We start from the raw sequence: 115,343 nt of genomic DNA on the forward strand, positions 1-115,343 counted from the left end.
CAATACTCTTTCGTTTATTTAAAAAGGTATAATTAACGGATGAGTTTATAGTTCCTTTCAAATCTCCTTCTTTTCTTGTACACACTAATCCCGAAAAAGAAATTTTATCCGTTAACACATTAGCTATAGTAACAGCCATACGTTCAGCTCCTCCAATATCCAAACTATCGATTAATTGAACAACTCGTATATTTTCTTTATTCAGCAAGGAATTGAATTTATATTTTTTAACTCTAATTTGTAAAAATAGGTATTTTTTTATAGTAATTTTTTAATCTCAATCTCAAATTTATCCATTGTAAATTGACGTGACCATTGCATTCCATTTTTAGATATTTGAAAATATGATAAAGGATTTCCAATAAGATTCTTTATTTGATTGACATCGTTATCTAAATCTTGATTTAAAATAATACCTCTATTTCCTTTATCTAACATATAAGAAACGCAAGAAACAGGAGTTGAGATAGGTACACAACCCCAAAACATAGATTCTGCAACTACTTTTGGCCAACCTTCGCTTTTAGACGGTAAAACTAAAAAATGACTATTTTGATAAGCATCTAAAACGGTTTCTTTTGCTTGATTTCCTTTTAATATAATAATAGAATTTAATCCTTTTTTTAAAATATAAGTTTCAATCTCATTTCTTAATACACCTTCTCCGTATAAGTTTAATTTAACATTCTTGCCTAGATTACTTAGTTCTTCAACTATTTGGATTGCATACAAAGGTTGTTTCCCTTTAGATAAAGTACCTACATACAGAAACTGTATAACTTTATCTTCTAAGCTCCTTATTTCACATTTTTCATTTTGTACTTCTTCCTCACGATAAGTAGCTGTAAAGAAAGATTTGATGTTTTTTGTTTGATTTTCCCATTCTCCATACACTAATACTTGCATATTTCTTGTTAGGAAAGTATTACTTAGTATCCATTTCTGCAAACGATAACTCAAAGGTTGTTTACTCTTTGGATCCCAATTACCTGCATATTTTGCAGTTTTCTTTTTATTTGGAAAAAAAATCTGAACAATTGAACCTAATAAACCAATATTCCCTGGACAACGAAGATGAATATGATCTGCCATTTTCATACTCTTTATTAATTTCCAAATTATTATTGGTATTACAAAAAAAGATAACACTACCGATTTTAAATTTGTCAGATTAAAACTGGGAATTTTTATAAAAGTTATCTTTTTAGCAGCATACTTAGTATATATAGGGTTTAAATCTTCTTTAATTAAAGGAGCTACTAAAATAACTTCATCACAGTATTTATTCCAAATATTCATCTCATTTACATAAGGAGAATACCCAAAAAAATCATTGTCTTTTGAGATATGTTGAACGTGAGTAACAATTAAAAATTTGAATGCCAAAATTATCTTTATTAGTTTTTTAGTTTAGCCACCACATAAAGTGTAGGTCCATTATATTTGCCTAATAAAGATTTGAAAAACATTTTATAGAAATTTAAATCTTTATAGTTAAAATATGGCATTTTTTTCTCTCTTAAATTAACTATTTCAAAACCAAAATTATTCAATACATTTTTTACGGAATTCTTAGTAAAAAAATTCAAATGTATAGGAGGTCCACTTTGATGTATAGCATCTCCCGGATTTGAATAATTTTTTATTTTATCAAAATTAGGAACAGAAAAAACGAAAAGACCTTCTGGTTTTAGTCGTTCTTTAGTCAATTGAAAAAATAGGTTTAAATCTTGCAAATGTTCTAAAACTTCCCACATCATAATTACATCGAATTTTTGTTCAAGCGTTTTCATTTTTGAAAAATCTCCATTGACAGAATTTACTCCTAAAGACAAAGCTCGCTCATGTGTTTTTTTATCTAATTCTAAACCTGTATAAGTCACAGAACTAAATTTCTTTAAAAACATTCCTATTAAACCAATACCAGATCCTATTTCTAATATATTTTGAGGTGTATTAGAAATAATTCTATTGATAATCCTTTTTCGATTATAGCCTATCTCAATTAAATTATCTTTTAATTTATTATATTCTTCAATTGTATGTTTATTGTATTTTAAATCTTCTTTAGAATTATAAAGTCGGTCATACGTTGCAATAAACTCATCTTCCGTAAAAATTGTTTTAGAAAACACGAATTCGCAAGACCTACATTTTACAAGATCAAACTTTATATTTACAGCGTCTATTTTGCTATTGCACACTTTACAAGTTGTAAATTCATTTCCCATTTTCATAATTCATAAAATTTGAATAATTAATTATATTTATATCTGATTGATATGCTTTAAGTAAAAAATCTTTTACAATTATTTTATTATTTTCTCCTTTAATGCTCTTTCCTATATTTGCCTTTTTATTAAAATATACATCTCCACCTTCACCCATATCTAATCCAAAAACTTCAATAGGTATATTATTAAAATGACTTAAAACACATCCTATTAAAACGCAATTAAATCCTGAATTAATACTTTTATATTGGAAATCAAATTTAGATTTTAAATACGTTTTCAAAGACTTGTCCAAAGTTTTAGAGTTTTCATTGTACTCAAAATCAGTAATCAAGATTTCTTTTTTTATTCTGGATTTCTTTAATAAATACCTAAATACCTTTTGAAATGAAGTATTATTTATTTTAGAATTGTTATTAACTATCCAAAAAACAGTTCCTTTCCAAAATTGATATCCTGGAAATGACTTTAAATAAATTGTTAAATAATACGGATCGTGTATGATATATATAAAACTTTGTTTTTTAACTAATTGAAGCGAGCTATTTGTACATATATACAACGCATCATCTTCCAGCTTTATTTTATTTGATGATGGTCCACTAGCTACAACAACTATTTTTTTATAATGCGTAACATCAAAATAATCTGAAAGTTTATCAATATCATTAATTTCAGAAATATCTGTTGGTATATTTCTAACAGAATCATTGTAAGGTTTGATTAACTGAAAGAAATAGTTATAATTTCGTTTTTTAAATATTGATTTGAAATTCATTTATTGAGATAAAAGATTGAGGTAAAAATTAATATTTCTATTTGCAATATTATCTAAATTATAGTTCTTAGTTATTGTTTCTAGTGCTTTTTCTTCAATATTTTTTAAAGATTCTGGATTATCCAACATCCAAAGAACTTCATTTGCGATTGATTTGATATCATAAGGATCGCATAACAGTCCGTTAACATATTGATTTATAACTTCTACTCCTGGTCCATATTTAGAAAAAATAACTCCTTTTTTCATTGCCATTGCTTCAATAACAACAAGCCCCTGAGTTTCCATGTAAGAAGGGAAAACACAAATTTTTGAAGAAGCATATCTATTTACTAATTCTTCAATAGGTATTTCTCCTTTAAAAATTACATTTTTTTTTGCCAATCCAATCTGCGGTATAATTTCTTCTAGTAAAAATCTCATATAAGACCTACTTTCCTTGAAAGAATCTTTACCATAAATATGCAATTCCATACTAGGATATTTTTCTAGGATTAGAGGCATAGCAAGAATTAAATTTTTTATTCCTTTCTTTTCACAAAGTCGCCCTGCAAATAAAATGACATTTTCATTAATAACCACATCCCTTTTAGGCGTAAACAATTTAAAATTCACGGTTGAAGGTATAACTTCAATTGGTTTATTATGATAACTTAAAAAAAAATTCGTGTGTTTTTTTACATAATTTGAAACTGCTATAAACCCATTTGATTTTTTAAAGGATCTTTTTTCTTGAAATCCTTTCCAAATATTTATTTTCCTATTTTCTGATTCAGCAAAAAAATGATGTCCGCCATGAAGTCTAATTATATACTTTATATTGGTTCTTTTTTTAATAAAAGCTAGTCCTAATTCCGCAGATTCTACAATATCTATTGGATGTTCGTTGTGAATTTCTTTAAGTTTATTATTTATTTTTAGAGCATTGAGAAACCATGAAATCCCTCTTATTTTACTCCTTTTTAAATGAATAATGGTAATTCCTTCAATTATTTTAACTGATTCTTTTTTATTAAACTCGATCAAAGTTACTTTAAATCCTCTATTTACTAAGTCTGGCAAATAACTTTTGGTAAAGCTACCAATTCCTCCATGAGAAAATCCTTCTTTTGGATAAGCATAAGGTGGTATAAAGCAAATATGTTTTAACATTATTGTAAATTTAAGGTGCTTCTTATTTTTAATGAAACATTTTTATAATCTGACAGTATAGTTTCTTTCCAATCATTCATTGCCTTGTTATCAAATTCTTGATTTAATATATTTTTAAAATCTTTTTTCTCGTTCCACCAAAAAACAGCATTAGGATTTTGCATGCTTCTAAAATGTTGAAACTGATAAATTGTTTTAACAGACCAACTTTTATCTATTTTATTTATTTGATCATAATTAATAAAAACACAAGGTTTTTGAAACATTGCAAAATCAAAAGCCATTGTAGAACCAACGTTTACAACAATATCACAATAAAAAGCTGTTGAGACTAATAACTTCACATCTTCTTTTAGAGGATAAATAGTAGTCCAGCTTTTACTATTGTCAAAATTCCATTGAGGAGGAGCTTCTTTTATCAATTCAGGATATTTGTTTATAATTGATTCATATCGTCCTGTAACATCTACAGGACATCTTCTAAATAAGATTTGATACTCTTTATCTAAATCATTTTTAATTAATTCATCTGCTAAATCATCTAAATATTTTGGATCATCGGGAGACGTTTTTATATCATCTCCAGAAAAACAAATTATCTTTTTTAAAGGATTTAAATCATATTTTTTATAAAACGCTTCTTTAGGAATTATGTTGTCTTTATTTTGGTAGCATTCAAATTGTGGTGTTCCCGTTACAATTACACTTTTTTGATTAATTTCAGGATAATAGTTTTCTATTTCCTTCTTCATATAATTTGACCAAACTAAATACTTATCAGCTCTTAATGCCAAGCGAGCTTTTGGTAAATTATCCCAAGAATAAATCACGGTTTTGGTTTTAATATTTAAATCAGTCGCTGCTGCAAAAATAGTAGCACATTGAACACCTCTTTGATGTGAACAAAAGATTACATCGGGTTTTATCTTATTAAGAATTTGATTTATTTCTCGATAATATTGTGTCTTTCTAATCGTTTTCTGATATTTTTTTTCAAAAAAAAGAATTTGATTATAACTATTTATAAAAGTAGAAGAATACTCTATCATTTTATAAAAAACCTTGTTTTTTATAGTCTTATGATTTGTTTTCCAATTGGATAAAATAGAGCTATTTTGAGTTATTTTAGAATTATTTTTTAATCGCAACAAACAAATTAGCTCTCTAAGAAACTTCTCTTTAATAGTTTCTTTATAAACAGGAATTTTATAAACGGAATTTATATCTGTTATTGTAGAAATATTTTTAATAGTAACTTCATCAAAGTTATGAAATAAAACCAAATCGTCTTCCGAATTTCTAAACACATCTGAATATAGGTAATTACGTATCCCAACTCCATCTGGGAATAAGAGCAATATTTTATTTTTTTGCATTATATATCTCTAAACTGTTTTTGATGATTTAACATCCATATATTTTCTTTTATAAGTGACTTTAAAAATAGTTGAGCACTATTCCCTTTTCCAAAATCTCCTCTTGTTTTATTAACCGAATGAGTGTCTATTTTTTTTAAAGCATCTGAAATACTTTCTTTAGAATAATTTGTATGGATGATATCTGCGTGAATGGCTCTATTTTGTTGACGTGTTCCAATATTAATAATTGGTAAACCATAATATGGAGCTTCCCTTATTCCTGCACTACTATTTCCTATAATGAATTGTGCATTTTTTAATAATGTTAAAAAATACTCAAAACGTAAAGATGGAAAAATTCTAAACCTTGAATTTTCCTTTAATTTTTCATATGCCTTTAAAATAGCTTTACTTCCTAAATCATTATTAGGAAAAACAACGATATAGTTATGAATATCTTCTAATAAAGATTCTACAAAATTTGTAGCATATTCTTCCATTTGTTTTACTTCAGTTGTAACTGGATGAAACATTACTACTCCATATTCTTTATAAGGAATTTCATAATACTTTTTAACATCATTCAAGTTAGGCAAATTTGCTGAAAACATAATATCAACATCTGGAGATCCTATAACAAAAATAGAATCTTTTATTTCTCCCATTTGAATAAGTCGTTTTTTTGCTTGATTATTTGAAACAAAATGTACATGACTCATTTTACTTGTAGAATGTCGAATTAACTCATCAATTGTTCCTGAGACTTCACCTCCTTCGATATGTGCCACTAAAATATTATTTAAACTTCCTACAATTGCTCCTGCTAATGCTTCCACTCTGTCTCCATGAATAACAATCATATCTGGGTTACATTCCTTTACATAAGTAGATAAGCCTTCAATAGTTTTAGCTAATGTCAAATCCATTGTAGCTTCATGGGTATGATTTTCAAATGTGTATATATTTGTAAATCCACAACGTTCTACTTCTAAAAAAGTATAACCGTATTCTTTTTGCAAGTGCATTCCTGTAACAAAAACAAAAGGTTCAAAATTTGAATGTTCTTCCAAAATTTGAAGTAATGATTTTATTTTTCCAAAATCAGCTCGAGTTCCTGTAAGGAATAATATTTTTTTTATTATTGGCAAACCTTATTAAAAGTTAGTTAGAGAAATTAACATTTTTACATTGATGAGGTATATTTATACTTATTTGTTGAAATAATTGCAACGCTCTTTTTACCTTCATAGACAGATATGTGAACAGGAATCTTCTTCTCTTTAAATAATTCTAACAAATCAACCGTCGTTTCTTTTTCTCCCTTTCTATCATAATCATCCATTATGATAATAAATTCATCTCTAACATCAAAGTTTTTCACCATTTTCACTATATCGTATCTTGAATATTTAATACTTCCAAAAGGCCCGTCTACAATATATAAATCGAATTTCTGATTACAATATTTTTCAATATTTGAATAGGAATTTACATTAAATCCTTTTATATTATTTTGAGTAACTTCACAAATATCTACCTTTGAATTTTCTGACAGATTAAATCGTTCAAGAAATATTTTTTTCCATTCTAGACTTTGTTCAATTATGAGATGTTGTGTTTCTTTTAATTCATTCTCAATATATTTAGAAATAAACTTGCTCGATTCCCCCAAACCAAATTCAATTATACTATTTGGTTTATACTCTTTTAAAATTCTATTTAGCAGGTAAAAAAAAGTATAATTCCCAGCCCATCTCCCAACATTTAAATTTAATTTTTCAATAAAATCTATACCTCTAATACTGTCATGATAATAATGCGCCCATTCAATTTCTTTACTTATTAAAAGGGATTCATTATTCTTAACAAATAACTTTTTGATTTTTTTTATTAATTTCCTAATCATATAATTGAATTATATCTTCCCAATTTAATTGTTCATCATTTTCGATATCTCTAGTCGCCTTCTTCCCTAATAATGATTCAAAATGTTCGGCTAAGATTTTACCTGTTCCTGGTCTCTTTACCCAAATATTTTCTTTGGTGAAAATTTCATCTTTTTTAATTTTTTTTATAGAACAAACTGTTGCGAAAGCAAAATCGATAGTTACTTGTTCTTCTTTCGCAGGTTTTTTAGTTCCGCCTCGCATAAGTGCAATTTCAGCCGAACTAACAATCAATTCCTTACAAGCTTTCTCATCCATACTGCAAATAATATCTGGTCCTGTTCTTTGCATATGATCTGTAAAGTGACGTTCTAAAATAGAAGCTCCAAGAGCAACCGCACCTAAACAAGCATTATTATTTAAAGTATGATCGGATAAACCAAAAACTTTATCTGGAAAAGCATTATGCATCTCTACCATAGCACCAAAACGAACCAAATGAATAGGAGTTGGATATAAATTAGTTGTATGCAATAATACTACTGGAACTTTATGCTTATCAAAAATAGCAACTGCTTTTTGAATGCTTTCAATAGTATTCATTCCTGTACTTAAAATAACAGGTTTACCAAATGAAGCAATATGCTCTAATAAAGGATAATTGTTACATTCTCCCGAACCAATTTTATAAGCTGGAATATCAAATTTCTTCAATCTTTCAGCAGCAGCTCTTGAAAAAGGAGTAGAAATAAAAATCATGCCTTTACTTTCAACATAGTTTTTTAGTTCTAACTCTTCTTGTTCATTTAAAGCGCAACGCTCCATTATTTCATAGATAGAAACATCTGCATTTCCTGGAATTACTTTTTTTGCAGCACCGCTCATCTCGTCTTCAACAATATGCGTTTGATGTTTTACTACTTCAACTCCTGCTTTATATGCAGCATCAACCATTTGTTTCGCTACTTGTAAAGAGCCTTCATGATTTATACCAATTTCGGCAATAACTAAAGGTGGAAAATCTTGTCCAATTTTTCTTCCTGAAATTTCTATATAAGGGTTCATTCGCAATTACATTTTTATATACTTACTATACAGGTATTCTGCATATTCAAAGTCTTCTTTTGTATCAATATCTACAGTTGCAAAAATATGATTTATTTGAAAAGGGAAGGCATTTTTACTAATAATGATATCCTCAAGAATTAAATTAGCTTTGGTTATATACAATAGTCCATTTTCGTAAAACAGAGGGTCTAAATCTTGGCTTCTTTGACCGAATTTATAATTAAAAGGTTCAAATTTATTGTTTTTAATTTTACCTAATTTGTGATAATCTTGAGAAACGGTAAATAAACTTTCACAATTATTGTCTTTAAAAACCTGATAAGCATTTTGTAACAAATCAGCTTGTCTTAATGGATTTGTTACTTGTAGTAAAACAACATTTTCAATTTCTACACTTATAGTTTCCAAAACATGTTTTAATGCTGAAACAGTTGGTTCATTATCTCCCGAAATTTCCTTTGGCCTATCTATAACTTTTGCACCATATTCTAAAGCTATTTTTTTTATTTCATCATCATCTGTAGAAACATAAACATCTTTTATAAAGGAATGTTTTTTTGCATATAAAATACTATGAGCAACAAGAGGAATATCTCCTAGCAATTTAATATTTTTCTTTGGTAATCTCTTAGATCCTCCTCTAGCAGGTAATATTGCAATTGTTTTATTCATAGATGCTAGTTTTATTTGTAAAATCTTTTAAAAATAAAGGTTTTAATCTTTCTAGTTCCTCATTTGATTGATCCCACCATTTTAACTCTTCAATTTCAGTAATAATAGTATTAGAGAATCGCTTTTTAATTTCTTTTGCAGGTATACCTCCAACAATTGTATACGGAGGAACGTCATTACTGATAACACTACCAGCTGCAAGAATAGCACCATTACCTATTTTCACATTTCCAACTACAATAACACCATGACCTATCCAAACATCATTTCCAATTTCAATTTTATGCTCCGATTTTAATTTCTTTAACTCACCTTTAAACAAATTTTGATTAATATAAGTTGCCATATATGTAGTTGGATGATTAGTGGCATGTAAAGCAACATCAACTCCTAATTGACAATATTTTCCAATGGTAATTTTTCCATTTAATAAATTATTATATCCTAATGTTGTAGCATAACCAATTTTGATATTTCCAGAAAAGTTACAACCATCAGGAACTGCGTTTTTACCTTCAAAGGTTACATTTTGCAAACCTCTTGAAAAACCAGAAAGCTTAACTTTTTCTTGTTTATCTACGACATTTAAAAAATAATATAATATTTTTTTTATTAATTTTCTCATTCAACAATTTACATGTTATTTTTTATTGATCTAGTATAAATTAAATCAAATAGTTTTACCACTAATTTCTCTTTATATTTAAATACAAAAGAATTATTTCTTTTTGGCTTAAAATTTAAACTTAAATTAACAATTGACTTTTCTAAATTTTTACTCTTTAAAACATTGCTTTTTTGAACATTAGTCATCCATTCTTCTACATTGTTTCCCATATGATATGCATAATTATTAAAAGTAGATAATCTCAATCCTCCTGAAAAATCAATAGGTCCATCACAATAATTATACACCGAATTTTGCCCAATCAAAGTAAGAGATGGCTTTTTGGGCACATTTTCAAAAAATATTTCTCTGTTAATTGTTAATATTTGATGTGCACTACCTAAAATAGCTTTGTGATTCTTACTTTCTACTATAGGCCATAATTCTTCTTTTTTACACTCTTTATCCCAATTCAAACTTTTTAAATATAAATTATAATCTTCAACATTTTCAGGAATAGCTTCTAAAACAAACTTAAGTTTTTTAGTAATTATTTTTGCCAGAGTTGAACTATTAGCATATCTATAGGTACTTTTAACTGCAATTGGTGAAACAGAACCAACATTTTTAAAAAAATTAAAATTTTTCTCAACCTCTTGTTGCCAACCAAATTTAAAAAGTATATCTACATCTGAAATGGTTATTAATGGTTCTCTAGAAGCTCTTGCTGCACCAACGATTGCATCCATTTTACCAATATTTTCATTATGATGTATTACTGCATTAATTTCATTATTCTGATATTTATCATTTATAAAATCGACTACTTCTTTACAAGAAGCATTATTAACAACAGTAATAGCGCATGAACTATTTATTGTTGTTATCGCTGATTCTAAACACAATTTAAAAACATCAAAAATATTTTTATAATATCCTTCTTTTTGCGGTAAATAAACTAATATTATTAATCGATGTTGAAATTGTAATTCAATTTTTTTTTCTTTCTTTTGAGGATTCATCCCTACTCTCATAATTCCGATTCAATTTTATTGTATAAAGCTACTATTTTTTGTTGAATATGTTTATATTCTAATTTAGCTTTTAAATTATGTTGGTTATATTGAAAAGCATGTGCTAACAAATTTGGATTATTAACTGAAGCTTCTATTAATTCTTTTATTTCTGAAATAGAGTCAGGATTATTTATCAACAATCCATTCGTGCCATTTAAAATGATTTCAGCGGTTACATTTCCTGGGTTAGATTGTATTGGAAAAGCTCCCATTACAATTGCTTCCAATAATGTATTAGGCATTCCATCTGATATACTATTCCCTATATACATAATAGAATTTCCCATCAAATTTAAAATTTCTTTATGTGTTAAACTATGCCTTCCAAAAACCTTAAAAGGTAATTTTTGGTCTTCTATATAGTTTTGAACTTCAGTATGTGCTCCAAAAACAACAACTTGATATTTAATAGATGAAATAGGTAATTGTTCTAGCGCTTTTACAATTTGTAACCCTCTCCCTACATGATGTTGATATCCTTTTACTAAGATTATTTTTCGTTCTTCAAGAGATTTAAAATAATCTTGAAATAATTCTAATTTAAAACCTCCTCCTCCAGGAATTATTTCCATATGAACACCTTTAAATCCTAATTTTTGCGCCAATTTGTAGTCTCTTAAGCAGTCTGTGTGTAAATAATTTATTCTTGCTAAATTTTTTTTGATTTTTGGTAAATAAAAAGGAATTTCTTGGTACTTATAGATATCACTTCCCCAGCAAGAATAGAGCCATTTTATTTTAGGATTTTCTTGCATAGTCCTCAATATAGGAGAACTACAACTATGCATTTCAAAACTATGAACCAAATCTGGTTTTATCTCTTCTAATAATTGTACTAATTTTTCATTTGCAGTAATTTTCAAAAAAGATTCTATTTTTTCATATAATCTTGGCGTTTTTTTTCTTAAAAAATGTTCTCCTTTGAAATAAGGTAATTTTCTCTTATTCCAATTAATAATTTGAGTCATTTTAACATCTGTATCTAATTTTCCTTTTCCCAAGATATCAAACCAATATAATTCATGATTACTATTTGCTAGATTTTCAATCCAACGAATAGTATGTATAGATGGCATGGAAATAAGAAGAATTTTCACTATTATTTATTAATTATGGATGTTAATTGACTAATATAATTATCTATGCTGTATTTTTTTATTTTACTTATATTTTTATCAGACTCTTTTTTCCTCAGTTCATCATCTTCAATCAATAGAGTTAGTTTATTTGTTAAAGTTACTTTTTCATTAGGTATTAAAAACTCAGATTCTTCCAATAATCCAATACATCCATCATGATTTGAAGCAATAATTGGTAAACCATATAACATATATTCCATTACAACATTAGGAGTTCCTTCAATTTCAGAAACTAAAACGCCTATATCTAAACAATTCAATACTTCTTCTACTAACTCGCCTGATAAAAAACTTACTTTTTCAAAACAATTTAAAGATTTTGAAAGTGATACAATTAGATTATAATTATCCGAAGTTTCTGTACTGTTATCTTTATTTCCTAAAAAAACTAAATGAATATTTTTATTTGTATTAATCTCACTAAAAGATTGTAATAATAATTTTTGTAATTTTTCATTTCTATAATGAGCTATCATTCCGATAACAATCGATTCTTTAGGAATTTTAAATTTTATTCTTAATTTTTCAGTATCTATACTTATTTTTGAAATTGAAACATATTGAGGAAGTACAAATAACTTTTCTTTCGGAATATTATAATACTCTTTAAACACCTTTAACCCGTTTTCTGCATTAGCAATAATAAATGGAACATTCTTAATTGCTTTTTTTTCTAACCAATCATAAGTATAGTTATCTAAACCTAGTTGATGCCAAAAAGTTACTTTAGCATTCACACTTTTATAAATTAGAGCAGCAATCTTAGAAGGAGTATTTAAAAAAGGAATAATTACATCAGGCTTAAATATCTTAACTTCATTTTTTATTTTATAAATATATTTTATAGCTCGTATGGCTTTTTTTAAATTGAAAATTGAAAATTCATTCCGAATAGTCAAAGAAGGTTCTCCAAAATAATAAACTTTATCTACTCCACAAGATTCAGCAAAGTCTTTAAACTCTTTAGTAGGCTTATTCGAATGTGTAGCCACCAGATAGATATTACAATTAAATTTTCGCGACAAATAATCCGCTAAACCTAATGCTTGACGTTCTGCTCCTCCTAACATAGCTACTTTTATCATTAAAACTACCGTTTTATTTTCAAAACTAAAACCTTCCATGTTATTTGTATAAATATTTAATCAATCTTGAAATCCCACTTCCTTTTAAATTTGCGAAAGGTAATAAAGTAGTATTAACTAAAGAGAATTTAATTCTTTCGCTACTAGATAATAAATTATTAGTAATTAATAATTGTAGTATTTTTTTATTTGCGCCTTTGAATATTTTACTATTCTCAATAATATAAAATAAAAATATCTTTTTATAAGACTTTATTAAACTTAACTTAATATCAGCATTTTTAAATTGTTTTTCATCATTACTATTTACTAATTTAGAAATAGCTATAATAAATTCTTGAAAACTATTAATCATTCTAATTTTTACTTCTAAAGAATTATATTTTTTATCATAATTTTCGTCATTGCGATAATAACAATCTATCAATTTAAAAACGAGAAAGTTTGAGGCAAGAAGGATAGACTTTATAGCTACTTCTAAATCTTCAAACACTATCAAATTAGAATTAAATTTAATTTTTTCACTGAAGAAATTAGTTTTATAAATAGGTGAAGAAATAGGCCATTGCCCGTGTAACTTTATAAAAGAGTTTAAAATTTCTTCTTTATTTTCTTCAACTTTTTTTTCCTTATTTGAATAGTCTGGTTCGTTTACAAACCGTTCCATTTGGAACACCAAAAAATCACAGTCTTGATTTTTATTAAATTGTTCAACTCGGTTTTCTAAACAAGTATTCGCTAACAAATCATCCGCATCTAAAAAAATAAGGTATTCGCCATTTGCTTTCGTTACGCCATAATTTCGTGCCGAAGAGGGTCCTTTTGGTAAATTTTCTGGTCGTTTATACAAGTGAAAACGAGTGTCTTTTTCTCGATAGTTTTCTGTAATGGTTTCAGTTAAATCGGTAGAACCATCATCTACTAAAATACACTCCCAATTTGTATAAGTTTGTCTAAGCACACTATCTAAAGTTTGCTTTAAATAGATACTACTATTATATGTAGGAATTATGATGGACACCAATTGCTGCAAAATTGTTTGTTTTTTAACGGAACAAAAATGGGAAAAGTTGTTTTCTTTTCCTAATTATCGGACAGTATTTAATTCCTAAAATGGTAGTCATTAATTTTGGAGTGCTTTTTAATAGGAAAAGCCAATACTTTAATTCTTTATTCAGGCTATAATTTTCTTTATAGCGATAATAAAACATCCTATTAAGTAATATATCAATTTTAGAAATCTTTACTTTGTTTTTAAAACACCAAATCAAAACGGACTCAAACATTTTTTGACGATGTACTTTATATTGCCCCTCTTTATTAAAAACATTAGTATCATGCACACCTCGCATAGCCACTGCTTCTTTAATATTTCCTGCTACTAATTTTGACACAAGTGACATTTTTAACAACCAATCAGTATCCTCAGCTACAACTAAATGTTCTTTAAAAAAATTTATTTTTAATAAAACTTCTCTCTTTATAGTTAAACCGTCTATTGAGAAATATCCTTTTTTACCATTCAATAAACATTCGAATAACTCATCTGGTTCTATAGGCTCTCTAATTGTTGTTAAACCTAATTCTAAAGTCTCCCTTTCAGATGATTCTCTATAAAAATAAGCGCCTATAGCATTATAAACACCATCAATTGAATCATCACTTTCAAATAATTGTTTATCTGCTTCAAAACGATTTTCTAAATAAAAATCATCTGCGTCTAGAAAAGCAATAAAAGGTTGAGTTACGTTTTGCAAAGCCAAATTACGACTTGCCGAGCGTCCTTTATTTATCTTATTTTTGTGATGATAAATTTTAATTCTATTATCTTCTTTTTGAAGTCTTTTTAAAATTTGAGATGAGTTATCTATACTACCATCATTAACTATAATTAATTCCTTAACCTCATTATGTAATAATACAGATTTTACTGCTTTATCTAAATAATTGGCAGCATTATAAACTGGCATAATGACGGAAATATTCATCTTATTATTTATAATTTTAAAATTTAATCTTAGATAAAACTTTTAACAGATATAACCCCATTTTTCTTGAAAATTTATATTCAACTACTTTTTTTGTTAACTTATTATATTCTAAAAAATAATTATCAGCTATTCTGTTTTCTATTTTAGTGTTGTAATAATTATTTTCTATAAAGTTTGCCTTCCAAGGGTGATTACATTGTGTAATATCTTCAAAAATTCTTTGGTTTAGTTTATAACTTTCTCTTCTTTTTTTATTTGCTTCAACTATATTATGAGGTTTTATATAGTGATTTTGATGTAAAACAATCCTATCATCAATAAATTTAATATTCATGTTTTTTTTCTTAATTCGCCAAATCAAATCATCATCATCATATCCAATTCCTTTTGCATATCGTTCATCAAACCCTCCTATATCAAATAAATCTTTTGCTGTAAGTGCTGTACAAAAATGAAAAGATTCAGGTCTATACACAGAATGATTATACCAACCCAAATCCCCATCAGTTATGAATGCTTTATTATTTTCTTTTATAAGATTTTGAATGTGTTTTTTGTCTAAAAACAGTTTGTCTTCATCTGTATTTAATTTATCTAAAGAGTAACATCCAAAACTTAAATAGTCGTTTTCTTGTAACTTTTCATCAACATATTCTAAGATATTATCAAAATGATAACATTCTGGATTTTGAATTATAACTTTATCACCCCTAATTTGAGAGAAACCAATATTAAACGGAATACAAGGATTTTTATACCATTTACTTTCTTTTTCTAAACGAATTATCCTTAAAAAAGGAAACTCTATTTGTAAATCTTCTAATCGTTCTTGTTCTTCACTTCCATCATCTACAACAATAACTTCAAAATCGATTTTATCGTAGTATGGCTTCATACTATCTAATGTTCTAACAAATAGCTTTTTCCTATTGTAATATGCTGTTACAACTGATATCATAGACTTTTTTATAATGAATAATGCTTATAAATGTTATTATTTTTCAGCATCCATTTTTTTTGTTCAATTAGCATTTTTTTATACGTCGGAACAATATAATTAAAATCTGTACGTATTGAACTTAAACTTTTATCAATTTTATATTTATCCTCTTTTAAAATGATTAGTTTATCGTTTCTGTAGATAGTATTGAATAATTTTAAAAGATTGTATTTACTAATTTTATTTTGAGGAGTTACTTGTATTAATCCTTTTATATTTTGCTCTATTATAGCTACTATAACTTTTGCTAGTTCTAAAGTAGTTAAACCTGTCCAAAAAGCATTTGTAAAGCCTTTTAAATTTGTATTTTCAGGTTGATTTAAAAACCAATTTAACAGACCAATACCATTTAATTTTAATTCTGGACCAATAATTGATGTTCTTATAGTAACATCTTTATCATTAATTATTTCTCCTAATGCTTTTGATTGAGCATAAAAACCAATTCCATCCTTAAAGTCATTTTCTGTATAACTACCTTTTTCTCCAGAAAAGACACAATCCGTACTAATATGTATTATTTTAGTAGTAGTATTTCTAGTTATAGATTCGATGAAATGAGGAAAATAACTATTATACCATATTGCCGTTTCAGGGTTTTCTTCTGCATTTTTATTTAAAATTCCAATACAATTAACAATGACATCAAATTGATTTTCAAGAATTATAGTCTTAACTTTATTAGTATCACTTACATCTAAACTGAAATTAAAATCACTCTTTTCAATACTTCTTGCCATACTAAAAACTTCAAAGTTCTTTTTAGACTTGAGATAATATAAAATAACATGTCCTGCCATGCCTTTAGAACCAATAACTAGAATTTTTTTCATTAATTTATTTATTCCAAATTACACGATTAACAATACTAGTATAACTCACAATTGCTTTTATTACTCTATCAGAAGTGTTTTTGACTTCATATTCAAAAGGAATAGCAATAGAATCATTAAAAAGTCCTCTTGTGACTTCAATTGCATTTAAAATTTCATCTTTTGTTATACCACCTAAAATAACAGTTCCAGCATCTATTGCTTCAGGTCGTTCTGTACTTGTTCTGATACTTACCGCTGGAAATTTCATAATTGCTGATTCTTCGCTAATTGTACCACTATCAGATAAAACGATGTAAGCATTTTTCTGTAAGTTAACATAATCAAAAAATCCTAAAGGAACTATATTCTTAATCAATGAATGGAAATGAATATCATTCTCTTCAATTCTTTTTTTAGTACGAGGATGAGTAGAAAAGATTACTGGTACTTTATATTTTTCGGCTACTGCATTTAAGGCTTCTACCAATAAATTGAAATTAGTATTTATATCTATATTTTCTTCTCTATGCGCACTAACTACTATATAATTAGATGTTTCTAAATTTAAACGATCTAAAATAGTACTCGAATTAATTTTATCTAAATATTTCAATAATACTTCATTTAAAGGAGAACCTGTAACAAAAACATGATCTTTTCTAAATCCTTCGCTTAATAGGTACCGTCTACTATTTTCTGTATAGGCTAAATTTATATCACTTATATGATCAGAAATCTTACGATTAATTTCTTCAGGAACATTTTGATCAAAACATCTATTGCCTGCTTCCATGTGAAAAATTGGAATTTTCAATCGTTTTGCAGCTATCGTACTTAAAACACTATTTGTATCTCCTAATACCAAAATAGCATCAGGCATTTCCTTTAATAAAATTTCATACGATTTTGAAATAACATTCCCTATCGTTTCCCCTAAATGATTTCCTGCAACATTTAGAAAAAAATCAGGCTTACGAATGCCTAAATCTTCAAAAAAAATTTCATTTAATTCATAATCATAATTTTGACCTGTATGTATTAGAATATGATTAAAATAAATATCACTTTTTTTAATACATTCTGCCAATCTAATAATTTCAGGTCTAGTGCCTAATATTGTAGCAAGTTTTATTTTTTTCATCTTGTTGCAAAAATTATCTGAATTTTAAATTTGATAAATGATCTAAAATAACCTCATTTAATCAAGTGATTTAATTTCTTCAAGATTTAATAATAATTGTTTTACTCCTTTTACATCCAAACGTGTTGTATTATGAGAATTATAATCGCTAATATCTGGCAAAATAGATTTCCCATCAGAAAAATATTGGCTATAATTAAGATCTCTATTATCTGCTGGAATTCTATAAAATTCTCCCATATCTTCAGCCTTTGCCATCTCTTCTCTTGTACACAGTGTCTCAAAAAGTTTTTCACCATGTCTTGTTCCAATAATTTTTATTTTATTGTCTGTTTTTTTTAATTCTAAAATTGCTTTAGCTAGGTCTTCAATAGTTGATGCAGGAGCTTTATTTATAAAAATATCTCCTGGTTGACCGTTTTTAAAAGCAAACAGCACTAGTTCTACAGCATCATCAAGTGACATTAAAAATCTTGTCATATTCGGATCAGTAATTGTTAATGATTCGCCTTTCTCAATTTGGTGTAAAAAAAGAGGAATTACAGAACCTCTAGAAGCCATAACATTTCCATATCTCGTGAGACAAATAATCGTATCCGAAGAATTTCTTGACTCAGCAATTGCAACTTTTTCCATCATTGCTTTTGAAATACCCATAGCATTTATAGGGTACGCCGCTTTATCTGTTGATAAACAAATTACTTTTTTTACTTTAAAATGTGTAGCTGCTCTTAAAACATTTTGAGTTCCTTCAACATTAGTTTTCACCGCTTGCATAGGAAAGAATTCACAAGATGGAACCTGTTTTAAAGCTGCAGCATGAAAAACATAGTCTACTCCTTTCATTGCTGGTTCAATAGAAACATAATCTCTTACATCTCCAATGTAATATTTTATTTTATCATTTTTATAATGATTTCGCATATCATCTTGTTTCTTTTCATCACGAGAAAAAATGCGAATTTCTTTAAAATATTCTGTCACAAGGAACTTATTAAGTACTGCTGTCCCGAAAGAACCTGTTCCGCCTGTAATTAATAAAACTTTATTTTTAATCGTATTGTCCATCATTAATTTTAATTACATCCCATTTACTTGGAATCCCAATTTTACCTGGATAGTTTATATTGAATTGACTTAAATAAGAAGATTGACTTTCTTCAATCTCAAAAGTTATAACTTTATTATATTCATTTTGAACTACACCATTTACAGGGGAATAAATTGCAAAACTCACATTATAAATACCACTTGTTAAAATACCTTTAGGCAACTTACATAACATTTTTATTTCACCTTTAATATTCTCAATAAATCTCTTACTAGAATAATCACCAGACCAATAAATTAATTCATCATTTACATCTTTTAAATCAACAGTTACATATGCTCCTTCAATATTCTCCCTACAAACTATATCAAATTCAAATATTAATTCATCTAAGGTATTAAATAACTTATTTACTCTTTCATTTAATAATTCAACTCTTTTAATTTGCATAGGTAAATTATCATCAATTGAATAATCTATTTCCAAAACTCTATCAGTAGATATTAAATTATTTTCATAATAATTCACAACATCTTCAATTAACCCTTGAAACACAATAGATCCATTTTGCAGAACCATTCCTTTGTTACACAATTTCTTAACACTTGCCATAGAATGACTTACAAATAAAACTGTTCTTCCTTCACCTTTACTTACGTCATTCATTTTACCTAAACACTTTTTTTGAAAATCTGCATCTCCTACTGCTAATACTTCATCAACAATTAAAATTTCTGAATCTAAGTGAGCAGCTACAGCAAAAGCTAAGCGCACATACATTCCTGAAGAGTATCGTTTCACAGGAGTATCAATATATCGTTCGACTCCTGAAAAGGCTACAATTTCATCAAACTTTCGTTTAATTTCATGTTTACGCATGCCCAAAATTGCTCCATTTAAATAGATATTTTCTCTTCCTGTCATTTCTGGATGAAATCCTGTTCCTACTTCTAATAAAGACGCAATACGTCCTTTATTATATATTTTTCCTGTAGTAGGTTGTGTTACTTGACTTAGTATTTTTAATAAAGTAGATTTACCTGCTCCATTTCTTCCTATTATTCCAACAGAATCTCCTTGCTTAATTTCAAAATTAATATCGCGTAAACTCCACACATAGTCACTTTGCCCTTTAATTTCTCTATTATTTATTTCTCCTATTTTTAAAAAAGGATCTTCTTTCCCTCTTACATTTGACCACCATCTTTTAAAATCATCTCTCACCGTACCTGTACCAACAAGTCCTAATCTATATTGTTTTGAAATATTTTCCGCTTTTATTACTACTTTACTCATTTTCTTAAAATCATTTACTTCAACATTATTTCTATAAAAAAATCCTTAAACTGTATCCATAAAAGATTTTTGTACTTTATTAAATACTATTATTCCTAAAAATAATATTACAATCGCAAAACAAATTGGGTATAATAAATCTAAGCCACTGAATGAACCAACTCCTAAATATGCAAAACGCATATAATCAAATAATCCTACTAATGGATTTAAATTAATTACCCATTGATAATTTGCAGGTATTGATGAGCTTGGATAAATAACTGGTGTGGCATACATGAATAATTGAATACCAAAACCTATTAACATATTTAAATCTTTATATTTAGTTGTCATTGATGATAAAATCAAACCTATTCCCATAGCTATAATCGCCATAATTATTATAATTATTGGGGTAAATAAAATATAGCTATTTGGTTGTATATTCCCCTTAACATAATAATAAAAGACAAAAATTAAGAACATTAAAAATTGGACTCCAAATTTCATTAAATTTGAAATTACTATAGTTAATGGCATTATTAACCTTGGAAAATATACTTTCCCAAATATTGCAGCATTTGAATTAAATACTCCTGAAACAGCTGTTAAACAAGTTGAAAAATAATTCCACAATGTAATTCCAGCCATATAAAACACTAGTTTCGGAGCTCCATCTGTTGGTAATTTAGCTACATTTCCAAATATGATTGTAAAAGTAATAGTTGTTAAGATAGGTTGTATGAAAAACCATAATGGTCCTAAAATTGTTTGTTTATATACTGTAACAAAATCTCTTCTTACAAACAACACTAATAAATCACGATAATTCCAAAGTTCTTTAAAATTTATCCTTAAAAGATGATGTTTAGATTCGATAACAGAGTCCCACTGTTCCGATTGAGTTTCCATGGATTACTAATTGGTTTTTAAATTTTAGTATTTGCCTTAACTATGTTTCTGTTAAACTTTCCAAAAATAAACTATTTCAAACTAGTAACAAAAATTTTGATTAAAAGAAGAAAACTATTTCAAAAACCTATTTACGAATATATGATACTAGCTAATGTTTTTCAAAACATATCTCTTGTCTTTAATTTATATAAGACAAATTACTTATGAAAAATTAGAAGATCCAATTTAAAAATATTATAGCGAGAAATATCTAAAATTAATCATTAGGGAAGAACATAACTACAAGTTAAGATTTCTAAGATAATAATAAATACTTTATTATACTGTTCAAACAATACACTTAACAAACTATCTTTATATTTGCAATGTAAATTTTTAGTATGTTTCCTTTTTTTAAATCAAAACCTAAGCTTTCTGAATTAATTCCTAATGACTATGTTGACATTCACTCTCATATACTTCCTGGTATTGATGATGGTGCAAAAAAAATGAATGATTCTCGTTTTTTAATGAATGAGATGATTGATTTAGGTTTTAAAAAAGCAATAGCAACTCCACATACTATAAAAAATGTATGGAATAACTCAAAGGAAACTATAGTTGAAACTAAGAAAAAAGTTGAAAAAGAACTTTCTTTTGAGAGCACTAAACTTCAACTTGATTGTGCTTCTGAATATTACATGGATGAAAATTTTGTAATACAGTTTGAAAGCGAGAATTTACTTACTTTAAAAGACAATTATGTTTTAGTTGAAATGTCTTATTTAAATGCTCCTATTCAATTATATGATATTCTTTTTGAATTACAGCTAAAAGGATATAAGCCTGTTTTAGCGCACCCTGAACGTTATACTTTTTTCCATTCGAAATTTTCTACTTACGAAGAATTAAAAAAAGCTGGTTGTCTTTTTCAAATGAATTTACTTTCAAGTGTTGGTTATTATGGAAAGGATGTAACTATGATAGCTGAAAAGTTACTTAATAATAATTTAATTGATTTTGTAGGTTCTGATATTCATCATAAAAATCATATTGAATTTTTTAAAAATAAAATTCTTATAAAATCTTTAGACAAATTTGAATTAGCAATAAGTAAAAATGTCTTTTTTAGTTAACAAATGAACTAATTACTTTCGAAATTCGAGTTTTATCATTATCTGTTAAATTTGATCCTGAAGGTAAACACAGTCCTCTTTCAAATAAATTTTCTGAATTCTTACTTCCATAATATGGATATTCTTTAAATATAGGCTGTAAATGCATTGGTTTCCAAACAGGTCTTGTTTCTATATTTGCTTCTTCAAAAGCATTTCGTAATATTTCTCTTTTCTCATACGATTCTAAAAGTATAATACTAAGCCAGTGATTTGAATAAAAGTTATCATTTGGTTCTTTTAAAAGACAAATATTTTTATTGTTTTCAAAAAACGTTTTATAAAAAGCATTTATTTCTCTTCTTGCTAAAATATGAGAATCTAAAACTTCCATTTGCCCTATTCCAATTCCTGCACATATATTACTCATTCTATAATTGTATCCAATTTCAGAATGTTGATAGTGAGGTGCATTATCTTTTGCTTGAGTTGCTAAAAAAACAGCTCTATCTTTTATTTCTTTTGATTTTGCAATTAGTGCTCCACCTCCTGAAGTAGTAATGATTTTATTTCCGTTGAATGATAAAACTGAAATATCTCCAAATGTTCCACATTTTTGATTATTATAAGTACTTCCTAAAGCTTCTGCACTATCTTCTAAAATGGGAATATTATATTTTTCTGAAATTTTTTTAATTTCTTGAACTTTAAAAGGCATTCCATATAAATGAACAGCAATGATAACTTTAGGTTTATTTCCTTTTTCAATTCTATCCAAAATAGCATTTTCTAGAGTTATTGGACACATATTCCAAGTCTCTTTTTCACTATCAATAAATATAGGTTTTGCACCAAGATATACAATAGGATTAGCTGATGCTGAAAAAGTTAAGCTTTGACAAAGAACCTCATCTCCTGATTTTACTCCTAATAAAATTAGTCCCAAATGTATGGCTGCTGTTCCTGAATTTAAACCAACAACATTACTATTCTCTTTCAAATAGTATTCTAAATCTTTCTCGAATTTTTTAATATTTGGTCCAAATGGTGCAATCCAATTATTAACAAAAGCTTCAGCAATGTATTTCTGTTCATTTCCTCCCATATGAGGAGGAGAAAGTAATATTCTATTTTTCTCTTGCTTCATACTTATTATAATTGCTATTACTTTTCAACAATTGAGTTGTCTGGAATATTTTTACTCACAATAGCATTGCTTTTGATTATGACATTCTTTCCTATTATAACATTTTCAAGTATTTTTACTCCTTCATTTATTTTTGTTAACTCTCCTATTACAACATTTTCTTCTAAAATAACATTTGAAGAAACATACACATAATCTTCTAAAACAGATGATTTTTTTATACTTGTATTTTCATTTATAACAATATGATTTCCTATTGTTACTTTATCTTCAACAATAACATTTTCCATAATTTGGGTTCCTTTTCCAATACTTGAAAATTTAGAAACAGTAGCTTTAGGATGAATTATAGTTACAAAATTCGATTTAAAAAATAGTGCTTTTTTCTTTCTTATTTTATTGTCTTTTATAGTAATAATAATGTTTTTATCTTCTAATAATTCTATATTTTCCATTTTAATTACTGGAAACTCTAATACTTTTTCAACTTTAGGAAAATCATCAAAAATTGCTTTAATATTATACTTTCTTTCAGATAATATTAAATTTATAAATGATTCACACCATTCTCCTGTTCCGTATAAATACAAATCTGTAGAATCTAAAAAGGGTTCTATAGTAATACTATTATCAGTAATATTTTCTCTTTTAAAAATCTTTATTATTGTTTTTAAAAGGATTTTAATATCTAATAAAAATGAGAGATTTTCAACATAATAAACATCTAGTTCAAATCTTCTATTCCAATCTAATGCGTTTCTACCATTTATTTGAGACCAACCTGTTATACCAGGAAGCACTTCATGTCTTCGATCTTGAAAGGGTAAATATAAATTGGCATAATGCGTCAATAATGGTCTTGGTCCTACTAAACTCATAGTCCCAATAATAACATTTATAAGTTGAGGAATTTCATCTAGAGAAGTTGTTCTGATAAAATTTCCAATTGGAGTTAATCGCTTCTCATCGGGAAGTAAATTTCCATTATTATCTTTCTTATCGTTCATAGTTTTGAACTTGATAATCTTGAAAACTTTTTTATTTTTCCCTAGTCTTTTTTGAATAAAAAAAGGATTCCCTTTATTAGTTAAAGTTAGGAATAATATTAAAATAAGTATAATAGGAAAAAGAAGAAATAATCCAATAATGGAAAATAAAACATCTACTAATCTCTTAATCCATTTTTTGTACATACTCTAATTTTATATAATCTCTTTTACTTATTTAGTACTAAAAAAGAAATAATTGTAGTCTATAATTTACCATCAACTGGTAAACTCAAAACTCCTTTCACATCATACAAGATGCTATTTTCTTTTTTCAACAAATCAAAATCAATATTTTGAAATTCTTTATGAGCTACTCCTAGCACAATAGCATCAAATTTTCTAGATGGTTTTTCAGTAATACTTGTTATACCATATTCATGCATTACTTCTTCTTTATTTGCCCATGGATCAAAAACAGTAACCTTTATTCCATATTCTTCCAAAGATGAAATAACATCTGTTATTTTAGTATTTCTAACATCTGGACAATTTTCTTTAAAAGTAATTCCCATCATTAGTAATTCTGCTTCATTAACACTTATTCCTTTCTTAATCATTAATTTAACAATCTGAGAAGCTACATATTCTCCCATACTATCATTAAGACGTCTTCCTGCTAAAATAATTTCTGGATGATATCCTTTTTCTTGTGCTTTTTGTGCTAAATAATAAGGATCAACACCTATACAATGACCTCCAACTAATCCTGGCTTAAACGGAAGAAAATTCCATTTTGTTCCCGCTGCTTCTAAAACAGCTTGAGTATCTATTTCTAATAAATTAAAAATCTTAGCTAACTCATTTACAAAAGCAATATTTATATCACGCTGAGAATTTTCAATTACTTTTGCAGCTTCAGCTATCTTTATTGTAGGCGCTAAATGTGTTCCGGCAGTTATAACCGTTTTATATAAATCATCTACTTTTTTTCCTATTTCTGGGGTTGAACCTGAAGTTATTTTTAATATTTTTTCAACAGTATGTTCTTTATCTCCTGGATTAATTCTTTCAGGTGAATATCCTGCAAAAAAATCAATATTAAATTTAAGTCCCGAATTTTTTTCAAGAACAGGAATGCATTCTTCTTCTGTAGCACCAGGATAAACTGTAGATTCATAAATAACAACATCACCTTTTTTAAGTACTTTCCCTACTGTTTCACTTGCTTTATAAAGTGGTGTTAAATCAGGTCTATTATGCTTATCAACTGGTGTAGGAACTGTAATGATATAGTATTGACAATCTTTAATATCTTCTAAATCAGAAGAACAATAAAGTCCTATTTCATTAGCATTTGAGGATAATAATACTTTTTTTAAAGTACTATTATCTATTTCCAAAGTAGAGTCTATCCCTTTATTTAATTCTTCTATTCGAATCTTATTAATGTCAAAACCTACAACAGAAAATTTAGTTGCAAATAATCTTGCCAAAGGCAAACCTACATATCCTAACCCTATTATTGCAATTTTCATATTCATGGTTTATGATCCAATGGCTTGATATACAAAACCAATTTCTTCTAATTCTTTTTTATCTAATAAATTTCTTCCATCAAAAACAAATGCTGGCTTTAACATTGAATCGTAGATTCGTTTCCAATCATAAGTTTTAAATTCATCCCATTCTGTTAGAATTGCAATTGCATGCGAATTTTCTACAGTAGAATATGGATCTTTTTCTATTTTAATATACTTTTTATTTTCAATATCTGATCTTGTTTCAAGGTAATTTAAATCAAATAAAATCTGTGTTTCATCTACCTTAGGATCAAAAACTGAAACCATTGCTTGTTCACTTATTAAATCATCAGCAACATATATTGCAGCCGATTCCCTTGTATCATTAGTATCTTTTTTAAATGCCCAACCTAAAAAAGCAATTTTTTTACCTGAAACAGTATTATATAATGTGCTTATCATATTTTTTGCAAAACGACGTTTTTGATGGTCATTCATTATAATAACTTGTTCCCAATAATCTGCAACTTCGTTTAATCCGTATGATTTAGCAATATAGACTAGATTTAATATATCTTTTTGAAAACACGACCCTCCAAATCCAACTGATGCTTTCAAAAATTTTGATCCAATTCTACTATCCATACCAATAGCTTTTGCAACTTCGTTTACATCTGCTCCTGTTTTTTCACATAATTCACTCATAGCATTAATAGAAGAAACACGTTGCGCTAAAAAAGCATTAGCCGTTAATTTTGAAAGTTCAGAAGACCAAACATTTGTTGTTAATATTCTATCTTTTGAAACCCAATTTGCATAAATATCAACCAATTGGTTTATTGCCTTTTGGCCACTTTCTGTTATATCTCCTCCAATTAAAACTCTATCTGGCGCGAATAAATCATCGATTGCAGTTCCTTCTGCTAAAAATTCAGGATTTGATAATATTTGAAAGTTAACACCATTTCCTGTATGGTCTAAAATGTCTTTTATTGCTTGGGCTGTTCTTACTGGTAATGTTGATTTTTCAACTACAATTTTATCTGATTTTGCAACTCTTGCTATTTGACGTGCACAAAGTTCAATATATTTTAAGTCAGCAGCCATTCCCTTTCCTACACCATACGTTTTTGTAGGTGTGTTAACTGAAATAAAGATCATTTCAGCTTCATCAATTGCTTTATCTACTTCTGTAGAAAAAAATAAATTTCGTCCTCTCGCTTCTTCTACGACTCTATCTAAACCAGGTTCATAAATTGGTAAATTCTCTAAATTTGAACTATTCCAAGCATCAATTCTATCTTCATTTAAATCAACAACAGTAACTTTAATATTTGGACATTTTTGAGCTATAACAGCCATGGTTGGTCCTCCAACATACCCTGCACCAATACAACAAATATTTTTAATCATAACTTATTTTAAATTATCCCAATACCATTTGACAGATTCTTTTAATCCTTTTTCTAATGTGTATTGCGGATTATAATCTAACATTTTTTTTGCTTTTTCTATACTTGCTAATGAATGAGGAATATCTCCTGCTCTATTAGAACCATATATAACCTCTACATTTGCAATTTCAGAATTATATTCTGATAATATACTTTTTAAATACTTTACTAAATCATTTAGTGTTGTTCTATCTCCACAAGCTGTGTTATAAATTGTATTTATTACTTTCTTATCATTTGCTAATAATGCTAATTCATTCATTTGAATAACATTATCAATATATGTAAAATCTCTAGAAAAGTTTCCGTCTCCATTAATAACTGGACTTTCTAAATTCATTAATTGTTTTACAAATTTAGGTATGACGGCAGCATAAGCTCCGTTTGGATCTTGATTCCTTCCAAAAACATTGAAATATCTTAAACCAATAGTTTCAATGTTATATGTTTTACTAAACACGTCTGCATATAACTCGTTAACGTATTTAGTAATTGCATAAGGAGATAATGGTTTTCCTATTACATCTTCAATTTTTGGTAATGATTCTGAATCTCCATAAGTAGATGAACTTGCTGCATAAACAAATCTTTTAACTTTTTCATCTCTTGCTGCTACAAGCATGTTTAAAAATCCTGAAACATTTACTTCATTAGACGTTATAGGATCTGCTATTGATCTTGGCACACTACCAAGAGCTGCTTGATGTAAAATATAATCAACTCCTTTTGTTGCTTGTCTACATATTTCTATATTTCTAATATCTCCTTCAATTAAAGTAAAATTGTTATTCAACAAAAAGGATTCAATATTATATTTATGTCCTGTAGAAAAGTTATCTAAACAAACAACTTTGTTATTATTTGCTAAAAAATATTCACAAAGATTTGAACCGATAAAACCAGCTCCTCCTGTAATAAGTATTTTTTTATTTGTAATCATATTTATCTTTTAAGAATAATGAAGATTATTTTTTCCTCCATTTATTCAAAATTTTTCTCCATCCTTTTTGTTCTTCTTGTTCATCATGATATGATTCACCGTAAGCTCCATAACCATAGCCGTAACCATATCCGTAGCCGTAGCCATATTTTGTTTTATTATGAAATCCATTAAACAAAATACTAATATTATGCAACTCTCCTCTTCTATGTTTTTCATTCACAACAGAAAGCATACCTCTTTTTGTAAAACCTTGTCTAGTAACATACAATGTAGCGTCACAATAATGTGCTAATTCTAATGCATCAGAAACTAATCCTACTGGCGGTGTGTCTAAAATTATATAGTCATAACGAAGTCTTAATTCATCAATCATTTCTTTCATACTTTCACCCATCAATAATTCTGCTGGATTTGGAGGAATTGGTCCCGATGATATTAAATCTAAATAAGGAATATATGTTTCTTGGATTACCTCATCTAATTTTTTTTGTCCAATTAAATAATTGACAACTCCTGTTACATTATCAATATTAAAATCTCCAAATATTCTTGGTTTTCTTAAATCTAATCCTACAATAATTGTTTTCTTTTCGCTTAATGCAAAAACGGTTGCCAAATTAATCGAACAGAATGTTTTTCCTTCTCCACTTATAGATGAAGTAAGCATTAATATTTTTGATCCTTCATTTTTCTGTTTTTTATATAAAAATTGCAATGAAGAGCGAATAGCTCTAAAGGATTCTGCTAAAGGTGATTTTGGTTTTTCATAAACCGATAAATTATTTTCTGTATTTTTCTTTCCTACAACTCCTATTATTGGAATTTTTGTTAGCTTTTGAATATCATCAATAGTGTTTAAATTATTATCTAACAAAACTAAAATGAATATGATTATTAAAGGTATTAAAACACCTAATAATACTGCTAAGATATAATTAATACTTGTTTTTGGCCCCCTTAATCCTCCTCCTACATCTTTTGCTGGATCAATAAAATCTATATCTGAAATGTTTGCTGCTTTTACAATTTCAGCTTCACTTCGCTTTTGTAAAAACGTATTATAAATATTATCTTTTAAGTTATATTTTCTAGATATTTTTAAATGCTCTTGTTGTTGTTCTGGTAAAACACTTACTTCAGATTCTGCTTTAGAAATATTTTTATTTATGATACTTAAATCTATCATTAATGCACTTTTTGAACTAGAAATATTTTCTAAAAGCACTTTCTTTATAGCATCCATTTCAACGTCAAATTCGGTAAACATTTTACCGCTTTTAACTGCATAATTTAATTCATCTCTTTGTTTTGATAACTCAATTAATCTTGAAACATTAGAAATGATATTTGGATCTTCTATACTGGCTACACTTGGAGCTGGCAATGTTGAAAAATCGATGCTTTTATCTAAATATGACTTTAAATTGTTTAAATATCTTATTTTTCTATCTACTTCGTCTTTTTGAACATCATACTCAGATAATTTTTCTGTTAATATTTGTCCACCTCCTTCTATTTCAAATACATTTTTCCCTTTTCTAAAATCTTTTAGCTCACTTTCTGCATCTTTAATCTGTCCTTCCATTATAACTAAAGTACTATCGATAAAATCAATAGTATTAGTTGCAAAAAGATTTTTACTGTCTAATTGATTTTTTCTCAATACATTAACGGTTGTATTTAAATACTCAACTAATCTGTTTTTATTTGTTCCTTGTAATTGTAGACTTACAACCGATTGTGCTTTATTATCGGCTTCAATATTAATACTTTTATATTTTATGACTGTATTATTAAAATCTTCAAATCCTATATAATATTCTTTTCCTGTATATTGACTAGCATTTGGGTTTAATTGTACTCTAAAATGTGCAAAAGGAAGATTAACTTCTTCATTTATTTTATATACTTTTTTAAAAATTTCTTCATCAATAGCTATTTCACTTCTAGAATTATCAATATAATGAATTAATGATCTTGAAGGATATTCTGCAAAATCAACACTTAGTTCGTATTGACTTTCATTTATAAATTTAATTTGAATAGGTGTTGATGCTAATTGCCCTTTGTTTTTATCTATTTGAACAGTAAAAGGCACATTTCCATAAGCGTCTTTAAAAAAGTATTTGTCTTTAACTTTATATTGAATATAATATTGTAACTTTTCTACTACTATTTCATTATGCGAACGCGATTTTAAAGTAGTAATAACCGTTTGCACTTTATCTGATACGCCTCCCCAATTGAAAACTAAACTTGTATTTGATGTAAAAAAAGGATTATTTTCATCCTTAACAACAATTACAGATTCCATTCCATATATTTTCTCTTTTCTGATATTTACATTATAGGCAATGAGAAATGCAATAACTAAAGACAATAGAAACCATTTCCAATATCTTATAATTTTTAAAAAAAATCCTTTAAAATCGAAGTTGGATTGAGATTCAAAAAAAGTAAAATCTTTAATATCTAACATTTTAAAATAATTACAAATTTCTTGTTAATAAAATAGTTGTTGTAATAAGTGATAGGGCTGTGATTATTGTGCTTATTGTTTGAACTCCTGTAGTTCCAGTTCCCCAAGATTTTTGTTTTAATGGTTTTATATAGATATAATCATTTGGTTGTAAATAAAAATAAGGCGATTCTATTGCAGAAGCTTCAGTTAGATTAATAGTATATGTCTCAAAACCATGAGGATATTTACGTATAATTTGCACATTTTTTCTATCTCCTGTCAAAGTTATATCTCCAGAGTTTGCAATGGCTTCCATTATTGTAGCTTTATCTTGATATAAAACATTTGTTCCTGGACTTCCTATTTCGCCATTAACAGTGTATCTAAGTCCTGCTAATTTTACTGTAACAAAAATTCTAGATTCATATTTAAAATACTCATCTAACAATCTTTTTTCAATTGTTTCTCTTATTTCTTCAACAGTGTATCCCATTACGTTTACTTCTCCTAAAACTGGAATTCGAATATTCCCATGATCATCAACACTAAATCCATTAAAATATAAATTTTGTGGAGACACTTGATTGGCGCTTTGATTTTGAGAAGTTGATGGATTAAACATTTCAACTAATTTTTGATCTAAAGCTTTAATAGAAATGTTTAAAATATCATTAGTTTGTACTCTATATGGTTTTGATGCTGCTGCATTAACTTCTATTGCTTGATTATCTTTTTTTGGGTTTTGCAAATAGACCAAATCTTTATTTGGAATACAAGAAGTAAACAATATTGACAAAACTATGAATGGTAAGATGTGTTTTATTTTCATCATTTTTCTTTAAAAAAAACAAATATAGTTGTTAGAATTATATCTTTCTGAATATATTCTGAAAAATCTCATTAAACTTGTTTGATTGACTGTTCAAAAGGTATTCTATGCATTAAACTTCTTCCTAAAGTCACTTCATCTGCATATTCTAATTCATCACCTATAGAAATTCCTCTAGCAATTGTAGACGTTAAAACTGAATATTCTTTTAATTGCTTATATATATAGAAATTTGTAGTATCTCCTTCCATTGTTGAACTCAATGCGAAGATTACCTCACTAATATCTCCTTTTGATACCTTAGCAACTAATGAGCTTATATTCAATTGTGATGGACCAATTCCTTCAATAGGATTGATTTTACCACCTAAAACATGATAAACTCCTTTAAACGAACCTGTTCCTTCTATTGCCATAACATCTCTAACATCTTCAACAACACAAATTATCGATTTATTCCTTGTATTGCTTTCACATATCTTACATGTTTCTGAATCTGAAATATTATGACATTGTTTACAATACTGAATTTCTTTTCTCATTTTTTCTAATGCAGAACTTAACAGTAAAGTCTGATTCTCTGGCTGTCTTAAAAGATGCAATGCTAAACGTAAAGCAGTTCTCTTACCTATTCCTGGTAATTGAGAGATTTCATCGACAGCATTTTCTAATAATCTTGAAGGTAATTCCATAGTTTACAAAAATACAAAAGTAACACTTTAGAATAATTTATTTATTCTATTATCTTTGTTTCTCAATATTACTATTTATGCAACCCATTACAATTATAACTATAATTCTTTCTTATTTCCTTCTTTTAATCGTTTTTTCCTTTTTTGTTGGAAGAAAAGAAACAAATGACAATGAATCCTTCTTTAAAGGAAATAAGCAATCTCCTTGGTATTTAGTCGCTTTTGGAATGATTGGCGCTTCACTCTCTGGAGTTACTTTTATTTCTGTACCTGGTTGGATTGAAAGTTCTCAATTTAGCTATATGCAAGTTGTACTAGGATATATTGTTGGTTATTTTGTAATAGCAACAATATTATTGCCTTTATATTACAAGCTCAACTTGACTTCAATATACACCTATTTAGACAGTCGATTTGGAAATTATTCGTATAAAACAGGAGCTTCTCTCTTTCTATTATCAAGAATTGTAGGTGCTAGTTTTAGGTTATATCTTGTAGCAAACGTATTGCAAATTATTTTATTTGATGAATTAGGAATTGAATTTTGGCAAACAGTTACAATAACAGTACTTCTAATTTGGCTATATACTTTTAAATCTGGTATTAAAACAATTGTTTGGACCGATACTTTGCAAACTCTTTTTATGTTAATTGCATTAGGTGTTACGATTTATCATGTAAGCGGTTCATTAGATTTAGGAGGAGATACATTAATCCATTTTATTTCAAATAGTGACTTGTCTAAAACATTCTTTTTCGATGATATTTTATCTAAAGATTACTTTTGGAAACAATTTATATCAGGAGCTTTTATTGCTATTGTAATGACTGGGTTAGATCAAGATATGATGCAAAAAAACTTAACATGTAGAAGTTTGAAAGATGCGCAAAAAAATATCTTTTGGTTCACTATTGTTTTAACCATAGTTAATTTGATATTCTTATGTCTAGGTTTATTATTAACTGTTTATGCACAACAAAACGGAATAGATGCTCATAAAGATGATTTATTTCCTGTTTTAGCAAAAGACTATTTAGGTTCAGGAATTTTCATCTTCTTCTTATTAGGATTAATTGCTGCTGCTTATAGTAGTGCTGATAGCGCTTTAACTTCTTTAACAACTTCTTTTAGCATTGATATTTTAAATATTGAAAAAAAATATGACATTAAAAAACAAGTAAAAGTTAGAAAACAAATACATGTTTTAATTTCTCTAATTTTAATTTTAGTAATTATCTCTTTCAAATATCTAATTAACGATGCTAGTGTAATTTCTAAACTTTTCACTTATGCTGGATACACTTATGGTCCATTACTAGGTTTATACGCTTTTGGATTGTTTACCAAAATTAAAGTTAAAGATAAGTACGTTCCAATAGTTGCAATACTATCCCCTATTTTAACATATATAATTAGTATTGCAACAGCAATATATAGCTACTTAAAATTTGATTTTACAGATTGTAGTATCGCACAAACCAAATGGGAATGTGCTGTCTTATTTGCAAAAAACAATTATTATCAATTTGGTTTTGAACTATTATTAATAAATGGAATATTAACTTTTTTAGGATTAATATTGATTAGTCGCAAGTAGAACAAGTGTACAAGCAATTTCATTTTTAATACCATTATCGTTTAATAATTTATAAAAATCGGGATTTTCTGTTCCTGGATTAAAAATTACCCTTCTAGGTTTTAAAGAAATGATATAATCATAGTATTCTTCTTGTCTTTTCGGATTGATATATAGTGTTACTGTATCAATTCCTAAAAATGGAATTTTTTCAGTTTCTATTTTAACATCTAAAGCCATTCCTGATTTTGCACCTATAGCAACTACTTGATGGCTTTTTCCTACTAAATTATGAATTGCTTTATATGCATATCGCTCTTTATTTGTAGTAGCTCCTATAACTAATGTTTTCATTTATCTATTTTTTTTTATAAATTTAATAAAAATTAATCATAACTTTGAAATAACATTTTTTTAAACTTTAACTAAAAAAGTACAACTTACTTTGTAAAAAAATCGAATGGAATTATTTATTTATGTTTTTGCCGCCTTATTTTCTGTTTTAAACCCTTTAGGAGCTGTTCCTGTTTTTGTAGGACTTACACAAGATGATACTAAACAAGAACGATCTAGAATTTCTCTTTGGGCAGCCATTAACGTAGCAATAATATTAATTATCTCTTATTTCATTGGAAAATATGTACTTATTTTTTTCGGAATTAGCATAGATGCTCTAAGAATTGCTGGAGGTTTATTGATTGTTAATTCTGGTTTTAGTTTACTTTCTGGTAATGTTAGCAAGAAAAAAGGAGTAAATAAAAGAGTAACTAATGATGCTATGCGTAGAAATGACATTGCATTAACTCCTTTAGCCATGCCAATGCTTGCTGGTCCTGGTTCTATGTCATTATTAATTGCTATGTATCAAGAACAACCCGAAATAGCACAAAAAATGATAACTTGTATTGCTATTTTATGTGTTGCTCTAACCATCTTTCTAATTTTAAGAAGTGCTCACTACATTTCTAGAATTTTAGGAGCTTCAGGTATTGTAGCCATTTCTAGGATTATTGGATTTATAGTTATTGCAATTGGAATTCAATACATCAGTAGTTCTGTTGTAAATATTTTTCAAAGTATTTAATTCTTTCGCAATATAAAAAATCCTTAAATACTTTGACAAACTTTACTTCTTTTCAACTACAAAAGAGATTAGAATACTATTTATCATGCTCAATCTTATATCCTTATGTAATTGCATATTAATATTCATTTCACTATTTTGTTACATATCAATAGAAAATAATCTCATGGTTTTTCTCTTCCAATAAACCTCTCTTTTCCAAGAAGAAAATTTACGGCTTTTTTTACATTTCTGTCTATACTTTCTTCTGTTTTTAGGAATGACAAATATCTCAAAATTTCCTTTTGTAAGGAAGGTGATAAATTATCAAATATCTTTTTTGCATTCTCATTTTCTTCCAACGCTTTTTTAAATTTTGGATGAAAGGGTACTTTTCTTTCGTTTGGATCAAACTCGATTTCAATTCGTGTTATTTGTCCAACTTCTTTTTTGGCAGATTGCCTCATTGGAGTGTTTAAATAAAGTCGCCAATGTCCGCTGTATTTTATCAAGGTCTGTTCAAACTCGTGTCCTTCAATTTTGATGCGAACTGGAATCTTTCCTTTATTTTTTTCTGCCTTTTCAAAAATATAATTCAAAACGTCGTCTGGAATAAAAACGAAGGGATTTATTCCGATAATTTCAATTTTCGCATTAAATTCTTTCATTTAAATTGAGTATTTGTCTGGATATTTGCTAACGATCTTGATTATTGTAAGTTGAAGATTTAATACTGATCTATATACTCCCTTTTGTTTTATTCCTTTTTCTTCAATTACTTATAGTCTTTGTTGTGTTTCGTATTTTTAGTTCAATTCATTGTATTTTGGTCTTTTTCTTTCACCACTCGCAACAGCATTTATTAGTGCGTAAACATTTTTATTTATTTCATCATCAGGAGCCATTTTTATTGCTCTATCAATATAAATTTTAGCTTTATCATCATTACCTAAAACCATCAAGTTTAAAGCATGATTACAATAAAGTCCAGCGTCATTTGATTCACGATTAATTGCTTCTTGAGAATATTCTACCGCTAATTTTACATTTCCTGAATCCATTGCAGAAATTGAGGCTTCGCGTGGTAAGTCGGGATTTGTTTTTTCTATTTTAACCGCTGTTTCAAAATGATTTAAAGCTTTTTTATTTTCGGACATTGCTTGGTAAACCTTTGCTATCAACCAATTCGTTTGCCAATGATTTGGTATCATAGACAAGCATTTAGAATAATATTTGATTGCTTTTTTAGCTTTTCTTTTATTCCAAAATCCTAATTTCGGTCTTCTTTCTCCTTTTGCTATAATCAAACCATCAACCAACTCATTTCCTTTCTCAAAATTTAAGTTGAAAATTGGGATTTTATCTTCTGGTAATTTATATTCCATTTGTTTTTTTTACATTAAACACAACGTTTTACAGCTAAAAGAAGTGGAGACTAGTCTAAACTAAAACAAATATAACGCAACCTTTTGTGCCTTTAGAGAAGACTCGAAAGTATGTTTTTACCTAAGTCATTACTTTTAACTGTTTTTAATTATAATTATTTATTCAGTAATAAATTTCATGTTTTACTATTTCAACAAGATCAATGGCACAACCCCAAGCTACTGTAAAACCAGCTCCACCATGACCGTAATTGTGAAAAATATTGGAGAAATTTTCGTCAAACTCAAAACGAACAGCGCTTCTTTTTGGTCTTAAACCTACAATTTCTTCTATTATATTGGGCGTTTTTTGTGATAATCCAATGTCTAAAAGGCGTTTAATAATTAAGTTTGTATCATTTATTTCTACATTGGTATTCCAATCATTTTCGTAATCAGTTCCGCCAATTACGCAGTCTTCGCTTCGGTTAATAATATAACTCAATGCTCCTTTTTTTATTGAATCAGCATAAGATGGAATATCCATTTTTTCACAGCGTAATATTTGTCCCCGCATTGGTTGTAAATCAGTATCATTGCATAATTCTTTTGCACCTAAACCGGTGCAATTAATTATTAATGTATTTAGATTTGCTGCTTCTTGTAAACTTATAATTTGTTGTTCTTTAAATGCTCCTCCATTATTTGTAAAACGAGTAAATAAATAAGGTAAATATAAAAGTGGTTCTGCCAAGGGAACTATTGAAATATATGCCATTTCTATTCCTTTTGGTAATTCTGCTGACAAAGCTTTTCTAACAGATTCTTTAGGTAATTGGTTTGTCCAATCGGTGTTGCTTTCGTTATTATATGAGGTTATAAATGGAATAAAAGCAATGCCATTTCCTTCTTTTATATCTAACAAGTATTCTTGGTAGGCAAGTGTTGCCCACTTGTTGGCTTTTTCTTTTGGATGAACTTCAAAGGGAAACCAAATTGCACCAACTTTACTAGAAAGTGTTTTGTTAAAACGTTCTTTAGCAATTATTGTTACTTTGTATCCTTGTTCTTGTAGTTTGATCGCAGTTGTTAAGCCTACAATTCCACATCCTAAAACGGTTACTGTTTTCATTTTTTCAGTTCACTTTTAATTACTTTTTCAAGGAGTGCTTTAGCTTTCATTTTTACCATTTTCAATTAAAAAATACATCTATTCCGTTTATGTTTTTTTTCTTTTAGTTTGCTTTTAATTATTTCTAGGATTTTATCTCCAGAAGTTACCACATTCCATTTTTCATTAGCATTGGTTTCTGGATTAATAACTCTTGCATTTTCAATCACAATATCATAGGTTATTTATTGTTTACATTACAAGAAGCTAGACTAATGAAAAGTGCTAATATTATACTTTTGCTTAATACAATTATGGTTATTGTTTTACAGCAGTAAACACTCCATTAGGTTGGTGTAATACTACATTTAATTTATTGTCTTTCTCTTCAAAAACAGCTTTGTATCCTGATAATCCTTTAATTGAAAATTCATTTTCTTTTATTGGAATTAAAGTATATTCTGGTTGCCCAGGAACAAAAAGTTTTAAATTGTCTTTTTTAATAGAAATTTTTAGCTCTACTCCAGAAAGCAAATAGCTTCCTACATATTTATTCAATTTTTCTGTAGAAACAGCCACTTCTAAAGGACTTCTTTTAAAAATAATTGGATCTAAAGTAGTTTCTATATTTAGTTTAACTGATTCAATATCTCCTAAATCATTAGTCTGAAAATTGAAATTTGAACCTACTTCGTCGCTGCTTACTTTATTGCCTTTTAGAGCAAATCCTTTGAAAATATCATAATGTGTATGTTTTAAATATACTTTTTCTCTTGTAAAGTTTGCCCAAAGCGAATCATTTTTAACTTCAATTTGAAATGTTCCATAGCCTTTATGGTTATATTTCCCAGTGTATTCTGTTATATTATGTGTTGGGGTTGTATGGTTAACTTTGCTTTCTGCTTCTTTTTCTTTTTTGTCTTTAATTTGTTTTTTTAAAGGTGCTATTAATTTGTCATAATAGGCTACCCAATCTGTTTTTTCTAAATTTAAAACTTCATCAGAAATTGCGTTTCTTACTAGAGTTGGTAAAGCTGATCCATCTTGATTTGTGAGTACAACAATTCCAATTTTATCGGTAGGAAAAAAAGATACATTTGCAGAAAAACCATCAATATTTCCTCCATGTTCTACTCTATAATGTCCTTTATATGAAGAAACAAACCAAGCATAACCATAACTATTTAAATGTTGGTTTGGAAATTGTTTGTCTGCAATACCGTTACCAACTAACATTAATGGATTAATGGCTTTTTCTACATACCTTTTAGGTAATACTTGAACTTCATTTAATTTTCCTTCATTTAGCCAAATTTTAAGCCAATTTGCCATTTCTTTTACACTACTATTAATGCTTCCTGCTGGACTAATTGCTGCAATATCGTAATAAGGAATTGCTTCATTGGTTTCAAAATTTTCTAATGAATATCCTTTTGAAATATTTGATTGTTTTTTTAGTTCTTCAATGCTTAAATTTGAAGTTGACATATTTAATGGTTTAAAAAAACGTTCTCTAATATTGTCTTCCCAACTTTTTCCTGTTAGTTTTTCTGTGATTAAACCTTGTGCTAAGTACATGAAATTGTTATAATGCCATTTTTCTCTTATGCCTGTAAAAGGTTCGTGATATTTTACACGAGACAAAAGGCTGTCTTTGTTTTCGATAGGGAATAAATACCATGAAAAATCATGACGTGGTAAACCTGTGCGATGGCTTATCATGTCTAAAATGGTGATTTTATTATTTAATTCATCGTTGTAAAATTTCAACTCAGGTAAATATTTTATAGGACTATCGGTAAATTTTAATCCTTTTTCTTCTTCCATAATACCTAATAAAGCAGTAGTAAATGCTTTTGAAGTGGAACCAATAGGATATAAAGTATTTTCGTTTGCTTTTAATTTTTGTTCTGCATCTCTATAACCAAATCCTTTGGAATAGATTACTTGATTATCTTTAACAATGGCAACTGAAAAACCAACTGTTTGAGTGGTTTCTTGTAATTTTAATAGTTGTTTATCAAGATTTTTTTCATTTAGCTTGGTTTGTGAAAAAATGGAAATGCTGATAAAAAGAAAAAGTAGCGAAAAATATTTTCTAGACATATTAAATTTATTTAGTTATAGCAATTTATAAAAATTAAATGCATTTTCTGCATTTCTATTATCTTTTTATATGAATTGACTTGTGTGTTTTTTTGTTTTTTTTAATTGATTTTTTGTTTGGAATATTGGGAGTAATGATTTGCTTTTGTATGAAGGATTTCTTGTTATTATGCTGCAATTTTATAATAAAAACCCGTTGGATGTAATTAATTTTTGATGATTTTTTTTATCAGTTCGAGTGTTTTTCGACAGAAAATCGTACCGAGAACAAGAAAAATTTCATTAAAAACGGTTCTCGATACATTTTTTGTTCCGTTTTACTGCACAAAAACACTCAAACAGACGTGGTGCAAAAACTAAAATTTCTTTTCAATACATAGTAAACACAATCTACTTCACTTCGAGTGCGCAGCGTATCGAGAAGTTATACAAGAACTTCCATTACTAATGGGATGCTTACAGCATGACAAGTTTGTGGTTCTCGATACTCGTCACTTCGAGTACGCAGCGTATCGAGAAGTTATACAAGAACTTCCATTGCTAATGGGATGCTTACAGCATGACAAGTTTGTAGTTCTCGATACTCGTCCCTTCGAGTGCGCAGCGTATCGAGAAGTTTTATTCCATTTTATTCCATAAAAAACACTCAAACAGACGACTCAAACTACGTCACTTCGAGTGCGAAGCGTATCGAGAAGTTATACAAGAACTTCCATTGCTAATGGGATGCTTACAGCATGACAAGTTTGTAGTTCTCGATACTCGTCACTTCGAGTGCGAAGCGTATCGAGAAGTTACACAAGAACTCAATATTCTTTTATAAAAACACCCAAACTAATGTATAGTATTATGGAGTTGCTAATGGGATGCTTACAGCATGACAAGTTTGTAGTTCTCGATACTCGTCCCTTCGAGTGCGAAGCGTATCGAGAAGTTTTATTCCATTTTATTCCATTTTATTCCATAAAAAACACTCAAACAGACGACTCAAACTACGTCACTTCGAGTGCGAAGCGTATCGAGAAGTTATACAAGAACTCAACATTCTTTTATAAAAACACCCAAACTAATGTATAGTATTATGGAGTTGCTAATGGGATGCTTACAGCATGACAAGTTTGAGGTTCTTAATACACATCCCTTCAGTGCGAAGCGTATCGAGAAGTTATACAAGAACTCAACATTCTTTTCATAAAGGCAACATTTATAATAGCCTTGAGAAACTGCTAATAAAACCCTTTACAGGGTAACACTTTTGTGATAAAATGTTTGAAATTTGAAGAAGAAAAGATGAAGTGTGTTACTTTTTTTTAATTTCCACTAACCACTAATTTTTTAGGTTTAGTAGCAGTCAAGTAGCAGTTTCGTTCGGAAGTTGTTGCGAAAAAGTGCCTGTTTACCGCTGCTTGACCGAAGCTTTTCCGAACAATCTCCGAACAAAGGCCCTATTTAACCCCTTTAAGTACGTCAAAATACATCAAAACACGTCAAAACCGGTCAAAACACGTCAAAACCATTCACGAGCCCTGTTTTTAGCGATTTTGGCAAAGTTGTTGATGTCTAGTAAATAGTGATTAGTGAATAGCGAGAAGTAAAGTGAAAAAGTTTTGGCATTCTAGATGTTAACCTTAAAACTTGATTTTCTCTAACTATTTAGTACTAATAATTATTCACTAATGACTAAAAAAATGTATAACTTTTTAAATTTTGAAAGTATTGTTTAGTAGTGATTTAATTTGGTTTTTGATGAAATAATTGTGGTTTTCTTATATACGAAGCGAATATGGTTGCTATAAGAATTACAATTTCAGATGGGTTTCCTTTGTACATATGGATTAAGACAATGAAAATCATGTATAAAACGAGCATAGATGTTCCAATCAGAATAGTTTTATTGTATAAGAAAGAGCTGTTGCAATTAAGAGAAAAACCCCGCTAGCGCGAGCATCTTGCTCGTGCTAGCTGAAAAACTAATAAAATAGGCTCCTGATTGCTCTCCAAATTTATACTTTCTACTCATTTTGTAAAAATAATAAAACTATTGAAACCTATTTAGCCTGATTTTGTTTGTAGGCACGAGCAAGATGCTCGCGCTAGCTGTTTTTTTTAATCAAAAGTTTTCCAATTATCAGGAAACTGTTTTAACTGAGGAAAATAATCATCAGAAACTTGAGTTGTTTCTATACCATATTTATTAATATAAGCATCCCTTTCTTTTTTTGTTTTAAAATAATTATATAAAACTATTTCTAATGAATCTGATTTTAATTTCATAAACAACCTAGAATTAGTATTATTTTTAAGAAAGTCTACTTTAAATTTTCCTTGATAAACTTTATTATCTGCTTCAATAATTAATGAATCAATTTTTCCATTTTTTTTAATAATTCTCCAACTAGCTGCTGTTCTGTCTGAATAGAAAGCCATAGGAGGAACATATAATCTACCATCATTATAAAATATAAAATAATTTGTAGTTAAACTAGATTCATATTCATATTTAAAATGCTTGAATTGACCTATGTTGTCCATATCAACTAAAATTTGTTTGCTATTATTGTTACAACCAATCAAAAAAAACAAAACCAAAAAAAAATTAATGTGTTTAAAAATCATAATCTATTTTTATTTATTTTCTACTTGCTTTACCTCTATTTTTTTTACAACTCTTGTGTTATCCCCCGTTAGCGCGAGCATCTTGCTCGTGCTCACAAAGAAAAATCAATTTATATCAATCTCTAAAATTGTTTGATCGTTGTTGCCATAGTTTCTAGCACTACTATACTTCCAATCTATTGGATCTGTTACAAAACCTGTTTGTACAGGATTATAATGAACATAATTTAATTTCTGTTCAAAAACTTTTAAAGACCAGATCTCTATTGGTTTGTTGTTTTGTTGCCAAAACTGTCTTTGTTTCACATTACTATTCTTTTTCCCTGCTCTTTCAAACATCCAAAGCATCCATTCTTTTCTACTTTCCTGTTCATTTTCAACTATCGCTTTCATTATTTTTCTAGAAGTAAAACCTTTAAAATCTCGAATTAATCCGGAAGGGTCAGCATGTGATGAACGAAAAATCAAATAGATATGACTTGGCATTATACAATAGCCATAAATCTCCATTCACATATACAAATTGCTCCCAGTAACATTTTTTACTAAATATGTTTCATCTATTTTTTTGGCTATTTTGACTGCTTCTTTCACAACTTCTTTTGGATAGTCATTAATTTCAAGTATTCTAATAGCATTTCTATTTTTTAGCTTTCCTTCTTTCAATTTGTAATCAAAACCTATATTGTCCTCATTTACTGTTTCACTAAAATGATATAATTCATATTCGTTCAAAAGCATATCTGTTAATTCTATGTCGTGGGTTGAGACTAATATTTTATTATTATGTTTTGCCAAAGCAGACAAAATAGATTTTCCAGCAGAAATACGTTCAACAGTATTTGTTCCTTTAAATATTTCATCTAAAAGAAAGAGGTTTTTATTTCCATTTTCACTTTCTTTTAGCATTTCCTTGATGGTTAATACTTCTTCAAAATAATAACTTTTATTATTCATCAAATCATCGCTTATTCGAATAGCTGAAAACACTTTTAATAAAGGAAAAGTCATTGATTTAGCAAAACAAGTATTAATTGTAAGCCCAGTTATTACATTGAGACCAATGGCACGAATAAAAGACGTTTTTCCAGACATATTTGAGCCTGTAAGAAGTATCGATTTTTCAGTTATTTCAATGTTATTAGTTGTGCATTTAAAAATTAAAGGATGACTTATATCTTTAGCAATAATTTTATTTTCATCGTTAATAATTGGCAAACAAAATGTTTCGAGTCCTTTTCTTAAAGATGCTACGGAAACTAACATATCAATATGCCCAACAAATTTAAAAACACTTTCTATTTCTTCTCTTTTTGTGTTTAGTCTTTTTAAAACACCAAATAACAATAATGGCTCAAGTAGAAACATTGTTTTAAAAATCTCAAATACAAACCAAACTATAATTTCAAATTCACCTTGAAGTTTGGCTTCGAGTGAGAAAAAAGACATTCTACTTTTAACTTCATTTATTAGTTTTATTGACTTGGATAAGTCAGGATTTATTTTTTTTAATAACGGATTGGTAAATAAATGTGAGGCAACATTATTAAGTCTTAAAAGTTGTGGAATTGAACCTACATATTGAACTAAATTATTTTTATTCCAATAATGAAGTACAAAATTCACGCAAAAAACACCTAAAAGAACAATAAAAAATATAGGATTGAAAAAAACCAAAACGAGCGACACTAAACTAGCAAACGATAATAACTTTATTACAAAAAACCATTTTGGTGGATTGAGATGCTCATCTTGAAACAAAGAAGATATATAATATACATCTTTATGTTTTAGCTTTTCGAGTTCTTTTTGAACCGAAATTCTTAATTCATAATTTTTTAAAAACGCTGTTATTATTTCTTCATTTAGTCTGGTCTTCTTTTCATTTATTTCAATAGTACGAAGATGATTGTATAGATATTGTTGACCAATCTTTGAATGAGTTCTATCTAGGAACATAAACAAATCATCAAAATCCAAATCATTACAAGTTTTGTCTGATAATACTTGATAAACTTTTGAGTTGTCTTTCTTTCTAAAGTATTTTTCAATACTGTCAAAGTCAAAGGAATCATCTTTCAGCTTTCCAAATGATTCTTTCAGCTTTCTATTTAACTCTCTTTTTCGGTTGAATTTTATTTGAGAAAAAGTATATTCTATTTGAAATATTATGTCTTTAATCATTAAATAGTTAGTATTGATTTTCTATTTAATGTTACAAAAAAATTCTGTCTATTGTTAATCTTGTGAATTTTAACAAAATGTTTTCTCATTATCGCTAACTCCAGTCGTCTAAAAAACCTTCTTTTATTCTTATTTGTATTAAATATATTAAAGTAAGTGTTTTATAATGAAGCTTCATTTTTATAAAAAATTAATTTAACATTAAATATATTATTAATCCTCAAAGTCAGGAGACTTTGAGGAGCTGATTCTATAATTAATCAAAATACTCTATTCTCGTGAATACGTCTATCCAATTAACTGTTGCACTTGAGCAAAGCGGATGCATGAACTTCCTTTATAAAAATAATAAACCGTGAATAAAGCTAATAAAATAGGCTCCTGATTGCTCTCCAAATTTATACTTCCTACTCATTTTGTAAAAACAACAAAACTATTAAAACCTAATTTAACTTGAATTTGTTTGTAGGCACGAGCAAGATGCTCGCGCTAGCTGGAGGAGCTGGTATTTTACTTTACTTTGCCTCTATTTTTTATATCCATACCAATTTTATAGGAAATGGCTCCTATTATAAAAGCACCCAAAACTTGCCATAAATCAATCCCTCTAGTTGTCTCATTATAATAATAAATATTATACGTTACAATTGGTACAATCATTACTAAATAAGCTAATGTATTTCTCATATTCAATTTAATTCAATTTAAAGCCATGTTTCGTTATTACTAAAGAATCTTTAATCCCCGCTAGCGCGAGCATCTTGCTCGTGCCCACAAAGAAAAATCAATTTATATCAATCTCTAAAATTGTTTGATCGTTGTTGCCATAGTTTCTAGCACTACTATACTTCCAATCTATTGGATCTGTTACAAATCCTGTTTGTACAGGGTTATAATGAACATAATTTAGTTTCTGTTCAAAAACTTTTAAAGACCAAATCTCTATTGGTTTATTGTTTTGTTGCCAAAACTGTCTTTGTTTCACATTACTATTCTTTTTCCCTGCTCTTTCAAACATCCAAAGCATCCATTCTTTTCTGCTTTCCTGTTCATTTTCAACTATCGCTTTCATTATTTTTCTAGAAGTAAAACCTTTAAAATCTCGAATTAATCCAGAAGGGTCAGCATGTGATGAACGAAAAATTAAATGAATATGACTTGGCATTATACAATAGCCATAAATCTCCATACCTTTGTTTTTTCTACAATAGTCTAAAGATTCTGTAATTAAATCAAAATATTCTATTCTCGTAAATACGTCTATCCAATTAACTGTTGCGAAGCTAATAAAATAGGCTCCTGATTGCTCTCCAAATTTATACTTCCTACTCATTTTGTAAAAATAACAAAACTATTGAAACCTAATTTAGCCTGATTTTGTTTGTAGGCACGAGCAAGATGCTCGCGCTAGCGGGGGATGTTTAGTTATTTTTTAGTTTATTCCTTTCATATTCTATAAATATTTTATTGTCAAAAAGTCTTTCTGATTTAATAATTTTCATTACTTCTTCTTGAGGGGTTTTAGCGGAAATGATATTTTCTAGTTTTCTAATTGCAGAAGTCGGTATACCATATTCACTAAGGATTACTAAATTTTCTCTTATAAAATCATTCTCAATTAGATTAGAAAAATAGGTGTAGTTTCCTGGCTTTAAACCACTTTCATTACAAACGAATTCCTGAATTGAATTTATTACAGATAGCCATTTAGGAACTTTGTATTCTAGCCAATGTTTTAAGACTTGAAAGCTATCTCTTATTGCTTCATCCATTATTTCATTGTCAGATACGCTTTCAAATTCCTTAAGTCCTTTAAAATAACTAAAAGTGCTATTTACTAGATTCCAAATATTCTGATTATATCCATAAATTTGAGTCACCGTTACTAATTTATTTAGAGTCATTGGTCTCACAGTTTCATTTGGTTTTAGTAAATTATTCCAAGCTAAACCTAGAATATATTCTAATTGTTGTTTAGTAGGGTAATTACTCCAACTGATTAAATGGTACTTCGATTTAAGTTCAGTTCGTATTGTGTCAATGATATTTTTTTGTCCAAAAACTTGTACTCCATTTTGCTTTATTAAATCTCTTTCATTTGGAGGTAACTCATTAATTCGATTTAATTGTTCTTTATTTGAATCTTTGACTTCTACATCTTCAAGGTTAATTAACACCTCGTCAGAAATAGGATTTTGCTCAAAAAATGGTATATCTATAACAACTTGGTTGTTTTCTGGTATTTCATTAAAATTATATATTTTGCCAATATAATGAACCATTAATCTACCAGCTCTACCTTTGATATTTGAATAATCAAAAAAATCAATTGGAGTTCTTCTTCCTTTTGTAGAGTCAAAATAAATAATGTTTTTTGCACTTGTGTTTACACCTTCTATTATTGTCGAAGTACAAAACAGATACTTTATTTTTTGAGTATTGAAATAATCAATAATAGTTGTTGTAATATGTTTTTGTAACGCACCATCATGTATACCTATCTCTAATGATAGTAAATCTAAAAGACTCCATTCAGCAGAAATGTTTATTTTAATCCATTCTATAATATCTAAATTATCATTTGTTTTAGGATAGTTTTTTTCAATTAAGTACTTTAAAAATTGGCTTGATAAATATCTCACTCTTGCTGGAGATGAACAATAAATTATAGATTGTTCATTTTGTAAACTAATCAATAAATCAAAAAGGATATTTTCTTTATACTCTTTGAACTTAATTGGTTTGTCAAAATAATCCTTATGTTCAGAATAAATATCTATTGACTTTGTGTCTACTAAAGAAGATTTTGTTTTGTAAAAAATAGCATTATACTTTTCAGTAAATCCCTCAGAAATGGAATCTATATTTGGGCCTAAAAGATAAAATTTAGGATTGAATGTTTTTAGAACATAATTGAAAGCGTTGTTAAGCGAGTCCGCCCTTTCATCATCTCTTTTTGTACTCAACTTATAAAATTCGTCAATAATAATAAGGTCAATTCTAGGAAGATTCTTAAACTCATTGACTCTTTCTGCTGTAAGCAAAAATAAGTTTCCTTTTTCAATACTCGGTTCTTGTGAAGTTCTGACTATTAACTTATACCTATCATCATACTTCATCAACTTTCTTCTTGTTTCATCAAGTAAGGCTAAAGTTGGTTGAATAACAATAATATTCTCGAATTTGCTTGTTGCTACAATTTCCTCGATAAGTAGACTTTTCCCAAAACTAGTTGGAGCACTTACAATTACATTTTTGTCTGAATTAATTAATGAAAGTAGGTATTTCTGGTCTTCATGCAGTACTTTATCAAGATTATCAGATTGATGATAAGCGTTTCGGATTAAAGCATCAGTAGAAGTAATTTTAAAATCTTCCTTTTTGATATAAGGATAAAATCCTACTCCTTCAATTAAGTCGGCTAAGACAAAATCTAAATGGGGTTCAAATTTGGATTTGTTACCTAAAATATTAACTAAAAGTTTTTGAGCCTTTTGCTCATCTTCAACGATTAGAGCAGAACAATACTTGTAAATATTGAAAGTGGATTCAAAGTTTATTTTATCAGTGCTTTCAATGTAGTTGATAGTTTCTTCCATTATTCACCAAGTGTTTGTAATAATGAGATTTTATTATGCATTGCCTTAACTAATTCTGTTTTATTCTGTACTGGAAATAATATTAGGATAATGTTAAGGTTTGCTTTTAATGGATGGTCGTTTTTCCCATCAAAATAATTTTTTATTTCGTTCATTTCATTCACGTAGGCATCAATGAATTCTTGTTTAGTTTCGTCATCGTGAATTGAGAACAAATCACATTGGTAAGTACATAAAAGTGGAATATTTATAGTTGTTAGTCTTTCTTTTAAAGTTCTTGAATCTGTTAGAAGGTCTAACCAATAATCTTTTTGAGGAATATTATCTAAATGTTTTAATTTTTTAGAAATCAAAATAAACTCTGAATTTAGATAATCTGATTTAAAATGCTCTTTTATGTCATTTACAAGTTCTTTTACACCTCTTTTGCCATCAGTATATATCTTGGATTCGCCAAGCCATAATGTTTGCGTTTCTTCTTGAATATGAACTGAATCAAATCCATGAACTGCATGTCCTAATGAATCTTTAAAATAAATTTTAGATAATAAAGGAATTGTTTTATAAAAATCTCTTAAAAGTAAATGCAAAATTAATTCTCCAAATTCTCCTCTTCTTAGATATTTATCTTCTAAATCATCATCAATTGTACCATTGTTATCATAAATATCTTTTACTTTCTGAAATGAGTCAATTTTGTAAATTGATTTTGCGGCATCAGTTAGTTTGCTTAGTGTTTCTGTATTGTCCGTTTGTGTATCTTCATGGAATCCAAAAGCAAATTCATGTATTACATGAGTTAATTTTGTTACTAATGGTTTTATTCTATATTCTTTTTCGCCAAGATCATTTAAATCAAATCCGACAAGAAAAGTACTAAAGTCAACATTGTTGATTTGTTGAATGATTATTTTTTCAGAATTGAATGGTGTTGCCATATGGTTTGTTTAAATATCTCCTAACTTGTTTATATGTATGACTCTATCATAAATATACACCCAAAATGAGATAAATATGTACAACAAACGTCATTCTTTATTTCACAAACCTAAACCATTCTTTCTAAACCCACAATACGTATAAATACGTATTTTTGGGTGTTTTTTGTACGTATAAATACGTACGAAAGACAATTCGGCTGCTTTTTCAAAGGTAATGCAGTACTTTTTTTGTTTTGTGCGGTAATCCGTAAACGAGTTAAAAAAAATATTTTTTGAGGAGTACTATTCTATATTGTTTGCTTTTTTTACTCTCAGTTTTGCCACTTCTTCTAAAGACAGTCCTGTGGCTTCGGCTATGGTTCCGTTGGCAATGCCTTTTCGTTTTAATTGCTTGGCAATTTCTATAGAGTTTTTTCTCTTTATAATTGCTTCGGCTTCTTTTCGCATTCTTTCTTCCAATACGTATTTTGGCACATATTTGGTGCTTTTTTCTAGTTCGCCGAGAAGCCCAATGTCTTTAAAGCTAAGGTAGCTTTTGGTAGAAATTATTAAATGGTCTATGACCAAGACATCTACAATAATGCCCACTTGTATTAAGCGGTCGGTAACGTCTTTGTCGGTTTCTGAAGGTTTCAATTCTCCACTAGGGTGGTTGTGGCAAAGTATAATTTTTACGGCTCTTTTTTGTAGTGCCAAACTATAAACTTCCATAGGTTCTACCAATGTTTGGTTTACGGTGCCCAAACTTACTAACTCTATAAACAACACTCTATTGTTGTTGGCAAGCCCCACTACCCAAAAATGTTCTTTGTCTTGGTCTATTTTGTTTTCTCGCAAGAGTACTTGCTGCATAATGCCATAAATATCATCGGAATTGAGAATTTTTATGCGTTGTTCATCGGTTAGTGTAATATCCATTGGTGTGTTTCCTTTTTATATAGCGTGTATTTTGGCTTTTGCAGTGGGATAAATTTATAATATTTGTTGGTATATTCAAAACGTTCTATGGTGTTTTTTTTGAAGTTGTATGTTGTATGTTGAAAACAAACAACGGATAATCGACAAGATAAACGTGAGCTACTAATGGGATGCTTTCAGCATGACAAGATGATGGGTTTGGTTTGTGCTATTCTAATGGAATACTTTCAGCATGACAAGATGGTGGATTTGGTTTGTGCTATTTTAATGGAATACTTTCAGTATGACAAGATGGTGGATTTGGTTTGGGTTTAAAATATACCGAGCCGATGGCTCTGAAATTAATGATGAATGATGATTATTAATGATTTTGCTTGTGGAGCTACTAATGGGATGCTTTCAGCATGACAAGATTGTGGGTTTGGTTTGTGCTATTTTAATGGAATACTTTTAGCATGACAAGATGGTGGATTTGGTTTGGGGAGCTACTAATGGGATGCTTTCAGCATGACAAGATGGTGGGTTTGGTTTGTGTTTACTACTCTGATGGTATTTTGAGTTACTATTTTAGATGCGTATAAAAACACAAAAACCCCTAAATACAAATGTATTTAGGGGTTTTTTACCAATTTTTAATTATTCTACAAAACCTACTGCAACAGTATTATTGGTTTGAGAATCTACGATAATAAATGCTCCATTAGCTTTATTATCGGCATACTTGTCTAAATAAATTGGATTAGCTAATTTTAATTTCACTAAAGCAATATCATTTAGTCGTATGTTTTCACAAGGAAATCTTTCAAGTGGATTTTCTGGTTTTATAAGATGTATAAAATCTTGTATTTTACAAATTGCTGTTCTTGAATTGGCTTGAATAAAATATTTTGAGGTTTTATTTGCCTGTCTTTCATCTAACCATACCATTTTAGCTGTAATTTCCTTTTCGAATAGAGCGTCATTTTGTTCTTTTACAAACATCATTCCTCTACTTATATCTAGATCGTCTTTTAATCGAATTTGTACAGATTCACCAACTGATGTTTCATTTAACAAAGAAGTAAACTTTCTAATTTCTACAACTTCCGATGATTTACAAGATGGTAAAACTGTTACCTTATCCCCTACTTTTAATTGTCCTGAATTTACTCTACCTGCATAAGATCTATAATCTACAAATTCAGTATTTTGAACATGATATACTTGCTGAATATCCATTCTAAAGCTATCTGTAAATTGGGTATTCTTTTTAAAACTATGAAGAACATTTGATAAGGTTTCTCCTGTATACCAGTTCATGTTTTTAGAGTTATGCACAATATTATCTCCTTTCAATGAACTAATAGGAATGATAGATATTGTTTGATTTAACTCTTCAAACTCATTTACCATTTTATTAATGTCTGTAGCGATTTTTAAGAAGACATCTTCGTCATAATCTACTAAATCCATTTTATTAACACAGAAAATAACCGATTCTAATCGTAATAGTCTACTAATAAAATAATGACGATGTGTTTGTTCTAGCAACCCTTTTCTAGCATCTATTAAGATTATGGATAAATCTGAATTTGAAGCACCTGTTACCATGTTTCTAGTATATTCTACATGTCCAGGACTATCTGCAATTATAAATTTTCTAGTATCTGATGAGAAATAAATATGGGCTACATCTATTGTTATTCCTTGTTCTCTTTCTGCAATTAAACCATCTGTAATAACTGAAAAATCAAGATCTTCTAATCCTTTTTCTTTGGTTTTTTGTCGCACTAATTCTTCTTGCTCAATAGTTAATGCATTACTATCATATAGAAATCGTCCTATTAAAGTACTCTTTCCATCATCTACACTTCCTGCTGTATTAATTTTAAGTAATTCCATAATTAAAAATACCCTCCTTTTTTTCTTTGTTCTAAAGCAGCTTCAGAACGTTTATCATCGATTCTTGCTCCTCTTTCAGATGATTTAGACGTTTTGTTTTCATACATTACATCTTCTATCGAACTTGCATTAGATACTAATGCTGCTGTACAAGTCATGTCTCCAACTGTTCTAAATCTTACTACATCAGTAACAATTTCATCTGTTTCTGTTAGGTTTAAGTAATCTGAATGCGCTAAAAATGTTCCATCACGTTTTACTAGTTTTCTTTCGTGTGCAAAATATATTGACGGTAATTCTAAATCTTCTTGTTTAATATAGCTCCATACATCTTCTTCTGTCCAATTGCTAATAGGAAAAGCTCTAACGTTTTCACCAAAATTGATTTTCCCATTTAAAATGGTAAACATTTCTGGTCTTTGTTTTTTTGCATCCCATTGTCCAAAATCGTCTCTAACTGAAAATATTCTTTCTTTAGCTCTTGATTTTTCTTCATCTCTTCTTGCACCTCCAATACATGCATCAAAACCAAACTCTTCTATTGCATCTAAAAGTGTTACTGTTTGAAGTGAATTTCTACTTGCATATTTCCCCGTTTCTTCTTGTACTTTATTGGTATCAATACTGTCTTGTACATATCTAACAATAAGTTCAACTCCTAGTTCTTTTATTAATTTATCTCTAAATGTTATAGTTTCAGGAAAATTGTGTCCTGTGTCTATATGCATAAAAGTAAATGGAATTTTAGCTGGATAGAATGCTTTTTGGGCTAATCTTGCTACTGTTATTGAGTCTTTTCCTCCTGAGAATAATAAAACAGGTTTTTGAAACTGTGCTGCAACTTCTCTCAGGATATAAATACTCTCGTTTTCTAATTCTTCTAAATGATTTCGCATTTTTATTAATTATTTTTATCTACATGAATGTGAAGTCCACATTCTTTTTTTCCGTTTTCCCACCACCATCTACCAGCTCTAAAGTCTTCTCCTTTTTCAATTGCTCTTGTACATGGTGCGCATCCAATACTTAGATAACCTTTTTTATATAAGCTATTAATTGGAATATTATATTTGTTTACTACTTCTTCAACTTCTTCCAAAGTATATTTTAGTAAAGGATTAAATTTTATTAACTTATTGTCTTCATCCCATTCTAAAAACTGCATAGTTTCTCTGTTTGCCGATTGTTCTGCTCTTAATCCTGTTATCCAAACATCTGCTCCTTCTAATGCTCTTTTTAAGGGAACTACTTTTCTAACAAAACAACATTTTTTACGACTTTCTACACTATTATAAAATCCATTAATTCCTTCTTCTTTTACATATTCTTGTATTTGATCTTCATTTGGATAATATACTTTCAAATCAATATTCTTATACTTGTTTTGAGTTTTATCAAACACTTCATAGGTTTCATTAAACTGTCTTCCTGTATCTAATGTAAAAACAGAAACTTCTTTGTTAATTAAGTTTATAAAATGCGTTAATAATTGATCTTCAATTCCGAATGAAGTGGAAAATACTTTCTTTCCTTCAATATTATCTATAACATAGCTTAAGCTTTCTTCGAGATTTAATTTCTCAAGAATGCTATTATAATTTGATAATTCGTTTTTTATTTTGTCCATTTTGTCCATACTCTTTCGTGAATAAAATATAATATCATTTTAGAGAATACTTCAAAACCACCTATTGAAAATGCAATTTTAAAGTTTCCTGTCATTAAATATGATATTATTACTGTATCTATTGTACCTAAAATACGCCAAGTAATTGTTTTATATGCTGAAATTTTAACTTCCTTATTTATTGCAATTTGTTTTTTAAATTTTAATAAATCTAATAACATAATGACTTCCTATTTTTAATTTTTCAAAGATACTATTAGTCTATTGATTTAGTAGTCTATTTTAGTAAAAAAAATCAAAAAGAAGACAAATCGTATAATGACTTGTTTTCCAGTACTTTAAGAGCATTATCTCTTACTTCAATCAATAATTTATTTAAAGCACATGCTTCTTCACTAGGACAATCGTTGCATTTTTCGTAAAAATTTAGGCTTACACAAGGCAACAAAGCAATTGGTCCATCTAAAAATCGGATAATTTTTGCTACAGAAATTTCCTTAGGATCTTTTAGTAAATAATAACCTCCTCCTTTGCCTTTCTTAGAACCTAATAATCCTATTTTTTTTAAGTCTAATAGGATTAATTCTAAGAATTTTTTAGATATATTTTCTTTTTCTGATATTTCAGAAATAAGGACTGGCATTAATTTATCTTGCTTTGCCATATAAATTAATGCTTTAAGTCCGTATTTTGTTTTTCTTGATAACATTTTATATTATGCTTTTGGTAAAAAAACTTCAGCCATCATACAACGAGCACTTCCTCCACCACAAGCTTCGATTATATCTAAACTTGCATGTACAATTTTACAATGTTTTTCTATTTTACCTACTTGCTCTTTAGTTAGGCTCTCATAAGCTGCATTACTCATAATTAAGAAACGTTCATTATCCTTTCCTTGTACTTGCAACATATTTCCTGCAAAGCTATTCACTTGTTCTTCTGTAATTAAAATGACTTCCTTACCTGATTCTTTCAAATTAGAAAGCACCATTTTTCGTTCTGCTTTATCATCTATACAATCGGCACAAATAACTGCGAAAGTTTCTGCTACACACATAATCACATTAGTATGATAAATATGTTTTCTTTGTCCATTTACTGTTTGAAAGGCCTCGAAGATAACAGGTGAATAGTCAAAATCTTCACAAAATTCGATAAACAACTCTTCATCGGCTCTTGGAGATAAAGCACAATAAGCAATTCCATTTTTTCTATCTAAAACGATACTTCCTGTTCCTTCTAAAAAGAATTCATCTTCTTCTGCTGAAGTATAATCCATGATTTCATTAATCAGAAATCCTTTTTCTTCTAATATATCTAAGATATCTTCTCTTCTTTCTTGTCTTCTATTTTCAGCGAACATTGGATACAAAACCACATCTCCTGTTTCATGAAAAGAAACCCAGTTATTCGGAAAAATACTATCTGGAGTATCTGGACTTACTGTGTCATCTACAACTATAACATTAATTCCTACTGCTCTTAATTTTTCTACATAAGCATCAAACTCTGCTTGTGCTTTTGCATTAACTGTTGCTGGCAATAAACCATCTAATACTTTTTGATAGTAATTATTTACTGCTGTTTGCTCGTTCATTCGGAATGCAACCGGACGAATCATTAATATTGTATTTGTAGTTTGATTCATTTTGTTTTAAAATTTTATTATCAGTTGACTGTTTTCTGTTTTTTTAATCTGACGAGCGCCTTATTTGACTACCTAATTCGTACAATTCATGCTTTGGCAAAAGTAATGAAGGTTGATGAATTTCATAAAACAATGCTAAACTAATTTTATAAATATCTAAATCTTCATAGCTTTTCATACCCTTAATTAAATTTTACAACTTGAAACTTAGAACCTATAACTTAGAACTTTCTTTATTCTCTAATTAAAGGTAATGTTGAACATCTTAATAAGCCTTCTTGTTTGGAAATCTCTGCGTAAGGAATTTCTTCTACAGTAATCCCTTTACTTCTCATCCAATTATTTAGTCTAGTAAAATTTCGTTCAGAAACAACTACATCTGGAGCTATTGAGAAAACATTAGAATTCATGTGATACATTTCTTCTCTTTCAATATGAAACAAATTTTCTTTTCCAAATAGATTTACTAAATACATATAATCTGATTCTTCACGGAAACCACTTTTATAAATAATTCCAAGATTTGTTCCTACAGGTTGAAAACAACAATCTAAATGTAAAGCATTGTCTCTAGGCTCAATTTTAGATTTTACTAAATCAAATTCTTTTACAATTTTATGAGGGAACAATTCTTTAATATAATTGACACCTGCCATATTTGTTCTAGCAGTAATATAGTCTTTATAATCTGATCCTTTATAGGTACCTATAAAAATATAATCATTCCAAAGCATTACATCTCCTCCTTCAATATGTACTTCTTCTGGTGGACGCACTACTTTTTTAGGGTCAATTTGATTTATTACATATTGGATTGCGTCTAGTTCTCTTTCTCTATCTGGTAAAATATTTGCTTTAATAAAAATGTCATCTATAACAAATCCTATATCTCTTGAAAAAATTTGATTGTAATCTTGAATAACATTTGGACGAAAAACTTGTACATTATATTTTTGAAAAACTTGGTTAAAAGCTTCCATTTCTTTTACCATGTCTTCTTCTACAGGATATGTTCCTGCAATAATATGTTCTAATGATTTTGGGTCATAAGCCTCTTCTACTGTAGGCATTGGACCATTACTTATAGCAGTTCCTAAAACTACTGCCTTTAATCTTGATGATTCGTTTTTTACATTTAATTGTAACATCGCTTTTAGCTTTTGACAAAGATAGAAAAAGGAATCTAAAAGTTTAATTCTACTAATTAAATTATATATATATTTTATTCTTTCTTAGAACAATGTAATCAATAAATTTATACATTTATATAAAACTTAAAGTATTATGGGAATTTCAAATTTTTTTAATTCATTATTTGGTAAAACAAAGAAGACCACTGATGAGACTATAGATAAGGTTGCAGAAATTGCTGCGGAAGTAAAAGAATCTATAGAAGAGTTAACAGAATCTGCTTCAAAAAAATTGGATGAATTGCATTTATCTGAAAAAGCAGATGAATTTGTAAAAACTGCAAAAGAAAAAGCAGGCGAAGCGGCTGAATGGGCTGAAGAAAAAGCTCATGAGGTAAAGGAAGCTATAGTAGAGGTTGTTGAAAAGGCTGAAGAAAAATTTGATGAACTAACAAAAGATAAAAAAGAAGAAACTTCGAGGTCAACAGAAACTAAAGAGGAATCACAATCTCCAGAGTAATTACAAATATCTTTTAAATAAAAAAATCCGAGCATAGCTCGGATTTTTGTTTTATCTATCTTTTACTTCTTTGAAAGGTCTTAAAGCATTCCCTACATAAACTTGTCTTGGACGACCTATAGGTTCTTTATTCAAACGCATTTCTTTCCATTGTGCAATCCATCCTGGTAAACGACCAATAGCGAATAATACTGTAAACATTTCTACAGGAATTCCCATTGCTCTATAAATAATTCCAGAATAGAAATCTACATTTGGATATAAGTTTCTTGCTTTGAAATATTCGTCTTCTAAAGCTACTTTTTCTAATTGTTTTGCGATATCTAATAATGGATCATCAACACCTAAAGCATCTAAAACATCATCTGCTGCTTTTTTGATAATTGTTGCTCTTGGATCAAAGTTTTTATATACTCTGTGTCCGAATCCCATTAAACGGAATGGATCTTCTTTATCTTTTGCTTTTAAAACGAATTTCTCAACATCTCCACCATTATCATGAATTTCTTGAAGCATTTCTAATACAGCTTGATTTGCTCCACCATGTAATGGCCCCCAAAGTGCTGAAACACCTGCCGATATTGAAGCAAACAATCCTGCATGAGAAGAACCTACAATTCTTACTGTTGATGTTGAACAGTTTTGTTCGTGATCAGCATGAAGAATAAATAGTTTATCTAATGCATCAACTATTTTCTTATCCATTTTATAAGGCTCTGTTGGAATTTCAAACATTAATCGCATGAAATTTTCAACATATCCTTTTGTATTATCATAATAGTTTAAAGGATATCCCATTCTTCTTCTGTATGTCCATGTTGCAATTACTAGGAATTTACCCATAGTTTTGCAAACTGCTTCATACATTTCTTTTTCATTTTCTACATTTACCGATTTAGGGTTAAATGCTGTTAATGCACTTGTAAGTGAAGATAAAACGCCCATTGGGTGAGCTGTTTTTGGAAAACCTTCTAATATGGTTTTCATTTCTTCATTTACTAATGTATGTTTTCTAATATCGTTCTCAAATTTTTCTAATTGAGCTTTATTTGGTAATTCTCCAAAAATTAAAAGAAAAGAAACTTCTAAAAAATCTGCTTTATCTGCTAATTCTTCAATTGAATATCCTCTATAACGCAAAATCCCTTCTTCTCCATCTAAAAAAGTAATCTCACTTTTACATGATCCTGAATTTTTATACCCTGGATCAATTGTAATAGCACCTGTTGCACCACGCAACTTGTCTATATCGATAGCAACCTCATTTTCAGTTCCCACGATAACAGGAAACTCATACTTTTTGCCATCAATTTCTAATATTGCAGTTTTCGACATATATATAATGTGTTTTATGAAAATTTGTAAAGTATTTTGCGAATTTAACGAATATTAATTTAATTTTAAAGTAATTAAAGATAATATATTGTTATAATTTGATAGGTAAAATCACTACAAAATGACAATTTGATAATTTATAGTTTAATTAAGAATAACTTTTTACATTTAATAAAATATTTTTCATCTATTTTATCAAATTCCTATTTCTAATATCTATAAAAATAAAATTTTATGACTTAAAAAGTTATATTATCGTTTTAAAACAGATTTTTTTTTTATTAAACACAAAAATTAAAAAAACAATAAACACCTAAGAACAAACACCTTAACCAAAAAGCTTGTATTGACCCATTTCTATATTTATGTCTTAAAATTTTATAAAATAGTTTTGATATTTTAAAATTTTCCAAATTTTAAAGCTATTGCTCCTCCAAAACTTGCAAAATCACTATTCGTATAATTTCGTAAATCAACACCTGCAACATATCGATAATTGGTACTAATACCAAATCTTAAATATTTGGAAACATTTATTTCTAGTTCTAAACTAGGTTGCAATACTACTAAATCATCCGAAAATTTAAAGAAACTATTTTCATCATTTATCAATTCATCCTCAATTCCTCCCCAACCAATGAGCAAAGATGGTGACAAGTGAACTTTAGCGTTATTATTAAAGATATAACCTATAAAAAGACCTCCATAAGTGAAATCTAAATCGCGATTAATATAATTTTTACTCTCAACTATTGTATTTAAATAATAACCTTCTAGTCCTAGTACAATTTTATGATTGAGTATTATTCCTCCTTTTAGTCCTGTAAATAAACTAAATTTATTATCAATTGACGAAAATTGCAGAACAGGCCCACCAAAGCCAACTACAGAATCAAACGTTTCAAAAACATAATGCCTTTCTTCCTTGTCATTTTCTTTTTCTTGAGAAAATGTAAAATAATTTGTCATTAAAACACACATAACAACTACTAATTTTGCTTTAATCATAACTTGATTTTTTATTGTTTAACAACGCAAAACTATATATTGAATCAAAATAGACTATTCAATATCAACTATTTGACATGAAATGACATTTATTTGTGATTAGATGACATAATGCTATTAAATTCATTTATAAATATTTCAAATTTAGTTCTAGAAACTGGAACATTTTCTTCAATTCCTTTAAAATAAAGTTGATAATTTCTTGCATTTCCTGAAGCTTTATTAACCTTATAAATATTTATAATAAAAGATCTATGCACTCTTAGTATAAAAGGATATTGTTTTAACTGCTCTTCTATTAATTGTAAAGAATACCTATATAATGTTTTTACTATTTTACCATTATCTGATGTGAAAATTTCAATATAGTTTCCATCAGACTTAATAAATATCAAATCATTTACATCTAAGACTATGGAATCATTCAGTTTATTTGATTGTAATCGTATTATTGATTCTTCTTGAAGAAAAGTGCTTTCTTTTATATTTTGTTCTAATTGATTATTATAAGTCAATACTTTTAGCAAAGCTTTTTTTAGTCTTAAAGTATAATCAATCCAAAGAATAAACATTGAAGGGAAAAAACCGAGTAAAAATGTTGAAAAAATTGACCAAAAAATAAAACTACTTGTCAATAAAATGGTATCTTCTTTTACTATCAACATAAAGAAAGTAAAATTTGAAAGAATTATTATGATATGTAGAAAGATAATTAATCCTATTTCTTTTAAGACTGTCCAATTCTCTTTAATTTTATTGGAGAATACAAATTGAGGCAATATATAAAGAACAACTATGACTGAAATAAAAGTAATGAATCCAAAAATAGCTGCCATTTTTGTATATGACATTCTAAAATGCAACATAACTTCATCATCATAAGAGTATATATTTATTCCAAAGATAAAGAGTCCGACTATAGTTCCTATTAAAAGATTACGTTTTAAAGAGTTGTTTAGAGGGTAAGCTTTTTTTAAATATGAAAGTATCATTATTGTAATAAGATTCGCAAAACATTTGTGCGAATTTAACAATAAAACAAAAATAGATTAAACAAAAAAACCTGACAATTTAAAAAAATCATCAGGTTAATTACTTAACATATTCTCAACAACTAATCCTTTATTAATTTTTCAACTTTTTCTCCTTTTTCAGATTTAATTTTCAAGATGTAAATTCCTGTTTCAAAATCTGAGATATTCATTGTTGTGATTTGATCATCCAACATTTTCACAACAATTAATCTTCCATTTATATCGTAAACTTCTATTGATTCTATAGTTGTGTTACTTTTAATATTTACGATACTGTTTGATGGATTTGGATATATTTGAATAGAACTGTCCATTGTAACAATAGCGCTACTTAGTGTTTCAAAAGTCGTATTTGCTAAATTGGTTTCAATAGGCGCATTATAATCAAAATAAATAGCCGCTTTGTTTGTTACTATGTCTGTTGTTACTAAATTATCTTTTGTTTTTATCTTCAATAAGATATTTCCATGTCCACCTGTATCTAAATAAATAGCCTGAAAGATTAATTCTATAATGTTATCTTTTATTCTTACATCTAGATTATGGGAAGCATTTAATAATTGTAATGTTTTAATATCGAAATCTTCTGGATTAACTTCAATTTTTACAACTATGTTTTCTGCTTGATAGTTTCCTGTGTTTTCAAAATTTATTATATAATGTAAATATTCGCCTATCATAGTTGGTGATACTATTTCTCCTTCTATACAGCTAATGTCATTTGGATCAAATGAACCCACTACTGTTTGGTTAAACTGAAAAAGATTATCCATTGTGTTTATATCACCACTTTGTGGCATAATTGAAGCAGTTAATTGTAGTACATCATCAATATTTACTGGATTAGGATCTGTAGGCGAATTGATGTTAAAAGTTACATAGATACTTCTACTTTCAAAAGGTTTTAAATCGGCATAATCCCAAGATAAAGAGCCTAATCCTACAGTAGATGTTGGAATTGAAGTAGAAACAAAGTTCATTAAATTGTGATTATAAAAGAAATTAATTCCATATAACTGTGATAATGTTTGATTTCCTTTGTTCTTGTAAACTATTTTGTAAACTGCTTCAAAGCCTGGTCGTGCTGGAACAATTGGAGCAATAACAATTTCTAAATCGGGATGTACTCCATTAGCTGAGACACAAAAATTTTGGGTAACAACACTATTATCTATTACAGGAAAAGGAACTTCTGCTGAAATAGGTGTAATAGTATAGATACTTGGGTTTTCAAAATTTGGAATTAATGAATAGGTTCCTGTTTGATTTGTAAATAAGCTATAATTCCCTATAGTGTTTGAATATACATATGAATTTGTTGTTACTGCATCTATGTTTACTTCAAATCCTAAATAAGGTACAAAACTGTCTGAATTATCACAACCATCATTATCATCATCAAATTGTACTAATCCTGTAATTGTGTTGTAGTCTCCTCCTGGTGTGAAAGAACAATATGTGTTTATTACTGGATTTGGAGTTGTAAAAAAATAGCCTACAACATCATCTTCATCCATACATATAAATTGTAATGTATTGTTTAGATTTCCTGATGATAAATCTACTTCTGGGTTAGTAAACCCGTTTTTAAGATTTATAAACGTTAAATTGACATTGTTATTTACCGATATATCCAAAAGGTTTGCTGCTGGTAAATTATTTGGTTCTGTTTGAAATGCTATTGTTGAAAAATCAACACTCGACAAATCATTATTTTGAGCTTGAACTCTATATAGTATTGGTAGATTTGTCAATTGCAAACTAGTTAACTGATTAAACCCAATATGTAATGTTCTTACAAAGTTTTTATTTTGCAATTCAAAGTTTGTTAAGTTATTATTGAAAGCAGAAATACTTGTTATTTGATGATTATTGTCTAGATTTAGACTTGTTAATTCATTATTACGAACATTTAAATTGGTCAAATTTGGACATTGACTTACATCTATATTTGCTAATTGATTATAATCACAATTTAAAACTTCCAGAGTATTACAGTTTGTCAAACCTAAACTTGTGATATCATTATTAGTACTATGAAAATATTTTAAATTGGGCAAAACACTCAAATCTATAGTTGTTAATTGATTATAACCACAATTAAAATAACTTAGATTATAGAATGATTCTAATCCTTGCAAATTTTGTATTCCTCCATTTGTTGGTGAGCTTCCTGAAACATTTAAATGTATAATTGCTGCTGCTTCTGAAAATTGAATTTCACCATCTTCATTAGTATCTATTTTTGTATATATATTCCATGTTGTTGAATTATTTGGATTTACATTTGAAGCAATCGAGTTGTTTTCATCTGCTGCTAATAATTTTGCTTTCAAATTAGCATCTGGTATATTTACTATTCCTTCAAGACTTACAATTAATTCAAAATCTGCAATTTCATAACAACCAGTGTTAATATTTTCTACTCTAGCATATATTGCTTGAGGATTTGAAATATTAGTATAAGAAGTAACTCCTATTAATTCATTAGTATTAGCTATAGCATCTAATTCTGATAAATAAAATGTAACATTCAAATTTGTTTGATTTCCTACAAGTCGAGGAATTTGTTGTGTTAAATCAAAAATGGCTACATTATCATTTGGATCTTCAAAAACAGTCATATTTGGCGACTGAGATATTGTTGGTCCATAATTTGTAATCAATTGTAAATACGTTATAGCAAAATTAGAAGGGTTTGCATTTTCATGAACTCTAATCGTAATTGAGTCATATACATTATTAGCTATAAATTGATTTGGATTTTGTATTGGGTTTACTCCATTTTGAGCATCATTAGAATACTCATAATAAGTAACAGTATAAAGATTAGGATTGAGCGATCCTAATATTTCAGCATTCTTAGATGTCAAATCAAATAATCCAAAATTTGAATTACCACTTTCACAAACTACATAATTAGAAGGTGTATTAATAGGTGGTTGTGCATACAACGTTCCCGTTATAAAAAGCAATAAGAGTATTATTTTTTTCATGATTATTGTATTTTTATATAAATTTAATTGTAATGTTTGTTTTTTGTGTTAGTAATTGAGTAAACGAAGCTTCTAAATTAGAATTCGTTAGATTGTTTTTAAAATTTCTTGCAATCGTTCTTTTTTACGCTGCGAAATGGGTAAATTGCTATTATCTGCCATGACTACATAGCCTCCATCTTTCTTAATATATGATTTTAAATATGCCAAATTAATTAAATGTGATTGGTGTATTCTTTCAAATCCATGTTCTGTTAATAATTCTTCATATTCTTTTAAAGTCTTAGAAATCAATACAGATTTTGTGTTTTTTATATGAAATCGGGTATAATTATCTTCGCTTTCACATCGAATAATATCATTAATTTCAAAAAGATGAATCCCATCTGAAGTTGAAAGCGCAATTCTTTTGAAATTATCTACTTTTCTACGGATATTTTCCAATAGTAAATCTATATGATCGTAATTATTGTTTTTTTCAAGAACAGCTTCAATTTTTAAAATCACTTTTTGCAAATCATCTGGATCTACTGGTTTTAATAAGAAGTCTAAAGCACTAAATCGAAAAGCTTTTATAGCATATTGTTCATGGGCTGTAATAAAAACAATATTTGATTTAATTGTTCCGTTTTTTAAAGCCAATTGCTCCAAAATATCAAAGCCTGTTCCATCATTTAATTGAATATCTAAAAAAACAACTTGAGGTTTTAATTTACTTATAGTTTCTATGCCTGTTTCAACGCTGTCTGCTTCTCCAATTATTTTTATATTTGGTGCAAAACGAACTAATAAACCTTTCATTCCATCTCTTAAGTTCTTATCGTCGTCTACAAGTACTGCTGTTATCATTTTTAATTGCTTCTTTTATTTATTAACCTCTATTGATATATTGTATTGGTAAATTTAAAACTACTTTAGTTCCTTTTATTTCTTGATTATCTACTATTTCTTCAATTGTCATTATTGCTTTTTTATTTGTAGATGATGTTATCATTTCCAATCGCTTTTTAATAATATCTAATGCCATTGATTTGTGAGCTAAAACTAAATTTTCTTTATTTAATTTTGATTTATTAATTCCAATTCCGTCATCTAAAATCGTGCAAATCAAGGATTCATTTTCTAATAGAAATGCAATATCAATTGTTCCCATTTCTCTTTTTGGAATTACACCGTGTAGAATAGCATTTTCAATAAATGGCTGAATTAATAAAGGAGGAAGTGCTACATCATCTTCAATGTCTTCACTTTTATTAATACTAAAATTAAATTTGTGATTAAATCTTAGTTGTTCTAACTCTAAATAATTTTGTAAACTTTCAATTTCTTTATCAATAGGAATTAATGATTCTTTTGAATATTCAAGAGTTAATCTCATTAATTTTGAAAATTTTGACAAGTACTTTATTGCCGAATCTGTTCCGTTTTGTACTATAAAACTTGAAATTGAACCTAAACAATTGAATACAAAATGAGGATTCATTTGTAAATGCAGTGCTTTTTGTTCGTACTCGGCTAATTCTTTTTGAAGTGTTAGTGTTTTTTTGAGTTGCATTCTATTATAAATAAGAAATCCTATACCTATCAATAATAAAACAATTAGTCCAATGTAAAGCAATTTCATTTTAAATTGCTTCGCTTCTTCTTTTAGCAATAATTCCCTTTTCTCATTTTCTTCTTTTTGAATAAGTTCTCGTTTTTCAAACTCATAATTCATTGATGATTCAATAGATTTTCTAATACTTTCTTCATTAGTTAAACTGTCCTTAACAGCACTATACTTTTGAAAATGAGTTAATGCTAGATTAGGGTTGTTTTTCTTTTGATAAATCTCACTCAACATCTTTTGTGAAATAGCTTGTTGTTCTAAAACTTTAATTTCATTCGCTAACTTAAGAGCTTCATTAGCATTAAATAATGCTTTGTCTAAATCGTTTTCTTCTAGAAAAAATTGACTTAAAAAAATATAAGTATCCGCCAAACCAAATTTATCATCTATACTTTGGAAAATAACAATAGCATTTCTCCAAGACTCTATTGCCTTATCAAAATATTTTTTGTCTTTATAGTACAATCCTATATTATTATACCATTCTCCTAAAGCTCTAGGATTAGGATTTTTATCTAAACTGACTTTTGCTAAATCATAGTACTCTAATGCGCTGTCAAAATCTTTCTGATTTAGATAAATATTTGCAATATTAGTTAATGTAATTCCTGAATTTATATCTCCATATTTTTCTTGAATTTTATTTGCCTTAACAAAATATTCTAATGCTTTAAAATCTGAATGTTGTGATTTATATACTACACCAATATTATTATATAATTTTCCTTGATGAATTTCATCTTTCAAGGTTTCATAGATTTTTACTGATTTTAAATAATATTGAAGTGCTTTTGCATAATTACTTTGTTCAGAAAAAACAATTCCTAAGCTACCGTAAGCTTTTGCTAAACCAAATTGTATTTCTCTTTGATTTGTATCTGATTGATTTTCTTCTTCAAAAATTTCTTTTGCTTGGACAAAAAAACGGATGGCTTCTGCATAATTTCCTTGTATAATATTAGAATTTCCAATATTTAATAATGCGTTACCTTCTTCTGTTCTAAATTTTATTTTTTGAGCTAATTGTATGGCTTTATTTGCATAATTAACCATCTCCTCAGGATCAGAATATTTAAATCGATCAGAAATTGCATTTAATAATTTAGTCCTATCAATATCATTTTTCGTGTTTTTTAGACTATTCTGTAAGCTATCCATCACTTTATCTTGTGCTTGAATAACAATTGAAACTAACAAAAAAAGAGATACTATTATTTTTTTCTTCATCTTAAAATGATTGATAAACAAATGTAGTATTTACTTTTTAGTTTATACTTGTAAATGAGTATTTGACTATTTTGACTGAGAATTTAAATCATTTTCAAAAAAACAACCCTTTCTGAACCTAAGATTCAAAAAGGGTTGTTTGTATTATATTTTATAATATAACTATTATTTCACTTTAAAAGCTTTTAATCCTGGGAAATAAGCTACATCTGCTAATTCTTCTTCTATACGTAATAACTGATTGTATTTTGCCATACGATCAGAACGTGAAGCCGAACCTGTTTTTATTTGTCCACAGTTTAAGGCCACTGCTAAGTCAGCAATAGTATTGTCTTCTGTTTCTCCTGAACGATGACTCATTACAGATGTATATCCTGCATTGTGAGCCATATTAACAGCCGCAATTGTCTCAGTTAAAGTTCCTATTTGATTTACTTTAATTAAAATGGAATTTGCAATTCCTTCATTAATTCCTCTAGAAAGTCTTTGTACATTAGTTACAAATAAATCATCTCCTACTAATTGTACTTTATTTCCAATTTTTTCAGTTAACAATTTCCATCCTTCCCAATCGTTTTCATCCATTCCATCTTCAATAGAAATAATTGGATATTTAGCAACTAGTTCTGCTAAATAGTCAACTTGTTCTGCGGATGTTCTTACTTTCCCAGTAGCACCTTCAAATTTTGAATAATCATATTTCCCATCTACATAAAATTCTGCGGCAGCACAATCAAGAGCAATCATAATATCATCACCAAAAGTATATCCTGCATTTTCAACTGCTAATTTTATTGAATCTAAAGCATCTTCTGTTCCTCCTGGCAAATTTGGAGCAAAACCACCTTCATCACCAACAGCAGTAGAAAGATTCCTATCATGCAAAACTTTCTTCAGATTATGAAAAATTTCTGTCCCCATTTGCATAGCATGAGTAAATGACTTTGCTTTAACTGGCATAATCATAAATTCTTGAAATGCAATAGGAGCATCAGAATGTGAACCTCCATTAATAATATTCATCATTGGAACTGGTAATGTGTTCCCAGAAACTCCTCCTACATATCTATATAAAGGCAATCCTAATTCATTTGCAGCAGCTTTTGCAACAGCTAAAGAAACACCTAAAATTGCATTAGCTCCCAGACTAGATTTATTTGATGTTCCATCTAAATCAATCATGGCTTTATCAATTGCATTTTGTTCAAAAACAGACATCCCAACAATTTCAGAAGCAATTTTAATATTTACATTTTCTACTGCTTTTAAAACTCCTTTCCCCATATAAGCTTTGCCTCCATCTCGCAATTCAACCGCTTCATGCTCACCAGTTGAAGCGCCACTTGGTACAGCAGCTCTACCTAATATTCCATTATCAGTAATTACATCAACTTCAATTGTTGGGTTTCCACGTGAATCTAATATTTGTCTCGCGTGAACTTTTATAATCATGCTCATTCTTATACTTTTTTAAATTGTTATTATGTCTAATAAGACAAAAATAAAGGTTATAAAGTTGTATCGTTTATAAATTTAGAAAACTTATAAACGATAACGTTTTAGTTAAGTGAAGATTCAATATTTTCGATAAATTGGTCAAATAAATAAGAAGAATCATGCGGTCCAGGACTTGCTTCTGGATGATATTGTACTGAAAAACAATTTTTATTTTTCATTCTCATTCCTGCAACAGTTCCATCATTTAAATGTTCATGAGTCAATTCAAAATCTGGATGTTTCTCTAAATCTTCTTTAACTACCGCAAAACCATGATTTTGCGATGTAATTTCACCTTTACCAGTGATTAAGTTTTTTACAGGATGATTAATTCCTCTATGTCCATTAAACATTTTATAGGTATTAATTCCATTTGCTAAAGCAATTACCTGATGACCTAAACAAATTCCGAAAAGAGGTTTGTTTTTAGCTAGAATTTCACGAGCAACTTGTTGTGCACTTTCTAATGGTTCTGGATCTCCAGGTCCATTAGATAAAAAATAACCATCAGGGTTAAAAGATTCTAAATCGCTAAATGTTGCATCAAAAGGAAATACTTTGATGTAACAGTCTCTTTTAGCTAAATTTCGAAGTATATTAGTTTTAATCCCTAAATCTAAAGCTGATACTTTATATTTAGCGTTTTCATTACCAAAAAAATAAGGATCTTTAGTAGACACCTTTGAGGCTAGCTCTAAACCATGCATATCTGGCACATCAACTAATCTCTTTTTTAATTCTTCAATAGGTGTATTATCAGTAGAAATTATAGCATTCATAGCGCCGTTATCACGAATATAACTTACTAAAGCTCTAGTATCTACATCAGAAATAACGATTAAGTTTTGTTTTTGAAAATAATCGAATAAGCTTTCTGTTCCTTTATCTCTAGAATAGTTGAAACTAAAATTTTTACAAACTAATCCAGAAATTTTAACCCCATTGGATTCTACTTCTTCATCATTTACTCCATAATTACCAATGTGAGCATTTGTAGTAACCATTATTTGGCCAAAGTAAGAAGGGTCTGTAAAAATTTCTTGATAACCTGTTGTTCCTGTATTAAAAGCAACTTCTCCAAAAGTTGTCCCTTCTATACCAATTGATTTACCATAGAATATGGTTCCATCCTTTAATAATAATACCGCTTGAGTACGATTAATATATTTCATTGTGTTGCGTTGTTGATTTTGCAAATTTAAATTAAAAAAATGAAAATAGAGTATATAAAAAAAGGATAAACAAATGTTTATCCTTTTTTATATGTAATCATATATATCATGATTATTCTGTAGCTTCAGTATTTTCAGAAGTTTCAGCAGCTGCAGTTTCAGTAGATCCTTCAACTTTTTTTGCTCTACTACGACGAGTAGTTTTCTTAGCTTCTTTTTTACCCGCTGTGTACAAGTCATTGTAGTCAACTAACTCAATCATTGCCATATCAGCGTTATCTCCTAAACGGTTACCTAACTTGATGATACGAGTGTATCCTCCTGGACGGTCACCAACTTTAGCTGCTACGTCTCTGAAAAGTTCAGTAACGGCATACTTACTTCTTAAATAAGAGAAAACGATACGTCTATTGTGAGTAGTATCTTCTTTTGATTTTGTTACTAACGGCTCAACAAATTGTTTTAAAGCTTTAGCTTTAGCAACAGTAGTGTTAATACGTTTATGCTCTATTAAGGAACAAGCCATATTAGCTAACATAGCTTTTCTATGTCCTGTTTGTCTACTTAAGTGATTGAATTTTTTTCCGTGTCTCATGACTTTCTATTTAGCCTTCATCTTGCTGCAATCCGCTTTGGAGAGCAAAATATGAAGTAATTTATTCTTTATCTAATTTATATTTACTTAAATCCATACCGAAGTTAAGACCTTTAGCAGCTACTAATTCATCAAGCTCTGTTAAAGATTTTTTACCGAAGTTACGGAATTTCATTAAGTCATTTTTATTGAAAGAAACTAAGTCCCCTAATGTATCTACTTCAGCCGCTTTTAAACAATTTAATGCTCTAACAGATAAATCCATATCCACAAGTTTAGTTTTTAACAACTGTCTCATGTGTAAAGATTCTTCATCATAAGATTCAGTTTGAGCAATTTCATCAGCCTCAAGTGTAATTCTCTCATCTGAAAATAACATAAAATGGTGAATCAACGTTTTAGCTGCTTCAGTTAATGCATCTTTTGGATGAATAGAACCGTCTGTAATGATTTCAAAAACTAATTTTTCATAATCAGTTTTTTGCTCAACACGGAAGTTTTCTATTGCATACTTAACATTTTTTACAGGAGTATAAATAGAATCTGTAAAGATAGTACCAATAGGTGCGTTAGCTTTTTTGTTTTCTTCAGCAGGAACATATCCTCTACCTTTTTCGATAGAAAGTTCCATATTGATAGTTGTTTTGCTTTCTAAGTTACAAATTACTAAATCAGGGTTTAACACCTGAAAACCTGAGATGAATTTTTGAAAATCACCTGCTGTAATTTGCTCTTTTCCAGAAATAGAAATTGAAACAGACTCATTATCTACGTCTTCAATTTGTCTTTTAAAACGAACTTGCTTTAAATTTAAGATAATCTCTGTAACATCTTCTACTACACCAGAAATAGTTGAGAACTCATGTTCTACACCTTCTATTCTTACAGACGTAATAGCGTATCCTTCTAGAGAAGAAAGTAAAACTCTTCTTAATGCATTACCAACTGTCAATCCGTAACCAGGTTCTAAAGGTCTAAATTCAAATTTACCTTCAAAATCGGTTGAATCGATCATGATAACTTTATCGGGCTTTTGAAAATTAAATAATGCCATATTTCGACTAAAGTCAATTATTATTTGTTATACAACTCAACGATTAGTTGCTCTTTAATATTTTCTGGAATTTGAAGTCTTTGAGGAACAGAAACAAAAGTACCTTCTTTTGTATCATTATTCCAAGTAATCCACTCATATACTTGAGAAGAGTTAGATAAAGATCTTTCAATAGCTTCAAGAGATTTAGATTTTTCACGAACTGCTACTTTATCTCCAGCTTTTAAATGGTATGAAGGAACATTTACCAATTCACCATTTACAGTAATATGTCTGTGAGATACAATTTGACGAGCAGCTCTACGAGAAGGAGCGATACCCATTCTATATACAACGTTATCTAAACGAGCCTCACATAATTGAAGTAAAATTTCACCTGTTACACCAGAAGCAGCAGAAGCTTTTTCAAATAAGTTTCTGAATTGACGCTCTAATATACCATAAGTATATTTAGCTTTTTGCTTTTCCATTAATTGAACAGCATATTCAGATTTCTTACCTCTTTTCTTTGCTAAACCATGTTGCCCTGGAGGGTAATTTCTTTTTTCGAAGGCTTTATCATCTCCGAATATTGCTTCGCCAAATTTACGAGCAATTTTAGTTTTTGGACCAGTATATCTTGCCATTATAAAAAATTAATATAAGGTAGTGATTATGAATTCAGGTCATATATCCTTCGATAATCGTTAATCTACCTTGGTTATACTTAATAAATATTAAACTCTTCTTCTTTTTGGAGGTCTACATCCATTATGAGGAATTGGAGTAACGTCGATAATTTCAGAAACTTCAATACCACCATTGTGAATTGAACGAATAGCTGATTCTCTACCATTTCCAGGTCCTTTAACGTAAACTTTAACTTTTTTAAGTCCAGCTTCAAGTGCTACTTTCGCACAATCTTCTGCTGCCATTTGAGCTGCATATGGAGTATTCTTTTTAGAACCCCTGAAGCCCATTTTACCAGCTGAAGACCAAGAAATAACTTCACCTTTTTTGTTAGTCAAAGAAATAATGATGTTATTAAATGTAGCATTAATATGCGCTTCTCCTGTAGATTCAACGATAACTTTACGTTTTTTTGTTGTTGCCTTAGCCATATTATTTACTTATTATTTAGTTGCTTTTTTCTTGTTAGCAACAGTTTTTCTTTTACCTTTTCTAGTTCTAGAGTTGTTTTTAGTTCTTTGACCTCTTAATGGAAGTCCAGCTCTATGACGAATACCCCTTTGACATCCAATATCCATTAAACGTTTGATGTTTAATTGAATTTCTGAACGTAATTCACCTTCAATTTTGAAGTAAGAAACAGCATCACGAATTCCGCTAATTTCGTCATCATTCCAATCTTGAACTTTTTTATCTTCACTAACTTGAGCTTTAGCTAAAATTTCTTTAGCTCTGCTACTGCCGATACCAAATATATAGGTCAAAGCAATAACTCCTCTTTTCTGTTTAGGTATATCTACCCCTGCAATTCTTGCCATAATTATCCTTGTCTTTGTTTAAATCTAGGATTCTTTTTGTTAATCACGTATAATCTTCCTTTTCTACGTACTATAATGCACTCGGCACTTCTCTTTTTTACTGATGCTCTTACTTTCATTTTACTAGCTTTTAGTATCTATATGTAATTCTTGCTTTTGTTAAATCGTAAGGACTCATTTCAAGTTTCACCTTATCTCCTGGTAATAATTTAATATAATGCATTCGCATTTTACCAGAAATATGAGCAATTACAACATGTCCATTTTCTAACTCTACACGGAACATAGCATTTGATAATGCTTCTACGATTGTTCCGTCTTGTTCTATTGCTGATTGTTTTGCCATAAATATTAAGCTACTGCTTTTCTATTTTTACCACTCTTCATCAAGCCATCATAATGCTTATTCAATAAATAAGAGTTTATTTGTTGAATAGTATCAATTGCTACTCCTACCATGATTAATAAAGAAGTTCCTCCATAAAAATAACCCCATGCACCTTGAACATTCAATAAACTAACTACAACAGCAGGAAAAACCGCTATTAAAGCTAAGAATAATGAACCCGGAAAAGTTATTAATGACATAATCTTATCTAAATAATCACCCGTTTCGACTCCTGGTCTAATACCAGGTATAAAGCCTCCACTTCTTTTCAAATCATCAGCCATTTTATTAGTCGGTACAGTAATTGCGGTGTAAAAATACGTAAAAATTATAATTAACAAAGCAAATACTATATTATATACTAATCCAAATGGATCATTAAATTGACCAGCCAATGATTGAGCTGTTTCAGAATCTTTCGCAAGACCCGAAACCGCAGCAGGAATAAACATAATAGCCTGAGCAAAAATAATAGGCATTACACCCGAAGCATTTAACTTCAAAGGTATAAACTGTCTAGAACCCATCATATCTTGTTCAAAATCACCAGAAACAGTTCTCCTTGCATATTGAACAGGAATTTTTCTTACCGCCATAACTAAAAGTATACAGGCAATAATAACCAAAAACCACAAAACTACTTCTAAGACAATCATCATCACTCCTCCATTTGCTTGAGTCGTTCTTGAACTAATTTCTTGAATAAAAGATTGTGGCATTCTTGCAATAATTCCTACCATGATTAATAATGAAATACCATTACCAATACCTTTATCAGTAATTTTTTCACCTAACCACATTGCAAATATTGTTCCTGTTACTAAAATAAGAACAGAAGAGAACAAGAATGAAAAAGAACTAACACCTAATAAAAATGCATCAGCAGGCAGAGTTTTATATAAATTATATATATAACCTGGTCCTTGTACTAATGTAATTAAGATTGTTAGCCATCTAGTAATTTGGTTGATTTTCTTTCTACCACTTTCTCCATCTTTTTGTAGTTTTTGTAAATAAGGAACCGCAATTCCCATTAATTGAACTACAATTGAAGCAGAAATATATGGCATAATACCCAATGCGAATACAGAAGCTTGCGAAAAAGCACCTCCTGTAAATACATTTATTAACCAACCAATACCACCATCAGTTTGGTCAGTAAGATTTCCTAATTTAGTTGCATCAATACCTGGAAGTGTTACTTGTGCACCAAAACGGTACACTAGTAACAACCCTAGGGTTAAAAAAATTCTATTTTTTAACTCTTCTATTTTCCATACATTGATAAATGAATCTATAAATTTCTTCATTGTACTAAAAAGGTTATAAAGTTACAACTTCTCCACCAGCTGCTTCGATAGCGGCCTTTGCAGTAGCTGTAAATTTGTGAGCACTTACTTTAAGTTTAGCTTTTAGCTCACCTCTTCCTAAAATCTTTACTAAGCTATTCTTTGTAGCTAAACGATTATCAATAATTACTGACAAATCTAATGTATCAGTAATCAAACCATTATCTACTAATGATTGAATAGTATCAAGATTTACACCTTGGTATTCAACTCTATTAATATTTTTAAAACCAAACTTAGGTACACGTCTTTGAAGAGGCATTTGCCCTCCTTCAAAACCAATTTTCTTTGAATAACCAGAACGAGATTTTGCTCCTTTGTGACCTCTTGCAGCGGTACCACCTTTACCAGAACCTTCTCCTCTACCTAATCTCTTATTTTGGTTGTGAACTGAACCTTCAGCTGGTTGTAAGTTACTTAAATTCATAACGAATATTATTATTTAGTTTCTTCAACAGAAACTAAGTGTTTAACTTTATTTACCATTCCAAGGACAGCAGGACTTGCGTCATGCTCAACAACTTGTCCTAATTTACGAAGACCTAAAGATTCTAAAGTTCTTTTTTGTGTCTCAGGACAATTGATTTTACTTTTAACTTGTTTTACTAAAATTTTTGCCATTTTCCTTGGATTTTAACTTTTAAATACTTTATCTAGAGAAATTCCTCTTTGTTTAGCAACAGTAACAGCACTTCTCATCTGTAACAAAGCATCAAAAGTAGCTTTAACAACGTTATGAGGATTAGATGAACCTTGAGATTTTGATAATACATCATGTACACCAACTGATTCTAGGACAGCACGCACAGCACCACCAGCAATTACTCCAGTACCATGAGATGCAGGCATTAAAAACACTCTAGCACCACCAAATTTTCCTTTTTGTTCGTGAGGTACAGTAGCACTGTTCAATGGAATTCTCACAAGATTTTTCTTTGCATCTTCTACTGCCTTAGCAATAGCTTCAGAAACATCTTTAGACTTTCCTAATCCATGACCTACAACACCACTTTCATCACCTACTACTACGATAGCAGAGAAACCAAATGCTCTACCACCTTTAGTAACTTTAGTAACACGATTTACACTAACCAAACGATCTTTTAATTCAAGACCACTTGGTTTTACTAGTTCTACATTTTTATATTTTTGATACATAATTTATTAGAATTTAAGTCCTGCTTCTCTAGCACCTTCAGCTAATGATTTAATACGTCCATGATATAAATACCCTCCTCTATCAAAAGAGATGTTCGTAATACCAGCTTTAAGAGCTCTTTCAGCTACTAATTTTCCAACTGCATTTGCAGTTTCTACATTTGTACCTCTAGTTACTTCTTTTTCACGAGAAGATGCAGCAACTAATGTAACACCGTTTACGTCATCTATGACTTGAGCATAGATTTCTTTATTAGATCTAAATACAGACAACCTAGGTTGCGCAGCAGTACCGCTAACAATCTTTCTGATTCTGAATTTTATTCTTTGTCTTCTTTCACTTTTTGTTAATGACATAGTCTTAATTTTTAAGCTGATTTACCTGCTTTTCTTCTTAATACTTCACCTACAAACTTAATACCTTTTCCTTTATATGGTTCAGGCTTACGGAAAGATCTGATTTTTGCAGATACTTGACCTAATAATTGTTTGTCAAATGATGATAATTTCACTATTGGATTTTTACCTTTTTCAGAGATTGTTTCTACAATAACTTCTGGAACAACTTCCAAAACTATGTTGTGTGAAAAACCTACAGCCAAATCAAGTTTTTGTCCTTGATTAGAAGCTCTATAACCTACACCAACTAATTCTAATTGTTTTGTAAAACCTTCTGAAACTCCTATAATCATATTGTTTATAAGAGAACGATAAAGTCCATGTTTCGCTCTTTCATTCTTATGATCTGATGAACGTTCAACGATAACTTGGTTATCTTCTACTTTGACTGTAACATCAGAAAATTCCTGAGAAAGCTCGCCTAATTTTCCTTTAACTGTAATTACAGCATCTTTAACCTCTACGGTTACTCCTGCTGGAATTGCAACTGGATTTTTACCTATTCTTGACATTCTTTCGTCTTTATTATTAATATACGTAACAAATTACTTCTCCACCAACATTAAGCTGTTTAGCTTGCTTACCTGTCATTACTCCTTTAGAAGTTGAAACAATTGCAACACCTAAACCGTTTAATATTCTTGGTAATTTAGTAGAGCCAGCATATTTACGTAAACCTGGTTTACTAATTCTTTGGATATCTTTAATTACTGACTCTTTAGTTTCTTTGTCGTACTTCAGAGCGATTTTAATAGTGCCTTGAACACCACTATCATCAAATTTGTAACTTAAAATATATCCTTGATCAAATAAAATCTTTGTGATTTCTTTTTTCAAGTTAGAAGCAGGAATCTCAACTACTTTGTGATTTGCTCTAACTGCATTTCTAACTCTCGTAAGAAAATCTGCAATAGGATCTGTATACATATGTATGAATTTGCGGTTTTGGTTTTCGCTAGAACTATTCTAGCGAACCTGAAACCAATTAAAATTTTTTATTACCAGCTTGCTTTTTTAACCCCTGGAATTAATCCTTGGTTAGCCATTTCACGGAAAGTAACACGAGAAATACCAAATTGACGCATATAACCTCTTGGTCTTCCTGTTAACTTACAACGATTGTGTAAACGAACTGGAGATGCATTTTTAGGTAATTTTTGTAATGCTTCATAATCTCCAGCTTCTTTCAAAGCTTTTCTTTTTTCAGCATATTTAGTTACTAACGCTTCTCTTTTCGCCTCACGGGCTTTCATTGATTCTTTAGCCATATCTTAATTCTTTTTAAAAGGTAAACCTAATTCCGCTAATAATGATTTTGCTTCTTTATCTGTATTTGCCGAAGTTACAAAAGTAATATCAAAACCAGAAATTTTATTAATTTTATCAATATCAATTTCTGGGAAAATGATTTGCTCTAAAACTCCTAGGTTATAATTACCTCTTCCGTCAAAACCTGTAGACTTAATACCATTGAAGTCTCTTACACGTGGTAATGAAGATGTAATCAATCTGTCTAAGAACTCATACATTCTTTCACCACGTAAAGTTACTTTAGCACCAATAGGCATTCCTTTTCTCAATTTAAAAGATGCAACATCTTTTTTAGAGATTGTAGAAACTGCTTTTTGACCAGTAATTTTCGTCATTTCTTCTACAGCATAATCAACTAATTTCTTATCTGACACAGCTGCACCAACACCGCGGCTTACAACAATTTTTTCAAGTTTAGGAACTTGCATTACATTTTTGTAACCGAACTCTTCTGTAAGAGCAGAGATCACTCTACTCTTATATTCTTCTTTTAATCTAGGTATATAAGCCATTACTATAATACTTGATTAGATTTTTTTGAAAACCTTACTTTCTTATCTCCTTCTTGTTTAAAACCTACCTTAGTAATTGATTTTGATTTTGGATCAATTAATGATAAATTAGAAATATGAATAGGAGCTTCTTTCTTAACGATACCACCTTGAGGGTTTTTCGCACTTGGTTTCGTATGTTTAGAAACCATGTTCACACCTTCAACTACCGCTTTATTTTTGTCACGGATAACGCGTAATACAGCACCTTCAGAACCTTTGTGGTCACCAGCGATTACTTTTACTACGTCTCCAGATTTAATTTTTAGCTTTGTCATCATTTATAGAATTAAAGCACCTCTGGTGCTAATGATACAATTTTCATGAATTGTTTTTCACGAAGTTCTCTGGCAACCGGACCAAAAACACGAGTACCTCTCATTTCACCTGCAGCGTTTAACAATACACATGCGTTATCGTCAAAACGGATGTAAGATCCATCAGCTCTTCTCACTTCTTTTTTAGTACGTACAACAACTGCAGTTGAAACAGCACCCTTTTTCACGTTTCCGTTTGGCGTTGCATCTTTAATAGAAACTACAATTTTATCTCCAACAGAGGCATAACGACGTTTCGTTCCTCCTAAAACACGGATAGTTAAAACTTCTTTAGCTCCCGTGTTATCTGCTACTTTTAATCTTGATTCTTGTTGTACCATAATTATTTCGCTCTTTCAATGATTTCAACTAATCTCCAACATTTAGATTTACTTAAAGGTCTTGTTTCCATGATCTTTACAGTATCTCCAATATTACAGTCGTTTGTTTCGTCGTGTGCAACATATTTTTTAGTTTTCAACACGAACTTACCGTATAAAGGGTGTTTTACTCTTCTTGTTTCAGAAACAACAATAGATTTCTCCATTTTATTGCTAGTAACAACACCAACTCTTTCTTTTCTTAAATTTCTTTTTTCCATCTTTCAGCAGAATACAATTATTGTAACTCTCTTTTAGTTATCTCTGTTGCAACTCTAGCAACAGCTCTTCTAATAGTTCTTATTTGAAGAGGGTTCTCAATTGGAGAAATAGTATGAGCTGTTTTTAAGTCAGCATACGTTCTCTTTAACTCACTAAGTTTTTCTTGTAACTCAGCTGCAGATAGATTTTTTATTTCTGATTGTTTCATAATATTTTTTGATTATGCTTCGAAATCTCTAGCAACAACAAACTTAGTTTTAACTGGAAGTTTTTGTGCAGCAAGACGTAAAGCTTCTTTTGCAACAGAAAGAGGCACTCCTCCAACTTCAAACATGATTCTTCCAGGTTTCACAACTGCAGCCCAATACTCAACTGCACCTTTACCTTTACCCATACGTACTTCAAGTGGTTTCTTTGTAATAGGCTTATCTGGAAATATTTTAATCCATAACTGTCCTTCTCTTTTCATAAAACGAGTAGCAGCAATACGAGCTGCCTCAATTTGACGAGAAGTAATGAAAGTTGAATCTAAAGATTTAATTCCAAACATTCCATTAGAAAGTTCGTGACCTCTTTGAGATACACCTTTCATTTTACCCTTTTGTACCTTACGGTATTTTGTTCTTTTAGGCTGTAACATTTTTCTTTAATTTAAAAAATTACTTTCTTTTGCGTGCATTTGGTTTACCTTTTCCAGATGATCCTGAAGATTTGGATTTTTGTTTATCCATACCTACTAACGGAGAAAGATCTCTCTTACCGTAAACCTCACCTTTCATTATCCATACTTTGATTCCCATTCTACCATAAGTAGTATGAGCTTCAGCTAATGCATAATCGATGTCAGCTCTGAAAGTTGATAATGGAATTCTTCCATCTTTAAAACCTTCTGAACGTGCCATTTCAGCACCATTCAAACGACCTGAAATTAAAACTTTAATTCCTTCAGCATTCATTCTCATTGCAGCAGCAATCGCCATTTTAATAGCTCTTCTATAAGAGATTCTACTTTCAATCTGACGAGCAATACTGTTTGCTACAAGATACGCATCTAATTCAGGTCTCTTGATTTCAAAAATATTGATTTGAATTTCCTTATCAGTAATTTTCTTAAGTTCTTCTTTCAACTTATCTACCTCTTGCCCACCTTTTCCGATAATAATACCAGGTCTAGCAGTAGTGATAGTAACGGTTACAAGTTTTAAAGTTCTCTCGATTATTACTTTTGATACACTCGCTTTTGATAAACGCGCATGGATATATTTTCTGATTTTAAAATCTTCAGCGATTTTATCACCATAATCATTTCCTCCATACCAGTTTGAGTCCCATCCTCTGATGATACCAAGTCTATTTCCAATTGGATTTGTCTTTTGTCCCATACTGTTTATTAATTGCTTTGTGTGTTATTATTTGATCCTAACACGATTGTAACGTGATTAGAACGCTTTCTAATTCTATGTGCACGACCTTGAGGAGCTGGACGAAGTCTTTTTAACATCGCACCACCATCAACTCTAATCTCTTTTACAAATAAGCCTGCTTCTTCTAAACTAGCATCTGCATTTTTCTGTTGATAATTATTTATCGCAGATAATAACAGTTTTTCTAATTTTCTAGAAGCTTCTTTACTATTAAATCTTAATATATTAAGAGCTAATTCTACCTTCTGACCTCTAACTAAATCTGCTACAATGCGCATTTTTCTAGGTGAAGTAGGGCAGTTATTTAACTTAGCAAACGCAACTTGTGTTTTTGCTTCTTTAATCTGCTCTGCTCTTTCTCTTTTACGAACTCCCATAGCTTCTTATTATTTTTTACCTTTATTTTTTGCACCAGCATGACCTCTAAAAGATCTAGTTGGCGAAAATTCTCCTAATTTATGACCTACCATGTTTTCAGTAACGTAAACAGGTACAAATTGACGACCATTATGCACTGCAATAGTTTGCCCAACAAAATCTGGAGTAATCATTGAAGCTCTTGACCAAGTTTTGATAACAGCTTTATTATCTTTCTCTATATTTTCTTGAACTTTTTTCTCTAATTTATAGTGAACATAAGGTCCTTTTTTTAATGAACGTGCCATGTCTATCTAATTATTTCTTTCTACGTTCTACAATATACTTATTACTCGGGTTAACCTTAGAACGAGTTCTATAACCTTTAGCAGGTAAACCTTTTCTCGAACGTGGATGACCTCCTGACGAACGTCCTTCACCACCACCCATTGGATGATCAACAGGGTTCATTGCTACTGGTCTTGTTCTAGGTCTTCTACCTAACCATCTAGATCTACCAGCTTTACCTGACACAACTAATTGATGATCAGAATTTGATACTGCACCAATTGTTGCCGAACAAGTTAACAAGATTAATCTTGTTTCTCCAGAAGGCATTTTAATTGTTGCGTACTTACCATCTCTTGCCATTAACTGAGCAAAAGTTCCTGCAGAACGAGCAATAACAGCTCCTTGACCTGGTCTTAATTCGATACATGAAATCACAGTACCTAGAGGAATTTTACTTAAAGGCAATGCATTTCCAATCTCTGGAGAAGCATCAGCACCAGAAACTACAGTTTGCCCAACTTCTAAACCATTTTGAGCGATGATGTAAGTTTTAGCTCCATCTGCATACGCTAATAATGAAATAAAAGCTGAACGATTTGGATCATATTCAATAGTTTTAACTACAGCTGGAACACCAACTTTAGTTCTTTTAAAGTCTATTATACGATATTTTTGTTTGTGACCACCACCAACATAACGCATGGTCATCTTTCCTTGACTATTTCTACCTCCAGAGTTTTTTTTCGGTGCGATCAATGAACGCTCCGGCTTATCAGTTGTAATAGTGTCAAAGCTATTAACAACTCTAAAACGCTGACCTGGGGTAATAGGTTTTAATTTTCTAACTGACATTTTCTATTAGATATTATTATAAAAATCTATTGTTTCTCCTTCTTGTACTTGAACAACCGCTTTCTTATATGCGTTTGTTTTTCCACTGATCAAACCACTTTTAGTGTATTTTACACTTCTATCCGCTCTATAATTCATAGTATTAACAGCAACAACATTCACACCATACACAGCTTCAACTGCATTTTTGATTTGAATTTTATTTGCTTTTTTATCAACTACAAAACCAAAACGGTTAAAAAGCTCACCATCTTTAGTTATTTTTTCAGTTATAATTGGCTTAATAATGATACTCATAACCTTATTATTTACTTAAATTATCTTCAATTCCAGCTAAAGCACCTTCCAAAACAACTAAACTATTTGCATTTAAAACTGCATAAGTACTTAATTCTGAAGAAGTTACAACCTTAGAGGTTTTTAAATTACGTGACGACAAATATACATTTTTATTTATATCTCCCAACACAAATAAAGATTTTTTATTATCTAATCCTAAAGCTTTCAACACATTAATGAAATTTTTAGTATTTGGAGTTTCAAATGTAAAGTCTTCTAAAACAATCAAACTAGACTCTTTTGCTTTTAATGATAAAGCAGATTTTCTAGCTAATCTTTTCAAGTTTTTATTCAATTTAAATGAATAACTTCTTGGTCTAGGTCCAAAAACAGTACCTCCTCCTTTAAATAAAGGATTCTTAGCACTACCTGCACGAGCAGTTCCTGTTCCTTTTTGTTTCTTAATCTTACGCGTACTTCCAGCAACTTCTGCTCTCTCTTTAGCTTTATGAGTACCTTGCCTTTGATTTGCTAAATACTGCTTAACATCAAGATAAACCGCGTGATTATTTGGTTCGATTGCGAATACTGAATCAGAAAGTTGTACTTTTCTTCCAGTATCTTTTCCGTTAAAATCTAATACTTTTACTTCCATTACTTCTGAATGATTACATAAGAGTTTTTATGCCCTGGCACACATCCTTTAACAACTAAAAGATTTTTGTCAGCAACAACTTTTAAAACTTTAAGATTTTGAATTGTAACATTCTCTCCTCCCGTTCTTCCAGCCATACGCATTCCTTTGAATACTCTAGAAGGATAAGACGATGCACCTACAGAACCCGGCGCTCTTAAACGGTTATGTTGACCATGAGTTGCTTGACCAACACCACCAAATCCGTGACGTTTAACAACCCCTTGAAAACCTTTACCTTTAGACACTCCTTGAACATCTACAAATTCTCCTTCAGTAAATAAATCCACTGTAAGAACTTCACCTAATTTGTGTTCTTCTTCAAAATACTTGAACTCAACAACTCTCTTCTTAGCTACTGTTCCAGCTTTCTTGAAGTGACCTTCTTCTGCTTTAACTGTATGCTTTTCAGTTTTGTCATCGAAACCAAGTTGAAGAGCACTATACCCGTCAACCTCATCGGTTCTGACTTGGGTAACTACACATGGACCAGCTTCAATTACAGTACAAGGAATATTCTTCCCGTTCTCATCAAAGATGCTAGTCATGCCAATTTTTCTTCCGATTAACCCAGACATATAAAACTAATTAATTAATTAAACTCATTTTTTTTACATATAACAACATATATGCACAATCCTCATTTTGAGGGTGCAAATATATAATTATTTTTTAATTCTCGCAAAAATAATTAGTTATGTTTATTTTTAACAAAAAACATAACCTTTTTAATTGAGAGATATTAAAAAAACCGTTGCAATTTTAAATTACAAACGGTTTTTAATATTTATACTGCTAAGCAGTTAAGAAATTATACTTTAATCTCTACTTCAACTCCACTTGGCAATTCCAATTTCATCAAAGCATCAATAGTCTTTGAAGAAGAACTATAGATATCTAACAATCTCTTATACGAACTTAATTCGAATTGTTCTCTTGATTTTTTATTTACGTGAGGAGAACGTAAAACAGTAAAGATTTTTTTATTTGTAGGTAATGGGATAGGCCCAGTAACTACAGCACCTGTACTTTTTACAGTCTTAACGATTTTTTCAGCAGATTTATCTACTAAATTATGATCGTATGATTTTAGTTTTATTCTAATTTTTTGACTCATTTTCTTAAAATTAAGCGTTACCTTTAGCTTTCTTAATAACTTCTTCTGAAATATTAGAAGGAGTTTCAGCATAATGTGAAAATTCCATTGTTGAAGTTGCTCTACCTGAAGATAAAGTTCTTAAAGTAGTAACATATCCAAACATTTCAGATAATGGCACATCAGCTTTAATTGTTTTTGCACCATTTCTATCACCCATGTCATTAACTTGACCTCTACGACGGTTCAAATCTCCAACAATATCACCCATGTTTTCTTCAGGAGTAATAACTTCAATTTTCATGATAGGCTCAAGAATAACAGCTCCAGCAGCTTTCGCCACTTCTTTATACCCTAATTTAGCAGCTAATTCAAAAGATAATGCATCAGAATCCACAGGGTGGAAAGATCCGTCCGTTAAAGTAACTTTTAAACTATCCACAGCATAACCAGCTAATGGTCCAGTCTTCATTGCCTCACGGAAACCTTTCTCAACAGCCGGAATATACTCCTTAGGAACATTTCCTCCTTTTACAGCATTAACAAACTGTAATCCCATTGGAACTTTACCATCCACTTCTTCAGCAGGCTCTAATGTAAATACAATATCTCCAAATTTACCACGACCTCCTGATTGCTTTTTATAAACCTCTCTATGATTAGCCAATCTTGTAAATGCTTCTTTATATTCAACTTGAGGCTCACCTTGATTCACTTCAACCTTAAATTCACGTTTCATACGATCAACTAAGATATCCAAGTGTAGCTCACCCATACCTGAAATAATGGTTTGACCAGAAGCTTCATCTGTTCTAACTGTAAATGTTGGATCTTCTTCAGCTAATTTAGCTAAAGCCATACCCATTTTATCCACGTCAGCTTTTGTTTTAGGCTCAATCGCAATACCGATTACTGGATCAGGGAATTTCATTGACTCAAGAATAATTGGATGTTTTTCATCACACATTGTATCTCCAGTCTTGATATCTTTAAATCCTACAGCAGCTCCAATATCTCCAGCCTCAATATATTCGATTGGATTTTGCTTGTTAGCATGCATTTGATAAATACGCGAAATTCTTTCCTTATTCCCTGAACGTGTGTTCAAAATATAAGAACCAGCATCCAAACGACCCGAATAAGCACGGAAGAAAGCTAAACGACCAACATAAGGATCGGTAGCAATTTTAAATGCAAGAGCAGCAAATGGCTCTTTCGGATCAGGACGACGTAAAATTTTCTTTTGATCTTCTTCTAATAAATCTTGATCATCAGGATGAATACCTTCAATACCTTCTTTATCCATCGGAGAAGGCAAATATTTACACACAGCATCTAACATAAATTGTACTCCTTTATTTTTAAAAGAAGAACCTGCAATCATAGGAATGATAGCCATATCGATAGTAGCAGCACGCAATGCTTTGTTAATTTCATCCTCTGTAATAGAGTTTTCATCCTCCATATACTTATCTAAAAGATTTTCATCATAAGTAGCAATCTCTTCGATAAGAATTGAACGATAATGCTTCACATCATCAACCATATCAGCAGGAATATCAATAATATCAAAAGTAGCCCCTTGTGTTTCATCATGCCATACAATAGCTTGATTTTTCACTAAGTCAACAACTCCTCTAAAATCATTTTCCTCTCCAATTGGCAATGTAATCGCAACCGCATTTGATTTCAACATATCTTTAACTTGATCACAAACAGCTAAAAAGTTAGACCCTTGACGGTCCATCTTATTAACAAACCCCATACGAGGTACTCTATATTGATCAGCAAGTCTCCAGTTAGTTTCAGATTGAGGCTCAACACCATCAACAGCACTAAATAAGAAAACCAAACCATCTAATACACGTAAAGAACGATTTACCTCTACAGTAAAGTCAACGTGTCCAGGAGTATCAATAATATTAAAGTGATATGCTTGTGATTCAGGTAAAACCTTACCTTGTTCAGTTGGAAAATTCCACTCACAAGTTGTCGCAGCAGAAGTAATAGTAATACCTCTTTCTTGTTCTTGTGCCATCCAGTCCATTGTTGCAGCACCATCGTGTACTTCACCAATTTTATGTGATTTTCCAGTGTAAAATAGGATACGCTCTGTTGTTGTTGTTTTACCAGCATCAATATGAGCTGCAATTCCAATATTTCTAGTATATTTTAAATCTCTAGCCATTTCTAATATTTTATGAATTAAAATCTAAAGTGAGAGAAAGCTTTATTAGCTTCTGCCATTTTATGAGTATCCATTCTTTTCTTAACCGCAGCACCTTCTTCTTTAGCCGCAGCTAAAATTTCAGAAGCCAACTTATTAGCCATCGATTTTTCATTTCTTCTTCTCGCATAAAGAATCATCCATTTCATAGAATATGAAATTTTTCTATCTGGACGAATTTGCATTGGAATTTGAAATGTAGCTCCACCCACTCTACGTGAACGCACTTCTACGTGAGGCATAACATTTGTTAATGCATCTTTCCAAATTTCTAACGCAGTCTTTTCTGCATCTTGCTTTTTAGCCTCTACGATATCTAATGCATCATAAAAAACTTTAAAAGCTGTTGATTTTTTACCATCCCACATTAAGTTATTCACAAAACGCGTTACTAACTGATCGTTAAATTTTGGATCTGGTAAAAGGGGTCTTTTTTTGGCCGCTCTTTTTCTCATGTCTTTTCTTTAAAAGATTTTTAAATTACTTTTTCTTTCCAGTTGTTGCTGCAGCTTGTCCTGGTTTTGGACGTTTTGCTCCATACTTAGATCTACGTTGTGTTCTACCTGCAACACCTGCAGTATCTAATGCTCCACGAACGATGTGGTAACGCACACCTGGTAAATCTTTTACTCTTCCACCTCTAACTAATACTATCGAGTGCTCTTGTAGATTGTGTCCTTCTCCAGGAATGTAAGCATTTACCTCATTACCATTTGTTAAACGAACACGAGCAACTTTACGCATTGCCGAGTTTGGTTTTTTTGGTGTTGTGGTATAAACACGCGTACAAACCCCTCTTCTTTGAGGACAAGAATCTAAAGCAGCCGATTTACTCTTCTTAGTTATTTTGGCTCTTCCAGTTCTTACTAATTGTTGAATTGTTGGCATAATTGTTTATAATTATTACTAATAAATTTAACTCCCTAACACTTTTTAGGGGCTGCAAATGTAGTCATTATTTATTACAAAACAAATCTAATTTATTTATTTTCAACATTATCAACACATAGCAACCTTCCACTAGAACACTAATCTATTATTCTAAAACTACAACACTCCTCTAAAAAACATAAAAATCAACATCTACATGTGCTTAGAATGAAATTTATTTTATTTTTTTACGTTATTTTACAACAATGAAAAAACTTTATATTTTACTCTTTTTTATCAATACTCATTTATCTAATGGGCAAAATTTTAATTTAAAAATCGAAGGAAGTACAAAAAACGAGACAAAAACAATAGACAGCATAAATTACTTAAAAAAACACAAAGATATTTCTTCTATAATCAGCACAATTAAAGAATTCGACTCAACACTTACTAAATTTGGGTATTTTGAATACTTTTTAGTAAAGCAAACAAAAATAAATGACAGTACATTTTTATTCAATTACAATATTGGAGAAAAAACTTCTTTCATTAATATATATATAGGAGAAAACAAAACTTTACTTAATCTCAAAAAAGACACCATATCAATTCCTATTCAAGAGACTCAATCTTGGATACAACACAACCTAAACACACTAGAACAAAAAGGATTTTCCTTAGCCAAAATACAGTTAACAAACCAAAACATAATTAACAACCACCTAACCTCTGATTTAATAATAAAATTAAACTCTAAAAGAACATTTGACGAACTTATCATATTAGGATACAATAATTTCCCTAAAAATATCAAAACCAATTTTAATAAAAAATTAAAAAACAAAACTTTTAATCAAGATTTAGTATCTACCATCTATAAAGATTTAAACCAATTTAACTTTGTCAATCAAAAAAAATATCCTGAAATATTATTCACGAAAGACAGTACAAAAATTTTCACTTATTTAGAAAAATCAAAACCAAATAAATTTGATGGATTTGTTGGCTTCTCAAATGACAAAGAAAACAATCTAACTTTCAATGGCTACCTTGACCTCTCCTTACACAATATCTTGAATTCAGCAGAAAAATTCAACTTATATTGGAAAAATGACGGAAACAACCAAACATCCTTTTTTCTTAACACAGAAATACCTTATCTATTCAAAACATCTTTCGGAATAAAAGCAAATTTAAAAATATTTAAACAGGATAGTTTATTTCAAAATACACAATCAAAACTCGATTTGGGATACTATTTTACATTAAATAAAAAAATACACCTAGGCATCCAAAACACCACTTCGGTAGATATTCAAAACATAAATACTAATTCATTATCCAATTACAAAAGCAAATTCTACACATTAACCTTTGAATACTCAAAAAAAAATAAAGAAAACTTTTTTTACCCAGAAAAAACTTTTTTTTCACTCAATACTGGAATAGGAAATAGAAAAACAAACATTAAAAAAGAAAAACAATTTTTCATTCAACTAGAAGCAAGTCATATCATAAATTTAAATCAAAAAAACACAATTTTTATAAAAAACCAATCTTTTTATCTTGACAGTAGTCAATTTGTAATAAATGAATTATATCGTTTTGGAGGGATTAATTCAATCAGAGGATTCAGAGAAAATTCATTACAAGCAAATACATTCATGAGTATAATTTCCGAATACCGATACTTACTTTCACCTACAATACACATACATTCAATCTTAGACTACGGATATATTCAAGATAAAACATCAAAACTAGAAAATCAATTACTAGGAATAGGAATAGGCTTTGAAATATTAACAAAAAATGGATTATTCCATTTAATTTATTCAAATGGGTCAACAAAAAACCAAGCTATCAAACTTTCAAATTCAATTATTCAAATTAGTTTTAAAACAAACTTTTAATAAATTTTATGTGAAATGTTAAAAAAACATTAAAATTTATTAGGATTACAATATTTTTTTTTTGAATTTTGAAACAACTAATTCAAATAAACAAATATGAAATCTAAGTTTAACGGATTACTAACACTCTTAGTAATAATGTTAGGGCAATTTATTTTCGCCCAAGTAACAACTGTTTCCGGAACAGTTACAGATCAAAACGGACAACCCTTACCAAGTGTTTCAATCTTAGAAAAAGGAAGCACAAATGGTACTGAGTCTGATTTTGATGGAAATTTTAGAATTAGCGTAAAACAAGGAACCACCTTGATTTTTAGCTATATCAGTATGAAAACACAAGAAGTTGTTGTTAATTCAACAACATTAAATGTTAAAATGCTTGAAGACGTAACAACTCTAGAAGGAGTTGTTGTAACAGCTCTTGGAATAAGTCGAGAAAAAAAATCTTTAGGATACGCAACTCAAGAAGTAAAAGGAGATGATATTTCTGACACACCTGTAACAAACTTTGCAGATGCTTTATCTGGAGAAGTAGCTGGTTTAGATATTCAATCATCTGGAACTATGGGAGGATCAACTAATATTGTTGTTAGAGGATATAACTCTATTAGTGGTAATAATCAAGCTTTAATAATAATTGACGGAACTCCAATCATAAATAACACTAACAATAGTGCAGACCAAAGAACAGGACGAGGAGGTTATGATTACGGTAATGCAGCCATGGATATAAATCCAGATGACATTGAATCTTTAAATGTCTTAAAAGGAGCTGCCGCAACAGCACTATATGGATCAAGAGCCAGTAATGGTGCTATTATTATTACAACAAAAAAAGGCAAGAAAGGTAAAGGAATTGGAGTTTCTTTCACAAGTTCTGTAACAGCTGGAACAGTGGACATGGAAACATTACCTAAATATCAAAACAGATATGGAGCTGGTTATGATGGAGACAATACATTAAATAGTACAATAGATATAAATGGGGATGGTACAAATGACTTATCAGTCCCATTTGACTTAGATGCATCTTACGGGACTGCTTTCGATCCAAACTTAAATGTTTACCAATGGAATTCAATATATCCAGAATTACCTGGATACTTACAGGCTACTCCATGGGTTGCAGCTAAAAACACTCCAAATTCTATATTCAAAACTGGAATTACTTATACAAATTCTGTTTCATTTGGTAAAAACACTGATACAGGTAGTTTTAGATTAGGGTTTACAAATAAAACACAAGAAGGTGTAATGCCTAACAGTGAAATAAAAAGAAATAATTTATCATTTTCAGCCTCACAAAATTTCACTGATAAATTAAAGGGATCTGTAGATTTTTCATACATAAACACTAGCGGAAGAGGTAGAAATGGAACTGGTTATAGCGGTGGTAATCTTATGCAAGCTTTTCGTCAGTGGTGGCAAACTAATGTTGATATAAGCGAACAAAGAAATGCATTCTTTAGTACTGGACAAAACATTACTTGGAATCCTGTTTCTAATACAAATAGAATACCACAATACACAGACAATCCATACTGGACTTTATACAAAAACTATCAAAATGATAGCAGAGATAGATACATAGGTAACTTTACTCTAACTCAAGAAGTAACAAGTTGGTTTAATATATTAGGTAGATTCAGCTATGATACATATTCTGAACTTAGAGAGGAGAGAAAAGATGTAGGTTCAAACGGTGTATCTGACTATACTTCATCACAAAGAAAAACATCCGAATTCAACTATGATTTAATGGGAACATTAAACTATGATGTAAACAAAAACCTAACACTTGATGGATTAGTAGGTTTTAACTTAAGAGTAAATAAATTAAACTCAATTGAAGCAAGCACAAATGGAGGACTAGTTACGCCTGGCCTATTCACATTAGCAAACTCCGCAAACCCCTTAACTACTGACGACTACACTAAAGTTGACTACACTAAAAAAGTTGATGGTGTTTTTGCAAAAATAGGATTAGGTTACAAAGGAACGTATTACTTAGATGCAACAGCTAGAAGAGATAGGTCTTCTTCATTACCGTCAGACAACAATACATACTTTTACCCATCAGTTTCTGCAAGTTTAGTTTTCTCTAACTTGATTAAACAAGATTGGCTATCATTTGGTAAATTTAGAGCCAACTATGCAGAAGTAGGTAACGATACAGATCCATATCAAATATTCAACACTTATGAGATTACTCCTGGATTTGGTGGAGCTTCAAGTGCAACTAACCCTTCTTTTTTTAATAATCCAAATTTAAAAGCAGAAAAATCTAAAGATATTGAATTAGGTCTAGAAATTCAATTATTCAAAAACAGATTTGGATTTGATTTTTCATATTATCAAAGAAAAACTATTGACTTAATTACACCAATTGATGTATCAACTGCTACTGGTGGAACCAACGTTTGGTTAAACGGTGCAGACATGGAAAATAAAGGTCTTGAGGTAATGGTAAACGGTACACCAATTAAAACGGAAAACTTCTCATGGGATATTAAATTGAATTATGCTCAAAACAGAAGTGAAGTTACTAGACTAGCAGAAGACATTGAATTCATCCAACTAGCTTCAGTGCAAGGAGGAATTACACTTGGTGCTGCCTTAGGAGAACCGTTTGGAGTAATCAGAGGTAAAGATTATATTTATCACGAAAACGGACAACCAATTATCGGAACAGATGGATATTACTTAAAAACTTCATCTAACAATAATGTAATAGGAAACATTAACCCAGACTGGACTGGTGGAGTTAAAAATAATTTAAAATACAAAAACTTAAATCTGAGTTTCCTTATTGATATCCAAAAAGGTGGAGATGTTTTCTCTCTTGATACTTGGTACGGTTATTACTCTGGACTTTATGACTTCACAGCTGGTAACAATCATTTAGGCAATCCATTGCGAGACCCTGTTTCTGCAGGAGGTGGTGTAATTTTAGACGGAGTACAAGCTGATGGTTCTCAAAATACAGTTGTAGCTGATGCTTCTTTTGCAGACACAAGTCCTTGGGGAGTCGCAAATGATCCGCAAGCTGCACATGTATACGACGCATCATTTGTAAAACTGAGAGAAGTTACTATAGGATACACTTTTTCCGACAAATTAACACAAAGCCTCTCATTACAAAGACTTTCTCTTTCTATAATAGGAAGAAACCTATGGATTATTCATAAAAATACACCATACTCTGACCCTGAATCTGGATTAAGTTCTGGAAACATTCAAGGTTACCAGTCTGGAGCATACCCGTCTGTAAGAGAAATTGGAGCAAGTTTAAAATTAGAATTCTAATACAAAATACTATGAAAAAATATATAATTTTATTATCATCTGTACTAATTGTAAGTTGCACATCAGATGAAAAATACGAAGACTTAAATAGAGATCCTAATAAACCAACACAAGTTTCTGCGGAGTCATTATTTAACGCTTCTATTAAAAGTTTATTTGACCAAATGGAAAGTCCAAACATAAATACAAATGTATTTAGACTTTTCTCACAATACTGGACACAAACCACTTATAATGACGAATCTAATTATGATTTAAACAACAGAAGAGTTGCAGACAATCATTATTCTGAAATGTATCGTGATGTACTGTATGACTTGAAAGATGCAAAATCTAAGGTAAATACACCTAATAAAATAGCAATGATTTCTGTTTTAGAAGTATATACTTGGCAACAACTAGTAGATACTTATGGAAATATTCCTTACAGTGCTGCACTACAAGGCTCATTAGAACCTACTCCAGAATATGATGACGCAAAGACAATTTATGAAGACTTAATTGTAAGAATAAACACTGCCATAAATACTTTTTCAATATCAGGAGATGCTGGATTTACTAGTTCTGATCAAATTTACGGAGGAAATATTACACAGTGGTTAAAATTTGCGAATTCAGTAAAATTCAAACTAGCAATGCGTATAGCAGATGTACCATCTATGACCACTTTATCACAAACCAATGCTGAAGAAGCTGTAATTGCTGGTATATTTAGTTCAAATGCAGATAATGCAACATTAGCCTATGAATCAAATTCGACAAATGCTAACCCTGTATGGTCTGACCTAGTAGAGAGTGGAAGAAATGATTTTGTCGCTGCAAATACTATTGTTAATTATATGAATGACATCAAAGACCCTAGAAGAGTTAGTTATTTTGATGAAAATATTAAATATAGTTTAGGAGATATTTTAGCAATAACAAACCCAACACCTCCATCAACAACTACTACAATTGAATTTAGCTCAACATTAATTACTACTCCAGAAATTGGAGATAGAGTTTTTAGAATATTACCACCAGGAGCTGACGGTATTATTCCTGACCCTATTTTTTTAGGAAAAATTTCAAGCTTTACCACTAACACAATCAGCATCATCAATATAACAGCAGGAAATATAGTTGGAGATGATCTAGCTTTTTCAAGATTCCTTGGCGGAACGTATGGAGCAGTTAATAACTTCCCTGCTTTCTCACATATAGGAACTCAATTAAAAACTCAAACATTTAGAGGCGTACTTCTAGATTATGCTGAAATAGAATTTTTATTAGCTGAAGCTACTGAAAGAGGATATGCTGTTGGAGGAACTGCTGAATCACATTATAATGCAGGAATAACTGCATCAATGAATGATTGGGGAATTGCTACGGCAGACATTGCAACATACTTAGCTCAACCATCTGTGGCTTATACAACTGCAACTGGTACTTGGAGACAAAAAATTGGTTTTCAGTTTTGGCTAGCAATGTACAACAGAGGTTTTGAAGGATGGTCAGTTTACAGAAAATATGATGCTCCAATTATGAATATAGCTGCTGTTGCAAACATCCCTGTTCCTAAAAGATACACTTATCCTTTAAGAGAACAAACATTAAATTTAAGCAACTATAATGCTGCTGTTGCAGCAATAGGTGGTGATGAATTAGACACTCCTATTTTCTGGGATGTAAACTAAAATAACAGTAAAATTCCAAAAATAATTAAACCGCCTCATTTGAGGTGGTTTTTTTTATACATTTGCATCATGGAAAAAGAGAATCAAATTTTTGGAATAAGAGCAATAATCGAAGCCATCCAAGCAGGTAAAGAGATTGACAAAGTTTTTATACAAAAAGAAAGTCAGGGAGAATTAATGCAAGAATTAATGAAGGTAATGAAGAAGAAGAATATTAACTTCTCTTATGTTCCTGTTGAGAAACTTAACCGTTTAACATCAAAAAATCATCAAGGAGCTGTAGCTACAATTTCACCTGTATCATTTCATGATATTGAAACTTTAGTAACTAATATCCTTGAATCTGGAAAGACACCTCTTTTTCTTATTTTAGACCAATTATCTGATGCTCGAAATTTTGGAGCTATAATACGAACTGCCGAATGTACTGGTGTAGATGGTATTATTGTACAAAAACAAGGTTCTGCTCCTGTAAATGGAGATACTGTAAAAACTAGTGCTGGTGCTGTGTTCAATGTTCCTATTTGTAAAGTTGAGCATATTAAAGATGCTATCTATTTCTTACAAGCTAGTGGCATCCAAACTATTGCTGCTACTGAAAAAACAGATAATACCATTTATGATATTTCATTTACTGAACCTACTGCAATAATTATGGGTAGTGAAGATAGAGGAGTGAATCCTTCTGTATTAAAAATTGTAGATCACAAAGCAAAACTACCAATGTACGGAACTATTGAATCATTAAACGTATCTGTTGCTTGCGGTGCATTTTTATATGAAACAGTAAGACAACGATTAATAAAATAATCAACTACTTGTTTTTAATTCCAATAAAATCATAGATTACTTTTAGTGATGATGAAAAATATTCTCTTATTATTTCTTCTGGTTTTGGTTGTGGGCTAAAATTTCCTTTCTCATCAAAATTTTTTATGAATGGATCTGCCTCTGGATTAAAATCTGGTTTTTCCCATTCATAAATAACAGGTTTTGCAAATTGTGGGGTTTTCATAAGTAATGCCATAGCTAAACCTGTTATAAATCCGCTTAAATGACCTTCCCAAGAAATTCCTTTTTCTACATCTGGAAACATATACCAAACCATTCCTCCATATAAGAGAACAATTACAAAAGACAAAGACATCAATCTATAATATTTAGTAAAAATTCCTTTAAAAAATATAAAGCTAACTAAAGCATATATTAATCCGCTTGCTCCAATATGATAACTTGGTCTTCCTAACAACCACGTACCTAATCCAGAAAATAAAATTCCAAAAATCAAAACTAAAATAGATTGTTCTCTATAAAAAAAACGAAGTATTGCTAATAACACAATTAATGCTAAAGAATTATTAACTAAATGTTGTAAATTTCCATGAAGAAAAGCACTAAATAAAATCCCTTTTGCTCCAAATGATTCTCTCGGATAAATACCATAATGAGAAAGGCTAATATGGAAACGTGTTTCAAACCAAAACACAATCCATAAAAGCAGCACAAACAAGACAGGTAGCAATATAACTGAACGGGTAAATATAAATGGATTATCTAAATTCTCTTTTCTCATACGTTTTTATACTCAAAGATAACACCAAAAAAATAATTCTGATTTTTTGTCAGTTTAACCATTAAAAAACTAATTCTTTAAACTAGAAAATTATTAAAAAAACAGGTTAAAAATTGTTTCATTTTAATGCATTAGCTAATTTTACACAATGGAAGCACCATTAGCAGAAAGAATCCGTCCACAACATTTATCTGAATATATTAGCCAGCTACATTTAGTTGGAAATCAAGGATCGTTAACACACCAAATTGCAAAAGGAATAATTCCTAGTTTAATTCTTTGGGGTCCGCCAGGAACAGGAAAAACAACACTTGCGCAAATAATGGCACAAGAAAGCAAACGCCCTTTCTACCAATTAAGTGCTATACATTCTGGAGTTAAGGATATTCGAGAAGTCATTGAAAAAGCAAAACAAAGTGGAGGCTTATTTACTGCTAAAAATCCTATACTTTTTATTGATGAAATTCATCGTTTTAGCAAATCGCAACAAGATTCCTTATTAGCTGCTGTTGAAAAAGGATGGGTAACATTAATTGGAGCTACAACTGAAAACCCAAGTTTTGAAGTCATTCCCGCATTACTGTCGAGATGTCAGGTTTATGTATTAAACCCTTTTACAAAAGAAGATTTAGAGTCTCTCTTAAAAAGAGCTATTAAAACAGATGAAGTTTTAAAAACTAAAAACATTCAATTAAAAGAAACCGAAGCATTATTAAGACTTTCTGGTGGTGATGGAAGGAAATTATTAAACATTTTTGAACTTGTTATTAATGCTTCAAATGATGATGATATTGACATTACAAATGAAAGAGTTCTACATTTAGTTCAAAAAAACACTGTTTTATACGATAAAACGGGAGAACAGCATTATGACATTGTTTCTGCTTTTATAAAATCGATACGAGGAAGTGATCCAAATGGAGCGGTTTACTGGTTAGCTAGAATGATTGAAGGAGGTGAAGATGTGAAATTCATTGCAAGAAGAATGCTTATTTTAGCAAGTGAAGATATTGGCAATGCAAATCCTACTGCTTTAATAATGGCGAATAATACTTTTCAAGCTGTTACAACTATTGGTTATCCTGAGAGCAGAATTATTTTAAGTCAATGTGCTATTTATTTAGCAAGCTCTGCTAAGAGTAATGCAAGCTACATGGCAATTAATAAAGCGCAACAATTAGTAAAACAAACAGGCGATTTATCTATTCCTATACATTTAAGAAATGCTCCAACAAAACTAATGAAAGAATTAGGCTACGGAGAAGAGTATAAATACTCTCATGATTTCCCGAACAATTTCGCGGAACAAGAGTTTCTACCTAATGAAATTTCTCAAACTAAACTTTTTGAACCTGGCGATAATGCTCGTGAAAAAGAACTACGTCAATTTTTAAAGAATAGATGGAAAGATAAATATGGATATTAATTTTTTTTAAAAAATACCTCAAGCTTAAAAAGCTATATCTATTTTTTTAGAAACAAGCACTCCTTTTTCATAATAATCAAAGTACCAATCATTTATTTTTCTTATTAAAATACCTTGTATTCTATCTCTGTAAGCAAAAAAAACATTATCTACTGAAGTATTTCCTAAAACCATAATTTCTAGTCCTTTTGAGTTCAATAATTTATACCCACTAGCTGTTTCTATAGCGGTAAGTTTCTCATTAAATTCCTTCTTATCATTCTTTATAGTTTGATTATCTACTATTAAATCAGAATTATTATATTTTTCAGATTTAATTATATTTTTCGCTTCTTTAATCTCTTGTGTTTTATTCTGAGATTTAACATAAGTGTTTGCGAAATTTAGTTTACCTCTTAACGAGGTTAAAGCATTACGTAAAGCAATTGTATATGCTCTCTGAAAATCTTTATCTCTACTTGTTCCTATTACACTTTCAGCAATTATCTTATTAGCACAATCTTTTATATTAACATTTAAATTTGTTGTAAATAATTTATTGTTTTCTAGAACATCTGCATATAGCATTTCACATCTATCATTCAATAAATGATCTGGTATATCTGTATCATAAAAAACAATAAATCCTTCTGTTTCAAAGAATGATTTCGTTAAGCTATTTAAATTATATTTATCTGCTTCTTTAAAAAAAGAAAACTGACTAGGTACAATTACATATTTATATTTTTCTTGTGCTTGAAGAAAGAAAGAAAAAAACAATGCAATAATAAATATTACTTTTTTCATGTTATAAAAAACTTTTGAGTTCTAATAAATGATTAATTTGAAACACTTCTTTTTCGACACTTACTTTTTGCTCATTAAAAAAAATAGCATCTATTCCAAATTCTAAAGCACCTTCAATATCGGCTTCAAAGCTATCTCCTATCATAACGCTTTCTTCTTTACTTGCTTTTGCTGATGATAATGCAAAATCAAAAATATTTGGATGAGGCTTTTTAACTCCTGCCAGTTCAGAATTAGTTATAGTACTAAAGTAGTGTTTAATATTTGAATTTTTTAATTTTTTATCTTGAACTAAGTCAAATCCGTTTGTAATTATGTGTAAAATATAATTTGATTTTAAATATTCTAATACTTCTACTGTTCCTTCAAATAAATGATTACTATTTGGTAAATGATAAATGTATTCGTCTGAAATTTGATATACTAATTCGTCTGAAATTTCTACTTCTAAAACATCAAAAACATCTTTTAATCTTTTATAACGTAGCTCTTCTTGTGAAATTTTGTTTACTTGGTAAAGCTTCCAATAATATTGGTTTCTTGGTATGTAATGTTGTAAAAAATCATTTGTTGTAAAATTAAATTCATGCTTTTTAAAGATGATATCAAATGCTACTGCTGAATTTTTATCAAAATCCCAAAGTGTATGATCTAAATCAAAAAAGAGGTGTTTTTTATTTTTTAAAGTCATTTTTTATTCCTTTTGTTTGGTATTAGCCCTGATAATAGTGAAAATCCTATTATTTATGAGTTCTTATAGAACTCATAAATAATAGATTGAAACGAATAGCAGGAATTGCGATTAAAAAAAGCCCAAAAAATGGGCTTCAAATTATTTTCCTGAAGTGATTATGGCATTTTCTATATGATATATCCAATCTTCTACATCGTTATCATTATATCTAAATGTTCCCTTTAAGGTTACATATTGATCTGTTTTCAATTTTGGCAAATCTCCTTTAAATTTAATTCCCATTATTGTTTCTGGTCCTGATTTACCACAGAAAAAACATGCTGCAAAAACATTTTTACTGATGGCATAGTTTTTATTATCGATAGGAATAATAAATCCACTTATAATTATTGGCTTTCCTTGTAATGATTTTAATTTTGGATTAATTACTGGAAACATAACTTCTCCATATATTTTATCTGGTTTTTTTAAATAGTCAATTTTACTAAGTAAACTCCATGTTAAAGTATCTGTTAAAGTAGTATTTTTACTGTTCTTGAAAGTTGGTTTTACCTCTTTATTGTTAAAACTAAAAAGTGAAATTACAACTAATAAAGCGATTGAAGTTTTAATATAATTACGCATTGGCTAGTGTTTTTGAAATATTTAATTGATATGCTTTTATCGCTGGAATTAAGGCAGCAAAAAATCCGACTAACAAAGTTAATCCAAATAATATTCCTTCTTTTTTCCAAATAAATTCATACGGATTGAAACTAAATTTAAAATCTTGTTCTGCTGAATTTGAAATGAGCATTAATGCTATTCTTCCCAAAATCGTACCAAAAATAAATCCTACAATACAAAGTAAAATACTTTCAATCATTATTAGTTTTAAAAGTTGGAAACGTTTTGCCCCATTTACTCTTAAAAGTGCAAACTCATTTTTACGCTCTTTTAAGGTGTTGAATAAGGCAATAAAGATTGATATTCCTGAAATTAGCATAATTCCGTATGCTAAATATCGGAGTGCTTCAATTCCTATTCCAAATAATGAAAATAGTCTATTTACTTCTATTGCTGGTGATGCAACTTGCATTTTTGTGTTTTGTGCAATAATTCTTGGCCAAGTAACGATTCCCATTTTATTTCTAAACTGAAGTAAAACGGCTGTTATTTCCATTCCTGGCTCATTCAATGTCATATCATGATGATGTTCATGCTCATGTTGTAAGTGTTCATCTCCGTCTTCATGTATATGCCCTTCCTCTCCATGTACTGGTGATTCTTCATGTCCTCCATGCATTTGCCAAACACTTGGAATAGTACACAAAATTAAATTATCTACTACTTTCCCTGTAATTTCTGAAATTCCTACGACTTTATAAGCATAATGATCATGAACTTCTCCTTCTTCTGCATCTCCATGTGAACCAAAAAATTCATCTCCTATTTTTAAATTTAATTTTTGAGCAATTTCTCCTCCTATAACAACCTCAAAATTCTTTTCGTATATTCTTCCTTCTTTTATTTTTGCGTTGTATTTTTCTAAATAATCAGGAGTAGTTCCTAAAATTTTATACCCTCTATAATTGTCTCCAAAAGCTAAAGGTATTGCTTTTTTTACAAAAGGATGTTGCATCCAAACTTTTGCTGAATCATAGCTAATGTTTCCTGTTGGAGCATCAACTTGATAAACTGAAGAAAGGATTAATTGTAATGGACTTCCTTGTGCTCCAAGTACCAAATCTACTCCATCTATATTGTTAGTAAACTTTTCTTCAAATTGTTTTTCTAATAATACTAATACTGTAATGATGGCTACACTTGAAGTTAGTAAAATAATACTTAATATTGTATTTAATGGTTTAAACCAAATATTTCGCCATGCTAATTTTGTTATCATGCTACACTAACGTTATTCGGTTACTAAATTTTTCTTTAATTCTATTATCATGTGTTACAATAATAAGTGCTGCTTTATATTCTTTTGAAAGTGATGTTAATAAAGCAATCACTTTCTCTGCATTTTTATCATCTAAACTTGATGTTGGCTCATCTGCTAACAACACTTTAGGCTCATTCATTAAAGCACGAGCTATTGAAACTCTTTGTTGTTGACCTATACTTAATTGACTTGGCAATTTATCCGATTGTTTTGCAATATCTAGTTGCTCTAAAAGTCGTTTTGCTCTTTCCGTATTTTTCTTCCCTGTTGCTAACCAACTAGCCATTTCTAAGTTTTCTAGTACTGTTAACGCACTAATAAAATATGATTTTTGAAAAACCAATCCAATATTTTGACCTCGAAACGTGTCATTTTTTTTTTCTGACAAGGCTACTATATTGGTTTTATTTATTTCAATTTCACCAGTAGTTGGACGCAATAGACCTGCAAGTATATGTAGATAGGTTGTCTTTCCTTTTCCTGAGTCACCAGTTATTAAAATTGTATTTCCAGCATCGCAATGCAAATCTGGCATGTGAAACAACTGATCTTTGTTGTATGAAAATGTGATGTTATTAGTGTTTATCATTTTTGATACACTTTTATTTTAGGGTGTTGCAAGATAGCAAATTGAAAATTATTTTTTTCTTAATGTTTTCAGAAAATTTGGTCTTTGCGGGCAATGAAAACTCTTAATGACCAAACTATAACTAATCCCGCAAAAAACCAAATATAATATATTATTAAATCTTTTTCATTAATGTTTATGTTTTCTGAAATTTAATAAATGACCTATTATCATACCTATTCCTCCTAAATAGAGTATAAATGAATGATGATGAGTTACAATTGTTATAACAATGCTACTCAGAATTAAAAACATTGATACTAACAAAATTGCTTTTATATATCTTGGCGTATTTGTTTTTACTATTTTTACAACTGCATATAAACCGATAGAAGCAAATAATAAATCAATCCAATGATTATGACTTATACCAATAGGAATTATAGAAATTAATGGAAATACTAAGCAATGTACTAAACAAAGTGTAGCACTAGATATTCCTAAATAATCAAAAGATTTTGTAATTTGTTTTCTCATTTTATAATTTATTAAACGCAACATTGTTGCAAATATATAATAAAATTTAATATGGACGAGAAAAAAATTAAAAGAGAAAGAAGCTCTTCAACAAAACAAAAAATAATCGATTTATTGAAGAAAAAAAACGAAGCTTTAACTCATAAAAATTTTCAAGACTATTTTAATAGTCAAATTGATAGAGTAACTATTTACAGAGCTTTAGATCGATTAGTTGACGAAGGAAAATTACACAAAATCATAAGTCTTGAAGGTGTAATTCAATATGCTATTTGTAAATCATGTGACCATGAACATGATAAACATGCTCACAATCATATTCATTTTTCATGCAGAAAGTGTGAAAAAACAATTTGCTTAGACGATGTATCACCTAATATAATATTACCTAAAGGTTTTAAAGCTGAAGAAAATCAACTTCTAATTTCTGGTATTTGTTCAAATTGTAACAAATAATAAATATTATTTAAAAATACGTTTATCAAAAGGAAAATCTTCTTGATGAATTATTTTTATTCTATCAAAATCTTCATGAAAAGGATTTAATAAATAATTAAAATCTCCTTTTACAACAGCAGAAGGCACTTTTATTACAGCACTTTTTTTATTTCTAATAAACTCATTCCCTATTTTTTGAGTATCTATTAGTTCTGGAAAGCTATTCCAACCCAAAGGTAATTTCTTTACATCAATTTCTTGTATATATAAATCATCTGGAATAAAAATAGTCATCATAGCATAACCTGATGGTAATGTTGCTAAAGTTACATGCACAACTACTTCTGCCATAGCCAACGCTCTACTTTGAGCTGTATAAACCACTTCTATTCCTTTTGAATTCCATCGAGCACCTGTTATAGAAGCTCCTACTCCAGACAATTCAATAGGATATTTTTTATTTGCTAATCGAAATACTTCCATTATACAAATATTCCATATTGAATTTTATTCAATTCGTTCATAACCATTTCTTTACCATAAGAATCTTTTAATAATTCAAAAGGTTGTAAATTTCCTAAAGCAAAATTTGGAGTATTCAACCAAAGATAGAACTGCTCTTTAGAATCGAACACTTCTTTCCCAAGTGCTGTAACTTCTGCTAATTCAAGAATTTTTTCAGTAGGAATTGCATCAAAAACAAAATCCTTCTTTGATTTATTTCGTTGTAACGTTCTAATTGAAACACCTAAAAATTGTGCCCAATCTTCTTCATTAAAAGGAGTTCTTTCTTTTATTAAATCATACAATTCATAAGGCAATCCCCTTCTAATAGAGTGTACTATTAACATTCTATTAGATAGAAATTTTTTATATGTAATATTTTTATCTACAACTGTTAAATCAGACTCCTTCTCTACTTTAGTAACATACATTCGTACAGCTTTATCAATTTTAACATCTGAATTTGCAATCAACTTTGGCATAACACTGTCATTTGTCTGTAAATTTACGACAATTGTCATTTAAAAACAAAAATATAACATTATTTAACAATGTTTATTTCAACTAATATACAATATTTTTGATATTAAATCTCAATTAAGATTCAACGTAAAAAACAAAAACTAATTATTCTGTATAAGAAATTATATTTACAATAACTACATGCTTGAATTAAACAGTATAGCATTAAAAAAGACCCTCATCAACAAAGCTCAAATATCCTTTTTCTGTTATTATAACATGATCTAAAACACGAATATCTAAACTTCTACCTGCTTGTTTTAACGTTTTTGTAATTTGTATATCCGCTTCGCTTGCTTGTAGCTTACCTGATGGATGATTATGAGAGAGCACAATTGATGTTGCATTATACTCTAATGCTTGTTTAAAAATAATACGAGTATCTACGACTGTTCCTGTTATTCCGCCTTTACTTATTTGTGATTTATAAATTACTTTATTCGAATTATTTAAATATAAAGCCCAAAATTCCTCATGAAATAATTCTCCTATTATAGGTTGCATAATTTCAAAAACAGCTTTACTTGAAGATACTACATCTTGTTTTTTTATTTCTTCTCCTCTTCTCCTTCTCCCTAATTCTAAGGCAGCAATTATTGAAACAGCTTTTGCTTCTCCAATTCCCTTAAATTGAATTAGCTGTTGAATGGAAAGTTTTCCAAGAAAATTAAGATTATTATTTGTAGAAGCTAAAATTCGTTGGCATAACTGAACCGCACTTTCATTACGAGAGCCTGAACCTATAAGAATAGCTAATAATTCTGAATCTGACAAAACAGATTTCCCTTTAAGAAGTAGTTTTTCACGTGGACGATCATCTTCAGCCCACTGATTAATTGGCGTATACATTAAATATATTTTTGGCGTTTATAAGAACAAATTAAACTAATTTTTCAATAGTTTCAAAATAAATGTTATATAATTTATTATTATATTTATCGCTCATTACAAAACAAAATCAAATGAAATATACTACAATATTAATCATGTCTATTTTTAGTTATTTTGGGTGTCAAAAAAACGCTTCTAAAGATAAAGGAGAGGTTATTGTAGAAAAAAAGGAAATCAATCTAACTCTATCACCTCAAAATCCTAAGACTTTTGAAGAAAAGTTATCAAATTCGGCAATATCTATTATTGACCCTGAAGTAATATACACTCCAAATTATGTAAGTATAAAGTATCCAAACGGAGATGTTCCTGCAAAAACAGGAGTTTGTACTGACGTAATAATTAGAGCATATCGAAAGTTAAATATTGATTTGCAAAAAGAAGTACATGAAGATATGAAAATTAATTTTTCACACTATCCTAAAACTTGGGGATTAAAAACCACAGACAAGAATATAGACCACAGACGCGTTCCAAATCTTGAAACTTTTTTCACCAGAAAAGGTAAAAAATTAGCTGTTACACAAAATCCTGCTGATTATAAAACAGGAGAAATAGTAACTTGGATGATAAATGGAAAGCTACCTCATATAGGTATAATTACACATCTAAAATCTAAAGATGGTAAACGACCGTTGATTGTACACAATGTTGGCGGTGGACAAGTTTTAGAAGACTGCTTATTTAGTTATAAAATTGTAGGCCATTTTAGTTATACAAGATGATAATTCAAACCCAAACACCTATAGCTTAATTCATTAACTCTTTCACCTCATCAAAATTCAAACCTCCATAATTTCCTGAACTCATCAAAAGCAATGTCGAATTACTAAAATTTTGTTTAAACAGAAATTCTTTAAATTCGGTTGGGTTAGTATAAATAATCAAATTATTTCGTTTAAAAGACTTCTCAATTTGATCATAAGTTACTTCTTCAAGTTGCTTTATTTTTACAGCATCAGGAGAATAAAATACTACTGCAATATCCGCACTATCTAATGCTCCTTCATATTCTTTTAAAAATTCCGCATTCAAGCTACTATATGTATGTAATTCTAAACAAGCTATCAATTTCCTATCGGGATATTGATCTTTTACAGCTTTAGTTGTTGCAGAAACTTTACTAGGCGAATGAGCAAAATCTTTATAAGCCACTTTATCTATACCTTCTGCTATTTTCTCTAATCGTTTACTAGCTCCTTTAAAGCTTGAAATAGCTTCATAAAATTCAGCTTCATCAACTCCCATACATTGACAAATCCATTTTGCACCTGCCAAATTATTTAGATTATGTGCTCCAAAAACTTCGATAGGCATTGATCCTTCTGGAGTATCTAATAAAGTAATTCCATTTTCAACCGAATAACTAGGAGTTTGATATGGAATTTTACGAATAGGATTTTCCGTTTCTTCTGCTACTTCTTTTACAGCTTCATCTTCTTCATTATAAATTAAAATACCACCTCTAGTAATCTGATTCGCAAAAATCTTAAATTGATCTACATAATTTTCAAACGTCGGAAACACATTAATATGATCCCAAGCAATTCCTGAAAGCAATGCAATATTAGGCTGATATAAATGAAATTTAGGTCTTCTATCCATTGGTGAAGATAAGTATTCATCTCCTTCTAAAACAATAAAATCATTATCTTCTGTAAGATGAACCATTGTATCAAACCCTTCTAACTGAGCTCCTACCATATAATCTACTTCCACATCATGATAATGCATTACATGCAAAATCATTGAGGTAATTGTCGTTTTTCCGTGAGAACCACCTATAACAACCCTTGTTTTATTCTTAGATTGTTCATACAAAAATTCAGGATAAGAATATATTTTCAATCCTAATTCTTGTGCTTTTAATAGCTCTGGATTATCAGATTTCGCATGCATTCCTAAGATAATTGCTTCAATATCTGAAGTAATTTTATCAAGAAACCAACCCATTTCAATTGGCAATAATCCTTTTTTATCTAATCTAGATTTTGATGGTTCAAAAATAGCATCATCGCTACCTGTAATTTTATATCCTTTATTATGTAACGCTAATGCTAAATTATGCATTGCTGCACCTCCAATTGCTATGAAATGTGTTCTCATTATTATTGTTTAGAAGTTTAAAAAAAATATTTTATAATGATTTTAAACTATAGTAAATTATTTATTGTATTTATCTGATTCAATCTGAGCTTCATTTGCTTTTTTAGGAAGCTTCATTTTTGTGTACAAATTAATCAATCTTTGATATGCCGTTTTAGAATGAGTTAAATTTACACCTTGTAAATAATATTTTTCTGCGGAATTATATCTTTTAAAATATTCGTCGATATGTCCTTTTGCCATAACCCCATCAATTTTAGAAATCGCCATCAACTCATCTGCATACTTTTGTGATTTTTTTTCACTTCCTCCAATTATTGCAGGTAATTCAAGATACAAAATCAATAAAGCCCATCTTGTATCTGTATGTTTTAAATCTAATTTTGCAGCCAATTTAAAAGAAGCTTCAATATCATCAATCATTCCAAGCGCTTTAAACTTATTACTTTCTCTCGCTTTCATTCCCATTGCTCCTCCAAACTTATAATGATAGTTTGCATTTTGAGGAAACTTTTCCTTTAAAAATTTATATTTTTCAATTGCAGTGTCCCATTTTTTATAATAGCCCGCAATATCACCAGTATATTCTATTGCTTTATAATCATTAGGATTTGTTTTCAAATGAGCTTCAAAATAAACTTTAGCCTCATCATATTTTTTTTGATTATACAGTTTTTCTCCTTTATTAAAATTATTCTGTGAGAAAACAAAAAGTGGTAAAAAAAACAAAATGAATTTGTACATAGCCGCAATTTTTATTCAAAATTAAGAAAATACAATGATTTATCCTTAAGTAAAAAAATATTTATCTTAGTCGAAGATTTTTTCACAAAACAATCCAACCTTTTCACTCTTTTTATACTCTATACTAGAAAAACATATTCCATGAAAAATTATTTCATCTTTTTATTCTCCTTAATTTGCACTTCATTATTTTCTCAATCAAATTATGATAATGAATGGCAAGAAGTCTATCAACACGAACTCGATGGAAAAACTCGTTCTGCATTTCAAGTTGTGGAAAATATCTATAAAAAAGCAAAACGTAAAAAAGATAAAATTCAAATTATAAAAACTTTTTTTTATACTTCAAAATTTACACAAGCGCTTGAAGAAGATGCACAATCTAAAATAATTACAAATCTAAATAATGAAATTAGAGAAGCTGATGAAACTACAAAAGCTATCTTAAATTGTATCTACGCCTCAATATTGGAGGATTATTATAAGCAAAATAGTTACACTAAAATTAAAAACAGAACCAAAATAGAAAATGAAAACGAAACCAATTTTCTTCTTTGGACTTCAACGAAATTTGAAAGTGAAATTGAAAAAGCCTATGAAAACACTCTACAAAACAGAATCATTTTACAACAACAAAATATAATAGAATTTAAAGACATTTTTACTATTTCTCCAGATATTAATGCTAAAAATTATACCTTATATGATTATCTATGGAACGAATTATTTACTTACAGAAAAAACAATAAAAACAACTGGGAAATAAATAGAACAAATAAAAACAATACTTTCATTGAAAAGCTATACGCTAATCCTTCAACATTCACAAGTGCCTCAACTGACATTGTTTATAATATAAACTTCAAAAAAACTATTGCTTTACTTCAACAATATGAAGCTTATTATAGTAAAAATGATATAGACAAATTAGACAGAGCCTATTCAAACAGACTAAATTATATACATTCTATTTTCAAAAACAATATACTTTACATAAAAGAATTAAAATCGCTCGAAGAAACCACAAAAGACAAGTATCTACAACAACAATTAAGAGTTGATCGAGCCAAATATTTTAATTCTATTACCAATAAAAATTCAGGAAAAAATTACTATAATGAAGTATTAGTAATTTGTGATTCAGTTTTAAAATCTAGAGTAAACAATAATGCTTTGGCTGAAGCCGAAACCTTAAAAAACAACATATTAAGGAAAATATTAAATATTCAAATTAAAAATACGCTTTACGAAAATGAAAATACCAGAGCTTTTGTCACATATAAAAATATCGACACATTAACTATTCATTATTTCAAAATTCCGAAAAGCTTTGATGCATTCAAAAATACAAAAAAAGCAGATTCTATTTTTCGAGATTTTATTGATAAAAATAAAGCTGTAAAAACTTACACACGAATACTTTCAAATAAAAAAGATTACTTTACATATACTACCGAAATACTTTTGGAAAAAATCCCATTAGGTGATTATATATTAGTCTTTCAACCTAACAATCAAAAACTAATTAAAGACAATTATGAATACCAAACAATAACAGTTTCAAATATTGCTTTCATAAAAGACAGTGATGATAAATACGATTATTTCTATGCTTCGGATAGAAAAACAGGAAAACCACTTCAAAATATAATTATTAGAAATAATGAAGAAACTAAACTAACTGATGCTCTAGGAAAAGTAGGTTTTAAGAAAAATAAATATGTAAAAGAAACCTCTAAAAACCCTAATTCAGACATTTATTTTATTCATAAAAAAGACACTTTAGTTAGCAATTACAACAAAGGTTGGTTTTATAAAAAAGATAAAGAAGATTTTGAATACGAAGATTTTGAAGCCAAAGCCAAAGTTTATTTTGATAGAGCTATATATCGACCAGGTCAAAAAGTCTATTATAAAGGAATTATTATTCAAAATATAAATGGAGAAAAAAGTATTGTTCCTCATTTAACTGTCTCAGTATTGATTGAAGATGCCAATTCAAACACCTTGAAAGAATATGAAGTACAAACCAACGAATTTGGTTCTTTCACTGGAGAATTCAATCTTCCAAAGAACATTTTAACAGGTCAATTTTCAGTTACAATTAATGAACCAGATAACTATGAAAATGATAAAAAATATTATGATGAAAAAGAAGACGAACATCAATTTTGGGATAGTGTAGATTTTGATTATGACAATGAATTCAATTTCCAAGTAGAAGAATATAAACGTCCAACATTTGAAGTCTCTTTTGAAACTATAAAGGAAAATTATACTTTAAGTGATACTTTAAAAATCATTGGAAATGCCAAAACTTTAGCTGGAAGTAATCTTACCAATGCTACAGTAAACTATACAATTATTAAAAGGATTTATACCAATAAATATATCGAAAACCTAGAAAGAGAAGACATAACCGATACCTTTAAAACGGATTCAAAAGGGAATTTTACTATTAGTATAACCGCAAATGACAGTTTAGTTGAAAATAAAGATATTAGAGAAATAAATTACACTATTGAGGCAGAAGTTATCGATTTAAATGGAGAAACTAGAACCGCTTCTAAATATATAAAAGTTGGAAATCAAACTCTAAAATTAAGTGTTTTTACAAATCCAACCTTATATAAAGAAGAAGAAGACCATCTTACTATCACTACTACTACATTAAATGATTATCCTATCGATGCAAAAGGTAAAATAGAAATTTATTATATAAAGAAAAAACAATTTCTAAAACCAAGATTATTTTCAATTCCAGAAATTCAAAGCATAGTTGAAAAAGATTTTAGAAAGTTATTTCCAAATGAGCCTTTTGATATAAACGACTCTAAAATAAATGAAATACTTATAAAAACGATTTCTTTCGACACAAAAAATGAAAAAACAGTTCTGTTAGATTTTTTAAAAAAATTAGAAAAGGGAAATTATAAATTAATTGCCAAAGCATTTGACAGTAAAAACAATCAAATTGAAGGTACACATTCATTTGAACTAAAATCGAGAAAAGAAATTTTTGAAAAATCGGTTTTATTTACTTTGAAAGATATTACAGATATTCAAAGTGATCACTTTGAATTTGAATTTCAATCAGTTATTCCAGATTTGAATATTTTTTCAAGGTTTTACATTGGTAAAGAACTGGATAAAGAATTTGTTGTACAACTTACAAAAGGAATTGGAAAGCTTAAAATTAAAAAACAGGCTTCATCAAAAGAAAACCTTTATTTTCATTTTTCAACTCGTTATGACAACGAAACTTTTGATAGAAATTATGAAATTTCAAAAGAAGAAATAGCTAAAAAATTAGAATTTGAGATTCTTAGTCTTCGAAATAAAATTGAACCAGGAAGTAATGAAAGTTGGTCGTTTAAAATACTCAATCAAGAACTAGAAACAGAAATTTTAGCGAGTATGTATGATAGTTCACTTGACCAGTTTACTCAAAAAGAATGGGATACAAAATTAAATTTCCGAAATAATTATTCTAGTCCAAATTATCCTCGTAAATATGAAGATAAATTCAAATACATCTATTTTAATAAGTTTGACCAAAGCACAAAATATTATAATTATTATATAAAAAACCCAAAGTTAAATACTTTTGGTTTCAATTTTAGCGATTCCTACAGTAAATATGCTCAAGAAAAGTACTTAAAAACAATTGCACAAATAGCAGAAGTTCCTAAAAATGCAAAAACAGTGATAGGAACAATTTCAGACAATTTAGGTCCTTTAGCTGGAGCAACTATAACTGTTCAAGGAACAAAAAGAGGAACAACTACTGATTTTGATGGTAACTTTACCATACAAGCAGAAACAAATGAAATTTTAACTATTTCTTATATAGGCCTGATTGACACTTATTACACTGTAAAAGGTAAAAATGACACTATCTATATTACATTACAAGAAGACACAAATGCTTTACAAGAAGTTGTTGTTCTTGGTTATGGAGTATCGAGAGAAAAAAAATCTCTAAACTACTCTACAACTACAATTAGACATGACACAATAGACGATAATTCTTTATTCATAAATTACTTAAATGGTTATGCTACAGGTCTTGAAATTAAAGGATCACCAGGAGCAAATCTATCAATAAAAATTAGAGATACTAATTCTATTTCAGGTAATAATGAAGCCTTAATAATAGTAGATGGTGTTCCAATGAGTACAGAAGATTTTGCTAAATTTAAAGGTAGTGAAATTAAAAGCTATACCATTTTAAAAGATGCTTCTGCAACCGTTTTATATGGTTCAAGAGCTTCTGGTGGTGCTATCATTATCACTACAAAACAAGCTTTAAAAGAAATGACCCAAGTAAAAACAAGAACTAACTTTAATGAAACGGCTTTCTTTTTTCCGCAATTACAAACAAATAAAGAAGGTAAAATAAATTTCAGTTTCACTTCTCCAGAATCTTTAACAAGATGGAAATTGCGTTTGTTAGGTCATAATAAAAAATTTGAAACAGGTTATTTCCAAAGTGATATCGTTTCTCAAAAAAACATTATGGTCATGCCAAATTTACCTCGCTTTGTAAGAGAAAAAGATACGATTACTATTACTACAAAAGTGGCAAATATGACTAATGAAACCAAAACAGGTATTGCTATGCTACTATTATTTGATGCTACTAATGAAAAAGCAATTGATAGTATTTCTTTAAATTTAAACAATAGAAAAGATTTTATTTGCAAACCAAAAGAAAGTGTTTCGGTTTCATGGACAATTACCATTCCTGAAAACTTACAAGGTTTGCAATATAAAATTGTAGCCAAATCAGGTGCTTTTTCAGATGGTGAAGAAAACATTTTACCCGTTTTAAGTAACAAAATTTTGATTACGGAAAGTATTCCGCTTTGGGTGAGAGAAAACAGTAAGAAAGAATATGTATTCGAAAATCTAAAAAATAACACTTTGCCTACTTTACAAAATCATAGTTTCACATTAGAATACACTACAAACCCTATTTGGTTTGCGATTGAATCCTTACCTTATTTAATGGAATTTGAGCATGAATGTGCTGAACAAACTTTTTCTCGTTATTATGCAAACACGCTTGCCTTAGAAATAATCAATAAAAACCCTAAGATTGCTGATTTATTTGAATCCTATAGAACAGAAAAAAAACAAAAAAACAAATTAGAAATTAATGAAGAATTAAAATCAATTTTATTAGCCGAAACACCTTGGTTTTTCGATTCTGAAGAGGAAATTGAAAAGAACAAACAACTGGCTTATCTATTTGATTTGACAACGTTAAAAAACAAACAAGAGCAAACTTTAGAAAAACTAGAAACTAAACAATTACCTTCTGGTGGTTTTCCTTGGTTTGATGGTGGAGAGGAAAACTCATTCATTACACAACATATCCTTTCTGGAATAGGTCATTTAAACAAATTAATCCCAAATGCAGAAACAACCTATAAAAATATAGTTTCAAAAAGTATTCCTTATTTAGATAACCATTTCATTACAAAATATGAGAAAAATAAAAAACTATTCACAAACTATTCACATACAGATATTCATTTTCTATATGCAAGAAGTTTCTTCATTGATCAATATTCTGTATCTAAAAAACTAGATTCAATAATACAATTGCAATTAAGAGAAGTTAAAAAAAATTGGCTTACCTATTCTTTATATCAAAAAGGACAATTAGCTTTAATTTTCAATCGATTTGGTGATGTTAATATATCTAAAAAGATAATAACGCATTTAAAAGAAACTGCATCTTTAAATGAAGATTTAGGCATGTATTGGGTAGAGAATAAAAACAGTTGGCATTGGCATCAATCATCCGTTGAAACACAAGCTTTACTGATTGAGGCATTTAATGAAGTAGCCAACGACATTACATCTGTTGATTTAATGAAAGTATGGTTATTAAAAAACAAACAGAACAAAAATTGGTCCACAACTAAAGCAACTACTGAAGCTATTTATGCTATTTTATTACAAGGTAAAAATTGGACAACCATAGAAGACAAAACCAAGTTTAAAATTGGCAATGAAAAAACCTTAAATCAAAAATTATCTAAGAAAGAAAAAGAAGCTACAACTGGCTACATTAAGATTAACTGGAAAGCTAATGAAATAACAACAGACATGGCAAATATTAGTATTCAAAACAAATCTGATATTCCTAGTTATGGTGGTATTTATTGGCAATACTTTAAGAACCTTGAAGAAATTAAAGAAAGTACTAATCAAATACTAAATATTAAGAAGGAATTATTTAGAAAAGAGAATACTCCAAAGGGATCAGTTTTAAAACCAATTGTAAAAGAAAATCTAATTGTTGGAGATATTATTACAATTCGATTAGAAATCAAAGTAGTTGAAGACTTAGAATTTGTTCATTTAAAAGATTTAAGAGCTTCATGTTTTGAACCATTAGATATTATTTCTAAATATGAAAGAGTTGACAATCTTTATTTCTATAGAAGTACAAAAGATGTTGCAACACACTTCTTCTTTGACAAAATATATAAAGGGACTTACGTTTTAGAGTATAATGCTCGAATAAATAATCCCGGAAGTTTTAATGATGGCATTGCAATCTTACAAAGCATGTATGCTCCTGAGTTTTCAGCTAATTCAAAAAACAACAGAATTAACGTTACAAAATAATAATTTTAACAATAACTTATAAATCATATTTTTTATTATATTTGAGTATTAACATATAAATACAAAACAATTATGGGATTATTTTCATTTGTGAAAAATGCTGGAGCAAAATTATTTGGTAAAAAAGAAGAAGAAGCTCCAGTTGAAGAAAAGGCAATATTAAAAGCAAGCGCATTATTAGAACATGTAAAAGCGCTTGGATTGCAATACCAATCCATAAAAATTAGCTTAAAAGGAGATGATGTAACAGTTGAAGGAGATGTTGCACAACAAGAAGATGCTGAAAAAATTGTTTTAGCTATTGGTAATGTCGATGGAGTTGACACTGTAGACAATCAAATGACTGTTGTTGAGCCAAAACCTGAAGCTCAATTCCACACTGTAGAAAAAGGAGAATGGTTATCTAAAATTGCAGCGAAGTATTATGGTGACGCAAACAAGTACAATGTTATTTTTGAAGCAAATAAACCAATGCTAGAACATCCTGACAAAATTTATCCAGGACAAGTTTTACGTATTCCTAATTTAGATTAAAATCTTAATCAAGAAATAAAAAAGGAGTGCAATGCACTCCTTTTTTATTTCTTATCATCAATATTACCTTCTCCTTCTTCCAAAATAACTAGTCCCAAACTTATTAACAGGAACTCGCCTTATCACTTCCTCTTCTTCATTATCCATATCATTACTTATACTAACACTTGCTTCATCTCGAACTTCAATTTCTTCCTCAATTATGTTCGCTAATAAATCATCTGATTTCTCAACTTGATTTACAACTTCTTCACTTTCAAGGTATCCAAATCTAATTTCATTAAATAATTCTAATTTAAAATCAAGGGCATGTTTTAATATTTCAATATCTTTTTCGCTTTCCATATTTAAAATAAATTTGATGCAAAAATAAGAAAGAAAATCTTTATTACAGAAAAAATGTAATTTTTTTAACAATTGTTAAAAAAAAACAACATATTTTTGCCTATAAATTCATTATAAATAACAAAATGTTACAACAAATAATTGAAAATACAGGTATTGAATCTGCACTACTATTTGACGCCAATTCAAACGTTATAGATTCATATAATATGGACACTCCTAAAAGAATAGCCGCAATGTCAAATACTATTTTTGAGATGTGTAAAGGCTTAACCGAGGATCTAAAAGAAAATAATCTGAATCAGATTATAATCAAAGGAGAGGCTCTTTTAATAATTGGAAATAAAATAAATAATGATAAATATTTAGTTAGTATAACTAAAGATATCACAAAACTAGGCCTACTATTAAAGGTAGTTGACAATTTAAGTAACGAATTAATTTAATTTTAATAAATAATTATGTCTGATTTTTTAAACAAGTTCGGTGAGGACTTAAAAGCAAATGTATCCGGATTTATAGCTGTTAGTGTAACAGAAGTAAAGTCTGGTATTTCTTATTATTCATTAACAGTTGATCCAGCATTTGATCCAGAGCTTGCTTCTGCTTATAATCTTGAAGTGGCAAAGGCTAAATTTAGCGCAATAAAAGCCCTAAATTTAGATCAAAAAATAAATGATATTATGATTAACCTAACTTCTCAAATTCACATTATTGATTTTTCAGAAGGTGGTGAGTATTTTATCTATTTAGCAGTGGATGCTAATAAAGTAAATTTAGGAATGGCTAAAGCACTTTTAAATAAATACAAAAAAGATATTACTGGAAAACTTTAAAAATAAAATTTAGTTTTCTAAAAGAGGCTGCCCAAAAAGGCAGCCTCTTTTTTATATATGGTATTATCAAAATTTCATTTATTAAATATTATTATGCATTTTAGTTTAAACAACTATAAATTCACAAAAGGTTTTGTTTGAATTTTGGAAAAACTTTTAATTATAAGTTTAAAACGTACACACAAAAAAAAGACCGCATAAAACGGTCTTTTTTTCAAACTATATTATATATTTAAAATAGTTGCGTTTTAACTTAAAATTCTAACTATTCAACATTTTCCATAATTTATCTTTCAATTCTTGTAATCCTTGATGTGCCACTGAAGATATAAACATATATTCAGTTCCTTTGAATGCTTTATCTAGCTCTACTTTCATTTCTGATTTTAGTTCATCATCTAACATATCTGATTTTGAGACTACAATTAACCTATCTTTATCTAACATTTCAGGATTATAACGTCTAAGTTCATCCAATAGAATTTCATATTCTTTTTCTATATCTTCAGCATCTGCTGGAACAAGGAACAATAATGTTGAATTTCTTTCTATATGACGTAAAAAATAATGCCCTAGTCCTTTTCCTTCTGCTGCTCCTTCAATAATTCCAGGTATATCAGCAATCACAAATGATTGAAAATCACGATAAGCTACAATTCCTAAATTTGGCTTTAAAGTTGTAAATGGATAGTCCGCAATTTTAGGTTTTGCGGCTGTTAAAACAGATAATAGAGTTGATTTTCCAGCATTTGGAAATCCAACCAAACCAACATCGGCTAGAACTTTTAATTCTAAAATTATATCTTGTTCCTCACTAGGCATTCCTGGTTGTGAATAACGAGGTGTTTGATTTGTAGAGCTTCTAAAGTGCCAATTTCCTAATCCTCCTTTACCTCCTTTTGCTATAACCTTTGATTCTCCATCTTCTGTTATTTCAAAAAGAATCTCACCTGTTTCTTTATCCTTTACCACTGTCCCTAATGGCACTTCTATTATTTTATCTTCCCCATCTGCTCCAGTACTTCTAGAACTTCCTCCATCTCCTCCATGGCCTGCTTTTACATGTTTTGTATATTTTAAATGATATAATGTCCAAAGGTTTTTATTTCCAACTAAAATTACATGTCCTCCACGACCTCCATCTCCTCCGTCTGGACCTCCTTTTTCAATAAATTTTTCTCTATGTAAGTGTGTAGAACCTTTCCCTCCTTTTCCAGAAGCAACATATATTTTTACGTAATCTACAAAATTCCCTTCGGTCATTCTATTTTCATTTAAAAGCTTAAAGTATTCATACAAAATTCCTTACTTTAAACAGGTATTATTTCTGCAAAGGTATAATATATAATTGAATTTACCGATACTTTTAATTATAGCTAAAATGCCGAAAAATACAGGTTTAGTATTTAAGAAAACATCCAGATTATTATTTATAAAAAAAGAGCTTCTATAATAGAAGCTCTTTTTTTATTAGTATATGTTACTTAAACATACCTTATAGTAGACAATTGCAAAAAATTTTATAAA

General features: G+C 29.3%; 120 protein-coding genes and 1 pseudogene (2 of these 121 running past the window's edge). 15 read left to right on the forward strand and 106 right to left on the reverse strand.

Going from position 1 to position 115,343, the window contains the following annotated elements; all coding sequences use genetic code 11:
- The 22 genes in view from LXD69_RS00530 to LXD69_RS00635 are tightly spaced (at most 57 nt apart) and all read right to left on the reverse strand, a layout consistent with a single transcriptional unit that may run on beyond the window.
- Positions 1 to 208, reverse strand: the beginning of a protein-coding gene (locus LXD69_RS00530) for a glycosyltransferase (RefSeq protein WP_246916613.1). The gene continues 884 nt to the left of window position 1, outside the view; the window shows 208 of its 1,092 coding nt (coding positions 1-208); the start codon lies at positions 206 to 208; its stop codon lies off the left edge, out of view.
- A 50-nt stretch (positions 209 to 258) separates the two neighbouring features.
- Positions 259 to 1,386, reverse strand: a complete 1,128-nt coding sequence (locus LXD69_RS00535; RefSeq protein WP_246916615.1) for a glycosyltransferase family 4 protein — start codon at positions 1,384 to 1,386, stop codon at positions 259 to 261.
- Between the two features lie 11 nt (positions 1,387 to 1,397).
- Positions 1,398 to 2,231, reverse strand: coding sequence for a class I SAM-dependent methyltransferase (locus LXD69_RS00540; RefSeq protein WP_246916617.1), 834 nt, complete (start codon positions 2,229 to 2,231; stop codon positions 1,398 to 1,400).
- Positions 2,221 to 3,012 (reverse strand): hypothetical protein, encoded by a 792-nt coding sequence (locus LXD69_RS00545; RefSeq protein ID WP_246916619.1) that lies wholly within the window; start codon positions 3,010 to 3,012, stop codon positions 2,221 to 2,223. Before LXD69_RS00545 ends, LXD69_RS00540 begins: the two co-directional genes overlap by 11 nt.
- A complete protein-coding gene (locus tag LXD69_RS00550; protein WP_246916621.1) occupies positions 3,013 to 4,164 on the reverse strand; it encodes a glycosyltransferase family 4 protein in 1,152 nt (383 codons plus the stop codon).
- Positions 4,164 to 5,540 (reverse strand): glycosyltransferase family protein, encoded by a 1,377-nt coding sequence (locus LXD69_RS00555; protein WP_246916622.1) that lies wholly within the window; start codon positions 5,538 to 5,540, stop codon positions 4,164 to 4,166. The genes LXD69_RS00550 and LXD69_RS00555 overlap by 1 nt, the downstream gene beginning before the upstream one ends.
- Positions 5,540 to 6,661, reverse strand: a complete 1,122-nt coding sequence (neuC, locus tag LXD69_RS00560; protein ID WP_246918907.1) for a UDP-N-acetylglucosamine 2-epimerase — start codon at positions 6,659 to 6,661, stop codon at positions 5,540 to 5,542. Before neuC ends, LXD69_RS00555 begins: the two co-directional genes overlap by 1 nt.
- Before the next feature lie 44 nt (positions 6,662 to 6,705).
- Positions 6,706 to 7,428, reverse strand: coding sequence for a hypothetical protein (locus tag LXD69_RS00565; RefSeq protein ID WP_246916624.1), 723 nt, complete (start codon positions 7,426 to 7,428; stop codon positions 6,706 to 6,708).
- Positions 7,421 to 8,473: an N-acetylneuraminate synthase gene (gene neuB / locus LXD69_RS00570; RefSeq protein ID WP_246916626.1), complete on the reverse strand. Its 1,053-nt coding sequence runs from the start codon at positions 8,471 to 8,473 to the stop codon at positions 7,421 to 7,423. Before neuB ends, LXD69_RS00565 begins: the two co-directional genes overlap by 8 nt.
- Before the next feature lie 6 nt (positions 8,474 to 8,479).
- Complete coding sequence (locus LXD69_RS00575; protein ID WP_246916628.1) at positions 8,480 to 9,148, reverse strand: acylneuraminate cytidylyltransferase family protein; 669 nt, start codon at positions 9,146 to 9,148, stop codon at positions 8,480 to 8,482.
- Positions 9,141 to 9,773 (reverse strand): CatB-related O-acetyltransferase, encoded by a 633-nt coding sequence (locus tag LXD69_RS00580; RefSeq protein ID WP_246916630.1) that lies wholly within the window; start codon positions 9,771 to 9,773, stop codon positions 9,141 to 9,143. The genes LXD69_RS00575 and LXD69_RS00580 overlap by 8 nt, the downstream gene beginning before the upstream one ends.
- Positions 9,774 to 9,781: 8 nt before the next feature.
- Entirely contained in the window at positions 9,782 to 10,789 is a 1,008-nt protein-coding gene (locus LXD69_RS00585; RefSeq protein ID WP_246916632.1) for a glycosyltransferase, read from the reverse strand.
- Positions 10,786 to 11,928 (reverse strand): glycosyltransferase, encoded by a 1,143-nt coding sequence (locus LXD69_RS00590; RefSeq protein ID WP_262916262.1) that lies wholly within the window; start codon positions 11,926 to 11,928, stop codon positions 10,786 to 10,788. The genes LXD69_RS00585 and LXD69_RS00590 overlap by 4 nt, the downstream gene beginning before the upstream one ends.
- Before the next feature lie 2 nt (positions 11,929 to 11,930).
- A complete protein-coding gene (locus tag LXD69_RS00595) occupies positions 11,931 to 13,094 on the reverse strand; it encodes a glycosyltransferase family 4 protein (RefSeq protein ID WP_246916636.1) in 1,164 nt (387 codons plus the stop codon).
- Between the two features lies 1 nt (position 13,095).
- On the reverse strand, positions 13,096 to 14,088 hold the full coding sequence (locus LXD69_RS00600; RefSeq protein WP_246916637.1) for a glycosyltransferase family 2 protein: 993 nt from the start codon (positions 14,086 to 14,088) through the stop codon (positions 13,096 to 13,098).
- A 13-nt stretch (positions 14,089 to 14,101) separates the two neighbouring features.
- Positions 14,102 to 15,043, reverse strand: coding sequence for a glycosyltransferase family 2 protein (locus LXD69_RS00605; RefSeq protein ID WP_246916640.1), 942 nt, complete (start codon positions 15,041 to 15,043; stop codon positions 14,102 to 14,104).
- 16 nt (positions 15,044 to 15,059) lie between these two features.
- Positions 15,060 to 16,004, reverse strand: coding sequence for a glycosyltransferase family 2 protein (locus LXD69_RS00610; RefSeq protein ID WP_246916643.1), 945 nt, complete (start codon positions 16,002 to 16,004; stop codon positions 15,060 to 15,062).
- An 8-nt stretch (positions 16,005 to 16,012) separates the two neighbouring features.
- On the reverse strand, positions 16,013 to 16,879 hold the full coding sequence (locus tag LXD69_RS00615; RefSeq protein WP_246916645.1) for a dTDP-4-dehydrorhamnose reductase family protein: 867 nt from the start codon (positions 16,877 to 16,879) through the stop codon (positions 16,013 to 16,015).
- Between the two features lie 4 nt (positions 16,880 to 16,883).
- Complete coding sequence (wecB, locus tag LXD69_RS00620) at positions 16,884 to 18,002, reverse strand: non-hydrolyzing UDP-N-acetylglucosamine 2-epimerase (RefSeq protein WP_246916648.1); 1,119 nt, start codon at positions 18,000 to 18,002, stop codon at positions 16,884 to 16,886.
- Between the two features lie 57 nt (positions 18,003 to 18,059).
- Positions 18,060 to 19,073, reverse strand: a complete 1,014-nt coding sequence (locus LXD69_RS00625) for a polysaccharide biosynthesis protein (RefSeq protein WP_317236306.1) — start codon at positions 19,071 to 19,073, stop codon at positions 18,060 to 18,062.
- Positions 19,054 to 20,349, reverse strand: coding sequence for an ABC transporter ATP-binding protein (locus LXD69_RS00630; protein ID WP_246916651.1), 1,296 nt, complete (start codon positions 20,347 to 20,349; stop codon positions 19,054 to 19,056). Before LXD69_RS00630 ends, LXD69_RS00625 begins: the two co-directional genes overlap by 20 nt.
- Before the next feature lie 45 nt (positions 20,350 to 20,394).
- Complete coding sequence (locus LXD69_RS00635) at positions 20,395 to 21,243, reverse strand: ABC transporter permease (RefSeq protein WP_246916654.1); 849 nt, start codon at positions 21,241 to 21,243, stop codon at positions 20,395 to 20,397.
- A gap of 383 nt (positions 21,244 to 21,626) precedes the next feature.
- On the opposite strand from LXD69_RS00635, the gene LXD69_RS00640 reads away from it, so the two are divergent.
- Positions 21,627 to 22,361, forward strand: coding sequence for a tyrosine-protein phosphatase (locus LXD69_RS00640; protein WP_246916656.1), 735 nt, complete (start codon positions 21,627 to 21,629; stop codon positions 22,359 to 22,361).
- On the opposite strand, the gene LXD69_RS00645 is transcribed toward LXD69_RS00640, so the two are convergent.
- The 8 genes from LXD69_RS00645 to recR form a co-directional block, all read right to left on the reverse strand.
- Positions 22,354 to 23,487 (reverse strand): aminotransferase class I/II-fold pyridoxal phosphate-dependent enzyme, encoded by a 1,134-nt coding sequence (locus tag LXD69_RS00645; protein ID WP_246916659.1) that lies wholly within the window; start codon positions 23,485 to 23,487, stop codon positions 22,354 to 22,356. The two genes, LXD69_RS00640 and LXD69_RS00645, sit on opposite strands and share 8 nt — an antisense overlap.
- Before the next feature lie 17 nt (positions 23,488 to 23,504).
- Positions 23,505 to 24,680 carry a sugar transferase gene (locus tag LXD69_RS18035; protein ID WP_317236307.1) on the reverse strand — a complete coding sequence of 392 codons (1,176 nt, stop codon included), beginning with the start codon at positions 24,678 to 24,680 and terminating at the stop codon, positions 23,505 to 23,507.
- Between the two features lie 59 nt (positions 24,681 to 24,739).
- A complete protein-coding gene (locus LXD69_RS00660; protein ID WP_246916661.1) occupies positions 24,740 to 26,017 on the reverse strand; it encodes a nucleotide sugar dehydrogenase in 1,278 nt (425 codons plus the stop codon).
- A 3-nt stretch (positions 26,018 to 26,020) separates the two neighbouring features.
- On the reverse strand, positions 26,021 to 27,409 hold the full coding sequence (locus LXD69_RS00665) for a UDP-glucose 6-dehydrogenase (RefSeq protein ID WP_246916664.1): 1,389 nt from the start codon (positions 27,407 to 27,409) through the stop codon (positions 26,021 to 26,023).
- Between the two features lie 3 nt (positions 27,410 to 27,412).
- Entirely contained in the window at positions 27,413 to 28,390 is a 978-nt protein-coding gene (locus tag LXD69_RS00670) for an SDR family oxidoreductase (protein WP_246916666.1), read from the reverse strand.
- 25 nt (positions 28,391 to 28,415) lie between these two features.
- Positions 28,416 to 30,872 (reverse strand): polysaccharide biosynthesis tyrosine autokinase, encoded by a 2,457-nt coding sequence (locus LXD69_RS00675; RefSeq protein ID WP_246916671.1) that lies wholly within the window; start codon positions 30,870 to 30,872, stop codon positions 28,416 to 28,418.
- A 10-nt stretch (positions 30,873 to 30,882) separates the two neighbouring features.
- The gene (locus tag LXD69_RS00680; RefSeq protein ID WP_045972717.1) at positions 30,883 to 31,686 is read right to left on the reverse strand and encodes a polysaccharide biosynthesis/export family protein; all 804 of its coding nucleotides are present in this window, start codon (positions 31,684 to 31,686) and stop codon (positions 30,883 to 30,885) included.
- A gap of 68 nt (positions 31,687 to 31,754) precedes the next feature.
- Positions 31,755 to 32,375 (reverse strand): recombination mediator RecR, encoded by a 621-nt coding sequence (gene recR / locus LXD69_RS00685; protein WP_045972719.1) that lies wholly within the window; start codon positions 32,373 to 32,375, stop codon positions 31,755 to 31,757.
- 77 nt (positions 32,376 to 32,452) lie between these two features.
- On the opposite strand from recR, the gene LXD69_RS00690 reads away from it, so the two are divergent.
- Positions 32,453 to 33,973 carry a sodium:solute symporter gene (locus tag LXD69_RS00690; protein WP_045972721.1) on the forward strand — a complete coding sequence of 507 codons (1,521 nt, stop codon included), beginning with the start codon at positions 32,453 to 32,455 and terminating at the stop codon, positions 33,971 to 33,973.
- On the opposite strand, the gene LXD69_RS00695 is transcribed toward LXD69_RS00690, so the two are convergent.
- Positions 33,950 to 34,306, reverse strand: a complete 357-nt coding sequence (locus LXD69_RS00695; RefSeq protein WP_045972723.1) for a CoA-binding protein — start codon at positions 34,304 to 34,306, stop codon at positions 33,950 to 33,952. The genes LXD69_RS00690 and LXD69_RS00695 overlap by 24 nt on opposite strands.
- 106 nt (positions 34,307 to 34,412) lie before the next feature.
- Between LXD69_RS00695 and LXD69_RS00700 the strand changes: the two genes are divergently transcribed.
- Entirely contained in the window at positions 34,413 to 35,036 is a 624-nt protein-coding gene (locus LXD69_RS00700; protein ID WP_246916672.1) for a MarC family NAAT transporter, read from the forward strand.
- A gap of 164 nt (positions 35,037 to 35,200) precedes the next feature.
- On the opposite strand, the gene LXD69_RS00705 is transcribed toward LXD69_RS00700, so the two are convergent.
- The 20 genes and pseudogenes from LXD69_RS00705 to LXD69_RS00800 all read right to left on the reverse strand — a co-directional run bounded on the left by LXD69_RS00705 (position 35,201) and on the right by LXD69_RS00800 (position 56,161).
- Positions 35,201 to 35,683, reverse strand: coding sequence for a YdeI/OmpD-associated family protein (locus LXD69_RS00705; RefSeq protein WP_246916675.1), 483 nt, complete (start codon positions 35,681 to 35,683; stop codon positions 35,201 to 35,203).
- Positions 35,684 to 35,821: 138 nt separating this feature from the next.
- Positions 35,822 to 36,400, reverse strand: a complete 579-nt coding sequence (locus LXD69_RS00710; RefSeq protein ID WP_246916678.1) for a tetratricopeptide repeat protein — start codon at positions 36,398 to 36,400, stop codon at positions 35,822 to 35,824.
- A gap of 163 nt (positions 36,401 to 36,563) precedes the next feature.
- On the reverse strand, positions 36,564 to 37,511 hold the full coding sequence (locus LXD69_RS00715) for an FAD-dependent oxidoreductase (RefSeq protein ID WP_246916680.1): 948 nt from the start codon (positions 37,509 to 37,511) through the stop codon (positions 36,564 to 36,566).
- A 65-nt stretch (positions 37,512 to 37,576) separates the two neighbouring features.
- Positions 37,577 to 37,720 (reverse strand): hypothetical protein, encoded by a 144-nt coding sequence (locus LXD69_RS00720; RefSeq protein WP_246916683.1) that lies wholly within the window; start codon positions 37,718 to 37,720, stop codon positions 37,577 to 37,579.
- A gap of 88 nt (positions 37,721 to 37,808) precedes the next feature.
- Entirely contained in the window at positions 37,809 to 39,596 is a 1,788-nt protein-coding gene (locus LXD69_RS00725; protein ID WP_246916686.1) for a serine hydrolase, read from the reverse strand.
- 2,106 nt (positions 39,597 to 41,702) lie between these two features.
- Positions 41,703 to 42,128, reverse strand: a complete 426-nt coding sequence (locus LXD69_RS00730; protein WP_246916689.1) for a hypothetical protein — start codon at positions 42,126 to 42,128, stop codon at positions 41,703 to 41,705.
- A gap of 189 nt (positions 42,129 to 42,317) precedes the next feature.
- Positions 42,318 to 42,722: pseudogene (locus LXD69_RS00735) on the reverse strand (transposase); the annotation flags it as partial.
- Positions 42,723 to 44,396: a MutS-related protein gene (locus LXD69_RS00740; RefSeq protein ID WP_246916692.1), complete on the reverse strand. Its 1,674-nt coding sequence runs from the start codon at positions 44,394 to 44,396 to the stop codon at positions 42,723 to 42,725. It abuts the pseudogene before it with no gap.
- A 510-nt stretch (positions 44,397 to 44,906) separates the two neighbouring features.
- Positions 44,907 to 45,083 carry a hypothetical protein gene (locus LXD69_RS00745; protein WP_246916695.1) on the reverse strand — a complete coding sequence of 59 codons (177 nt, stop codon included), beginning with the start codon at positions 45,081 to 45,083 and terminating at the stop codon, positions 44,907 to 44,909.
- A gap of 97 nt (positions 45,084 to 45,180) precedes the next feature.
- Positions 45,181 to 45,729: an REP-associated tyrosine transposase gene (locus tag LXD69_RS00750; protein ID WP_246916698.1), complete on the reverse strand. Its 549-nt coding sequence runs from the start codon at positions 45,727 to 45,729 to the stop codon at positions 45,181 to 45,183.
- An 88-nt stretch (positions 45,730 to 45,817) separates the two neighbouring features.
- Positions 45,818 to 47,995 (reverse strand): DEAD/DEAH box helicase, encoded by a 2,178-nt coding sequence (locus tag LXD69_RS00755; protein WP_246916701.1) that lies wholly within the window; start codon positions 47,993 to 47,995, stop codon positions 45,818 to 45,820.
- Positions 47,995 to 48,933, reverse strand: a complete 939-nt coding sequence (locus LXD69_RS00760; RefSeq protein WP_246916704.1) for a HamA C-terminal domain-containing protein — start codon at positions 48,931 to 48,933, stop codon at positions 47,995 to 47,997. Before LXD69_RS00760 ends, LXD69_RS00755 begins: the two co-directional genes overlap by 1 nt.
- A gap of 285 nt (positions 48,934 to 49,218) precedes the next feature.
- Complete coding sequence (locus tag LXD69_RS00765; RefSeq protein WP_246916706.1) at positions 49,219 to 49,854, reverse strand: JAB domain-containing protein; 636 nt, start codon at positions 49,852 to 49,854, stop codon at positions 49,219 to 49,221.
- A 636-nt stretch (positions 49,855 to 50,490) separates the two neighbouring features.
- A complete protein-coding gene (locus LXD69_RS00770) occupies positions 50,491 to 51,735 on the reverse strand; it encodes a sulfate adenylyltransferase subunit 1 (protein WP_045972766.1) in 1,245 nt (414 codons plus the stop codon).
- 2 nt (positions 51,736 to 51,737) lie between these two features.
- Positions 51,738 to 52,631, reverse strand: coding sequence for a sulfate adenylyltransferase subunit CysD (gene cysD, locus LXD69_RS00775; protein WP_045972768.1), 894 nt, complete (start codon positions 52,629 to 52,631; stop codon positions 51,738 to 51,740).
- Between the two features lie 5 nt (positions 52,632 to 52,636).
- On the reverse strand, positions 52,637 to 53,362 hold the full coding sequence (locus tag LXD69_RS00780) for a phosphoadenylyl-sulfate reductase (protein WP_394799731.1): 726 nt from the start codon (positions 53,360 to 53,362) through the stop codon (positions 52,637 to 52,639).
- The gene (locus tag LXD69_RS00785; RefSeq protein WP_045972772.1) at positions 53,350 to 53,583 is read right to left on the reverse strand and encodes a DUF2061 domain-containing protein; all 234 of its coding nucleotides are present in this window, start codon (positions 53,581 to 53,583) and stop codon (positions 53,350 to 53,352) included. The genes LXD69_RS00780 and LXD69_RS00785 overlap by 13 nt, the downstream gene beginning before the upstream one ends.
- Positions 53,584 to 53,657: 74 nt before the next feature.
- Positions 53,658 to 54,071 (reverse strand): RrF2 family transcriptional regulator, encoded by a 414-nt coding sequence (locus LXD69_RS00790; protein ID WP_045972774.1) that lies wholly within the window; start codon positions 54,069 to 54,071, stop codon positions 53,658 to 53,660.
- Positions 54,072 to 54,077: 6 nt separating this feature from the next.
- Complete coding sequence (gene ctlX / locus LXD69_RS00795) at positions 54,078 to 55,013, reverse strand: citrulline utilization hydrolase CtlX (RefSeq protein WP_246916711.1); 936 nt, start codon at positions 55,011 to 55,013, stop codon at positions 54,078 to 54,080.
- Positions 55,014 to 55,246: 233 nt separating this feature from the next.
- Entirely contained in the window at positions 55,247 to 56,161 is a 915-nt protein-coding gene (locus LXD69_RS00800) for a dimethylarginine dimethylaminohydrolase family protein (RefSeq protein WP_246916714.1), read from the reverse strand.
- Positions 56,162 to 56,297: 136 nt separating this feature from the next.
- Between LXD69_RS00800 and LXD69_RS00805 the strand changes: the two genes are divergently transcribed.
- A complete protein-coding gene (locus LXD69_RS00805) occupies positions 56,298 to 56,663 on the forward strand; it encodes a hypothetical protein (RefSeq protein ID WP_045972780.1) in 366 nt (121 codons plus the stop codon).
- A gap of 51 nt (positions 56,664 to 56,714) precedes the next feature.
- On the opposite strand, the gene LXD69_RS00810 is transcribed toward LXD69_RS00805, so the two are convergent.
- The 40 genes from LXD69_RS00810 to rpsL all read right to left on the reverse strand — a co-directional run bounded on the left by LXD69_RS00810 (position 56,715) and on the right by rpsL (position 85,860).
- Positions 56,715 to 57,998: a citrate synthase gene (locus LXD69_RS00810; RefSeq protein WP_045972782.1), complete on the reverse strand. Its 1,284-nt coding sequence runs from the start codon at positions 57,996 to 57,998 to the stop codon at positions 56,715 to 56,717.
- A gap of 399 nt (positions 57,999 to 58,397) precedes the next feature.
- The gene (locus LXD69_RS00815; protein ID WP_246916718.1) at positions 58,398 to 59,006 is read right to left on the reverse strand and encodes a hypothetical protein; all 609 of its coding nucleotides are present in this window, start codon (positions 59,004 to 59,006) and stop codon (positions 58,398 to 58,400) included.
- Positions 59,007 to 59,095: 89 nt separating this feature from the next.
- Complete coding sequence (locus LXD69_RS00820; protein ID WP_246916720.1) at positions 59,096 to 59,998, reverse strand: LytR/AlgR family response regulator transcription factor; 903 nt, start codon at positions 59,996 to 59,998, stop codon at positions 59,096 to 59,098.
- A gap of 122 nt (positions 59,999 to 60,120) precedes the next feature.
- Positions 60,121 to 63,036 carry a T9SS type A sorting domain-containing protein gene (locus LXD69_RS00825; RefSeq protein WP_246916723.1) on the reverse strand — a complete coding sequence of 972 codons (2,916 nt, stop codon included), beginning with the start codon at positions 63,034 to 63,036 and terminating at the stop codon, positions 60,121 to 60,123.
- An 87-nt stretch (positions 63,037 to 63,123) separates the two neighbouring features.
- Complete coding sequence (locus LXD69_RS00830) at positions 63,124 to 63,885, reverse strand: LytR/AlgR family response regulator transcription factor (RefSeq protein WP_246916726.1); 762 nt, start codon at positions 63,883 to 63,885, stop codon at positions 63,124 to 63,126.
- 22 nt (positions 63,886 to 63,907) lie between these two features.
- The gene (locus tag LXD69_RS00835) at positions 63,908 to 65,872 is read right to left on the reverse strand and encodes a tetratricopeptide repeat-containing sensor histidine kinase (protein WP_246916729.1); all 1,965 of its coding nucleotides are present in this window, start codon (positions 65,870 to 65,872) and stop codon (positions 63,908 to 63,910) included.
- A 165-nt stretch (positions 65,873 to 66,037) separates the two neighbouring features.
- The gene (eno, locus tag LXD69_RS00840; RefSeq protein ID WP_246916732.1) at positions 66,038 to 67,330 is read right to left on the reverse strand and encodes a phosphopyruvate hydratase; all 1,293 of its coding nucleotides are present in this window, start codon (positions 67,328 to 67,330) and stop codon (positions 66,038 to 66,040) included.
- 101 nt (positions 67,331 to 67,431) lie between these two features.
- The gene (carA, locus tag LXD69_RS00845) at positions 67,432 to 68,541 is read right to left on the reverse strand and encodes a glutamine-hydrolyzing carbamoyl-phosphate synthase small subunit (protein ID WP_246916735.1); all 1,110 of its coding nucleotides are present in this window, start codon (positions 68,539 to 68,541) and stop codon (positions 67,432 to 67,434) included.
- Between the two features lie 112 nt (positions 68,542 to 68,653).
- Positions 68,654 to 69,136, reverse strand: coding sequence for a 50S ribosomal protein L17 (gene rplQ / locus LXD69_RS00850; RefSeq protein ID WP_246916737.1), 483 nt, complete (start codon positions 69,134 to 69,136; stop codon positions 68,654 to 68,656).
- A 61-nt stretch (positions 69,137 to 69,197) separates the two neighbouring features.
- The gene (locus LXD69_RS00855) at positions 69,198 to 70,190 is read right to left on the reverse strand and encodes a DNA-directed RNA polymerase subunit alpha (RefSeq protein ID WP_045968391.1); all 993 of its coding nucleotides are present in this window, start codon (positions 70,188 to 70,190) and stop codon (positions 69,198 to 69,200) included.
- 20 nt (positions 70,191 to 70,210) lie between these two features.
- Positions 70,211 to 70,816 (reverse strand): 30S ribosomal protein S4, encoded by a 606-nt coding sequence (gene rpsD, locus LXD69_RS00860; protein WP_045968393.1) that lies wholly within the window; start codon positions 70,814 to 70,816, stop codon positions 70,211 to 70,213.
- Between the two features lie 90 nt (positions 70,817 to 70,906).
- Positions 70,907 to 71,290, reverse strand: coding sequence for a 30S ribosomal protein S11 (gene rpsK, locus LXD69_RS00865; RefSeq protein WP_045968395.1), 384 nt, complete (start codon positions 71,288 to 71,290; stop codon positions 70,907 to 70,909).
- A gap of 12 nt (positions 71,291 to 71,302) precedes the next feature.
- A complete protein-coding gene (gene rpsM / locus LXD69_RS00870; protein WP_045968397.1) occupies positions 71,303 to 71,677 on the reverse strand; it encodes a 30S ribosomal protein S13 in 375 nt (124 codons plus the stop codon).
- A 2-nt stretch (positions 71,678 to 71,679) separates the two neighbouring features.
- Positions 71,680 to 71,796 carry a type B 50S ribosomal protein L36 gene (gene ykgO / locus LXD69_RS00875; protein ID WP_002987490.1) on the reverse strand — a complete coding sequence of 39 codons (117 nt, stop codon included), beginning with the start codon at positions 71,794 to 71,796 and terminating at the stop codon, positions 71,680 to 71,682.
- A gap of 11 nt (positions 71,797 to 71,807) precedes the next feature.
- Positions 71,808 to 72,023 carry a translation initiation factor IF-1 gene (gene infA, locus LXD69_RS00880; RefSeq protein ID WP_045968400.1) on the reverse strand — a complete coding sequence of 72 codons (216 nt, stop codon included), beginning with the start codon at positions 72,021 to 72,023 and terminating at the stop codon, positions 71,808 to 71,810.
- A 5-nt stretch (positions 72,024 to 72,028) separates the two neighbouring features.
- On the reverse strand, positions 72,029 to 73,375 hold the full coding sequence (gene secY / locus LXD69_RS00885) for a preprotein translocase subunit SecY (protein WP_045968402.1): 1,347 nt from the start codon (positions 73,373 to 73,375) through the stop codon (positions 72,029 to 72,031).
- A gap of 13 nt (positions 73,376 to 73,388) precedes the next feature.
- Positions 73,389 to 73,841: a 50S ribosomal protein L15 gene (rplO, locus tag LXD69_RS00890; RefSeq protein WP_045968404.1), complete on the reverse strand. Its 453-nt coding sequence runs from the start codon at positions 73,839 to 73,841 to the stop codon at positions 73,389 to 73,391.
- 11 nt (positions 73,842 to 73,852) lie between these two features.
- Positions 73,853 to 74,035, reverse strand: a complete 183-nt coding sequence (gene rpmD / locus LXD69_RS00895) for a 50S ribosomal protein L30 (RefSeq protein ID WP_045968406.1) — start codon at positions 74,033 to 74,035, stop codon at positions 73,853 to 73,855.
- A gap of 12 nt (positions 74,036 to 74,047) precedes the next feature.
- A complete protein-coding gene (rpsE, locus tag LXD69_RS00900; RefSeq protein ID WP_045968408.1) occupies positions 74,048 to 74,572 on the reverse strand; it encodes a 30S ribosomal protein S5 in 525 nt (174 codons plus the stop codon).
- Positions 74,573 to 74,578: 6 nt separating this feature from the next.
- The gene (rplR, locus tag LXD69_RS00905) at positions 74,579 to 74,929 is read right to left on the reverse strand and encodes a 50S ribosomal protein L18 (protein WP_045968410.1); all 351 of its coding nucleotides are present in this window, start codon (positions 74,927 to 74,929) and stop codon (positions 74,579 to 74,581) included.
- Between the two features lie 11 nt (positions 74,930 to 74,940).
- Complete coding sequence (gene rplF, locus LXD69_RS00910; protein WP_045968412.1) at positions 74,941 to 75,483, reverse strand: 50S ribosomal protein L6; 543 nt, start codon at positions 75,481 to 75,483, stop codon at positions 74,941 to 74,943.
- 16 nt (positions 75,484 to 75,499) lie between these two features.
- The gene (rpsH, locus tag LXD69_RS00915; protein WP_045968414.1) at positions 75,500 to 75,898 is read right to left on the reverse strand and encodes a 30S ribosomal protein S8; all 399 of its coding nucleotides are present in this window, start codon (positions 75,896 to 75,898) and stop codon (positions 75,500 to 75,502) included.
- Positions 75,899 to 75,969: 71 nt separating this feature from the next.
- The gene (gene rpsN, locus LXD69_RS00920) at positions 75,970 to 76,239 is read right to left on the reverse strand and encodes a 30S ribosomal protein S14 (RefSeq protein ID WP_045968415.1); all 270 of its coding nucleotides are present in this window, start codon (positions 76,237 to 76,239) and stop codon (positions 75,970 to 75,972) included.
- Between the two features lie 3 nt (positions 76,240 to 76,242).
- Positions 76,243 to 76,794 (reverse strand): 50S ribosomal protein L5, encoded by a 552-nt coding sequence (rplE, locus tag LXD69_RS00925; RefSeq protein ID WP_045968416.1) that lies wholly within the window; start codon positions 76,792 to 76,794, stop codon positions 76,243 to 76,245.
- Positions 76,795 to 76,796: 2 nt separating this feature from the next.
- Positions 76,797 to 77,111, reverse strand: a complete 315-nt coding sequence (rplX, locus tag LXD69_RS00930; RefSeq protein ID WP_246918913.1) for a 50S ribosomal protein L24 — start codon at positions 77,109 to 77,111, stop codon at positions 76,797 to 76,799.
- An 11-nt stretch (positions 77,112 to 77,122) separates the two neighbouring features.
- Positions 77,123 to 77,491, reverse strand: coding sequence for a 50S ribosomal protein L14 (rplN, locus tag LXD69_RS00935; protein ID WP_007803649.1), 369 nt, complete (start codon positions 77,489 to 77,491; stop codon positions 77,123 to 77,125).
- A gap of 2 nt (positions 77,492 to 77,493) precedes the next feature.
- A complete protein-coding gene (gene rpsQ / locus LXD69_RS00940) occupies positions 77,494 to 77,751 on the reverse strand; it encodes a 30S ribosomal protein S17 (protein WP_045968420.1) in 258 nt (85 codons plus the stop codon).
- Between the two features lie 17 nt (positions 77,752 to 77,768).
- Positions 77,769 to 77,960, reverse strand: coding sequence for a 50S ribosomal protein L29 (gene rpmC / locus LXD69_RS00945; RefSeq protein WP_045968423.1), 192 nt, complete (start codon positions 77,958 to 77,960; stop codon positions 77,769 to 77,771).
- 12 nt (positions 77,961 to 77,972) lie between these two features.
- Positions 77,973 to 78,392, reverse strand: a complete 420-nt coding sequence (gene rplP, locus LXD69_RS00950) for a 50S ribosomal protein L16 (protein ID WP_045968424.1) — start codon at positions 78,390 to 78,392, stop codon at positions 77,973 to 77,975.
- 19 nt (positions 78,393 to 78,411) lie between these two features.
- Positions 78,412 to 79,134: a 30S ribosomal protein S3 gene (rpsC, locus tag LXD69_RS00955; RefSeq protein WP_045968426.1), complete on the reverse strand. Its 723-nt coding sequence runs from the start codon at positions 79,132 to 79,134 to the stop codon at positions 78,412 to 78,414.
- An 8-nt stretch (positions 79,135 to 79,142) separates the two neighbouring features.
- A complete protein-coding gene (gene rplV, locus LXD69_RS00960; RefSeq protein ID WP_045968428.1) occupies positions 79,143 to 79,553 on the reverse strand; it encodes a 50S ribosomal protein L22 in 411 nt (136 codons plus the stop codon).
- A gap of 9 nt (positions 79,554 to 79,562) precedes the next feature.
- Positions 79,563 to 79,841: a 30S ribosomal protein S19 gene (gene rpsS / locus LXD69_RS00965; RefSeq protein WP_045968430.1), complete on the reverse strand. Its 279-nt coding sequence runs from the start codon at positions 79,839 to 79,841 to the stop codon at positions 79,563 to 79,565.
- Positions 79,842 to 79,851: 10 nt separating this feature from the next.
- Positions 79,852 to 80,676 carry a 50S ribosomal protein L2 gene (gene rplB / locus LXD69_RS00970; RefSeq protein WP_045968432.1) on the reverse strand — a complete coding sequence of 275 codons (825 nt, stop codon included), beginning with the start codon at positions 80,674 to 80,676 and terminating at the stop codon, positions 79,852 to 79,854.
- A gap of 6 nt (positions 80,677 to 80,682) precedes the next feature.
- Complete coding sequence (gene rplW, locus LXD69_RS00975) at positions 80,683 to 80,973, reverse strand: 50S ribosomal protein L23 (protein WP_045968434.1); 291 nt, start codon at positions 80,971 to 80,973, stop codon at positions 80,683 to 80,685.
- A gap of 7 nt (positions 80,974 to 80,980) precedes the next feature.
- On the reverse strand, positions 80,981 to 81,610 hold the full coding sequence (gene rplD / locus LXD69_RS00980; RefSeq protein ID WP_045968436.1) for a 50S ribosomal protein L4: 630 nt from the start codon (positions 81,608 to 81,610) through the stop codon (positions 80,981 to 80,983).
- Positions 81,610 to 82,227, reverse strand: a complete 618-nt coding sequence (gene rplC / locus LXD69_RS00985) for a 50S ribosomal protein L3 (RefSeq protein ID WP_246916740.1) — start codon at positions 82,225 to 82,227, stop codon at positions 81,610 to 81,612. The genes rplD and rplC overlap by 1 nt, the downstream gene beginning before the upstream one ends.
- Positions 82,228 to 82,460: 233 nt before the next feature.
- Complete coding sequence (gene rpsJ, locus LXD69_RS00990) at positions 82,461 to 82,766, reverse strand: 30S ribosomal protein S10 (RefSeq protein ID WP_045968439.1); 306 nt, start codon at positions 82,764 to 82,766, stop codon at positions 82,461 to 82,463.
- Positions 82,767 to 82,776: 10 nt separating this feature from the next.
- Complete coding sequence (gene fusA, locus LXD69_RS00995) at positions 82,777 to 84,933, reverse strand: elongation factor G (RefSeq protein WP_045968441.1); 2,157 nt, start codon at positions 84,931 to 84,933, stop codon at positions 82,777 to 82,779.
- A gap of 17 nt (positions 84,934 to 84,950) precedes the next feature.
- Positions 84,951 to 85,427 (reverse strand): 30S ribosomal protein S7, encoded by a 477-nt coding sequence (rpsG, locus tag LXD69_RS01000; RefSeq protein ID WP_045968443.1) that lies wholly within the window; start codon positions 85,425 to 85,427, stop codon positions 84,951 to 84,953.
- A gap of 25 nt (positions 85,428 to 85,452) precedes the next feature.
- On the reverse strand, positions 85,453 to 85,860 hold the full coding sequence (gene rpsL, locus LXD69_RS01005; protein WP_045968445.1) for a 30S ribosomal protein S12: 408 nt from the start codon (positions 85,858 to 85,860) through the stop codon (positions 85,453 to 85,455).
- A gap of 248 nt (positions 85,861 to 86,108) precedes the next feature.
- Here rpsL and LXD69_RS01010 point away from each other — a divergent pair, with 248 nt between their 5' ends.
- The 4 genes from LXD69_RS01010 to rlmB all read left to right on the forward strand — a co-directional run bounded on the left by LXD69_RS01010 (position 86,109) and on the right by rlmB (position 93,550).
- Positions 86,109 to 87,758, forward strand: a complete 1,650-nt coding sequence (locus LXD69_RS01010; RefSeq protein WP_246916742.1) for a BamA/TamA family outer membrane protein — start codon at positions 86,109 to 86,111, stop codon at positions 87,756 to 87,758.
- A gap of 96 nt (positions 87,759 to 87,854) precedes the next feature.
- Entirely contained in the window at positions 87,855 to 91,064 is a 3,210-nt protein-coding gene (locus LXD69_RS01015; RefSeq protein WP_246916745.1) for a SusC/RagA family TonB-linked outer membrane protein, read from the forward strand.
- Positions 91,065 to 91,075: 11 nt separating this feature from the next.
- A complete protein-coding gene (locus LXD69_RS01020) occupies positions 91,076 to 92,740 on the forward strand; it encodes a SusD/RagB family nutrient-binding outer membrane lipoprotein (RefSeq protein WP_246916748.1) in 1,665 nt (554 codons plus the stop codon).
- Positions 92,741 to 92,809: 69 nt separating this feature from the next.
- Positions 92,810 to 93,550, forward strand: a complete 741-nt coding sequence (gene rlmB, locus LXD69_RS01025) for a 23S rRNA (guanosine(2251)-2'-O)-methyltransferase RlmB (protein WP_246916751.1) — start codon at positions 92,810 to 92,812, stop codon at positions 93,548 to 93,550.
- 4 nt (positions 93,551 to 93,554) lie between these two features.
- On the opposite strand, the gene LXD69_RS01030 is transcribed toward rlmB, so the two are convergent.
- The gene (locus LXD69_RS01030; protein ID WP_246916754.1) at positions 93,555 to 94,313 is read right to left on the reverse strand and encodes a rhomboid family intramembrane serine protease; all 759 of its coding nucleotides are present in this window, start codon (positions 94,311 to 94,313) and stop codon (positions 93,555 to 93,557) included.
- A 148-nt stretch (positions 94,314 to 94,461) separates the two neighbouring features.
- Between LXD69_RS01030 and LXD69_RS01035 the strand changes: the two genes are divergently transcribed.
- The gene (locus LXD69_RS01035) at positions 94,462 to 95,739 is read left to right on the forward strand and encodes a replication-associated recombination protein A (RefSeq protein WP_045968454.1); all 1,278 of its coding nucleotides are present in this window, start codon (positions 94,462 to 94,464) and stop codon (positions 95,737 to 95,739) included.
- 24 nt (positions 95,740 to 95,763) lie between these two features.
- Here LXD69_RS01035 and LXD69_RS01040 read toward each other — a convergent pair whose 3' ends face one another.
- From LXD69_RS01040 to LXD69_RS01065, 6 genes are all read right to left on the reverse strand, one after another.
- Positions 95,764 to 96,525 carry a hypothetical protein gene (locus tag LXD69_RS01040; RefSeq protein ID WP_246916757.1) on the reverse strand — a complete coding sequence of 254 codons (762 nt, stop codon included), beginning with the start codon at positions 96,523 to 96,525 and terminating at the stop codon, positions 95,764 to 95,766.
- 1 nt (position 96,526) lies between these two features.
- On the reverse strand, positions 96,527 to 97,216 hold the full coding sequence (locus LXD69_RS01045; RefSeq protein ID WP_045968458.1) for a YjjG family noncanonical pyrimidine nucleotidase: 690 nt from the start codon (positions 97,214 to 97,216) through the stop codon (positions 96,527 to 96,529).
- 141 nt (positions 97,217 to 97,357) lie between these two features.
- Positions 97,358 to 97,843: a hypothetical protein gene (locus LXD69_RS01050; protein ID WP_045968460.1), complete on the reverse strand. Its 486-nt coding sequence runs from the start codon at positions 97,841 to 97,843 to the stop codon at positions 97,358 to 97,360.
- Entirely contained in the window at positions 97,836 to 99,104 is a 1,269-nt protein-coding gene (locus LXD69_RS01055) for an ABC transporter permease (protein ID WP_045968462.1), read from the reverse strand. Before LXD69_RS01055 ends, LXD69_RS01050 begins: the two co-directional genes overlap by 8 nt.
- Position 99,105: 1 nt before the next feature.
- Complete coding sequence (locus LXD69_RS01060; protein ID WP_246916758.1) at positions 99,106 to 99,735, reverse strand: ABC transporter ATP-binding protein; 630 nt, start codon at positions 99,733 to 99,735, stop codon at positions 99,106 to 99,108.
- 168 nt (positions 99,736 to 99,903) lie between these two features.
- On the reverse strand, positions 99,904 to 100,251 hold the full coding sequence (locus LXD69_RS01065; RefSeq protein WP_045969265.1) for a MerC domain-containing protein: 348 nt from the start codon (positions 100,249 to 100,251) through the stop codon (positions 99,904 to 99,906).
- 51 nt (positions 100,252 to 100,302) lie between these two features.
- Between LXD69_RS01065 and LXD69_RS01070 the strand changes: the two genes are divergently transcribed.
- Positions 100,303 to 100,707: a Fur family transcriptional regulator gene (locus tag LXD69_RS01070; RefSeq protein WP_246916761.1), complete on the forward strand. Its 405-nt coding sequence runs from the start codon at positions 100,303 to 100,305 to the stop codon at positions 100,705 to 100,707.
- A 6-nt stretch (positions 100,708 to 100,713) separates the two neighbouring features.
- On the opposite strand, the gene LXD69_RS01075 is transcribed toward LXD69_RS01070, so the two are convergent.
- From LXD69_RS01075 to radC, 3 genes are all read right to left on the reverse strand, one after another.
- The gene (locus LXD69_RS01075; RefSeq protein ID WP_045968466.1) at positions 100,714 to 101,172 is read right to left on the reverse strand and encodes an RES family NAD+ phosphorylase; all 459 of its coding nucleotides are present in this window, start codon (positions 101,170 to 101,172) and stop codon (positions 100,714 to 100,716) included.
- On the reverse strand, positions 101,172 to 101,675 hold the full coding sequence (parS, locus tag LXD69_RS01080) for a type II RES/Xre toxin-antitoxin system antitoxin (protein WP_246916764.1): 504 nt from the start codon (positions 101,673 to 101,675) through the stop codon (positions 101,172 to 101,174). The genes LXD69_RS01075 and parS overlap by 1 nt, the downstream gene beginning before the upstream one ends.
- Positions 101,676 to 101,880: 205 nt before the next feature.
- On the reverse strand, positions 101,881 to 102,564 hold the full coding sequence (gene radC, locus LXD69_RS01085) for a RadC family protein (protein WP_246916766.1): 684 nt from the start codon (positions 102,562 to 102,564) through the stop codon (positions 101,881 to 101,883).
- Between the two features lie 113 nt (positions 102,565 to 102,677).
- Here radC and LXD69_RS01090 point away from each other — a divergent pair, with 113 nt between their 5' ends.
- The gene (locus LXD69_RS01090) at positions 102,678 to 103,331 is read left to right on the forward strand and encodes a DUF1287 domain-containing protein (protein WP_052705243.1); all 654 of its coding nucleotides are present in this window, start codon (positions 102,678 to 102,680) and stop codon (positions 103,329 to 103,331) included.
- A 25-nt stretch (positions 103,332 to 103,356) separates the two neighbouring features.
- On the opposite strand, the gene LXD69_RS01095 is transcribed toward LXD69_RS01090, so the two are convergent.
- Together LXD69_RS01095 and LXD69_RS01100 are read right to left on the reverse strand one after the other, a co-directional pair.
- Complete coding sequence (locus LXD69_RS01095; RefSeq protein WP_246916769.1) at positions 103,357 to 104,712, reverse strand: UDP-N-acetylmuramate--L-alanine ligase; 1,356 nt, start codon at positions 104,710 to 104,712, stop codon at positions 103,357 to 103,359.
- A 57-nt stretch (positions 104,713 to 104,769) separates the two neighbouring features.
- Complete coding sequence (locus LXD69_RS01100) at positions 104,770 to 105,456, reverse strand: tetratricopeptide repeat protein (protein ID WP_246916772.1); 687 nt, start codon at positions 105,454 to 105,456, stop codon at positions 104,770 to 104,772.
- 141 nt (positions 105,457 to 105,597) lie between these two features.
- Between LXD69_RS01100 and LXD69_RS01105 the strand changes: the two genes are divergently transcribed.
- Entirely contained in the window at positions 105,598 to 112,101 is a 6,504-nt protein-coding gene (locus LXD69_RS01105) for an alpha-2-macroglobulin family protein (RefSeq protein ID WP_246916775.1), read from the forward strand.
- Between the two features lie 72 nt (positions 112,102 to 112,173).
- Entirely contained in the window at positions 112,174 to 112,635 is a 462-nt protein-coding gene (gene lysM / locus LXD69_RS01110; RefSeq protein ID WP_246916778.1) for a peptidoglycan-binding protein LysM, read from the forward strand.
- A gap of 63 nt (positions 112,636 to 112,698) precedes the next feature.
- Here the strand turns inward: lysM and LXD69_RS01115 are convergent, their stop codons facing one another.
- The gene (locus tag LXD69_RS01115; RefSeq protein ID WP_045968477.1) at positions 112,699 to 112,980 is read right to left on the reverse strand and encodes a hypothetical protein; all 282 of its coding nucleotides are present in this window, start codon (positions 112,978 to 112,980) and stop codon (positions 112,699 to 112,701) included.
- A gap of 125 nt (positions 112,981 to 113,105) precedes the next feature.
- Here LXD69_RS01115 and LXD69_RS01120 point away from each other — a divergent pair, with 125 nt between their 5' ends.
- A complete protein-coding gene (locus LXD69_RS01120; protein WP_045968479.1) occupies positions 113,106 to 113,426 on the forward strand; it encodes a roadblock/LC7 domain-containing protein in 321 nt (106 codons plus the stop codon).
- Between the two features lie 15 nt (positions 113,427 to 113,441).
- On the forward strand, positions 113,442 to 113,816 hold the full coding sequence (locus LXD69_RS01125; RefSeq protein ID WP_045968481.1) for a hypothetical protein: 375 nt from the start codon (positions 113,442 to 113,444) through the stop codon (positions 113,814 to 113,816).
- Positions 113,817 to 114,077: 261 nt separating this feature from the next.
- Here the strand turns inward: LXD69_RS01125 and obgE are convergent, their stop codons facing one another.
- Both obgE and LXD69_RS01135 read right to left on the reverse strand, forming a co-directional pair.
- Entirely contained in the window at positions 114,078 to 115,079 is a 1,002-nt protein-coding gene (obgE, locus tag LXD69_RS01130) for a GTPase ObgE (RefSeq protein WP_045968483.1), read from the reverse strand.
- Between the two features lie 257 nt (positions 115,080 to 115,336).
- Positions 115,337 to 115,343, reverse strand: the end of a protein-coding gene (locus tag LXD69_RS01135; protein WP_246916781.1) for an adenylate kinase. Its footprint extends 1,106 nt past the window's final position; 7 of the gene's 1,113 nt are visible here — the last part of the coding sequence; the start codon falls outside the window, past its right edge — the gene reads right to left on this strand; it ends in the stop codon at positions 115,337 to 115,339.

The sequence above is a fragment of the Flavobacterium sediminilitoris genome, from assembly GCF_023008245.1.
Taxonomy (GTDB): Bacteria; Bacteroidota; Bacteroidia; order Flavobacteriales; family Flavobacteriaceae; genus Flavobacterium; species Flavobacterium sediminilitoris.

Coding starts and splice junctions, on each gene's coding strand:
- LXD69_RS00540 (WP_246916617.1), bottom strand. CDS start 2,231: ATGGGAAATGAATTTACAACTTGTAAAGTGTGCAATAGCAAAATAGAC.
- LXD69_RS00545 (WP_246916619.1), bottom strand. CDS start 3,012: ATGAATTTCAAATCAATATTTAAAAAACGAAATTATAACTATTTCTTT.
- LXD69_RS00550 (WP_246916621.1), bottom strand. CDS start 4,164: ATGTTAAAACATATTTGCTTTATACCACCTTATGCTTATCCAAAAGAA.
- LXD69_RS00555 (WP_246916622.1), bottom strand. CDS start 5,540: ATGCAAAAAAATAAAATATTGCTCTTATTCCCAGATGGAGTTGGGATA.
- LXD69_RS00565 (WP_246916624.1), bottom strand. CDS start 7,428: ATGATTAGGAAATTAATAAAAAAAATCAAAAAGTTATTTGTTAAGAAT.
- neuB (WP_246916626.1), bottom strand. CDS start 8,473: ATGAACCCTTATATAGAAATTTCAGGAAGAAAAATTGGACAAGATTTT.
- LXD69_RS00575 (WP_246916628.1), bottom strand. CDS start 9,148: ATGAATAAAACAATTGCAATATTACCTGCTAGAGGAGGATCTAAGAGA.
- LXD69_RS00580 (WP_246916630.1), bottom strand. CDS start 9,773: ATGAGAAAATTAATAAAAAAAATATTATATTATTTTTTAAATGTCGTA.
- LXD69_RS00585 (WP_246916632.1), bottom strand. CDS start 10,789: ATGAGAGTAGGGATGAATCCTCAAAAGAAAGAAAAAAAAATTGAATTA.
- LXD69_RS00595 (WP_246916636.1), bottom strand. CDS start 13,094: ATGGAAGGTTTTAGTTTTGAAAATAAAACGGTAGTTTTAATGATAAAA.
- LXD69_RS00605 (WP_246916640.1), bottom strand. CDS start 15,043: ATGAATATTTCCGTCATTATGCCAGTTTATAATGCTGCCAATTATTTA.
- LXD69_RS00610 (WP_246916643.1), bottom strand. CDS start 16,004: ATGATATCAGTTGTAACAGCATATTACAATAGGAAAAAGCTATTTGTT.
- LXD69_RS00615 (WP_246916645.1), bottom strand. CDS start 16,879: ATGAAAAAAATTCTAGTTATTGGTTCTAAAGGCATGGCAGGACATGTT.
- wecB (WP_246916648.1), bottom strand. CDS start 18,002: ATGAAAAAAATAAAACTTGCTACAATATTAGGCACTAGACCTGAAATT.
- LXD69_RS00625 (WP_317236306.1), bottom strand. CDS start 19,073: ATGATGGACAATACGATTAAAAATAAAGTTTTATTAATTACAGGCGGA.
- LXD69_RS00630 (WP_246916651.1), bottom strand. CDS start 20,349: ATGAGTAAAGTAGTAATAAAAGCGGAAAATATTTCAAAACAATATAGA.
- LXD69_RS00635 (WP_246916654.1), bottom strand. CDS start 21,243: ATGGAAACTCAATCGGAACAGTGGGACTCTGTTATCGAATCTAAACAT.
- LXD69_RS00640 (WP_246916656.1), top strand. CDS start 21,627: ATGTTTCCTTTTTTTAAATCAAAACCTAAGCTTTCTGAATTAATTCCT.
- LXD69_RS00645 (WP_246916659.1), bottom strand. CDS start 23,487: ATGAAGCAAGAGAAAAATAGAATATTACTTTCTCCTCCTCATATGGGA.
- LXD69_RS18035 (WP_317236307.1), bottom strand. CDS start 24,680: ATGTACAAAAAATGGATTAAGAGATTAGTAGATGTTTTATTTTCCATT.
- LXD69_RS00660 (WP_246916661.1), bottom strand. CDS start 26,017: ATGAATATGAAAATTGCAATAATAGGGTTAGGATATGTAGGTTTGCCT.
- LXD69_RS00665 (WP_246916664.1), bottom strand. CDS start 27,409: ATGATTAAAAATATTTGTTGTATTGGTGCAGGGTATGTTGGAGGACCA.
- LXD69_RS00670 (WP_246916666.1), bottom strand. CDS start 28,390: ATGATTACAAATAAAAAAATACTTATTACAGGAGGAGCTGGTTTTATC.
- LXD69_RS00675 (WP_246916671.1), bottom strand. CDS start 30,872: ATGTTAGATATTAAAGATTTTACTTTTTTTGAATCTCAATCCAACTTC.
- LXD69_RS00680 (WP_045972717.1), bottom strand. CDS start 31,686: ATGATGAAAATAAAACACATCTTACCATTCATAGTTTTGTCAATATTG.
- recR (WP_045972719.1), bottom strand. CDS start 32,375: ATGGAATTACCTTCAAGATTATTAGAAAATGCTGTCGATGAAATCTCT.
- LXD69_RS00690 (WP_045972721.1), top strand. CDS start 32,453: ATGCAACCCATTACAATTATAACTATAATTCTTTCTTATTTCCTTCTT.
- LXD69_RS00695 (WP_045972723.1), bottom strand. CDS start 34,306: ATGAAAACATTAGTTATAGGAGCTACTACAAATAAAGAGCGATATGCA.
- LXD69_RS00700 (WP_246916672.1), top strand. CDS start 34,413: ATGGAATTATTTATTTATGTTTTTGCCGCCTTATTTTCTGTTTTAAAC.
- LXD69_RS00705 (WP_246916675.1), bottom strand. CDS start 35,683: ATGAAAGAATTTAATGCGAAAATTGAAATTATCGGAATAAATCCCTTC.
- LXD69_RS00710 (WP_246916678.1), bottom strand. CDS start 36,400: ATGGAATATAAATTACCAGAAGATAAAATCCCAATTTTCAACTTAAAT.
- LXD69_RS00715 (WP_246916680.1), bottom strand. CDS start 37,511: ATGAAAACAGTAACCGTTTTAGGATGTGGAATTGTAGGCTTAACAACT.
- LXD69_RS00725 (WP_246916686.1), bottom strand. CDS start 39,596: ATGTCTAGAAAATATTTTTCGCTACTTTTTCTTTTTATCAGCATTTCC.
- LXD69_RS00730 (WP_246916689.1), bottom strand. CDS start 42,128: ATGGACAACATAGGTCAATTCAAGCATTTTAAATATGAATATGAATCT.
- LXD69_RS00740 (WP_246916692.1), bottom strand. CDS start 44,396: ATGATTAAAGACATAATATTTCAAATAGAATATACTTTTTCTCAAATA.
- LXD69_RS00745 (WP_246916695.1), bottom strand. CDS start 45,083: ATGAGAAATACATTAGCTTATTTAGTAATGATTGTACCAATTGTAACG.
- LXD69_RS00750 (WP_246916698.1), bottom strand. CDS start 45,729: ATGAGTAGGAAGTATAAATTTGGAGAGCAATCAGGAGCCTATTTTATT.
- LXD69_RS00755 (WP_246916701.1), bottom strand. CDS start 47,995: ATGGAAGAAACTATCAACTACATTGAAAGCACTGATAAAATAAACTTT.
- LXD69_RS00760 (WP_246916704.1), bottom strand. CDS start 48,933: ATGGCAACACCATTCAATTCTGAAAAAATAATCATTCAACAAATCAAC.
- LXD69_RS00765 (WP_246916706.1), bottom strand. CDS start 49,854: ATGGATATTACACTAACCGATGAACAACGCATAAAAATTCTCAATTCC.
- LXD69_RS00770 (WP_045972766.1), bottom strand. CDS start 51,735: ATGGAATTACTTAAAATTAATACAGCAGGAAGTGTAGATGATGGAAAG.
- cysD (WP_045972768.1), bottom strand. CDS start 52,631: ATGCGAAATCATTTAGAAGAATTAGAAAACGAGAGTATTTATATCCTG.
- LXD69_RS00780 (WP_394799731.1), bottom strand. CDS start 53,362: ATGGACAAAATAAAAAACGAATTATCAAATTATAATAGCATTCTTGAG.
- LXD69_RS00785 (WP_045972772.1), bottom strand. CDS start 53,583: ATGTTATTAGATTTATTAAAATTTAAAAAACAAATTGCAATAAATAAG.
- LXD69_RS00790 (WP_045972774.1), bottom strand. CDS start 54,071: ATGTTATCAAGAAAAACAAAATACGGACTTAAAGCATTAATTTATATG.
- ctlX (WP_246916711.1), bottom strand. CDS start 55,013: ATGAATCAAACTACAAATACAATATTAATGATTCGTCCGGTTGCATTC.
- LXD69_RS00800 (WP_246916714.1), bottom strand. CDS start 56,161: ATGTTACAATTAAATGTAAAAAACGAATCATCAAGATTAAAGGCAGTA.
- LXD69_RS00805 (WP_045972780.1), top strand. CDS start 56,298: ATGGGAATTTCAAATTTTTTTAATTCATTATTTGGTAAAACAAAGAAG.
- LXD69_RS00810 (WP_045972782.1), bottom strand. CDS start 57,998: ATGTCGAAAACTGCAATATTAGAAATTGATGGCAAAAAGTATGAGTTT.
- LXD69_RS00815 (WP_246916718.1), bottom strand. CDS start 59,006: ATGATTAAAGCAAAATTAGTAGTTGTTATGTGTGTTTTAATGACAAAT.
- LXD69_RS00820 (WP_246916720.1), bottom strand. CDS start 59,998: ATGATACTTTCATATTTAAAAAAAGCTTACCCTCTAAACAACTCTTTA.
- LXD69_RS00825 (WP_246916723.1), bottom strand. CDS start 63,036: ATGAAAAAAATAATACTCTTATTGCTTTTTATAACGGGAACGTTGTAT.
- LXD69_RS00830 (WP_246916726.1), bottom strand. CDS start 63,885: ATGATAACAGCAGTACTTGTAGACGACGATAAGAACTTAAGAGATGGA.
- LXD69_RS00835 (WP_246916729.1), bottom strand. CDS start 65,872: ATGAAGAAAAAAATAATAGTATCTCTTTTTTTGTTAGTTTCAATTGTT.
- eno (WP_246916732.1), bottom strand. CDS start 67,330: ATGAGCATGATTATAAAAGTTCACGCGAGACAAATATTAGATTCACGT.
- carA (WP_246916735.1), bottom strand. CDS start 68,541: ATGAAATATATTAATCGTACTCAAGCGGTATTATTATTAAAGGATGGA.
- rplQ (WP_246916737.1), bottom strand. CDS start 69,136: ATGAGACACGGAAAAAAATTCAATCACTTAAGTAGACAAACAGGACAT.
- LXD69_RS00855 (WP_045968391.1), bottom strand. CDS start 70,190: ATGGCATTATTTAATTTTCAAAAGCCCGATAAAGTTATCATGATCGAT.
- rpsD (WP_045968393.1), bottom strand. CDS start 70,816: ATGGCAAGATATACTGGTCCAAAAACTAAAATTGCTCGTAAATTTGGC.
- rpsK (WP_045968395.1), bottom strand. CDS start 71,290: ATGGCTAAGGCAACAACAAAAAAACGTAAAGTTATCGTTGAATCTACA.
- rpsM (WP_045968397.1), bottom strand. CDS start 71,677: ATGGCAAGAATTGCAGGGGTAGATATACCTAAACAGAAAAGAGGAGTT.
- ykgO (WP_002987490.1), bottom strand. CDS start 71,796: ATGAAAGTAAGAGCATCAGTAAAAAAGAGAAGTGCCGAGTGCATTATA.
- infA (WP_045968400.1), bottom strand. CDS start 72,023: ATGGCAAAACAATCAGCAATAGAACAAGACGGAACAATCGTAGAAGCA.
- secY (WP_045968402.1), bottom strand. CDS start 73,375: ATGAAGAAATTTATAGATTCATTTATCAATGTATGGAAAATAGAAGAG.
- rplO (WP_045968404.1), bottom strand. CDS start 73,841: ATGAATTTAAGTAACTTACAACCAGCTGAAGGTTCAGTTCACAACCAA.
- rpmD (WP_045968406.1), bottom strand. CDS start 74,035: ATGGCAAAAATTTTAGTAAAACAAGTTAAAAGTAAAATCAATTGTCCT.
- rpsE (WP_045968408.1), bottom strand. CDS start 74,572: ATGTATCAAAAATATAAAAATGTAGAACTAGTAAAACCAAGTGGTCTT.
- rplR (WP_045968410.1), bottom strand. CDS start 74,929: ATGTCATTAACAAAAAGTGAAAGAAGACAAAGAATAAAATTCAGAATC.
- rplF (WP_045968412.1), bottom strand. CDS start 75,483: ATGTCAAGAATAGGTAAAAATCCAGTTGCAATTCCAGCAGGAGTAACC.
- rpsH (WP_045968414.1), bottom strand. CDS start 75,898: ATGTATACAGATCCTATTGCAGATTTTCTTACGAGAGTTAGAAATGCA.
- rpsN (WP_045968415.1), bottom strand. CDS start 76,239: ATGGCTAAAGAATCAATGAAAGCCCGTGAGGCGAAAAGAGAAGCGTTA.
- rplE (WP_045968416.1), bottom strand. CDS start 76,794: ATGGCTTATATACCTAGATTAAAAGAAGAATATAAGAGTAGAGTGATC.
- rplX (WP_246918913.1), bottom strand. CDS start 77,111: ATGACAAAGCTAAAAATTAAATCTGGAGACGTAGTAAAAGTAATCGCT.
- rplN (WP_007803649.1), bottom strand. CDS start 77,491: ATGGTACAACAAGAATCAAGATTAAAAGTAGCAGATAACACGGGAGCT.
- rpsQ (WP_045968420.1), bottom strand. CDS start 77,751: ATGGAAAAAAGAAATTTAAGAAAAGAAAGAGTTGGTGTTGTTACTAGC.
- rpmC (WP_045968423.1), bottom strand. CDS start 77,960: ATGAAACAATCAGAAATAAAAAATCTATCTGCAGCTGAGTTACAAGAA.
- rplP (WP_045968424.1), bottom strand. CDS start 78,392: ATGTTACAGCCTAAAAGAACAAAATACCGTAAGGTACAAAAGGGTAAA.
- rpsC (WP_045968426.1), bottom strand. CDS start 79,134: ATGGGACAAAAGACAAATCCAATTGGAAATAGACTTGGTATCATCAGA.
- rplV (WP_045968428.1), bottom strand. CDS start 79,553: ATGGGAGTTCGTAAAAGAGAAAGAGCAGAGCAGATTAAAGAAGCAAAA.
- rpsS (WP_045968430.1), bottom strand. CDS start 79,841: ATGGCACGTTCATTAAAAAAAGGACCTTATGTTCACTATAAATTAGAG.
- rplB (WP_045968432.1), bottom strand. CDS start 80,676: ATGTCAGTTAGAAAATTAAAACCTATTACCCCAGGTCAGCGTTTTAGA.
- rplW (WP_045968434.1), bottom strand. CDS start 80,973: ATGAGTATCATTATTAAGCCAATTATAACTGAAAAAATAACTAAAGAT.
- rplD (WP_045968436.1), bottom strand. CDS start 81,610: ATGGAAGTAAAAGTATTAGATTTTAACGGAAAAGATACTGGAAGAAAA.
- rplC (WP_246916740.1), bottom strand. CDS start 82,227: ATGTCTGGGTTAATCGGAAGAAAAATTGGCATGACTAGCATCTTTGAT.
- rpsJ (WP_045968439.1), bottom strand. CDS start 82,766: ATGAGTCAAAAAATTAGAATAAAACTAAAATCATACGATCATAATTTA.
- fusA (WP_045968441.1), bottom strand. CDS start 84,933: ATGGCTAGAGATTTAAAATATACTAGAAATATTGGAATTGCAGCTCAT.
- rpsG (WP_045968443.1), bottom strand. CDS start 85,427: ATGAGAAAAAGAGCGGCCAAAAAAAGACCCCTTTTACCAGATCCAAAA.
- rpsL (WP_045968445.1), bottom strand. CDS start 85,860: ATGCCAACAATTCAACAATTAGTAAGAACTGGAAGAGCCAAAATAACT.
- LXD69_RS01010 (WP_246916742.1), top strand. CDS start 86,109: ATGAAAAAACTTTATATTTTACTCTTTTTTATCAATACTCATTTATCT.
- LXD69_RS01015 (WP_246916745.1), top strand. CDS start 87,855: ATGAAATCTAAGTTTAACGGATTACTAACACTCTTAGTAATAATGTTA.
- LXD69_RS01020 (WP_246916748.1), top strand. CDS start 91,076: ATGAAAAAATATATAATTTTATTATCATCTGTACTAATTGTAAGTTGC.
- rlmB (WP_246916751.1), top strand. CDS start 92,810: ATGGAAAAAGAGAATCAAATTTTTGGAATAAGAGCAATAATCGAAGCC.
- LXD69_RS01030 (WP_246916754.1), bottom strand. CDS start 94,313: ATGAGAAAAGAGAATTTAGATAATCCATTTATATTTACCCGTTCAGTT.
- LXD69_RS01035 (WP_045968454.1), top strand. CDS start 94,462: ATGGAAGCACCATTAGCAGAAAGAATCCGTCCACAACATTTATCTGAA.
- LXD69_RS01040 (WP_246916757.1), bottom strand. CDS start 96,525: ATGAAAAAAGTAATATTTATTATTGCATTGTTTTTTTCTTTCTTTCTT.
- LXD69_RS01045 (WP_045968458.1), bottom strand. CDS start 97,216: ATGACTTTAAAAAATAAAAAACACCTCTTTTTTGATTTAGATCATACA.
- LXD69_RS01050 (WP_045968460.1), bottom strand. CDS start 97,843: ATGCGTAATTATATTAAAACTTCAATCGCTTTATTAGTTGTAATTTCA.
- LXD69_RS01055 (WP_045968462.1), bottom strand. CDS start 99,104: ATGATAACAAAATTAGCATGGCGAAATATTTGGTTTAAACCATTAAAT.
- LXD69_RS01060 (WP_246916758.1), bottom strand. CDS start 99,735: ATGATAAACACTAATAACATCACATTTTCATACAACAAAGATCAGTTG.
- LXD69_RS01065 (WP_045969265.1), bottom strand. CDS start 100,251: ATGAGAAAACAAATTACAAAATCTTTTGATTATTTAGGAATATCTAGT.
- LXD69_RS01070 (WP_246916761.1), top strand. CDS start 100,303: ATGGACGAGAAAAAAATTAAAAGAGAAAGAAGCTCTTCAACAAAACAA.
- LXD69_RS01075 (WP_045968466.1), bottom strand. CDS start 101,172: ATGGAAGTATTTCGATTAGCAAATAAAAAATATCCTATTGAATTGTCT.
- parS (WP_246916764.1), bottom strand. CDS start 101,675: ATGCCAAAGTTGATTGCAAATTCAGATGTTAAAATTGATAAAGCTGTA.
- radC (WP_246916766.1), bottom strand. CDS start 102,564: ATGTATACGCCAATTAATCAGTGGGCTGAAGATGATCGTCCACGTGAA.
- LXD69_RS01090 (WP_052705243.1), top strand. CDS start 102,678: ATGAAATATACTACAATATTAATCATGTCTATTTTTAGTTATTTTGGG.
- LXD69_RS01095 (WP_246916769.1), bottom strand. CDS start 104,712: ATGAGAACACATTTCATAGCAATTGGAGGTGCAGCAATGCATAATTTA.
- LXD69_RS01100 (WP_246916772.1), bottom strand. CDS start 105,456: ATGTACAAATTCATTTTGTTTTTTTTACCACTTTTTGTTTTCTCACAG.
- LXD69_RS01105 (WP_246916775.1), top strand. CDS start 105,598: ATGAAAAATTATTTCATCTTTTTATTCTCCTTAATTTGCACTTCATTA.
- lysM (WP_246916778.1), top strand. CDS start 112,174: ATGGGATTATTTTCATTTGTGAAAAATGCTGGAGCAAAATTATTTGGT.
- LXD69_RS01115 (WP_045968477.1), bottom strand. CDS start 112,980: ATGGAAAGCGAAAAAGATATTGAAATATTAAAACATGCCCTTGATTTT.
- LXD69_RS01120 (WP_045968479.1), top strand. CDS start 113,106: ATGTTACAACAAATAATTGAAAATACAGGTATTGAATCTGCACTACTA.
- LXD69_RS01125 (WP_045968481.1), top strand. CDS start 113,442: ATGTCTGATTTTTTAAACAAGTTCGGTGAGGACTTAAAAGCAAATGTA.
- obgE (WP_045968483.1), bottom strand. CDS start 115,079: ATGACCGAAGGGAATTTTGTAGATTACGTAAAAATATATGTTGCTTCT.